At 40.9% G+C, this 104,673-nt stretch carries 108 protein-coding genes and 1 tRNA gene; 55 read left to right on the plus strand and 54 right to left on the minus strand.

All coding sequences use genetic code 11. The features are described 5' to 3' along the window. Positions 1–12: 12 nt before the first annotated feature. Positions 13–1,296: a glycosyltransferase gene (locus ACSSWA_RS08615; protein ID WP_437356162.1), complete on the plus strand. Its 1,284-nt coding sequence runs from the start codon at positions 13–15 to the stop codon at positions 1,294–1,296. Then, positions 1,293–2,579, plus strand: coding sequence for a phosphoribosylamine--glycine ligase (gene purD, locus ACSSWA_RS08620; RefSeq protein WP_437356163.1), 1,287 nt, complete (start codon positions 1,293–1,295; stop codon positions 2,577–2,579). The genes ACSSWA_RS08615 and purD overlap by 4 nt, the downstream gene beginning before the upstream one ends. 1 nt (position 2,580) lies before the next feature. Here purD and ACSSWA_RS08625 read toward each other — a convergent pair whose 3' ends face one another. The 6 genes from ACSSWA_RS08625 to ACSSWA_RS08650 are packed head-to-tail and all read right to left on the minus strand — an operon-like array spanning position 2,581 to position 7,372. Continuing rightward, a complete protein-coding gene (locus ACSSWA_RS08625; protein ID WP_437356164.1) occupies positions 2,581–2,931 on the minus strand; it encodes a histidine triad nucleotide-binding protein in 351 nt (116 codons plus the stop codon). Next, entirely contained in the window at positions 2,931–4,286 is a 1,356-nt protein-coding gene (locus ACSSWA_RS08630) for a sigma-54-dependent transcriptional regulator (RefSeq protein WP_437356165.1), read from the minus strand. Before ACSSWA_RS08630 ends, ACSSWA_RS08625 begins: the two co-directional genes overlap by 1 nt. 2 nt (positions 4,287–4,288) lie before the next feature. Then, complete coding sequence (locus ACSSWA_RS08635) at positions 4,289–4,921, minus strand: hypothetical protein (protein WP_437356166.1); 633 nt, start codon at positions 4,919–4,921, stop codon at positions 4,289–4,291. Further along, positions 4,918–5,874, minus strand: coding sequence for a methylmalonyl Co-A mutase-associated GTPase MeaB (meaB, locus tag ACSSWA_RS08640; protein WP_437356167.1), 957 nt, complete (start codon positions 5,872–5,874; stop codon positions 4,918–4,920). Before meaB ends, ACSSWA_RS08635 begins: the two co-directional genes overlap by 4 nt. Further along, positions 5,871–6,455 carry a nicotinate-nucleotide adenylyltransferase gene (gene nadD, locus ACSSWA_RS08645; protein ID WP_437356168.1) on the minus strand — a complete coding sequence of 195 codons (585 nt, stop codon included), beginning with the start codon at positions 6,453–6,455 and terminating at the stop codon, positions 5,871–5,873. The genes meaB and nadD overlap by 4 nt, the downstream gene beginning before the upstream one ends. After that, complete coding sequence (locus ACSSWA_RS08650) at positions 6,452–7,372, minus strand: PrsW family intramembrane metalloprotease (RefSeq protein ID WP_437356169.1); 921 nt, start codon at positions 7,370–7,372, stop codon at positions 6,452–6,454. Before ACSSWA_RS08650 ends, nadD begins: the two co-directional genes overlap by 4 nt. Positions 7,373–7,442: 70 nt before the next feature. Between ACSSWA_RS08650 and ACSSWA_RS08655 the strand changes: the two genes are divergently transcribed. From ACSSWA_RS08655 to ACSSWA_RS08715, 13 genes are all read left to right on the plus strand, one after another. Then, entirely contained in the window at positions 7,443–7,955 is a 513-nt protein-coding gene (locus ACSSWA_RS08655; RefSeq protein WP_437356170.1) for a YceD family protein, read from the plus strand. 14 nt (positions 7,956–7,969) lie between these two features. Next, positions 7,970–8,149, plus strand: a complete 180-nt coding sequence (rpmF, locus tag ACSSWA_RS08660; RefSeq protein ID WP_014857109.1) for a 50S ribosomal protein L32 — start codon at positions 7,970–7,972, stop codon at positions 8,147–8,149. Between the two features lie 17 nt (positions 8,150–8,166). Further along, positions 8,167–9,201 carry a phosphate acyltransferase PlsX gene (gene plsX / locus ACSSWA_RS08665; RefSeq protein ID WP_437356171.1) on the plus strand — a complete coding sequence of 345 codons (1,035 nt, stop codon included), beginning with the start codon at positions 8,167–8,169 and terminating at the stop codon, positions 9,199–9,201. After that, positions 9,185–10,192: a beta-ketoacyl-ACP synthase III gene (locus ACSSWA_RS08670; protein ID WP_437356172.1), complete on the plus strand. Its 1,008-nt coding sequence runs from the start codon at positions 9,185–9,187 to the stop codon at positions 10,190–10,192. Before plsX ends, ACSSWA_RS08670 begins: the two co-directional genes overlap by 17 nt. Next, the gene (fabD, locus tag ACSSWA_RS08675; protein ID WP_437356173.1) at positions 10,192–11,106 is read left to right on the plus strand and encodes an ACP S-malonyltransferase; all 915 of its coding nucleotides are present in this window, start codon (positions 10,192–10,194) and stop codon (positions 11,104–11,106) included. Before ACSSWA_RS08670 ends, fabD begins: the two co-directional genes overlap by 1 nt. Next, a complete protein-coding gene (locus ACSSWA_RS08680) occupies positions 11,106–11,723 on the plus strand; it encodes a DUF3109 family protein (protein ID WP_437356174.1) in 618 nt (205 codons plus the stop codon). The genes fabD and ACSSWA_RS08680 overlap by 1 nt, the downstream gene beginning before the upstream one ends. Next, a complete protein-coding gene (fabG, locus tag ACSSWA_RS08685; RefSeq protein ID WP_437356175.1) occupies positions 11,707–12,444 on the plus strand; it encodes a 3-oxoacyl-[acyl-carrier-protein] reductase in 738 nt (245 codons plus the stop codon). Before ACSSWA_RS08680 ends, fabG begins: the two co-directional genes overlap by 17 nt. A 56-nt stretch (positions 12,445–12,500) precedes the next feature. Then, positions 12,501–12,734 (plus strand): acyl carrier protein, encoded by a 234-nt coding sequence (locus tag ACSSWA_RS08690; protein WP_437345955.1) that lies wholly within the window; start codon positions 12,501–12,503, stop codon positions 12,732–12,734. Positions 12,735–12,797: 63 nt separating this feature from the next. Next, positions 12,798–14,042: a beta-ketoacyl-ACP synthase II gene (gene fabF, locus ACSSWA_RS08695; RefSeq protein ID WP_437356176.1), complete on the plus strand. Its 1,245-nt coding sequence runs from the start codon at positions 12,798–12,800 to the stop codon at positions 14,040–14,042. A gap of 2 nt (positions 14,043–14,044) precedes the next feature. Beyond that, complete coding sequence (rnc, locus tag ACSSWA_RS08700) at positions 14,045–14,809, plus strand: ribonuclease III (RefSeq protein ID WP_437356177.1); 765 nt, start codon at positions 14,045–14,047, stop codon at positions 14,807–14,809. A 61-nt stretch (positions 14,810–14,870) separates the two neighbouring features. Beyond that, on the plus strand, positions 14,871–17,750 hold the full coding sequence (gcvP, locus tag ACSSWA_RS08705) for an aminomethyl-transferring glycine dehydrogenase (protein ID WP_437356178.1): 2,880 nt from the start codon (positions 14,871–14,873) through the stop codon (positions 17,748–17,750). A 9-nt stretch (positions 17,751–17,759) separates the two neighbouring features. Next, positions 17,760–18,164: a CoA-binding protein gene (locus tag ACSSWA_RS08710; protein WP_437356179.1), complete on the plus strand. Its 405-nt coding sequence runs from the start codon at positions 17,760–17,762 to the stop codon at positions 18,162–18,164. A gap of 4 nt (positions 18,165–18,168) precedes the next feature. Beyond that, positions 18,169–18,885, plus strand: coding sequence for an RsmE family RNA methyltransferase (locus tag ACSSWA_RS08715; RefSeq protein WP_437356180.1), 717 nt, complete (start codon positions 18,169–18,171; stop codon positions 18,883–18,885). Here the strand turns inward: ACSSWA_RS08715 and ACSSWA_RS08720 are convergent. From ACSSWA_RS08720 to floA, 7 genes are read right to left on the minus strand one after another with little or no spacing between them, the layout of a single operon-like run. Next, positions 18,869–19,684 (minus strand): purine-nucleoside phosphorylase, encoded by an 816-nt coding sequence (locus tag ACSSWA_RS08720; RefSeq protein ID WP_437356181.1) that lies wholly within the window; start codon positions 19,682–19,684, stop codon positions 18,869–18,871. The genes ACSSWA_RS08715 and ACSSWA_RS08720 overlap by 17 nt on opposite strands. Next, the gene (locus tag ACSSWA_RS08725; protein WP_437356182.1) at positions 19,684–21,036 is read right to left on the minus strand and encodes a NupC/NupG family nucleoside CNT transporter; all 1,353 of its coding nucleotides are present in this window, start codon (positions 21,034–21,036) and stop codon (positions 19,684–19,686) included. The genes ACSSWA_RS08720 and ACSSWA_RS08725 overlap by 1 nt, the downstream gene beginning before the upstream one ends. A gap of 2 nt (positions 21,037–21,038) precedes the next feature. Continuing rightward, positions 21,039–21,608: a thymidine kinase gene (locus tag ACSSWA_RS08730; RefSeq protein WP_437356183.1), complete on the minus strand. Its 570-nt coding sequence runs from the start codon at positions 21,606–21,608 to the stop codon at positions 21,039–21,041. Position 21,609: 1 nt separating this feature from the next. Next, on the minus strand, positions 21,610–22,005 hold the full coding sequence (gene cdd, locus ACSSWA_RS08735; RefSeq protein ID WP_437356184.1) for a cytidine deaminase: 396 nt from the start codon (positions 22,003–22,005) through the stop codon (positions 21,610–21,612). A gap of 58 nt (positions 22,006–22,063) precedes the next feature. Next, positions 22,064–24,049 (minus strand): ATP-dependent helicase, encoded by a 1,986-nt coding sequence (locus tag ACSSWA_RS08740; protein ID WP_437356185.1) that lies wholly within the window; start codon positions 24,047–24,049, stop codon positions 22,064–22,066. Beyond that, positions 24,049–24,468, minus strand: a complete 420-nt coding sequence (locus tag ACSSWA_RS08745; protein WP_437356186.1) for a hypothetical protein — start codon at positions 24,466–24,468, stop codon at positions 24,049–24,051. Before ACSSWA_RS08745 ends, ACSSWA_RS08740 begins: the two co-directional genes overlap by 1 nt. Beyond that, complete coding sequence (gene floA / locus ACSSWA_RS08750; protein WP_437356187.1) at positions 24,468–25,466, minus strand: flotillin-like protein FloA; 999 nt, start codon at positions 25,464–25,466, stop codon at positions 24,468–24,470. The genes ACSSWA_RS08745 and floA overlap by 1 nt, the downstream gene beginning before the upstream one ends. Positions 25,467–25,663: 197 nt before the next feature. Between floA and ACSSWA_RS08755 the strand changes: the two genes are divergently transcribed. From ACSSWA_RS08755 to ACSSWA_RS08785, 7 genes are read left to right on the plus strand one after another with little or no spacing between them, the layout of a single operon-like run. Next, positions 25,664–28,225, plus strand: a complete 2,562-nt coding sequence (locus ACSSWA_RS08755) for an ATP-dependent Clp protease ATP-binding subunit (RefSeq protein WP_437356188.1) — start codon at positions 25,664–25,666, stop codon at positions 28,223–28,225. Then, positions 28,218–28,508 (plus strand): 4a-hydroxytetrahydrobiopterin dehydratase, encoded by a 291-nt coding sequence (locus ACSSWA_RS08760; RefSeq protein WP_437356189.1) that lies wholly within the window; start codon positions 28,218–28,220, stop codon positions 28,506–28,508. The genes ACSSWA_RS08755 and ACSSWA_RS08760 overlap by 8 nt, the downstream gene beginning before the upstream one ends. After that, positions 28,501–29,079, plus strand: a complete 579-nt coding sequence (pyrE, locus tag ACSSWA_RS08765; protein ID WP_437356190.1) for an orotate phosphoribosyltransferase — start codon at positions 28,501–28,503, stop codon at positions 29,077–29,079. The genes ACSSWA_RS08760 and pyrE overlap by 8 nt, the downstream gene beginning before the upstream one ends. A gap of 4 nt (positions 29,080–29,083) precedes the next feature. Next, entirely contained in the window at positions 29,084–30,352 is a 1,269-nt protein-coding gene (locus ACSSWA_RS08770) for a M64 family metallopeptidase (RefSeq protein ID WP_437356191.1), read from the plus strand. Then, positions 30,352–31,587 carry a PP2C family protein-serine/threonine phosphatase gene (locus tag ACSSWA_RS08775; RefSeq protein WP_437356192.1) on the plus strand — a complete coding sequence of 412 codons (1,236 nt, stop codon included), beginning with the start codon at positions 30,352–30,354 and terminating at the stop codon, positions 31,585–31,587. Before ACSSWA_RS08770 ends, ACSSWA_RS08775 begins: the two co-directional genes overlap by 1 nt. Then, entirely contained in the window at positions 31,587–32,900 is a 1,314-nt protein-coding gene (locus tag ACSSWA_RS08780) for a 4Fe-4S dicluster domain-containing protein (RefSeq protein WP_437356193.1), read from the plus strand. The genes ACSSWA_RS08775 and ACSSWA_RS08780 overlap by 1 nt, the downstream gene beginning before the upstream one ends. A gap of 14 nt (positions 32,901–32,914) precedes the next feature. Beyond that, positions 32,915–33,460 (plus strand): BMC domain-containing protein, encoded by a 546-nt coding sequence (locus ACSSWA_RS08785; RefSeq protein WP_437356194.1) that lies wholly within the window; start codon positions 32,915–32,917, stop codon positions 33,458–33,460. Here ACSSWA_RS08785 and ACSSWA_RS08790 read toward each other — a convergent pair whose 3' ends face one another. Further along, positions 33,461–33,811 carry a cupin domain-containing protein gene (locus ACSSWA_RS08790; protein WP_437356195.1) on the minus strand — a complete coding sequence of 117 codons (351 nt, stop codon included), beginning with the start codon at positions 33,809–33,811 and terminating at the stop codon, positions 33,461–33,463. A 68-nt stretch (positions 33,812–33,879) separates the two neighbouring features. On the opposite strand from ACSSWA_RS08790, the gene ACSSWA_RS08795 reads away from it, so the two are divergent. After that, positions 33,880–34,659, plus strand: coding sequence for an SDR family NAD(P)-dependent oxidoreductase (locus tag ACSSWA_RS08795; RefSeq protein WP_437356196.1), 780 nt, complete (start codon positions 33,880–33,882; stop codon positions 34,657–34,659). Here the strand turns inward: ACSSWA_RS08795 and ACSSWA_RS08800 are convergent. Then, positions 34,656–38,528 carry an AAA family ATPase gene (locus tag ACSSWA_RS08800; RefSeq protein WP_437356197.1) on the minus strand — a complete coding sequence of 1,291 codons (3,873 nt, stop codon included), beginning with the start codon at positions 38,526–38,528 and terminating at the stop codon, positions 34,656–34,658. The two genes, ACSSWA_RS08795 and ACSSWA_RS08800, sit on opposite strands and share 4 nt — an antisense overlap. Positions 38,529–38,665: 137 nt before the next feature. Between ACSSWA_RS08800 and ACSSWA_RS08805 the strand changes: the two genes are divergently transcribed. The 12 genes from ACSSWA_RS08805 to ACSSWA_RS08860 all read left to right on the plus strand — a co-directional run bounded on the left by ACSSWA_RS08805 (position 38,666) and on the right by ACSSWA_RS08860 (position 53,295). Beyond that, positions 38,666–39,310 (plus strand): head GIN domain-containing protein, encoded by a 645-nt coding sequence (locus ACSSWA_RS08805; RefSeq protein ID WP_437356198.1) that lies wholly within the window; start codon positions 38,666–38,668, stop codon positions 39,308–39,310. A gap of 354 nt (positions 39,311–39,664) precedes the next feature. Next, the gene (gene nuoE, locus ACSSWA_RS08810) at positions 39,665–40,135 is read left to right on the plus strand and encodes an NADH-quinone oxidoreductase subunit NuoE (RefSeq protein ID WP_437356199.1); all 471 of its coding nucleotides are present in this window, start codon (positions 39,665–39,667) and stop codon (positions 40,133–40,135) included. Further along, the gene (locus ACSSWA_RS08815; protein ID WP_437356200.1) at positions 40,132–42,117 is read left to right on the plus strand and encodes an NADH-ubiquinone oxidoreductase-F iron-sulfur binding region domain-containing protein; all 1,986 of its coding nucleotides are present in this window, start codon (positions 40,132–40,134) and stop codon (positions 42,115–42,117) included. Before nuoE (ACSSWA_RS08810) ends, ACSSWA_RS08815 begins: the two co-directional genes overlap by 4 nt. A gap of 12 nt (positions 42,118–42,129) precedes the next feature. Beyond that, positions 42,130–43,866, plus strand: coding sequence for an NADH-dependent [FeFe] hydrogenase, group A6 (locus ACSSWA_RS08820; protein ID WP_437356262.1), 1,737 nt, complete (start codon positions 42,130–42,132; stop codon positions 43,864–43,866). 4 nt (positions 43,867–43,870) lie between these two features. Next, on the plus strand, positions 43,871–45,853 hold the full coding sequence (locus ACSSWA_RS08825) for a [Fe-Fe] hydrogenase large subunit C-terminal domain-containing protein (RefSeq protein ID WP_437356263.1): 1,983 nt from the start codon (positions 43,871–43,873) through the stop codon (positions 45,851–45,853). Positions 45,854–45,869: 16 nt separating this feature from the next. Further along, on the plus strand, positions 45,870–46,253 hold the full coding sequence (locus ACSSWA_RS08830) for a response regulator (protein WP_437356201.1): 384 nt from the start codon (positions 45,870–45,872) through the stop codon (positions 46,251–46,253). A 12-nt stretch (positions 46,254–46,265) separates the two neighbouring features. Beyond that, positions 46,266–47,744, plus strand: a complete 1,479-nt coding sequence (locus ACSSWA_RS08835) for a response regulator (protein WP_437356202.1) — start codon at positions 46,266–46,268, stop codon at positions 47,742–47,744. Positions 47,745–47,760: 16 nt separating this feature from the next. Further along, a complete protein-coding gene (locus ACSSWA_RS08840) occupies positions 47,761–48,141 on the plus strand; it encodes a response regulator transcription factor (RefSeq protein ID WP_437356203.1) in 381 nt (126 codons plus the stop codon). A 1-nt stretch (position 48,142) separates the two neighbouring features. Next, positions 48,143–48,616: an NADH-quinone oxidoreductase subunit NuoE gene (nuoE, locus tag ACSSWA_RS08845; RefSeq protein WP_437356204.1), complete on the plus strand. Its 474-nt coding sequence runs from the start codon at positions 48,143–48,145 to the stop codon at positions 48,614–48,616. 8 nt (positions 48,617–48,624) lie between these two features. Continuing rightward, a complete protein-coding gene (locus ACSSWA_RS08850; protein WP_437356205.1) occupies positions 48,625–49,824 on the plus strand; it encodes a complex I 51 kDa subunit family protein in 1,200 nt (399 codons plus the stop codon). Continuing rightward, complete coding sequence (locus ACSSWA_RS08855) at positions 49,814–51,730, plus strand: NADH-dependent [FeFe] hydrogenase, group A6 (RefSeq protein WP_437356206.1); 1,917 nt, start codon at positions 49,814–49,816, stop codon at positions 51,728–51,730. Before ACSSWA_RS08850 ends, ACSSWA_RS08855 begins: the two co-directional genes overlap by 11 nt. 107 nt (positions 51,731–51,837) lie before the next feature. Beyond that, the gene (locus tag ACSSWA_RS08860) at positions 51,838–53,295 is read left to right on the plus strand and encodes a sensor histidine kinase (protein ID WP_437356207.1); all 1,458 of its coding nucleotides are present in this window, start codon (positions 51,838–51,840) and stop codon (positions 53,293–53,295) included. Here the strand turns inward: ACSSWA_RS08860 and ispE are convergent. Genes ispE through ACSSWA_RS08885 form a run of 5 tightly spaced genes read right to left on the minus strand, consistent with a single transcriptional unit; the run spans position 53,240 to position 58,146 of the window. Then, positions 53,240–54,076: a 4-(cytidine 5'-diphospho)-2-C-methyl-D-erythritol kinase gene (gene ispE, locus ACSSWA_RS08865; RefSeq protein ID WP_437356208.1), complete on the minus strand. Its 837-nt coding sequence runs from the start codon at positions 54,074–54,076 to the stop codon at positions 53,240–53,242. The genes ACSSWA_RS08860 and ispE overlap by 56 nt on opposite strands. Continuing rightward, entirely contained in the window at positions 54,057–54,941 is an 885-nt protein-coding gene (locus ACSSWA_RS08870; protein WP_437356209.1) for a homocysteine S-methyltransferase family protein, read from the minus strand. Before ACSSWA_RS08870 ends, ispE begins: the two co-directional genes overlap by 20 nt. Next, entirely contained in the window at positions 54,938–56,059 is a 1,122-nt protein-coding gene (locus ACSSWA_RS08875) for a glycosyltransferase family 9 protein (protein ID WP_437356210.1), read from the minus strand. The genes ACSSWA_RS08870 and ACSSWA_RS08875 overlap by 4 nt, the downstream gene beginning before the upstream one ends. Beyond that, complete coding sequence (locus ACSSWA_RS08880) at positions 56,043–57,116, minus strand: glycosyltransferase family 9 protein (protein ID WP_437356211.1); 1,074 nt, start codon at positions 57,114–57,116, stop codon at positions 56,043–56,045. The genes ACSSWA_RS08875 and ACSSWA_RS08880 overlap by 17 nt, the downstream gene beginning before the upstream one ends. Before the next feature lies 1 nt (position 57,117). Further along, a complete protein-coding gene (locus ACSSWA_RS08885; protein WP_437356212.1) occupies positions 57,118–58,146 on the minus strand; it encodes a glycosyltransferase family 9 protein in 1,029 nt (342 codons plus the stop codon). A gap of 144 nt (positions 58,147–58,290) precedes the next feature. On the opposite strand from ACSSWA_RS08885, the gene ACSSWA_RS08890 reads away from it, so the two are divergent. Together ACSSWA_RS08890 and ACSSWA_RS08895 are read left to right on the plus strand one after the other, a co-directional pair. Next, the gene (locus ACSSWA_RS08890) at positions 58,291–59,415 is read left to right on the plus strand and encodes an endo-1,4-beta-xylanase (protein WP_437356213.1); all 1,125 of its coding nucleotides are present in this window, start codon (positions 58,291–58,293) and stop codon (positions 59,413–59,415) included. 10 nt (positions 59,416–59,425) lie between these two features. Continuing rightward, the gene (locus ACSSWA_RS08895) at positions 59,426–61,588 is read left to right on the plus strand and encodes an alpha-glucuronidase family glycosyl hydrolase (protein WP_437356214.1); all 2,163 of its coding nucleotides are present in this window, start codon (positions 59,426–59,428) and stop codon (positions 61,586–61,588) included. Here the strand turns inward: ACSSWA_RS08895 and ACSSWA_RS08900 are convergent. Both ACSSWA_RS08900 and ACSSWA_RS08905 read right to left on the minus strand, forming a co-directional pair. After that, entirely contained in the window at positions 61,585–63,162 is a 1,578-nt protein-coding gene (locus ACSSWA_RS08900; RefSeq protein ID WP_437356215.1) for an NFACT RNA binding domain-containing protein, read from the minus strand. The two genes, ACSSWA_RS08895 and ACSSWA_RS08900, sit on opposite strands and share 4 nt — an antisense overlap. Positions 63,163–63,166: 4 nt before the next feature. After that, positions 63,167–64,417, minus strand: coding sequence for a GlmU family protein (locus tag ACSSWA_RS08905; RefSeq protein WP_437356216.1), 1,251 nt, complete (start codon positions 64,415–64,417; stop codon positions 63,167–63,169). Positions 64,418–64,540: 123 nt separating this feature from the next. Here ACSSWA_RS08905 and ACSSWA_RS08910 point away from each other — a divergent pair, with 123 nt between their 5' ends. From ACSSWA_RS08910 to ACSSWA_RS08950, 9 genes are all read left to right on the plus strand, one after another. Next, positions 64,541–65,254: a PASTA domain-containing protein gene (locus ACSSWA_RS08910; RefSeq protein ID WP_437356217.1), complete on the plus strand. Its 714-nt coding sequence runs from the start codon at positions 64,541–64,543 to the stop codon at positions 65,252–65,254. Between the two features lie 9 nt (positions 65,255–65,263). Beyond that, a complete protein-coding gene (gene rpe, locus ACSSWA_RS08915; protein WP_437356218.1) occupies positions 65,264–65,932 on the plus strand; it encodes a ribulose-phosphate 3-epimerase in 669 nt (222 codons plus the stop codon). A gap of 12 nt (positions 65,933–65,944) precedes the next feature. Continuing rightward, positions 65,945–67,132, plus strand: a complete 1,188-nt coding sequence (gene folP / locus ACSSWA_RS08920) for a dihydropteroate synthase (RefSeq protein ID WP_437356219.1) — start codon at positions 65,945–65,947, stop codon at positions 67,130–67,132. Next, entirely contained in the window at positions 67,125–67,943 is an 819-nt protein-coding gene (gene cdaA, locus ACSSWA_RS08925; protein WP_437356220.1) for a diadenylate cyclase CdaA, read from the plus strand. Before folP ends, cdaA begins: the two co-directional genes overlap by 8 nt. A 71-nt stretch (positions 67,944–68,014) precedes the next feature. Further along, the gene (locus ACSSWA_RS08930) at positions 68,015–68,692 is read left to right on the plus strand and encodes a metal-dependent hydrolase (RefSeq protein ID WP_437356221.1); all 678 of its coding nucleotides are present in this window, start codon (positions 68,015–68,017) and stop codon (positions 68,690–68,692) included. A gap of 1 nt (position 68,693) precedes the next feature. Then, positions 68,694–69,482 carry a ParA family protein gene (locus ACSSWA_RS08935; protein ID WP_437356222.1) on the plus strand — a complete coding sequence of 263 codons (789 nt, stop codon included), beginning with the start codon at positions 68,694–68,696 and terminating at the stop codon, positions 69,480–69,482. A 6-nt stretch (positions 69,483–69,488) separates the two neighbouring features. Continuing rightward, positions 69,489–70,430: a ParB/RepB/Spo0J family partition protein gene (locus ACSSWA_RS08940; protein WP_437356223.1), complete on the plus strand. Its 942-nt coding sequence runs from the start codon at positions 69,489–69,491 to the stop codon at positions 70,428–70,430. Beyond that, positions 70,402–70,908 carry a DUF5683 domain-containing protein gene (locus tag ACSSWA_RS08945; protein WP_437356224.1) on the plus strand — a complete coding sequence of 169 codons (507 nt, stop codon included), beginning with the start codon at positions 70,402–70,404 and terminating at the stop codon, positions 70,906–70,908. The genes ACSSWA_RS08940 and ACSSWA_RS08945 overlap by 29 nt, the downstream gene beginning before the upstream one ends. Before the next feature lies 1 nt (position 70,909). After that, positions 70,910–71,623, plus strand: a complete 714-nt coding sequence (locus ACSSWA_RS08950; protein WP_437356225.1) for a hypothetical protein — start codon at positions 70,910–70,912, stop codon at positions 71,621–71,623. Here ACSSWA_RS08950 and ACSSWA_RS08955 read toward each other — a convergent pair. Beyond that, a complete protein-coding gene (locus ACSSWA_RS08955; protein ID WP_437356226.1) occupies positions 71,571–72,509 on the minus strand; it encodes a Ppx/GppA phosphatase family protein in 939 nt (312 codons plus the stop codon). The two genes, ACSSWA_RS08950 and ACSSWA_RS08955, sit on opposite strands and share 53 nt — an antisense overlap. A gap of 54 nt (positions 72,510–72,563) precedes the next feature. Between ACSSWA_RS08955 and ACSSWA_RS08960 the strand changes: the two genes are divergently transcribed. From ACSSWA_RS08960 to ACSSWA_RS08980, 5 genes are all read left to right on the plus strand, one after another. Then, positions 72,564–73,061 carry a hypothetical protein gene (locus ACSSWA_RS08960; RefSeq protein WP_437356227.1) on the plus strand — a complete coding sequence of 166 codons (498 nt, stop codon included), beginning with the start codon at positions 72,564–72,566 and terminating at the stop codon, positions 73,059–73,061. Next, positions 73,058–73,330 carry a hypothetical protein gene (locus tag ACSSWA_RS08965; protein WP_014857170.1) on the plus strand — a complete coding sequence of 91 codons (273 nt, stop codon included), beginning with the start codon at positions 73,058–73,060 and terminating at the stop codon, positions 73,328–73,330. Before ACSSWA_RS08960 ends, ACSSWA_RS08965 begins: the two co-directional genes overlap by 4 nt. Continuing rightward, positions 73,327–73,758, plus strand: a complete 432-nt coding sequence (locus tag ACSSWA_RS08970; RefSeq protein WP_437356228.1) for a type II 3-dehydroquinate dehydratase — start codon at positions 73,327–73,329, stop codon at positions 73,756–73,758. The genes ACSSWA_RS08965 and ACSSWA_RS08970 overlap by 4 nt, the downstream gene beginning before the upstream one ends. Positions 73,759–73,816: 58 nt before the next feature. Further along, positions 73,817–74,191 carry a MerR family transcriptional regulator gene (locus ACSSWA_RS08975; RefSeq protein WP_437356229.1) on the plus strand — a complete coding sequence of 125 codons (375 nt, stop codon included), beginning with the start codon at positions 73,817–73,819 and terminating at the stop codon, positions 74,189–74,191. After that, positions 74,192–74,265 (plus strand) — tRNA-Pro (locus tag ACSSWA_RS08980). Positions 74,266–74,397: 132 nt separating this feature from the next. On the opposite strand, the gene ACSSWA_RS08985 is transcribed toward ACSSWA_RS08980, so the two are convergent. From ACSSWA_RS08985 to ACSSWA_RS08995, 3 genes are read right to left on the minus strand one after another with little or no spacing between them, the layout of a single operon-like run. Next, positions 74,398–74,829, minus strand: coding sequence for a phosphohydrolase (locus ACSSWA_RS08985; protein WP_437356230.1), 432 nt, complete (start codon positions 74,827–74,829; stop codon positions 74,398–74,400). A gap of 3 nt (positions 74,830–74,832) precedes the next feature. Beyond that, positions 74,833–75,312: a hypothetical protein gene (locus tag ACSSWA_RS08990; RefSeq protein WP_437356231.1), complete on the minus strand. Its 480-nt coding sequence runs from the start codon at positions 75,310–75,312 to the stop codon at positions 74,833–74,835. A gap of 51 nt (positions 75,313–75,363) precedes the next feature. Then, positions 75,364–75,738, minus strand: coding sequence for a hypothetical protein (locus tag ACSSWA_RS08995; protein WP_437356232.1), 375 nt, complete (start codon positions 75,736–75,738; stop codon positions 75,364–75,366). Between the two features lie 250 nt (positions 75,739–75,988). Between ACSSWA_RS08995 and purF the strand changes: the two genes are divergently transcribed. Genes purF through ACSSWA_RS09015 form a run of 4 tightly spaced genes read left to right on the plus strand, consistent with a single transcriptional unit; the run spans position 75,989 to position 79,927 of the window. Beyond that, positions 75,989–77,494, plus strand: coding sequence for an amidophosphoribosyltransferase (gene purF / locus ACSSWA_RS09000; protein ID WP_437356233.1), 1,506 nt, complete (start codon positions 75,989–75,991; stop codon positions 77,492–77,494). A 20-nt stretch (positions 77,495–77,514) separates the two neighbouring features. Continuing rightward, entirely contained in the window at positions 77,515–78,096 is a 582-nt protein-coding gene (locus ACSSWA_RS09005; protein ID WP_437356234.1) for a CDP-alcohol phosphatidyltransferase family protein, read from the plus strand. Further along, positions 78,083–79,012, plus strand: a complete 930-nt coding sequence (ftsY, locus tag ACSSWA_RS09010; protein WP_437356235.1) for a signal recognition particle-docking protein FtsY — start codon at positions 78,083–78,085, stop codon at positions 79,010–79,012. The genes ACSSWA_RS09005 and ftsY overlap by 14 nt, the downstream gene beginning before the upstream one ends. After that, complete coding sequence (locus ACSSWA_RS09015) at positions 79,013–79,927, plus strand: diacylglycerol/lipid kinase family protein (RefSeq protein WP_437356236.1); 915 nt, start codon at positions 79,013–79,015, stop codon at positions 79,925–79,927. 235 nt (positions 79,928–80,162) lie between these two features. Here the strand turns inward: ACSSWA_RS09015 and ACSSWA_RS09020 are convergent, their stop codons facing one another. The 28 genes from ACSSWA_RS09020 to ACSSWA_RS09155 all read right to left on the minus strand — a co-directional run. After that, positions 80,163–81,014 carry a 3-hydroxyacyl-CoA dehydrogenase family protein gene (locus ACSSWA_RS09020; protein WP_437356237.1) on the minus strand — a complete coding sequence of 284 codons (852 nt, stop codon included), beginning with the start codon at positions 81,012–81,014 and terminating at the stop codon, positions 80,163–80,165. A gap of 16 nt (positions 81,015–81,030) precedes the next feature. Continuing rightward, positions 81,031–81,855 (minus strand): PSP1 domain-containing protein, encoded by an 825-nt coding sequence (locus ACSSWA_RS09025; RefSeq protein ID WP_437356238.1) that lies wholly within the window; start codon positions 81,853–81,855, stop codon positions 81,031–81,033. Continuing rightward, the gene (locus ACSSWA_RS09030) at positions 81,852–82,982 is read right to left on the minus strand and encodes an ATP-binding protein (protein ID WP_437356239.1); all 1,131 of its coding nucleotides are present in this window, start codon (positions 82,980–82,982) and stop codon (positions 81,852–81,854) included. The genes ACSSWA_RS09025 and ACSSWA_RS09030 overlap by 4 nt, the downstream gene beginning before the upstream one ends. Further along, positions 82,963–83,193 carry a DUF2795 domain-containing protein gene (locus ACSSWA_RS09035; protein WP_014857199.1) on the minus strand — a complete coding sequence of 77 codons (231 nt, stop codon included), beginning with the start codon at positions 83,191–83,193 and terminating at the stop codon, positions 82,963–82,965. The genes ACSSWA_RS09030 and ACSSWA_RS09035 overlap by 20 nt, the downstream gene beginning before the upstream one ends. 13 nt (positions 83,194–83,206) lie before the next feature. Then, the gene (locus ACSSWA_RS09040) at positions 83,207–84,121 is read right to left on the minus strand and encodes a peptidoglycan DD-metalloendopeptidase family protein (protein ID WP_437356240.1); all 915 of its coding nucleotides are present in this window, start codon (positions 84,119–84,121) and stop codon (positions 83,207–83,209) included. A gap of 59 nt (positions 84,122–84,180) precedes the next feature. Then, positions 84,181–85,191, minus strand: coding sequence for an HPr(Ser) kinase/phosphatase (gene hprK / locus ACSSWA_RS09045; RefSeq protein WP_437356241.1), 1,011 nt, complete (start codon positions 85,189–85,191; stop codon positions 84,181–84,183). Then, positions 85,191–85,493, minus strand: a complete 303-nt coding sequence (gene hpf, locus ACSSWA_RS09050; protein WP_437356242.1) for a ribosome hibernation-promoting factor, HPF/YfiA family — start codon at positions 85,491–85,493, stop codon at positions 85,191–85,193. Before hpf ends, hprK begins: the two co-directional genes overlap by 1 nt. Further along, on the minus strand, positions 85,490–86,398 hold the full coding sequence (locus ACSSWA_RS09055) for a tyrosine-type recombinase/integrase (protein WP_437356243.1): 909 nt from the start codon (positions 86,396–86,398) through the stop codon (positions 85,490–85,492). Before ACSSWA_RS09055 ends, hpf begins: the two co-directional genes overlap by 4 nt. Positions 86,399–86,406: 8 nt before the next feature. Beyond that, positions 86,407–88,617, minus strand: a complete 2,211-nt coding sequence (gene topA / locus ACSSWA_RS09060) for a type I DNA topoisomerase (RefSeq protein WP_437356244.1) — start codon at positions 88,615–88,617, stop codon at positions 86,407–86,409. Positions 88,618–88,628: 11 nt separating this feature from the next. Beyond that, on the minus strand, positions 88,629–89,108 hold the full coding sequence (locus tag ACSSWA_RS09065) for a DUF494 family protein (RefSeq protein WP_437356245.1): 480 nt from the start codon (positions 89,106–89,108) through the stop codon (positions 88,629–88,631). Continuing rightward, positions 89,101–89,538 (minus strand): rRNA maturation RNase YbeY, encoded by a 438-nt coding sequence (gene ybeY, locus ACSSWA_RS09070; protein ID WP_437356246.1) that lies wholly within the window; start codon positions 89,536–89,538, stop codon positions 89,101–89,103. The genes ACSSWA_RS09065 and ybeY overlap by 8 nt, the downstream gene beginning before the upstream one ends. A 7-nt stretch (positions 89,539–89,545) precedes the next feature. After that, complete coding sequence (locus ACSSWA_RS09075) at positions 89,546–90,079, minus strand: gamma carbonic anhydrase family protein (RefSeq protein ID WP_437356247.1); 534 nt, start codon at positions 90,077–90,079, stop codon at positions 89,546–89,548. Next, the gene (locus ACSSWA_RS09080) at positions 90,069–91,664 is read right to left on the minus strand and encodes a S41 family peptidase (protein WP_437356248.1); all 1,596 of its coding nucleotides are present in this window, start codon (positions 91,662–91,664) and stop codon (positions 90,069–90,071) included. The genes ACSSWA_RS09075 and ACSSWA_RS09080 overlap by 11 nt, the downstream gene beginning before the upstream one ends. 2 nt (positions 91,665–91,666) lie before the next feature. Continuing rightward, a complete protein-coding gene (gene lysS / locus ACSSWA_RS09085) occupies positions 91,667–93,136 on the minus strand; it encodes a lysine--tRNA ligase (protein WP_437356264.1) in 1,470 nt (489 codons plus the stop codon). 51 nt (positions 93,137–93,187) lie between these two features. Then, a complete protein-coding gene (gene dacB / locus ACSSWA_RS09090; RefSeq protein WP_437356249.1) occupies positions 93,188–94,657 on the minus strand; it encodes a D-alanyl-D-alanine carboxypeptidase/D-alanyl-D-alanine endopeptidase in 1,470 nt (489 codons plus the stop codon). After that, complete coding sequence (locus ACSSWA_RS09095; protein ID WP_437356250.1) at positions 94,647–95,360, minus strand: pseudouridine synthase; 714 nt, start codon at positions 95,358–95,360, stop codon at positions 94,647–94,649. Before ACSSWA_RS09095 ends, dacB begins: the two co-directional genes overlap by 11 nt. Beyond that, positions 95,341–95,997, minus strand: a complete 657-nt coding sequence (scpB, locus tag ACSSWA_RS09100) for an SMC-Scp complex subunit ScpB (protein WP_437356251.1) — start codon at positions 95,995–95,997, stop codon at positions 95,341–95,343. The genes ACSSWA_RS09095 and scpB overlap by 20 nt, the downstream gene beginning before the upstream one ends. After that, positions 95,990–96,709, minus strand: a complete 720-nt coding sequence (locus tag ACSSWA_RS09105; RefSeq protein WP_437356252.1) for a segregation and condensation protein A — start codon at positions 96,707–96,709, stop codon at positions 95,990–95,992. The genes scpB and ACSSWA_RS09105 overlap by 8 nt, the downstream gene beginning before the upstream one ends. After that, positions 96,709–97,689: a tryptophan--tRNA ligase gene (trpS, locus tag ACSSWA_RS09110; RefSeq protein WP_437356253.1), complete on the minus strand. Its 981-nt coding sequence runs from the start codon at positions 97,687–97,689 to the stop codon at positions 96,709–96,711. The genes ACSSWA_RS09105 and trpS overlap by 1 nt, the downstream gene beginning before the upstream one ends. Before the next feature lie 65 nt (positions 97,690–97,754). Continuing rightward, positions 97,755–98,234, minus strand: a complete 480-nt coding sequence (locus tag ACSSWA_RS09115; RefSeq protein ID WP_437356254.1) for an HNH endonuclease — start codon at positions 98,232–98,234, stop codon at positions 97,755–97,757. Between the two features lie 142 nt (positions 98,235–98,376). Next, on the minus strand, positions 98,377–99,465 hold the full coding sequence (gene mnmA / locus ACSSWA_RS09120) for a tRNA 2-thiouridine(34) synthase MnmA (RefSeq protein WP_437356265.1): 1,089 nt from the start codon (positions 99,463–99,465) through the stop codon (positions 98,377–98,379). A gap of 62 nt (positions 99,466–99,527) precedes the next feature. Next, the gene (gene acpS / locus ACSSWA_RS09125) at positions 99,528–99,905 is read right to left on the minus strand and encodes a holo-ACP synthase (RefSeq protein ID WP_437356255.1); all 378 of its coding nucleotides are present in this window, start codon (positions 99,903–99,905) and stop codon (positions 99,528–99,530) included. A 12-nt stretch (positions 99,906–99,917) separates the two neighbouring features. Next, the gene (locus ACSSWA_RS09130) at positions 99,918–100,826 is read right to left on the minus strand and encodes an MlaD family protein (RefSeq protein ID WP_437356256.1); all 909 of its coding nucleotides are present in this window, start codon (positions 100,824–100,826) and stop codon (positions 99,918–99,920) included. Continuing rightward, the gene (locus ACSSWA_RS09135; RefSeq protein ID WP_437356257.1) at positions 100,804–101,175 is read right to left on the minus strand and encodes a hypothetical protein; all 372 of its coding nucleotides are present in this window, start codon (positions 101,173–101,175) and stop codon (positions 100,804–100,806) included. Before ACSSWA_RS09135 ends, ACSSWA_RS09130 begins: the two co-directional genes overlap by 23 nt. Continuing rightward, positions 101,172–102,458, minus strand: a complete 1,287-nt coding sequence (locus tag ACSSWA_RS09140; protein ID WP_437356258.1) for a hemolysin family protein — start codon at positions 102,456–102,458, stop codon at positions 101,172–101,174. The genes ACSSWA_RS09135 and ACSSWA_RS09140 overlap by 4 nt, the downstream gene beginning before the upstream one ends. Positions 102,459–102,493: 35 nt before the next feature. After that, positions 102,494–102,910, minus strand: a complete 417-nt coding sequence (locus ACSSWA_RS09145; RefSeq protein ID WP_437356259.1) for a single-stranded DNA-binding protein — start codon at positions 102,908–102,910, stop codon at positions 102,494–102,496. Positions 102,911–102,987: 77 nt separating this feature from the next. Next, positions 102,988–103,428: an SPOR domain-containing protein gene (locus tag ACSSWA_RS09150; protein WP_437356260.1), complete on the minus strand. Its 441-nt coding sequence runs from the start codon at positions 103,426–103,428 to the stop codon at positions 102,988–102,990. A gap of 42 nt (positions 103,429–103,470) precedes the next feature. Further along, positions 103,471–104,673 (minus strand): OmpP1/FadL family transporter (locus ACSSWA_RS09155; RefSeq protein ID WP_437356261.1); only part of this gene is annotated, 1,203 nt, incomplete at its 5' end.

Genomic DNA, 104,673 nt, shown 5'->3' on the forward strand with positions numbered 1-104,673 from the left:
CCGTTAACCGATATGTTTAAAGTTCTGGTTCTTGCATACTATTATCCGCCAATGGGCTTGAGCGGAGTACAAAGAGTACAAAAATTTACAAAGTATTTGCCCCAATTTAACTGGGAACCAACAATTATTACCACAGGCAAAGTGGCATACTACGCTCACGATCTGAGTCTTCTCGAGGAAGTTAAAGATCTCAGAATAATCAGAACCGAATCCCTGGATATCAACTCTGTCATCGGGAAAAAATACGGCACGGTCAATGTTCCCAAAGAATTCATAAGAAAAATCTTTTCTAATTTTTCCAAAACATTTTTCATTCCCGACAATAAAAAATCGTGGGCTGCCCGGGCTTACCAAAAAGCGCGCGAGTTATTAAAAAACGAACATTTCGATCTTATCTTTGTAAGCATTCCGCCTTATTCGTCGTTTGTTTATGCCGCTAAGCTGAAAAAAGAATTTAATATACCGTTAATAGTCGACTACAGAGACCTGTGGCTCGACAATCACTTTGCTTATTATCCGACTCCGTATCATAGGACTCAACATAAAAAACTTGAGTACGGAAGTCTCCACGCTGCCGACAGGGTAGTGACCGTCAACAGAAGGATAAAAGAATATCTGATTCAGACATATCCTTTCCTTACTTTCGAAGAAGTTGTAATAATTCCTCACGGCTACGACCAGGAAGATTTTGATGTGGAAGTGGAAGATGATTTGATAAGTAAAGAAAAACTTCGATTTACGTATTCCGGACTTTTTTACGAATCGATTACGCCGGTTTATTTTCTTAAAGCATTTAAAAAGTTGACAATCGAAAGACCCGATATCGCATCGAAAATTGAATTGGAATTTGTGGGACTTCTCCGCGACGAATATAGAAAATTGATTTTGGATTTAGGGCTTAACGAATCGGTAAAAATACACGGGTACATCGAGCATAAAGACGCTGTAAAAAGACTTAAAGCAACGAACATCCTCTGGATGATGATCGGAAACACAAAGAATGCCGAGACAATTTCAACGAGTAAACTGTTCGAATATTTCGGCGCGCGTAAACCGATACTCGGTTGCGTTCCGGAAGGAGCGGCAAAAACCGCTTTAACCGAATACGGCGCTTCTTATATTACAGCGCCGGACAATATCGACGAAATTAAAGACGCATTTATTAGAATTTATTCCGATTACACGGATAATAAATTGCCGGCGCCGAATGAAGAATTTGTAGCCAAACACGACAGAAAATTATTAACCGAACAATTAACCAAACTGTTTCAATTTAGTTTGAGGGAACCGATATGAAAGTAGCAGTAATCGGGTCAGGGGGAAGAGAGCACGCCTTGGCTCTTAAAATTTCTCAAAGCCCTTTATTAGAAGAACTTTTTATAATACCAGGAAATCCCGGTACAAAGAAATTGGGCTCGAATATAGCGCTAAATCCTGATGATAACGACGAAATAGTTGACTTCTGCATAAATCAAAAAATCGAGTTGGCGGTAGTCGGACCCGAGAAACCTCTTACAAACGGTTTGGCGGACGCGCTCAGAAGCAAAGGTATTAAAGTTTTCGGCCCGGATAAAAATGCCGCCAGAATCGAAGGCGAAAAATCTTTTGCAAAAAAATTAATGGAAGATTTCAATATACCTACGGCGGATTTTAAGGTATTTACGAAAGATCAATATCAAGACGCATTGCATTATCTGAAAAGTTCAAGATTCCCGATAGTAATCAAAGCAGACGGAATTGCGGCGGGTAAAGGCGTAATAATTGCGGATAATTTTGAAGATGCAAAAGCGGCGGTTGACGATTGCTTTCTCAATTCTGCATTCGGTTCGGCAGGCGATAAAGTCGTAATTGAAGAATTTATGACGGGACAGGAAGCTTCCGTATTCGCTATTACGGACGGCAAAGATTATGTGGTGCTTCCCGCCGCTCAGGATCATAAAAGAATCGGCGAAGGCGATACCGGCAAAAACACCGGCGGAATGGGAGCTTATGCCCCCACGCCATTTGTCGACGACGTCATGATGAGAGAAATCGAAGATACGATAATTAAACCTACAATTGATGCAATGCGCGAAACCGGCAATCAATACGTCGGTTGTCTTTATTGCGGCTTAATGTTAACTCAGGAAGGTCCGAAAGTTGTCGAGTTCAATTGTCGATTCGGCGACCCTGAAACTCAAGCCGTGCTCCCGCTATTGCAGGGTGATTTCCTGAAACTGCTCTACTCTGCGGCTTCGGGAACTATCGAAAAGACTGCCGTTTCTTACAACGGAGGTTCTTCGGTTTGCGTGGTGGCGGCTTCGAAAGGTTATCCCGGCGCATATGAAAAGGGGAAAGAAATTAAAGGTCTTGAAATCGAAGATCCGCAGATTATAGTTTATCATGCAGGCACTAAAGAAGAAAACGGACGAATTTTTACTAACGGAGGAAGGGTGTTAAACATTACATCCGTTATTAAAGAGAACAACTTAATCAAAGCCAAACAAAAAGCATACGAAGGATTATCTAAACTGTATTTTGACGGTATCTATTACCGGAAAGACATTGCCGATAAAGCTTTGAAAAACCGGGTTGATTGAATCAACCCGGAGGCCAATTAAGCTTTCTTCCTCCCAGAAGATGCATGTGTAAATGACATACCTCCTGTCCGGCGTCCGGTCCCGAATTGATTACCAGTCGATAACCGCTTTCTGAAATTCCCAAATCCTTGGCAATCTTATTGGCGGCATCGAACATATCTGCCAGCAATTGACCGTGCTCCGCAGGATTGATATCTTTTGCCGTTTCGATATCGGTAATTTTGGGAATTATCAGAATGTGAACGGGAGCTTGAGGCTTGATGTCCCTGAATGCCAATACCGTCTCGCTTTCGTAGACGATATCGGCGGGTATCTCTTTCCGGATAATTTTAGAGAAAATTGTTTCTCCCATTATTGCTCCTTTTCTATTCCGTACTTTTTAATTTTATTATAAAGATGGCTTCTTTGTATGCCGAGCAATTCGGCAGTCTTGCTTATGTTCCAGTCGTTGGCTTTCAATTGCTTTTCGATAAATATCTTTTCCGACTTTTCCTTGAATTCCTGAAACGAATTGACGGATGAGAAAAGCTCGTCGGACTTTATTCTTGTTTCCGGTAAATGGGGCAGTAAATCGTCTTTCGTTATTTTTTCATGCGGTATCATAATTACGGCTCTTTCAACAAAATTCCTCAACTCTCTCACATTTCCTTTCCACGGTAAATTTTTCAAAAACTCTACGGCGTCTGCGTCCCATTCCTTTTGATTGAATTTATTCTTCCTGCAGAAAAAGTCGGAAAAATGTCGAATAAGAAGGGGAATATCATCCTTTCGTTCTCTCAACGGCGGAATGTGTATCGGAATTACGTTCAAACGGTGGTACAAATCCTCCCTGAAATTTCCTTTCTCAATTTCTTCGATAAGATTTTTATTTGTAGCCGAAATAATTCTTACGTCGACTTCGATTTTTGAGCTGCCGCCTACCTTTTCGATTTTGCCTTCTTCGATTGCACGAAGAACTTTTGCCTGAGCCTGCAGGCTCATATCTCCGATTTCATCGAGGAAGAGATTGCTGCCGTTTGCAAGTTCGAATTTACCGATTCTGTCTTTGATTGCACCGGTAAAAGCGCCTTTTTCATGACCGAATAATTCCGATTCGATTAATTCCTGAGGTATAGCAGCGCAATTGACTTCGATCAATTCTTTGTCCGCCCGGTTGCTTTTCTTGTGTATTTCCTGAGCGATTAATTCTTTGCCGGTGCCGTTTTCGCCGGTTATCAAAATGCGCGCATCCGTCTTTGCTACTCTTTCTACGGTTTCGAGAATCGATTGTATCGCCTTACTGTTGCCGATAATTTTATTTTCGTATTCTGCGTCGGCTTTTAACTTTTTATTTTCTTTGCGCAGTTTATACTGAAGGAAAGCGTTCCTGACGGATATTAATAATTTATCGCGGTCGATCGGTTTTTCAATGAAATCGAAAGCGCCGAGTTTTGTGGCTTTTACGGCATTGCCGAGATTCGCATGCGCGGAAATAATAATAATTTCTGGTACGTTTTCTTTGGCGTTGATTCTTTGCAGAATATCAAAACCGCTCAATCCCGGCATCTGTATATCGAGCAGTAATACGCTGTAATTACCGTATTCGATTTTTTTTAAGCCTGTCCCGGGTTCTGTAGTGTAGTCGACTTCATAGTCTTCGTATTCGAGAATCATTTTAATCGATTCGCAAATTTCCTTTTCGTCGTCTATTATTAACACGTTTTTCATACCTAAAACCTCATAAAAAGGAAATGATAAAAATTCAGGAAATCCGACGGCTTTAAATTTTTATTTTTTCTGAGATTATAGCCGTATATTTTTCCGAGTCCGTTTACAAGAATATCTTTGAAACTGTAATCGCCTTCGATAAAAAGCTCCTGCTCGATGTTTTCCACAAAAATACCGATAAAATCGGATAAATTGAAACATCCGAAATTATACGCCAGAAATGCGTTACCGAAAAAATGCGAAAGTTTGTCTTTATCTCCAAAATCTGAATTAGGCGAATCATAAAATAAATTTGACGGAAGGTTTTCCAAACGCTTTTTGAATATTGATTCGGAAGGAGACGGCAGGGGAACGGTTAACCTTGAGCCCAAAAGGAAACGCACATTGATTTTGTCGAAAGGCAGGCAGGCAAAAGTCAAAGCCAACAGAGTTTCGGAAATATCGCCATCGTAATAATCGAGGACTCTTCCGTAAAGCGAATCTACAAGTTGAACGTCGCTGATATCTTTACTGCAACCCTTCAATGAAATGATTGTTTCGGAAGCGTAATCAATCCCTTCATATATAGATTGGGCTTTTAATGCAGAGGCGGATAGTAATATAATAACTGAAAGCCCGGCAATAAAATTTTTCATTTCCCGAGCAAATTCCGTTTATAATTATTCAACAATAATTCCGAGGCTTCTACGTACGAAATTTCTCCCCGGATTGTCTGTTCGGCAAGCTCGTTAAGAAAATTCGTTTCGATATTTTCCGAAATTTCTTCATTGATAAGATAATTAAGATTTTCGAGAATCCGTTCTTTCAACTTGTTTCTTCTGTTTAATTCGAGACGGTTCGAATCGATAAGCGATTTACGGTGTTTTTCAATTTCAGCGGCAAGTTCTTCAATGCCTTTGTTCTCGGAGGCTACTGTTTTAATTACTTCCGGCGCAATGTCTTTGCTGTGGTAGAGTTGCAGGATTGTAGTCAGAGCCGTATAAGTTGCGTCCGCTCCCTGGCGGTCGCTTTTATTGATTACAAAAATATCCGCAATTTCCATCAATCCGGCTTTCATCGCTTGAATCGAATCTCCCGATTCGGGAACCAGGACAACAACGGTTGTATCGGCAGCTTTTGCAATATCGAGTTCCGATTGTCCCACGCCGACAGTTTCGAAAATAATAATATCATATTGAGCGGCGTCGAGCAGGTCTGCTGCTTCTACGGCTTTTTTGCTCAATCCTCCGAGGCTTCCGCGCGTCGCCATACTTCTGATAAAAACTCCCGGGTCGGAGCCGATATCCGACATTCTGATTCTGTCGCCGAGAAGAGCGCCGCCGGAAAACGGACTCGTCGGATCGACTGCAATGATTCCCACAGTTTTGTTCAGATTCCTGTAATGTCGCGTCAATTGATTGGTCAGGGTCGACTTACCCGCTCCTGGCGGACCTGTAATACCGATTCTGTACGCATTACCCGTGTATTTATGCAACGATTTCAATAATTGATTTGCCGAACCGTTCGAAGACTCGATCAGCGTAATTGCGCGGGACACAGTTTTTTTGTCGCTCTCTCTTACCTTTTTTATGAAGTTTTCGTCTATCATGATTCTCTGTATAAATTGTTTTTGCGGATATATTCTTCCACTTTAGGAGGCGCCATAAAAGATACCGGCAGATTGTTCTTAATGCGCTCTCGCAATTCCGATGAAGAAATTTCAATCGTCGGTGTATCTAAAATTATAGCATTTTCGAAGTACTTATTTTTCGTCCCCGACTCTTTATCGATCACTCTCTTCATAACAACGAGTTTGGCAAGTTCTACAATCTTGTCCGGTTTGTGCCATTTATCGAATACAACCAGATTGTCGTATCCTATTATCAGTTCGATGTTATTGTAAGTTTTTCTGAGTTCGACTATCGTGTCGTAAGTATAAGATATATTTCCTTTTCTTATTTCATAATCCGTCAGATCGAAGTAGGGAATATCTTCAATTGCGAGTCTGAGCATGTTAAGACGGTGAATCGGATTGGACGAATTTTTGTCCGTCTTATGCGGAGAAATATAGCATGGCACAAATATTATTTTATCCAATTTTCTTTTTTCGAGCACGTATTGCGTCGTAATCAAATGACCGATATGAATCGGGTCGAATGTACCCCCGAAAACTCCAACTTTTTGACTCATATTTCCCCGGTTAAATTTTTAAGTATCGACCTTTTCTTCTCGATTTCGGATTTATAAAAATCTTTTTGCCTGCCGCTGCTTATTTTATACTGGTGTTTATTAAAAGCCAATCCGACTGCAGTCTTTATGTACAATCTTCTGATGCTTTCGTCAATCCAGCCTCTTTTGAATCTTTTGTTGGAGATAAGTATCAATTTATGTTCGTCGGGAATATCTTCTTCCAAAAGTTCTTTTTGAATAATCAATTGTTCTTTTGCCAGCGAATATCTGAAAAACATCACAAAAAATATTGTCAAAGCGGTTATAAAAATCAAACCGAAATAAAACGTTTCCATAAAACTGACCGAAAAATTCCAGGCTCCGTGAATAAGGACAGCGGTTAAATAGCCCGCAAATATCAGATAAATTTTTGAAATTCCTCCTGTAAATTTTGCCATTGCTATCATGCTTCCCACAACTGAAGTCGATATCATATGCATAATAATTGTAAATGAAGAGCGAATGACCACCAGAAGCGCCCAGTATTTGAGAAGACCGTCGAAAGTAACAAAGTAGATAAAATTTTCGGTCATACCGAAACCGAGTCCGATGGCTCCGCCGTAGACAAGTCCGTCCGTAATATTATCGAATTTCTTCGACCTGAAAGTAAAAAGCAAAAATAGACCTTTGGCAAATTCTTCCGCTATCGGCGCTGAAATTACGGCTTCTAACAAATCAGGAAACTCAGAATAAGCAAAAGAATTTGTTATAAAGAAACTCCCAATTGCGCCTACGATTACAGCTCCCACCGCGCCCCATATAAAATGGAGAATTATAAAAGAAATCGGTTCGGGCTCGTTTTTATCCGTCTTCCATATAAAATAAAGATAAAGGGAAGCCGGCAGAAATGAAGCTATTAATGAAATAATTATCAGCATTTGAACGGTTTCAAATATTTATCAATTCTTGATTATAAGGATATCACATACTATATTTTGAGGTAATTTTTTGCTCTTTGTTAAAATGATTATAAAATATACAAATTTTTCAGACGGTATCCATCAAATTAAATTCGACGAGCCTGTTAATAGTATCGGTTTGGACGAAAATTTTTTCGGCAATGTAGTTGTCAATTGCAGGATGGATAAATCGGCGCATCAGATTATTATCGATTTTGATGTGGATGCAAACGCCAGGTTAACGTGCGGCAGATGCAATTCGGAATACGAGGCGAGTTTGCATAATCATTTCCAGTTGAGTTATCTCTTTTCGAAAGAGAACTCACGGCTGGAAGAATTTAATGTTTTTTATTTATCGCCCGACGAAGACAAAATCGATATTACGAAAGACGTCTTCGATTACGTCGAGCTGGCAATACCTCTGAAAAAATTGTGCAAAGAAGAATGCAAAGGTCTCTGTCCTCGTTGCGGTCAGAATTTGAACGAAGGCAGTTGTAATTGCGAAGTAAAAGCTGATAATGATATCTGGGAACCATTGAAAAAATTGAAATTCAATAACTAAACAAAGGTCGAACGATGCCTAATCCGAAACGTAAAATGTCAAAAAGCAGGAGAGATAAGCGCAGAACTCATTACAAAGCTTCGGCTCCTTCCTTAAGTCGCTGCTCTCAATGCGGTGAATTGAAATTAAGTCACCGCGCTTGTCCTAATTGCGGATACTATGCTGGCAAGTCAGTATTTGTACCGGAATCATAAAAATAATCATTGTTTAAATGAATTCTAATACTTCAGACATCAAGTGTAGAATTGCAATTGATGCTATGGGGGGAGATTATGCCCCCCTTAATAATATTTTGGGCGCGCTCGATGCAATTAAAGAAGACAATTCGATTGATGTGATTCTGGTTGGCAACCGCGATGAAATTTTAAAGACGGCAGAAAAAGAAAAGATTGAACTCAACGATAATCTTATACTTCACGCCTCTCAAACAATCGAAATGGACGACTCGCCTGTTTCGGCAATAAAATCGAAACCCGATTCATCGATTGTTGTCGGGGCAAAATTGATTAAAGAAAAAAAGGTAGACGCTTTTGTAAGCCCCGGGAATACAGGCGCAGTTATGGCTGCCTCCACATTAATAATGGGCAGAATTAAAGGAGTAAGCAGACCTACAATCGGAGCTACTTTCCCGACTTCCGAAGGAAAGTTTTGTCTTGTATTCGACGCCGGCGCAAGCGTCGACAGCAAACCGCAACACCTTTTCGAATACGCGATTTTAGGAACTATCTTTGCAAAAGAAATTTACGGAGTTAAAAATCCTTCCGTAGGACTTCTGAGCGTAGGCGAAGAAGAATCGAAAGGCAACGAACTTGTCTTTTCAACATATCAACTTCTTAAAAATTCGAATCTCAATTTTATCGGGAACGTAGAAGGGAGGGATATCCTTAACGGCAGAGCCGACATCGTTGTTTGCGACGGATTCGTCGGAAATATTCTGCTGAAATTCGGAGAAAGCGTTCTTACGTTCCTGAGAACCAAAATAAAAAATTATGCGAACGAAGGGTTCCTTAATAAAATTAAGGCGCTCGTTACAAAAGGCGTACTGAAAAAGTCGCTTGCCGATATGGATTATCAGAAATACGGAGGCGTACCCCTCCTCGGAGTGAACGGTATAAGTATAATAGGACACGGCTCTAGCACTCCTTTGGCAATTAAGAATATGATTTTAAGAGCCAAAGAGATGCATCAAAAAAATCTTATTCAAAAATTCGAGGAAGCGATTAAAGAATATGGCAACTCCAAATAAACCGATTAATGCTGCAATTACGGCAGTGGGGATGTACGTTCCCGATAAAGTTCTTGACAATAAATATTTCGAATCGATTGTTGAAACTTCCGACGAGTGGATTGTAACGCGAACCGGCATAAAAGAAAGACGAGTCCTGGAAAACGGCGCCACGAGCGACCTGGCTGTCGGAGCTATAAATGATTTAATGAAAAACTCCGGGTTAAAACCGGAAGAAATCGAAGTAATAATAATCGCCACGGTAACGCCCGATATGTTTTTCCCTTCTACGGCGTGCCTTGTACAGGATAAAATCGGCGCAAAAAACGCATGGGGATTCGATCTTTCGGCTGCCTGCTCGGGATTTTTATTCGCTCTGCAAACCGGAGCTGGTTTGATTGAATCAGGCAGATATAAAAAAGTACTGGTCGTCGGAGCCGATAAAATGAGCGCTATTACGGATTATACCGATCGCAATACCTGCATCCTTTTCGGTGACGCCGCTTCGGCAGTATTGCTCGAACCGACAGAAGATTTATCATACGGCATTAAAGATTCAATACTTCGCTGCGACGGCTCCGGCAAAGACAGCCTGTATATGAAAGCCGGCGGAAGCCTTATGCCGGCGTCTCACGAAACCGTCGACAAAAGACTCCATTATATTTATCAGGACGGTAAAGCGGTATTCAAAGTAGCTGTAAAAGGAATGGCTGACGTCTCCTACGAAATTATGGAAAAGAACAATCTTAAACCCGAAGACGTAGCTTATCTAGTTCCTCATCAGGCTAATTTACGCATCATTTCCGCTACCGCTGAACGGATGGGTATATCCCAGGATAAAGTTATGATTAATATTGACAAATACGGAAACACGACTGCCGCGACAATACCGCTTTGTTTGACTGAATACTATCGCGACGGCAAATTGAAAAAAGGCGATAATCTCATTCTTTCGGCTTTCGGAGCCGGATTTACATGGGGCGCTATTTATTTAACCTGGAGTATCGATTAATGGGCAAAAAGGCTTTTATATTTCCCGGACAAGGTTCTCAGTACGTCGGAATGGCAAAAGATTTATTCGAAAACTCCGTCGAAGCCAAGGAAATGATTTTAACTGCCGAAGAAGCAACGGGTCTGCCGTTGAGAAATCTGATGTTTAACGGTCCGGAAGAATCTTTAAAACAAACTGATGTGACTCAGCCGGCAATCTATCTTCATAGCGTCGTACTCAGCAGTTTGATAAGAACTTTGGAACCCGATTTTGTGGCGGGACATTCTCTCGGGGAATATTCGGCTTTGACTGCGGCGGGAGCCGTTCAATTTTATGAAGCGATAAAACTCGTTCATGCGCGTGGAAAAGCTATGCTGAAAGCCGGAATTGAAAATCCCGGTACTATGGCAGCCGTCATCGGTTTGGAACCGGAAAAATTAATGGATATTTGCAATATCGCCGGCGAAGAAGGAATTGTACAATGCGCAAATTTTAATTCGCCGGGTCAAATTGTAATTTCCGGCTCGGTAACCGGCGTCAGAAAAGCGATGGAAATAGCAAAACGGGAAGGAGCTAAATTAGTTAAGGAGCTTGTCGTCAGCGGCGCGTTCCATTCGCCTTTGATGGAAAACGCAAGAGAAGAATTGAAAGAGACTCTCGAGTCCACGCCTTTTTACGACGCTAAAAAACCCGTCTATACAAACGTTACGGCTAAGCCGGTTCAAAACAAAGATGAAATCAAAGAGCTGCTTTTGGCTCAGCTTACGAAGCCGGTTCGCTGGGAAGAATCGATTAAAAACATGATAGAAGACGGAGCCGATGAATTTTACGAAGTCGGGCCCGGCAAAGTTTTGCAGGGATTGGTTAAGAGAATTAATCCGGATGTCCGTATATTCGGTATCGAAAAATATTCAGATTTGGAAAGGTATCTCTGATGGCCGAAGAAAAAAAATTCGAAAAGAAAATTAAGGGTCTTTATATCGACCCGCTCATTTTCACTCACAAGTTTGTCAAGGGCTGCGACGCCTGTATCTGTACGGGCGAGTGCTGTTATTACGGCGTTTATACGGATAAATATGAAGCCGATAAAATACTGGCAATGAAAGACAAAGTTATTGCAGCCATGGACGATTCTCAGATTAAGGATCCGGATAAATGGTTCGAGCCGCCTGAAAAAGACGAAGATTTTGAATCCGGTATAGCCGTCGGCACTCAGGTTTATAACGGCAAATGCGTCTTCCTCGATAAAATCGGGTATTGCACATTACAAAAAATGGCGATGAAAGAAGGAATCTACAAATGGGAATATAAACCTTTCTATTGCATCATTTTTCCGTTGGTGGTTTACGAAGGAGCTCTTACAATCGACGACGACCACTTGAATCGTCTTCATTATTGCAATAAACCGGAGAATCAACCTTCTACGGTTTTCGAAACCTGCAAAGACGAAATCATTCACATTCTCGGCGAAGACGGCTATAAAGAACTCGCCGAATACAGAGAGGAATATTTCAAAAAACAGAACGAGGGGAAAGTTGAAATTAAAGGATAAAAGGGCAATAGTTACCGGCGGCACGCGCGGAATCGGTAGGGCTATCGTTAAAGAATTGGCAGCCGAAGGATGCTCTGTGGTATTTACGTATCACAGTTCCGATGAAGCTGCGCGTCAGCTAGAAGCTGAGCTTGGCAACGAAAGGGTGTTGGGCATAAAAGCAGACGCCGCTTCGTTTGAGGACGCGGAAAAGACCGTTAAATTTGCAATCGAAAAATTCGGAGGCGTCGATATACTCGTCAATAACGCCGGCATAACCAAAGATAATCTGCTATTGCGAATGTCGCCCGATGATTTCAACTCTGTTGTGGATACAAATTTAAAAAGCGTTTTCAATTACACTAAAGCGGTTCTCAAAAGCATGATTTCTCAACGTTACGGTAAAATAGTAAACATCAGCTCTGTTGTCGGCTTAACCGGAAATGCAGGGCAGGCTAATTATGCCGCTTCGAAAGCGGGCATTATCGGCTTTTCAAAATCAAATGCAAAAGAACTCGCTTCCAGAAATATTAACGTGAACGTGGTCGCTCCCGGATTTATCGAAACAGACATGACAAATAAATTGACCGACCAGCAAAAAGAAGCTATATTAGCGAATGTCCCTATAAAAAGATTGGGTAAACCGGAAGACGTAGCTAAAACTGTGGCGTTTTTGTGCAGCGGCGATTCGGATTATATTACCGGACAAGTTATAACCGTTGACGGCGGCATGGTAATGTAATATAAATGTTTCTAATCAATAATTAATTATTCAATAACATTTAAGGAGTAAAATAAATGGACATTGAAGCAAAAGTAAAAGAAATAATCATGGACAAGCTCGGCGTTGAAGAATCTCAAATCACACCCGAGGCATCATTTACGAACGACCTCGGCGCCGATTCTCTGGATATCGTAGAATTGGTTATGGGTTTCGAATCAGCTTTCGATATTTCAATTCCTGACGAAGACGCCGAAAAAATATCGACAGTAGGCGATGCAATTAAATATCTCAAAGAAAAAGTAAGTTAATAATAGAGAGGCTGTTCAACAGGACAGCCTCGTTTTTCTTTTATTAAAAAAGACGGGAATATTATGCAGAAAAGAAGAGTCGTTATAACCGGAATGGGTGCTGTAACGCCGATTGGAAATAACATCAAAGATTTCTGGGAAGGTTTAGTTGCCGGGAAAAACGGTGCAGGCAAAATCACAAAATTCGACGTATCCGAATTTACTACTCAGTTTGCCTGTGAATTGAAAAATTTCGATCCAGCCGATTATATTGACAAAAAAGAACTCCGTCGAATGGATTCTTATACTCATTATGCGCTCGCTTCGGCTGCAATGGCTCTTGAAGATTCCGCTTTAGACCTTTCGAAAATTAATCCGGATTTAGCCGGCGTCGTTTTCGGAAGCGGCATAGGCGGTATCTGGACATTCGAAGAACAGCATTCCGCTTTTATTAACGGAGGTCCCAAAAGAGTTAGTCCGTTCTTCGTTCCGATGATGATTCCCGACATAGCCGCAGGCTACATTTCAATTAAATACGGTCTGAAAGGACCTAACTATGCCACGGTTTCGGCATGCGCGACATCGTCGCACGCAATAGCCGACGCGTTTATTCTTATTCAAAGAGGTTCCGCAGACCTAATTTTTACAGGAGGTTCCGAAGCTCCGATTACGCCGATGTCGATTGCAGGGTTCAATTCGGCTCGCGCCCTTTCTACTTGGAACGACCGATACATGGAAGCTTCCAGACCGTTCGACAAAGACCGCAACGGATTTGTTATGGGAGAAGGCGGGGGAGTGATTGTACTCGAAGAGCTGGAACACGCAATGGCAAGAGGCGCAAAAATTTACGCTGAAATTGTCGGAGTCGGTTTAACCGGCGACGCTTATCATATAACCGCTCCCGCTCCGAATGGCGAAGGCGCAGCCCGAGCCATGAAAGAAGCTCTCCGGGACGCCGGCGTTCAACCCGAAGAAGTCGATTATATCAACGCTCACGGAACTTCGACAGAATTGAACGATATCAACGAGACTAAAGCTATCAAATCGGTCTTTGGCGATCATGCATACAAAATGAACGTCAGTTCCACTAAATCGATGACGGGACATTTGCTCGGCGCCGCAGGCGCAGTTGAAGCAATCGCCACAATATTAGCAATAAAAAACAGTATTATTCCTCCTACAATCAACCTTGATGAACCCGATCCCGAATGCGATTTGAATTATACGCCGAAGAAGCCCGTAAACAGAGAAATTAAATATGCAATCAGCAACACTTTCGGTTTCGGAGGACATAACGCCAGTCTGTTGTTCAAAAAGTTCGAAGGATAATCTTGTTTGGAAAGTTTATCAAAAATATTTTTTTCCGCAAGGATCGAAAATATATTAAAGATTATCTGTTCGACATCGAACTGCTCGAGAATATACTCGGTTTTAAAGTAAAGAACGCCGAATATTACATAAAGGCGCTAACGCACAGGTCGTACCTCGAGCTTTTTCCGGAACTCGAAAAATCCAACGAACGGCTCGAATTTCTCGGCGACGCAGTTCTGAATATGGTTGTAGCTGAATATTTGTTCAGAACATACCCTGCCCAGGAAGAAGGCTTCCTTACAAAAGTGCGCTCCACAATTGTAAACAGAGCCAACTTATTCGCATGCGCCGAATACCTCGGCATTGTAAACCTTTTACTCTATAATCAAAAGTATATAGACCAGACTGCCGAAGGAATGAAAACAATTTTGTCCGACACCATCGAAGCTCTGATTGGCGCAATTTATCTGGACAGGGGATTGAAATACGCAAAGCAATTTATTTTGCGAGCTGTAATAGCTCCTTCCAAAGAGCACGGGAATATTCTGAAAGATCAGAATTACAAAGGACAATTGCTCGAGTTGACGCACTCGAAAAAAATCAGCTCGCCGAGATACGTTGTGGTTAGCGAAACAGGTCCGCAACACGACAAAGAATTTGTTGTGGACGTATTCGTCAATAATGAAAAGCTCGGCAGCGGAAAAGGGAAAAACAAAAAAACTGCGGAACAAAACGCCGCCAAAGACGCCCTCTCGAAAATTAAAAACGACTCCTCTTCATCTTAATACTTTTAACTATATTAGTTATGCTAATAATTAATTATTTCCATTAAAGAGAGTTAATAATATGGAGACCCCATTATTTAACGACAAATTTGTCAATCGCCACGTCGGACCCGACGAAAGCGATATTAAACAAATGTGCGACAAAATCGCCGTTTCTTCGCTCGATGAACTTATTGAGAAAGCTCTGCCCGAATCAATTCGCAGCGACAAAAAACTCGAACTCGGCGAACCGTTGAGCGAATACCATATGATTGGAAGGCTAACGGAAATAGCCAACCAAAACAAACTTTTTAAGAATTATATCGGTCTCGGTTACTATCCTGTTATTTTACCCGGCGTAATCAGAAGAAATATTCTGGAAAATCCCGATTGGTACACTCCGTACACGCCGTATCAGGCTGAGATATCGCAGGGTAGGCTTGAAGCCTTGCTTAATTTCCAGACGATGATAATCGACATGACAGGTTTGCCGATTGCAAACGCTTCGTTACTCGACGAGGCTACAGCCGCGGCTGAAGCGATGGCAATGCTTTTTAATTTTCAAAAAACAAAAAAGAAAAACGCCAATAAATTTTTTGTATCGAATGATATTTTCCCGCAGACAATTGAAGTCTTGAAAACGAGAAGCGAACCGCTTGGGATTGAACTTGTTATTGACGATAACGAAAATGCCCGTTTTGACGAATCGTATTTCGGACTGATTGTTCAATATCCCGCTTCTTCCGGAAAAATTGTGGATTATTCGGAACTGTTCGAAAAAGCAGACCGGTTCGGAATTCTCAAAGCCGTAGCGGCAGATTTAATGAGTTTAGCTCTTCTTACTCCTCCGGGAGAATTCGGCACCGACGTTGCAGTTGGATCTACTCAACGATTCGGCGTTCCGATGGGATTCGGCGGTCCGCATGCGGCTTATTTTGCAACCAAAGAGGAGTATAAAAGATTTGTCCCGGGCAGAATAATCGGAGTATCGATCGACCGTCACGGAAACAGAGCTCTCAGAATGGCTCTGCAAACAAGAGAACAGCATATCAAACGCGAGCATGCAACAAGTAATATTTGCACTTCGCAGGCTTTGCTCGCTGTTATGGCTTCTATGTACGCCGTCTATCACGGTCCGGAAGGAATTAAAAATATTGCCGAGCGGATTCATTATTTGACATCGTTGTTGAATAGTCATCTTAAAAAAATGGGGCTGAGTCAACTTAACGATTTTTATTTCGATACGCTGCTAATTAAATTCAAAAATATTTCGGATGTAGAATCCGTTCGTAAAATGGCGCTCGAAAGAAAGATAAATTTCCGCTATACTGATACCGACAAGATAGGAATTTCGATTTCTCAAGCTACTACAGTCGAAGACATTGCTGAAATCGTGGAAATCTTTGCCAAAGCTCTCGGTCTTTCATACTCGGAAAAAGTAGATAAAATTGAATTCGATTATTATGCCATTCCGGAAAGTTTGAAAAGAAGAAGTCAATATCTGACTCATCCGGTATTTAATAAATATCATTCCGAAACCGAGTTGATGAGATATATCAAGAGTTTAACCGTAAAAGATTTTTCTTTGACAACGTCAATGATTTCTCTCGGATCGTGCACAATGAAATTAAACGCCGCCACTGAGATGTTCGGAATCACGTGGGAAGAGTTTACGGAAATCCATCCTTTTGCTCCATCCGATCAGGCGAAAGGGTATTTCAGAATAATAGAAGAATTAGGCGCCGATTTGATGAAAATTACCGGATTCAAAGGAATTTCTTTCCAGCCGAATTCGGGCGCGCAGGGAGAATATACGGGACTGATGGTCATCCGCGCCTATCATAAAAGCAGAGGAGAAAGCAACAGGAATATCGTTCTGATACCTTCATCCGCTCATGGCACGAATCCCGCGAGCGCAGTTATGGCGGGTAATAAAGTTGTGGTTGTTAAATGCGATGAAAACGGCAATATCGACTTGAACGACCTTAAAGCAAAAGCCGAAGAACATAAAGATAATCTGTCGGCATTGATGGTTACTTATCCCTCCACTCACGGCGTTTTCGAAGAAGATATCGTGGAAATTTGTAAAATCATTCACGAAAACGGCGGACAGGTTTATATGGACGGAGCAAATTTAAATGCTCTGGTAGGCTTGGCGTATCCGGCTGAAATCGGAGCTGACGTATGTCATATAAATCTCCACAAAACATTTGCAATTCCGCACGGCGGCGGCGGTCCCGGAATGGGTCCGATTGCAGTTGCCGAGCACTTAAAACCGTTTTTGCCGGGTCACCCGCTGGTAAAAACCGGAGGCGAAAAGGCTATAACGTCGGTTTCAGCCGCTCCTTTCGGAAGCCCGCTCATATTAATTATTTCGTATGCATACATTAAAATGATGGGCGGCGAAGGATTGACGCACGCTACGAAAGCGGCGATTCTTAATGCGAATTACCTCAAAGAAAAACTGAAAGATTATTATCCCGTTCTCTATTCGGGCAAAAGAGGATTTGTCGCTCACGAATTGATTTTCGACACCAGAAAATTCAAACAATCGGCTAAAATCGACGTGGACGATATAGCCAAGCGATTAATGGATTACGGATTCCATGCGCCGACAGTATCATTTCCGGTGCCGGGCACTTTGATGGTTGAACCGACAGAAAGCGAATCGAAATATGAGCTTGACCGTTTTTGCGACGCCATGATTTCAATTTATAATGAAATTAAAGAAATCGAAGAAGGTAAATCTGACATCGAAGACAACGTATTGAAAAACGCGCCGCATACTCCTTTTGAAGTGTCGGCTGACGAATGGAACCATTCTTATACACGTACAAAGGCGGCTTTCCCCGCCGACTATCTTAAAATTTATAAACCGTGGGTTTCGGTAGGCAGAATTAACAACGCTTACGGCGATAGAAATCTCGTTTGCAGTTGTCCGCCCGTGTCTCAATACGAATAACGGATATCTATGTATAACTCGAGCGAATGTGAGTTACTGAAAATTTCAAAACGGATTGCGGTGGTAGGTTTATCGCGCAATCCGTTTAAAACAAGCAGAATGATTGCCGATTATTTGATTCGTAACGGATACGAAATAGCGGGAGTCAATCCGAATCATGACGGCGATTTCGATGTGCCGGTTTTTAAGTCTCTGACCGATATTCCTTACAGGATTGATATTGTTAATATTTTCAGAAAGTCTGAAGACATTCCCGGACTGATTCCCGACATACTTAAAATTAATCCGCGCGGAGTATGGCTTCAACTCGGAATACGCAACGACGAAGCTGTCGCTCCGTTAATCAAAAACGGAATTACGGTAATTCAGGACGAATGCATTAAGATTGTTCACTCGATGTGCTTCGGAGGATAGTTAATTGAGCGATTCTTTTCTTTCCGAAATAGAACTTTATTATTCGGATACAACGGAAGACTTAAAAACGTTGGTTTTAAGTCAGGAAGAAGTGCATCATTTGACTAAAGTTATGCGTCACAATGCAGGAGACGAGATTTACGTAACCGACGGAAAAGGGAATATCTACCGGACAGTCATAATCGATATTTCCAAAAGAGAAGTCAAAACGGAAATCAAACAAATCTATTCTTATCCGAACAAATTTAAAAATATAACCTTTTGTTTGCCGCGGCTCAAAAATGCCGAACGGTTCGAAGCGGCTCTGGAAAAATCGATCGAGCTGGGCATAACTGATTTCATCGTTTTCGAATCGAAAAGAACTGTTGCACGAGGCGAAAAACTTTCCAGATGGAATAAAATCGCGCTGGCGGCTATGAAACAGTCACTGAGAAGCTGGAAACCCGTCATCCGTTACGCTGAGAATTTGCATAAAATTTCTTTTAACGGGGAGGTAATTATTTTCGAACAAAAGGGTAACGGCACACTGACGGAATATTTGAACAATAATTACGATAACAATAAAAATTATTTTTTCATCTTCGGACCGGAAGGAGGATTGGAGTATACTGAAATAGAAGCTTTAGGAAACGCAAGTCTGCTGAAACTTACAGGGAACAGATTGAGAAGCGAAACGGCAGTAATCAGCGCAGCCGCATTGCTGTCTACATTAATTCGATAGATTTTTTTACAAGCCGTTCGAATTTTTCTTTTACCAATTCGGCTGTATCGATTACTTCCTGATGCGATAATTTATTCTGAGAAATTCCCGCCGCCATATTCGTAATACAAGAAATCGAAGAAGTTTCGATTCCCATTAAATGCGCGTAATAAGCTTCGTGGACTGTGGACATTCCGACCGCGTCGCAATTCATTCGTGCAGCCATATCGATTTCCGCAGGCGTTTCGTACGAAGGACCTTTATTGAACCAATAAACTCCTTCTTTCAGATTAATCATTTCTTCCGAAGCAGCTCTTTTTATTACGTCGTTCAGATAATCCGAAGGGAAACTGCGGTTTCTGCTTTCGATATTTCCCGCTCCCATGACTTCAGCCATCTCTTTTTTAATATTAAAGGAGACAAAAGAAGAAGCCAGCATCAGGTCTCCCGGTGCGAAATATTTATTGACTCCGCCGGCAGCGTTTGTAAGTATAATTTTCTTAACGCCTGTTTGCGAAGCGATATGAACGGGGAGAAGACAATCGGACAGTCTGTAACCTTCGTAAAAGTGAAGTCTGCCCTGAACGAGTAATATTTTTTTATTGTTGTATTCGACAAAATGAAGATAACCTTTATGACCTTCCACCGTCGATTTCGGATAACCGGGAATTTCGTTTGTCGGAATAGTAAATTTATTAACGAAGTTATCCGCAAAGCCTCCCAAACCGCTGCCGAGAACAATGCAGACCTCAGGTCTGTAGGGCGCTTTATCGATAATGTTTTCGACTATATTTTTGTATTTGTCTTTTAAGTTTATCATCAGATTAATATTCCTGCGAGAGTTGCAGTAAGTAAATTTGCCAGGGTGCCGCCGATTACCGCTTTGATGCCGAGTTCTGCCAGGTCGCTCCTTCTTGACGGAGCCAGCGGTGAAATTCCGCCGATTTGAATAGCGATTGAACTGAAATTTGCAAAGCCGCATAAAGCGTAAGTAGCCATAAACATGGCTTTTTCGTTTGTGAATAAGTTTGATTGTATGAGCGAGCTCATGTCGAGATAAGCCACAAATTCGTTAAGCACTACTTTTGTCCCAATCAAACTTCCGAAATGGTATGCGCTTTCCCACGGAACGCCGATGCCGTAGGCTAAAAATTGAAGCAGGGAGCCGAACAGGAATTGCATACTTAATTTTGCATTGAATTTATCCAGCAGGAAGGAATTCAATCCGGAAAAATCGCCCAGCCAACCCAGGAAATAATTAATCATCGCTATCAAAGCAATAAAAGCTATTAACATGGCTGCAACATTTAAAGCCAGAGTCATTCCTTCGGATGCGCCAGCAGCAGCCGCTTCGATTACGTTCGAAGCCGATTTTTCGACTTTAACTTTTACTTTGCCTTTTGTTTCAGGTTCGCCTGTTTCCGGAAAAATTATTTTTGAAATCAACAATGCAGCCGGAGCCGCCATAACGCTTGCGCCCAGCAAATGAGTAGCAAAAATCAATTGCGCTTCTTCGAGAGGTATATTGTGAGTTTTTGAAAATGCCACGCCGAGTATTTGAATATAAGCCGCCATAACTCCGCCTGCAATCGTAGCCATACCGCCTACCATTATAGTCAAAAGTTCGCTTTTGGTCATCCCTTTCAGATACGGTTTAATCATAAGCGGAGCTTCGGTTTGTCCGACGAAAATATTTGCTGTGCAGGAGAGCGATTCGGCTCCGCTTGTTCCCATTACTTTTGCCATTATCCAGGCCATTCCTTCGACAATTTTTTGCATTATTCCAAGATAATAAAGCAACGACATCAAACTGGCGAAAAATATAATTGTTGGTAAAACCTGGAAGGCAAAAAAGACTCCCATACTCTCTTCATTGCCCGGACCGAGTCCGAGACTGCCGAATACGAATTTTGCTCCTTCCGTAGTGAAATTCAGTATCAGAACGAAAAAACTGCTGATAAATCTGAAAAATTCCTTCGGCCAGCCTAAAGGCGCAAAATATGCTCCGAGCTCTTCTCCTTTCAGAATTAAAATTGCAAAGGTAATCTGGATCAGTAAGCCTGAAATTACGAGCCGCCAATTGACATGTCGTTTGTTATTTGACATTAAAAAGGCTATGCCGAGCAATAAAATTATGCCGATAATTCCTCTGAAAAGCGAAAGCAGTTCCATATTCAATCCGGTATATAATGACACTTACGACATCGCGCTTCATAGCTGTCCGAAGCGCCTACCAAAACCCGTTCGTTCGAAACTATTTTTCTTTGAGTTCTGTCGGCTATGTTTCCGCATACAACGCAAATTGCCAGGGTTTTAGTAATGAACTCTGCGGTAGCCAGCAATTGAGGAATCGGTTCGAACGGTTCGCCTTTGTAATCCTGGTCGAGTCCCGCAACAATCACTCGTTTACCTTCGTCAGCAAGTTTGTTGCAGACGTCGACTAAAGTCAAATCGAAAAATTGGGCTTCGTCGATACCGATTACCTGCGCGTCGCCGGCAAGTTCCAATATATCTTCCGCCTTGTCAATCAATATTGAGGGAAGCGATTGCTCGTTGTGGGAAACAATTTCGGTTTCGGAGTACCGCGTGTCGATTTTGGGTTTGAAGATTTTAACTTTTTGTTTGGCAATAAGCGCTCTTTTTAATCGGCGAATCAATTCTTCGGTTTTACCGCTGAACATACAGCCGGCAATTACTTCAATCCAGCCGGCGCTCAATGGATAAAAATGCGTTACAGGTTCCATATTATTCCAGATTTTCCTTATCGAAAGAAAAGGGGAGCAATTCTTCGACGGTCATTTCCTTAATTTCGCCTTTTTTATTATTCATAATAACCAATAAATCTTTACCGCATAATTCGGAAAGCACCTGACGGCATGCGCCGCAGGGGGGAGTAAAATCGTCCGAATCGCTTACGATTGCAATCGCATCGAATTCTTTTTCGCCTTCGAGTATAGCGCTGAAAGCGGCTGTTCTTTCGGCGCAAATTGTCAATCCGTAAGATGAATTTTCGATATTTGCGCCCTGATAAATTTTGCCGCTTTTGGTTATCAATGCGGCTCCGACATGGAAATTCGAATAGGGAGCGTAAGCTTTTTTAGCCGCTTCTACCGCTTTGGAAATCAATTGTTCTTTATTCAATTTTCTTACCGATTTTTATTTTAAAGATAATTTAATCCGGGAAACTAAACTAATAAAATTATCCGTCTTCGAGCAGCCATTGAGTAGCGAGTTCTTCGCTGACGCCGTCGATAAATCTGGAAGGTTTAGCAAATGTAATCCCCTGGAATCTGTCGAATATATTCATCGGATAACAAACGAACAGATTTTGTTTGGCTCGCGTCGAAGCGACGTACATAAGTCTGCGTTCTTCTTCCAAAGCTTCTATTTTGTCGAACGATTGCGTGGAAGGGAAAAATCCGTCAGCCGCATGAATAATAAAAACTGTATGCCATTCCAGACCCTTTGCCGAATGAATTGTCGACAATGTAAGAAATTCATTTTCCTTATCGGCTGCCTCGATGTCAACAACAGAATCCTGAGGAGGTTCGAGCGCCATATCGGTTAAAAAACTTTCCAGACTCCTGTAATTTTCAGCAATGTTTATGAATATATCCAGATCTTTCTTCCGTTTATTCCAGTCGTCGTACTTCTCGATAAATAAATTATGATAATACTTCATCGCAATTTCAGCCTTGTCGGCTGGGAGCGAATTCTTAGTATGTATTTCGTGCAACACGTTGAAAAGGTTATAAATTTTGTCGTTATAACTTGCGCTCAAAGTTTTATCCGGCGAACTTTTTATCGTAAGAATGCCTTTTGCCAGTTTATCCATTATTGCCCGCGCTTTTTTCGGACCGATGCCTTCATGGAGTAAAAGCACCCGATACCAGCTTACGAAATCGAGAGGATTAGAAGCTATTCTAAGAAAAGCCAGAAGGTCTTTTACATGCGCCGCTTCAATGAATTTCATTCCGCCGAATTTAACGTAGGGAATATTGGCTTTGTTCAGTTCGATTTCAAGATCGAAAGAGTGGTACGAAGAACGGAACAATACCGCCATATCGTTGAGCGGAACATCTTCTTCCCTCAATTCAAGTATCTTTTCTACAATAAAACGCGATTGCATGTTTTCATTTGCCGCGCAGATTATTCCGGGCAACTCGCCGCCGGTTTTTCTGCTGTAAAGGCGCTTGGGATATTTTTCGATTGCATGTTCGATTATGTAATTCGAAAAGTCGAGAATCTCCTGGGTGCTGCGATAGTTCTCTTCGAGCTTAATAATTTTCACGTCTTTGAACAGCTTCGGAAATTCCATTATATTTTTAAAAGTGGCTCCGCGGAACGAATAGATCGATTGTGAATCGTCGCCTACGACCATTATGTTTTCGTTTATCTGTCCGAGTCCTTTTATTATTTCCGCCTGCAGATGATTGGTGTCCTGATATTCGTCAACCATTACGAATTTTATAGTATTCAAAAACGATTTGGCGGCGGGGCTGAAATCGAGCAAAAAGTTTTTGAGATAAATCAATAAGTCGTCGTAGTCGAGCAAATTATTTTGCCGTTTATAAGAATCGTACACTTTTTTAATGTCGTTGAATTTATCGGAGTATTCGAGAAAATGAGGATATTCTTCTTCGATCAATTTATCGATCGGCTTGCCTGTGTTGACCGAAAGACTCAGTATTTTATAAATAGTTTGTTTGTTCGGAAATCTTTTTTTGTCTTTTGTAGGGTTGAGTTCGCTTCTTATCAAATTGATTACGTCTTCGCTGTCGCTTTGATCGAGAATAGTAAATCCGCTGTCCAGATTGACAGCCTTGGCGTATTTGCGAAGCGTAATATTTGCAAAAGAATGGAAAGTGCCGCCGTTTACTTTCGAACAGCGGTTATCGAGCAGCATGGCTGCTCTGTCGAGCATTTCTTTTGCGGCTTTGCGCGTAAATGTAAGCAGCAGGATTGAAGACGGATTATAACCCAATTCCGTTAGTCGGGCAACACGGTAAACCAGAGTGCGCGTTTTACCGCTTCCGGCTCCCGCTATAACAAGATAGTTTCCTTCGACTGCCGAAACCGCCTCATATTGCGAAGGGTTTAATTCTTCCTTGTAATTTATACTGAAACGGGATTCGTCGGTAATTTCCTGTTTATTGATTCTTTTTAATACGTACTTTTTTGCCATTATCTTCGGAAAGCTTTCGGTTTATTCAGAATTTCGGATATAATATAGAGTTCCCTAATAGTCTGAGGATTTTTCATCTTTTTTCGTATTGAATCCGCTTTAGTACGAACGGTTTTCTTCTGATATGTTCCGTTAACTTTTTTAACGGGATTTATAAATTCGGTTTCTTTTTTAGTTTGAGTCGCTTTTACGGGTTCTTTGTAATCATCGAACTCTTTTTCGGGATCCCAGGAAATAGTATCCTCATTTTGCGTTTGTTGCGGTAATTTAATGCCGAATAAATCCTCCAGTAAATCGGGAGAAGAAGAGCTTTCTTCTCCCTTATTGGAAGTTTCGGATTTTTTCCTTGCCGCAAATATCGAGCTCACAACGGAATTGATGAGAAAAAGCATTATCAGTATTTCAAACAAGCTGTCCATTACGATTGATCTTTGTTTTTATCTTTACTTTCTTCCGGTTTGGCAATCGAAGCTCTCATTTCCGTATCCGCCTGAATGTTTTTAATATTATAATAATCCATTACGCCGAGATTTCCTTTTCTGAAAGCTTCGGCAATAGCTTTCGGAATTTCGGCTTCGGCTTCGACTACTTTTGCGCGCATACGCGCTACTTCGGCGGTCATTTCCTGTTCAAGAGCGACTGCGGCTGCGCGTCTTTCTTCGGCTTTGGCACGGGCAACTTTCAAATCGGCTTCCGCCTGGTCTGCCTGCAAAATTGCGCCGATATTTGTGCCCACATCGACATCTGCAATATCGATCGATAATATTTCGAATGCTGTACCGGCGTCTAAGCCTTTGGAGAGGACCACTTTCGAAATGCTGTCGGGATTTTCGAGCACTTCTTTATGAGAATTGCTCGAGCCGATAGTCGAAACTATCCCTTCGCCAACACGCGCAAGAATAGTAGCTTCGCCGGCGCCGCCAACCAATCTTTCGAGATTTGTCCTGACCGTAATTCTGGCAACTGCTTTCAACTGAATACCGTCTTTAGCAACTGCCGCTACCAGCGGAGTTTCGATTACTTTGGGATTTACAGACATTTTAACGGCTTCGAGGACGTCCCTGCCCGCCAGGTCGATTGCGGCGGCTTTTTCAAATCCGAGGTCGAGATTTGCTTTATTAGCAGAAATAAGCGCATTGACAACTTTAGTAACGTTTCCGCCTGCTAGATAGTGCGCCTCGAGAAGCGAAGTGTCGAGCTCAATTCCGGCTTTCGTAGCCGATATCAGGTTCCTGATAATCACTTGAGGAGATACTTTTCTCAGGCGCATTCCGATCAAATCCCTGAAAATCTTTACTTTAACGCCCGAAAAATATGCCGTAATATAGAGTCCAATCGGTACGAAATAGAAAAATACCATCAGGAAAAGAACTATCGCTATAATAATTATAATTGATACCCCCGTTAAAGCTTCCATTTTAACTCCAAATTTTTTTAAACCCTTTACAAAATATAAATTCAGCCCGACTATTACAATTGTCTCGAAACAAAATCGACGCGAAAAAAGATTAATTCGTATTACCTTGCTAACTGAACTTGCAATATTTATATTTAAGAAACCATTTGAGCCGATTTACTGTTTAAGACTGAAAGAAAAAGAGAGGAATTATAAATATGGAAGGAAATTTTTCAGAAAGGGTACAGGAAGTCATTCGATTAAGTCGAGAAGAAGCGCTAAGACTGGGTCATGATTATATAGGTACGGAACACCTTCTTCTGGGCATTATCCGGGAAGGACAGGGAGTTGCCGTCAAAATATTGAGAAATCTTGGAGTCGACCTGGTAAAACTGAAAAAAGCCATTGAAGATACCGTCAGAACTTCAGGCGGAACTCTTACAATCGGCAATATTCCGCTTACCAAACAAGCCGAAAAAGTGCTCAAGATTACTCAGATTGAATCGAAGATTTACAAATCCGATGTAATCGGAACCGAACATATACTTCTTTCGCTCCTGAGAGACGAAGACAATATCGCAACTCAGATATTGCATCAGTTCAACGTTAATTACGACAATGTAAGAGCGGAATTGAACAACATTCTTTCGAGTAAGGAAAGCCAGAAATCGTCCGCTCCGTTTGCTCAACCATTTACGGCAAAGAAAGTCGAAAAGACAAAAACTCCCGTTCTTGATAATTTCGGCAGAGACTTGACAAAGCTTGCAATGGAAGACAAATTAGACCCTGTCATCGGCAGAGAGAAAGAAATCGAACGGGTCGCTCAGGTATTGAGCCGAAGGAAAAAGAACAATCCCGTTTTGATTGGCGAACCCGGAGTAGGAAAAACCGCAATAGCGGAAGGTTTGGCGCTTCGTATTGTTCAAAGGAAAGTGCCTCGTATTTTACAGGACAAACGCGTCGTAACGCTCGATCTGGCGGGATTGGTAGCGGGCACTAAATACCGCGGTCAGTTCGAAGAAAGAATGAAAGCATTGATGAACGAGCTCGAGAAAGCCGACGACGTGATATTATTTATCGACGAACTTCATACAATCGTAGGCGCAGGCGGAGCCTCAGGCTCGCTCGACGCTTCGAACATGTTCAAACCAGCATTGGCGCGCGGAGATATTCAATGTATCGGTGCGACGACGCTTGACGAGTACAGAAAATATATCGAAACCGACGGCGCGCTCGACAGAAGATTCCAGAAAGTAATGGTCGATCCGCCTTCTCCCGAAGAAACTATCGAAATTCTCGAGAACATAAAATTCAAGTACGAAGAACACCATCACGTTCGTTATTCGCGAGAGGCTATCGAAGCCGCAGTGAGATTGAGCGAGCGTTATATTACGGACAGACATCTGCCCGATAAAGCTATCGACGTTATCGACGAGGCTGGTTCGAGAGTGCATATGGGCAACTTTACCGTGTCCGAAGAAATTCTCCGCCTCGAAGAAGAAATCGAAAAAGTGAAATTACAGAAAATACAGGTAGTCAAACAGCAGGATTACGAAGAAGCCGCTCGTTTGCGCGATAAAGAACGTCAATTGCAGTCCGACCTTGAAATTGCGAAACGCGAATGGGAAGCCAAAACTCAGGATATGATTTATGACGTTACCGAAGAAGATATTGCCACTGTCGTTTCGATGATGACGGGAATTCCGACTACGAGAGTCGTCCAGGCTGAAAGCGAAAAACTGCTTAAAATGGAAGAAGCTCTCAAACAAAGAATCGTCGGACAGGACGAAGCCGTTACGAAACTCGCTAAAGCAATCCGTAGAACGAGAGCCGGTCTTAAAAGCGCAAACAGACCGATCGGCACTTTTATATTCCTGGGACCGACCGGAGTCGGTAAAACCGAATTAGCAAAAGAACTGGCGCGATATTTATTCGATACCGAAGACGCACTAATTCGAATCGATATGAGCGAGTATATGGAGAAATTCTCCGTATCCAGACTTGTCGGAGCTCCTCCGGGATATGTAGGCTACGAAGAAGGCGGACAATTGACAGAACGCGTCAGAAGAAAACCGTATTCGGTTGTGCTTTTCGACGAAATCGAAAAAGCTCATCCAGACGTATTCAATATTCTTTTGCAGGTTCTGGACGACGGCGTTTTAACCGACAGTCTCGGCAGAAGAGTCGACTTTAAGAATACGATTATCATTATGACTTCGAATGTCGGCACTAAAGATATTAAGACTACCGGCGGATTCGGTTTCGGAGACGTTACGGAAGCCGACGCTTATACTACGCTGAAAAACACAGTCGAAGACGCAATGAAAAAGCTCTTCAATCCCGAATTCTTAAACAGGATTGACGAAACTATCGTCTTCAGAAGCCTCGACAAAGAAGACATCAAGCAGATTATCAACATCGAAATGAAAGACCTGGTTAAAAATCTCCGCGAAAACAAAATGACGATCGAACTGCATAAATCCGCAATTGAATTTCTGTCGGACAAAGGTTACGATCCCAAGTACGGAGCAAGACCGTTGAAACGCGCGATTCAAAAATATATCGAAGACCCGCTGGCTGAAGAACTGCTGTTAGGTCAATTCAAAGAAGGCGATAAAATAATCGTAAAACACAAAAAGAATACCGAGGAACTTTATTTCGTGCCGGATAAGAAATCGCTGGAAGAAAATGAAGCAGCTCAGAATAAAGCCGACGATGAAGTGAAAAATTCCGACAAAGAAGAAGAAAACAGCGAAGAAAAAAACACGATTAATGAATAAACTCGACGAGAAATCGATACTTGAAAGACTGCCCTCGATAAAAGGGTGGTCTTTCGACAATAATAAATTGACACGCAGTTTTAAACTCGATTCGTTTTCGGAAGCGGTTGCGTTTCTGGTCAGGATCGCCATCGAAGCGGAAAAAATCGACCATCATCCCGACATAAGATTATTCGGGTGGAATAATGTGGAAGTAACGCTTCAAACTCACAGCGTTAACGGTATTACGGAAAACGATTTTAAACTCGCTAATTCAATAAACCTTTTATACTCTTATGAATAAACAGGAAATACTAGATATTTTTTTGAAAACGGAAGCCTTACTCGAAGGTCACTTCTTATTGACATCCGGCAGACACAGCAATCAATATTTTCAATGCGCTCTCGTGCTTCAATATCCGGAATACAATTCATTGATCTCGGGAATGATAGCGGATCATTTTAAGAACCATGAAATCGACGCGGTGATATCGCCGGCAATCGGAGGAATTGTTGTCGGGCAGGAAGTTGCGCGTCAGTTAAACAAAAAATCGATTTTTGCAGAACGCGAAGATAAAACCCTGACTCTCAGAAGAGGATTCGGCATAGAAGCCGGCAAGAAATATCTGGTGTGCGAAGACGTAGTTACGACAGGCGGTTCCGTTTTCGAAGTGATGGACATTGTTAAAAATGGCGGAGGCATTGTCGCCGGCGTGGGTTTTATAGTCGACAGGAGCAACAATAAAGTCGATTTCGGCGTCCCCCAATTCAGTACTTTACAACTTGAGGTTAAATCTTTTCTTCCTGAAGAATGCCCTCTGTGCAAAGAAAATAAGATACCTCTCGTAAAACCCGGTTCCAGAAAAATTAAATAAAAATATGAAAAATATTATCTCTTTTATTTTTCTGTTTTATGTGGCGGTCTATCCTCAGGCGGAATTCAATAAATATTTTCTCGATAAGACGCTACGGGTAGATTTTTATCAGACCGGCGACAAAAACAACGAGATTATTTCGTTCAATCGATTAATTGAAGAGCCCTATTGGGGCGGCTCGGAAATAAATTTAATCGATACTTTTTATTACGGAAATTATTTCCTGAAAGTTTTTGATGTTTCGGAAAACCGTTTAATCTATTCGAGAGGATTTTCAACTCTCTTTCAAGAATGGCAAACTACGGACGAAGCCGATACCGTAGTTAAAACATTCGCCTGTTCAGTAACATTTCCGTATCCCAAATCGAAAGTAAGAATCGAAATCGACAAAAGAGACCGGCAAGGAATATTCATTAATAAATTTTCATATGTAATCGATCCTAACAATTATTTTATAGTTAAGGAACGACCGAAAAAATACGACGCTTTCAAAGTTCATTACAGCGGAGATCATCACAAAAAACTCGACATAGTATTTTTGCCGGAAGGTTACACGATAGAAGAAATGGATAAATTTCGCGACGACTGCAAACGTTTTGCTGATTACCTTTTTGAATTTTCTCCTTTCGATGAATTAAAAGAAAAAATCAATATCTGGGGGGTCGAAGCTCCTTCCGGAGAAACCGGAACGGACATTCCGGCTGAGAATATCTGGAAGAATACTATTTTGAATTCCAGATTCTATACATTCGACAGCGAACGATATCTGATGACAGAAGATTATTATTCGGTCAGAGACGCAGCTTCGAACGCTCCTTACGATCAAATTTTTATAATAGTAAATACTGCAAAATACGGCGGCGGAGCGATCTATAATTTTTATAATGTAACCGCTTCGGACAATCGACTATCCAAATTGATCTTTGTGCATGAATTCGGTCACGGACTCGCCGGACTTGCCGACGAATATGCCGACACTTCTACATACAATGAATTTTATAATCTCGAGACGGAACCGTGGGAGCCGAACATAACGACGCTTGTCAATTTCGAATCGAAATGGAAATCGTTAATAGAAAGTAACACTCCCGTGCCCACGCCGGCAGATTCGACCTACTCGGATAAAATCGGCGTTTTTGAAGGCGGGGGATATGTCTTAAAAGGCGTTTATCGTCCTACAATTAACAGCTTGATGAGGTCCTTCAGTTCGAAAGAATTTAACGAAGTGTGCCGCCGGGCTATCATTAATATTATTAACTTTTACTCCGAATAATGGATCAGAAAAAACTCATAAAAACATTTGACACAATTGCCTCGGGCAATTTCAAAACGGACACAGATCTGCTGAAGTATGTGCTCGAACAGATAGTGAGCAAAGAGCAATTCAACTTAAACGGCGGAAGACTCTGGAAACTCGACGCTTCGGCGGCTGCATATAAATTGGTATTCCAGACAGGCAATCTTACCAAGATTCCTGAAAATTACATGTTGTCGATTTCCGAAAACCCGATACTCGATAAGATTGCGAAGGAACGCACTATTTTAGCGGATGAAACCGATATGACATTACTGTCGAAAGGAATTTTCAGGTATTCGGCGTCAGGAGTGGGGAAAAAAATAAATGTAAACGGCAAAAAATATTACGAGTATTTACTGGCGGTTAACAGCGACCAGATCGGAGAAGAATTACGCGATACGTTAAATGCAGTGGCTACCGTACTGACTTCCAAGTTGCGCGAGAGATATCTGACTGCAATAAGAAAAAATCTTATTAAAGATATCGACAAAGCAAAGGAACTGCAAAAAAGCATCCTTCCGGAGCATCAATATAATTTTCATTTCTATGAAATATTCGGAGTGACAATACCTGCGGAAACAGTAGCGGGCGACTTTTACGATTATCTGAAAATCGGCGAAGACGAAGAGCGGCTCGGAATAGTCGTCGGCGACGCAGCTTCGAAAGGGCTTGCCGCCGCCGCCGAAGCGATGTATATTTCCGGCGCCGTCAGAATGGCGTCGACTTTTCAGGTAAAAATATCGCCGATGATGTACCGTCTAAATCAGCTTGTCAATAAAATTTTCAGCGACGATAAATTTGTTTCCCTTTTTTATTGCGAACTTTCGATCGACAAAAAAGGTCTTTGCCTTTATTCAAACGCGGGTCACAATCCGCCATTGTTTTATAAAAAGAGCGCAAATACATTTTACACACTTAACTCAACAGGTCCGCTTTTGGGTCCTGCGCCGAATTCGAAGTATGAAACGGACAGTATTAACTTCGACCCAAACGACATACTGGTTATTTACACCGACGGAGTAACAGAGTCGGCTAACAACAAGTACGAGTTTTATGGCGAGTCGAGACTTTCCGATATTATCAAAAAGAATTCGAATCTCACTTCGAGAGATATCGCATACGCAATACTCGACGACGTAACAAAGTTTTCCACAGGCGAAAGCAAGTATCAGGACGATAAAACCATTGTAGTAATCAAAAGGAATGACTGATGGAGTTAGTAGAAAAAATTTATAACGCAGGCGTGGTAGGAGCGGGAGGAGGAGGTTTCCCGTCTCATATTAAAGCGAAATCAAAAGTGGAATTTTTGCTGGCAAACGGAGCCGAATGCGAACCGTTAATTCATAAAGACTACGAACTGATGGTTCATTTCCCGGAAAAAATTCTGGACGGCATTGACAATCTGTTAAAACAGACGGGAGCAAAAAAAACTTTTATAGGAATCAAAGAGAAGAATAAAAAAGCCATCGACTCGATTGCCGATTCGATTAAAAATCCTTCGATTGAACTTTCGCTATTAGGCGATTTTTATCCTTCGGGCGACGAATACGAACTGGTTTATGCCGCAACAAACAGATTAATTCCTCCGCACGGACTGCCATTGGATGTCGGTTGTCTTGTCAACAATGTTGAAACTTTATATAACATATCGAACGCCGCAGAAGGTATTCCAGTTACGAGAAAATTTTTATCTGTAACGGGCGCCGTAAAAAATCCGAAATCGTTTTTCGTTCCCGTGGGAACCAGCTTCAGAGAACTGATCGAACTTGCCGGCGGAACAACTCTGCAGGATTACGGAATTTTCGTAAGCGGAATTTTGATGGGACGGTTAACTTTCGATATTGACGAACCTGTTACGAAAACGACCGCGGGAATTATTGTGCTTCCGATAAATCATTATCTTATCGACCGTATGAAACGTCCGATTCATGACATGAACAGAATAGGCAAATCCGCTTGCGACCAGTGTAGTTATTGTACGGAATTTTGTCCGCGTTATCTTTTAGGCTACGACGTTCAGCCGCATAAGGTGATGCGTTCTCTTGCATTTACAACAACCGGCGAAAGCGTTTGGAATCAATATGCCGACTTATGCTGTTCCTGCGGGCTCTGTTCGCTTTACGCATGTCCGGAAGATCTTTATCCGAGGGAAGCTTGCAATCAAGGCAAAGACTATTTAAGAAAAAACGGAATGCGATACGAGCAAAAGAAAGAAGTGAAAGTGCATCCGATGAAAGAGGGAAGAAGAGTGCCTCTGAAAATGTTAATGAAAAAATTACAATTGACCGATTACGACAGAGCTACGCCTTTTGAAGAAATCGATTATACGCCGGGTCGGGTAAAATTATTGCTTAAACAACACGCCGGTCAGCCTGCAAGTCCGGTCGTAACTTTGAACCAAAAAGTACGAAAAGGCGATCTTGTTGCGGACGTTGAACCCGAAAAAGTCGGCGCTAGAATTCACGCTTCGATAGACGGAGTAATAAAAGAAATTACAGATAATTATATTATAATTGAAAATTAAATTCCGGGGCTAAAATGAACTCATTGGGATTAGTCGAAATGACGAGCATTGCGGCTGGAATGCAGGCTGCAGACATTATGTTAAAAACTTCGAACGTAGAACTGATTCTTTCGCGAACAATTTGTTCGGGCAAATATATGGTGCTCATAGGCGGCGAAGTTGCTGAAGTGGAAACCGCCGTGGATAATGCCGTCAATCAGTTGTCTTTCGGTATAATTGACACGTTTGTGATACCGAATGTTCACAAAGATATTTTTCCCGCGCTGGCGGGACATTCGAACGTAGAAATGCTTGAAGCGCTCGGAATAATAGAATCGTTTTCAGTAGCCTCTTTGATTGAAGGAGCGGACGCTGCAGTAAAAGCGGCGAGCGTTAAATTAATTGAAATTCGTCTTGCTATGGCTCTCGGAGGAAAAGCTTTTTGCACATTGACCGGCGATGTAGCGGCTGTGCAAAGCGCCGTGGACGCCGGCGCAAAAGTGATTGCAGACAGAGGCTTGCTCGTCAATAAAGTGGTAATACCCAAACCGCGCAAAGAATTGCTTAGCGAAATGATCTGATTACTCGTATTGTTTCGGTACTACGCAAATGAAAACAAAATTTGTATTGTCAGAAATATTTTTATACTGGTGGTACTCGTTTGGCATTACAAGAGCAAAGTCTCCTTCTTTTAACGGGCGCTCGTGCCCGTCTTTGTCCACCAAAACTCCGTATCCCTCAATCACATAATTTAATTGCTCGTAATTATGACTATGATAAGGAGTATACCCGTTAGGCTCAAGAGTAAATACGCGCATCGAATATGCGGGCGTACCGTCGGCGGAAGATATCGGAATCTGTTTTTTAACTTTGTATGTTCCCGCCATATCGACAACGCGGCTTTCTATTTCTTTAATATTGACTATTTTCATAACTTCTCCTGTTTAACAAATTAATTATATTATTTAAACATAAAAATATCAAATAAATTAGACATTTTATGAGTTTAGCAAATAAATACGGGAAATGGGCAATTGTCACCGGGGCGTCTTCCGGTATCGGCAAAGAATTCGCTCTTTATCTGGCGAAAGAAAAAATTAACTTAATTTTGATTTCGCGCAGAAGCAAAGACGAGCTTGCAAACCAATTAAGAAATAATTACGGCGTTGAAGTTATTGCGCTCGACCTCGATTTGAGCGAGCCTGATAATTTGAGACTTATTCAGAAAGAAATTGAAGAGAAGGATATCGGTATATTAATAAATAACGCCGGATTCGGCAAAGCCGGAAATTTTATGAATCATGATATTCGCGTATACAGTGAAATGATTATTCTGAATTGTTTAGCGCCTGTATACCTGACCAATTTAGCGCTCGAAAAAATGTTGAAAAAAAGAAAAGGAGCGATAATATTTTTAGGCAGCCTTGTAGCGTATCAGCCCACGCCTTATATGTCGGTCTACTCGGCAACGAAATCGTTCGATTTAACGTTAGGATTGTCGCTCTACGGGGAATATAAAAAGAAGGGGATCGATATTCTCGTCGTAAATCCCGGTCCTACAAAAACAGAATTTCATAAAGTCGCCGGTTCCGACGGCGGTTATTTTCAGAGAGAAGCCCCCGACGTAGTCAAAACGGCAATCAGAAGTTTGGGTAAGAAGCCGACGGTTTTGGACGGCATTATAAATAAAATATTGGTACTCGCCGGCAGATTTATTCCGGTTAAATTGTCACTTGCAATTACCGAAAAAATCGCCCGCTCGATTTACGTTAAAAATTAGAATTTTATTTTCTGCACGTCTTCGAGTTTGATAGTCTTAAGATCTTCGTCGGAAGGATTGATTAAAGAGGCTATTCTGTTTTCCTGGTTACTTATTGCCGTGTAAAGAATATTTCGCGCAGTCATTGCATTTCTGAAATTATAGTCCCTCTTTTCATAGAGGTCGTTGAAAATCTCAAGCAGCATTTGTAGGGCTCCTTCGTCTAGCAGGTAACCGTGCTTGTCTGCTATGTAATAGGCGATTGTAAGAAGCTGGCGGGGAGTGTAATCTTCGAAATAAAGAACCTGCGAAAAATACGCCGACAAATCGGGATTTTTTTCAATCACTGAAGTGGCGTTGTCAAAATTATCAGCCAATATTACAACGAACTTGTTTTTATGACGGGTTATTCCGTTGAGAATTGCGTCGAATGCTTCCTTCCCGAAATCTTCGGTAAAGAGAGTTGAAAAATTATCGATCATTAAAATGCCGCCGAGCGAATCTTTAATTAATTCCTCTGCCCGGATTTGCGTGGAATCCTGAAAATTTCTAACCAGGTCGGCTCTTTCCACTTTTACAAGATGTCCTTTCGACAATATTCCAAGTTCACGCAATATATTGCCGAATAATTTTGCAACCGTTGTTTTTCCCGTGCCGTCGTTGCCAATAAAAATTGCATTCGGATTCTTTTCAATTACATGCAATCCTTTTTCACGTTTCAGTTGAGCAATCTTTGAACCGCTTATTAATTTCAGTATTCCTTCTTTTACATTTTCGAGACCTATGAGCGAATTCAGCTCGTCCATATATTCCTGTAGTTTGAGAGGGTCTCCTTTCACTCTGTATTCTCTGGCATTGTAAGTGACTCCCGTAACTTCATTTATATCTTCCAGAATAATCGTATTCATTACATCTTCCGTGCGTTCATTTGAATCGAGATCTGCAATTCTGAGTAAGAGTTTTTTCTTCAACCTTTCGAGCAGATTTCTGACAATACGCGCATTGCCGAACTTTTTATCGCGATGGTTATACAGATCCCTGAAATAACTCAAAAGAGCTTCCTCGGCGTCGGGCGCAAGTTTTTTATTTTCGTTCGAAAGAGCCCGTTTTATGATTTCCATCATTTCATCGGGAGTATAGTCTTCAAAGACTATCGATTTTGTAAAACGCGATTCAAGACCGGGATTACTGTAAATAAATTGTTTCATTTCTTCCGTATAACCGGCGGCGATTACAATAAATTTCCCTCTGTCGTCTTCCATTCTTTTCAAAAGGATATCGATAGCTTCTCTTCCGAAATCCGAATTTCCTCCTCCCGACTTGGTCAGCGCATAGGCTTCGTCAATAAATAAAGTTCCGCCGAGCGCTTTGTCGATAACAGCTTTTGTCTTCTCGGCTGTTTGACCGACATAACCGGCTACCAAGCCCTGCCGGTCGGTTTCTACCAGATGACCTTTGCTCAAAATTCCGAGCGCCGAGAATATTTTGCTGAACAGACGAGCGACTGTCGTTTTGCCTGTGCCGGGATTTCCCAGGAACAAATAGTGGTCGGAGAATTTTTCGGTTAAATTTTCGCCTTCTTCTGCAAAGAAACGCGCAAGTTTTACAAGCTCGTTTATCTCTTTCTTAACGCCTGCTAGTCCTACCAGATTGTCCAACTCTTTAAGAGCTTCCGACAAAAGTTCTTCGTTGATCGGAGTCCTGTAAGATTTTCCTTCGGCGGGTTTAAATACCTTTTGAATATCGCTTAGCGTAATTGTGGTTAATTTTTCTTTGCTTCTTTCTGAATCGGGCAACGATAAGATCCGTTTGCTTAAGTTCAGTTTCGATTCATCCAATATTTTTTTTATCAGCCGTGCATTGCCGAACGATTTATCTCTGTTTCTGTAGAGATTAATTAGTTCTTTCTTGAGAAATTCTTCCGCGTCTTTGCTTAAGCCGTAATCTTCCGATTCGGCAGACTTTTTGAAAATTTCTACAAGTTCGTCCGGAGTGTAATCTTCAAAAACAAACGTATGGGTGAATCTCGATTTAAGCCCCGGATTCGATTCGAGGAAATCATTCATTTCTTCGGGGTATCCGGCTGCAATTACAACAAATTCGCCTTTCTTGTCTTCCATCCTTTTTAACAGAATATCGATGGCTTCCTGTCCGAAGTCCTGGGCGCTTCCGCTTTTTTTAATAAGCGTATAAGCTTCGTCGATAAAAAGGACTCCTCCAAGCGCATCCTGAATAACTTTTTCAGTTTTTTGAGCCGTCTCTCCGATATATTGTCCTACCAGCGCGGCTCTGTCTACTTCCACGACATGACCAGATGGGAGAATGCCCATAGCTCTCAGAATGTTTCCGATTAAACGAGCTATTGTAGTTTTGCCCGTACCGGGATTGCCCAGGAAGACTGCGTTAATTGCAATATTTTCTTCCGATTTTAATCCGTATTTTTTCCTTTCTTTTATGAATTCGAGATATGTAATAAAGTCCCGAACGGTTTGTTTTATGTTTTTTAGTCCGATAAACGAATCGAGTTCTTCAATCAATTCCTCCAGTGATTTATCGTCCGGAGGTTTGACGACGTTTTCGCGTTCTTTGGTTTTTATTATTCTTTTCTCTTCGCGTTTTTCTTCTTTTTCTTTGATACGAAAATCGTTTATTCCGAAATATTTTTCTCCTACTTTGAATTCATTTACGTAGAGTTCCAGTTTGCCCTGTCCTTTCTTCCAGAAACCGGGCAAATCCGAACCGATATTTTGCGTGAATATTACCGAGTCCCATTCTTTAGGAACGTTCAATTTAAAATTTGTTGTTCCAGTTTCCATGTCGTCGATGTAGGTTATAATTTTGCAATTATATTCGCTGTCTTTCTTGCCGAATTCGGGATTATCAAAAATTACTTCCACGCTAATCCAATTGCACCTTTTGTCGATCTGTTTGTAGTATTCTCGAACTTTTGTTTTCGATTCCCGGTCCGGATCAAAAATTTTTATTGAAAGTAGTTTTATATAATCGTTAGGGAAGAGGAGGGCGTTTGTTTTGAATGCGGAAGTTTTTTCGCCCGTTTTCGATAAATCGGGCAGAACGATTTTATTTTCGTTTGTACGACTTATCGGAGTTTCGTCTTCATAATCCGTTTCTCTGAATTTAAGCAGAGCATTATAAATGAAATTGAATTTTTTGTTCTTGGCAAATTTATTCTTCAATGCCTCCGCTTTACGGAAAGCCGGAAGATACTGAAACAGATAGAACATCGATTCGATATTGAGCAATTCGGCTTCGTCGCGGTAATATTCCGAATATTGAAGTAATTTTTCCGAGACTAGCAAAGCAAACCAATATTCTTTTTTGTTGACAGCCTCTGTCGCAAGTTCGAGAATTTTCTCGGAATCCTTTTTCCCGAGTTTCATATTGACATCCGAAATCAGAACAGCTTGCTCGAGAAGCGTTTTCAAATTACTTAACATTTCGTTGTCATCGGCGCGCAGGAACGGGGATCGGTTCAAAAGATCGAGCGCTTCCTTGTATTTTTTCAATCCCGCCAGCGCTCTGATTTTTGTGGTAAGAGTCCACTTTAACAGATTAAGTTCGTTGTCAATCGATTTATTTATATCGGCGAGAGCGCCTTCATAAATGCACATGCGAGAAAGGAGATAAGCCCTGTGGAATCGGATCCTGGATGAATCGCTATCGAGCTCTACCGCCAAATTTGCGTAATCGAGGGCTTTTGTCGGATTGCCGTTTTCAAGATAAGCCCACGCTAACGAAATTATTGCCTCGGGGTCGTTCGGACGGAGAGAATATAATTTTTCTGCTGCGGTTAGGGCTAAACGGTATCTGCCATTCCACAAATGTTCGTATATTTCGGACTGAAGATTATTTAAATCTTCGTTCATCATAGGGCAGTACGATAAATTGATTTTTTGTTAAATAAAATATAAAAAGTTAAGTGGATTTACTATAATTCAAAAATTTTTTTGTTGGACGGAACAATTACGGATTAACATCGTCTTAAGAGGCAACAAACGGAGGCGCTATGAAAACTAAAGTTACCGTGTTTTTTCTGCTTGCAATTATTTTTGCAGGATGCGGAGTGTGGGGAGTCCGGGGCAGCGGCAATTTGAAAACCGAAACGAGAGAAATAAGAAATTTCAATAAAATTGAAGTCGGAGGCGCATACGACATCAAAATAAAATGCGGCGAGAAAGAATCGATAGAAATTACCGCAGAAGAAAATCTTCTTCCGCTTATCGAAACGAAAGTTAAGCACAACAGACTAATAATTGACACCCGCAGAAGTATTTCTCCACGAAAAGAAATAAAGATAGTTGTAACTGTGCCTGAATTGAATTATATCGAATGTTCCGGAGCGAACAATATGCGGGTTTACAATATCGATACCGACGATCTCGACGTCGAATTGAGCGGAGCGGGCAATATTGTAATGGATGGAAATGTTAAAACATTGCACGCCGAGATATCGGGAGCGGGCAATATCGACGCCAAATCTCTTAAAGCCGAGAACGTATATATATCGGTCAGCGGAGCGGCAAGCGCAAGCGTGTATGCTTCAAAATATTTAAACGCCTCGGTTTCAGGCGTCGGTTCGATCGATTATTACGGCGATCCCGAAAAAACAAAAACCAACGTCTCGGGCATCGGCTCGATTAGCAGAAAATAATCTACTCAAAACGGCATAACTAAACAGTAATCGCCTTTTATCATTTAAGAGGGCGGGCGATTAGCCTTTATTTTAATTTTCCAGATAATTAACTGCAATAGGAAATATTAAGGGCGAAAACCTTTTCGAAGAATTTTCTCCGGAAAATATAACCTTTTAAATAGCATAATGCGACCCAATATACTTTATAAATTTAGAATTCGTTTTTTTACTTTTCTCACTGTTAGGAAACAGTTAAGTAAAAAACGGATATAAACCTCACTTTTAGCCATATAAATAAGTCATCGCTGTCCTTATTTTTTGGCATATTATCTGTATATAATTAATAACCTAAATAAATAAGAGAAGAACAACATGGATGGCAATATTTTTCAGCATTATCCTAAAAACGACCGTAGTAATTTAATAGCCATGCTTCAGGATATTCAGGAGGTTCACGGCTATCTACCCGAAAAAGAATTACGAAAAGTAGCAGACCATCTCGGTATGTCGTTAAGCGGAGTTTACGGAGTAGCCACATTTTACAATCAATTTCGGTTAACTCCTCTTGGAAAGAATATTATAAGAGTATGCCGCGGAACGGCATGCCATGTAAAAAATTCCGCAAATATTCTAATGGCTCTCGAAAACGAATTGGGAATATGCGCAGGTCAAACTACTCGCGATAAATTATTTACCCTCGAAACAGTTGCATGCATTGGCGCCTGCAGTATTGCGCCCGTAATTAATATCAACGACGACTACTACGGACGCGTTACAGTTAAAGAAATTCCCAAAATACTTAATAAATACAAAAAACAAGAACAAGCAGTGAGCGCAGAATGAAAAGTTTTATTGAAAAATGTTGCGACCAGTGCTGGCATTCACCAAGCACTCCCTGCGAGCTTTTTGTAGCTTGCTCTATAGATGGACCTCTTTGCCACAACGACGATAAATGCAAAGAAAAATATAAAAATCTGAACGAAGCTCTCCGTTACGAGTCGACACAAATTCCAGTGATTTTTATCGGTATGGGCACATGCGGACTGGCTTCGGGAGCGGATAAAGTTAAATCCGCAATCGAAGAAGAGCTCGCCAAAGAAAACATTAAAGCCTTGATAGTGCCGACCGGATGCGTCGGTTATTGCGCAAAAGAACCGATAGTAGACATTAAACTGCCCGGAGAGGACAGGATATCTTATTGTGAAATCCAGCCTAAAGATATTAAGGATTTGATAAAGACTACAATTATTGATAAGAAAGTTTATAAGAAAAAATTACTCGGTTCATACGGCGAAACCAAAGACGGCATTCCGAACATAAACGAAACTCCGTTCTTCAAAAGACAGCATAAAGTGGTTCTGAAAAATTGCGGGGTAATTAATCCGAACTCGATTGACGAATATATTGCCTCGGGAGGATTCAAAGCGCTCGATAAAGCTCTCAGAATTCTCACGCCCGAAAAAGTAATCGAGGAAATAAAATCAAGCGGTTTGAGAGGAAGAGGGGGCGGAGGATTTCCGACAGGTATTAAATGGGAACTTGCGCATAAAAAGAATTCCGATACAAAATATATAATTTGTAACGCGGACGAAGGAGACCCCGGCGCTTTTATGGATCGTTCCGTGCTGGAAAGCGATCCCTACCGGCTTATCGAAGGCATGATTATCGGCGCTTATGCAATCGGAGCGTCATACGGATATATCTACTGCCGCGCCGAATATCCGCTCGCAATCGAAAGACTTGAAGACGCTATTCTAAAATGCAGAGAATACGGTCTTCTCGGAAAAAATATACTCGACAGCGATTTCGACTTCGACCTCAAAATTAAAAAAGGAGCGGGCGCTTTCGTATGCGGCGAAGAAACCGCTCTGATTGCATCGATAGAAGGTAAAAGAGGAATGCCTCGTCCCAGACCGCCGTATCCCGCCGACAGCGGATTGTGGGGCAAACCCACTGTAATTAATAATGTGGAAACTTTTGCCAATGTGCCTTCCATTGTTAATATGGGCTCTGCTTGGTTCGCATCCACCGGTACAAAAACCAGTAAAGGCACGAAAGTTTTTGCCTTGAGCGGAAAAGTTGTAAACAGCGGTTTGGTAGAAGTTCCGATGGGAATTACTTTGCGCGAAGTGGTTTTCGATATCGGCGGGGGAATTCCTAACGATAAAAAGTTCAAAGCCGTTCAAATAGGCGGACCTTCCGGCGGCTGTCTGCCGGATTCTGTTCTCGATACCGAAGTCGATTACGAATCTTTAAGAGAAGTCGGGGCTATGATGGGCTCCGGCGGCTTTGTTGTTATGGACGAAGATACCTGTATGGTCGACGTGGCAAAATTCTTCCTTACATTCATTCAAAATGAATCGTGCGGCAAATGCGTCCCCTGCCGTGAAGGCACCAAAAGAATGCTCGAAATTATCGAAAGAATTCCCGTGCGATACGGTACAAACGGAGATAAAACCGAACAGCTTCAGCGTTTCAAAGGAATAATTCATCTTCAGAGACTCGCTAAGGTTATTCAGGATACTTCTCTTTGCGGACTGGGACAGAGCGCGCCAAATCCGGTATTATCGGGCTTGCGTTATTTCAGAGACGAATACGAAGAACATCTCTTCGAAAGGAAGTGCGGCGCAAAAGTATGTAAGGAAATATTGACATACGAAATCGATCCCGACGCATGCAACGGATGCGGTGTTTGTTTGCGTAAATGTTCCGCGGAAGCGATTATCGGCGAAAAGAAACAACCGCACCAGATTATTCAGGTAAAATGCACAAAATGCGGTATGTGTTTCGAATCGTGCCGCTTTGACGCAATTCAAGTTAATTAATTTCTAACGGAGATTAATATGATAGAATTAACAATAAACGATATAAAAGTAAAAGCCGAAGAAGGCATGACAATTCTCGAAGCCGCAAAATCAGTCGGCATTCATATCCCAACGTTATGTCATATGAAAGATCTATTTCCTACGGGCGCATGCAGAATCTGCGTTGTTGAAGTCGAAGGTATGAGAAATCTTACTCCGAGCTGCGCTTATCCCGTTACCGAAGGAATGAAAGTGCAGACCAATTCGCCGAGAGTAAGAGTCGCCAGAAAAACCATTGTTGAGCTGTTGATTGAAAATCATCCGCAGGATTGCTTGATTTGCGTAAGAAACAAAAATTGCGAGCTTCAGGATTTATCCGAAAGATATAACGTACGCGAACATCGTTATGTAGGCGAAAAGAAAAATCACGCTATCGACATTTCGAGCCCTTCAATGGAACGGGACCCTGCAAAATGTATACTTTGCGGAAGATGCGTAAGAACATGCAACGAAATTCAAAAAATCGGAGCCATTGATTTTACGAACCGCGGTTTCAAAAGCAACGTAACGACGCCTTTTAATAAAGGTCTAAACGTTAGCGATTGTATTCTTTGCGGGCAATGCATTCTGGTTTGTCCGACAGCCGCGCTTCGCGAAAGAAGCCATGCAAAAGAAGTCGTTAACGCATTGAACGACAAAAAGAAATTTACGGTCGTTCAGGTAGCTCCGGCTGTAAGAGCGACGCTGGGCGAAGAATATAATCTTCCGATCGGTACGAATGTAACAGGTAAAATAATTACCGGATTGCGACGACTCGGTTTCGATAAAGTTTTCGATACGAATTTCGGCGCCGACCTAACTATAATCGAAGAAGCGACGGAACTCATAAATCGTCTTAGCAAAGGCGGCGTAACTCCGATGTTCACAAGCTGCTGCCCAGGATGGATTAAATTTGCAGAACAAAATTATCCGCACTTGCTCGAACATCTATCCACGTGCAAATCGCCTCATGAAATGGAAGGAGCTATAATCAAATCGTATTACGCTAAAAAGATGGGGCTTAATCCGGAAGACATATTTGTCGTTTCGATAATGCCGTGTACGGTTAAAAAATTCGAGGCAAGCCGTCCTGAACTTTCGGAAGAAAAGATGCCCGACGTAGACGCTGTATTGACAACAAGAGAATTGGTCAGACTCTTCAAAGTAGCAGGCATCGATTTTAACGATTTACCGGACGACGAATTTGACAATCCTTTGGGAGAATCGACCGGGGCTGCAGCGATATTCGGCACAAGCGGCGGCGTTATGGAAGCCGCTTTGAGAACCGCGTATTTCAAACTTTCCGGCAAGGAACTGGAAAACGTCGACTTGACAAATGTACGAGGTTTCGACGGCGTAAAAGAATTTTCCGTCGATATTAACGGAACGACGGTCAACGTTGCGGTCGTTAACGGTATCGGCAACGTAAGAGGTATATTGGAACAAATAGAAAAAGGCGAATCAAAATATCATTTTATCGAAGTAATGGCGTGCCCGGGCGGTTGTATAAACGGAGGCGGACAGCCGATTCATCAAAAACCAGAAAAAGTTCAAAAACGCGCTCGAGCCCTCTATGAAATCGACGCTAAGATGAAAAACAGAAAATCGCACGAAAACGAATCGCTCAAGAAGCTTTATAACGAATTCTTGGGAGAGCCGAACGGTCATCTGTCGCACGAGTTGCTCCATACTACTTACGTAAACAGAAAAAAAATATTAGAAGAATTATGATTTGATGGGAATTGTTTCGACCATAGGACAAAGATGCAAAAGATGTTATTCCTGCATCAGGGAATGTCCCGCCCGCGCAATACGAGTATTAAACGGGCAGGCGGTCGTTATTGAAGAACGATGCATTGCTTGCGGACACTGCGTTAAAGTTTGTTCTCAAAACGCCAAGCAGGTGCTCGACGATGTGGGAATAGTTATGAATGAATTACTGCCTTCGTACGAAGTTTATGCAATAGTAGCGCCGTCTTTTCCGGCTTCGTTTCCCGGAGTCGAAAAACAATTTATTACCGCGCTTAAAAAACTCGGATTCAAACACGTAAGCGAAGCGGCTTTCGGAGCGGATCTTATCAGCGACCGGTACAAATCTTTCATCGAAAACAATTCCGGCAAAACGATAATCAGTTCGCCTTGTCCGGCAATCTACAACTGGATCACGAAATATTTTGTTGAAATTTCCGGTAACCTTGCTGCTGTTGTTTCGCCGATGATTGCAATGGGAAGATTCCTTAAGAAAAATTACGGCGACCATATTAAAGTTGTTTTTATCGGTCCGTGCATTGCAAAGAAAAGCGAATACCTCGATCCGGAAGTTGACGATGCAATCGACGCCGTTCTTACATTCAAGGAAATCAAACAGATATTCGAACAAAAAGAAATTGACCTTAATTCGCTCGACGCGTCGTCTTTCGATCCTCCGCACGCGTATATGGGAAAAGCTTATCCGTTGACGGGCGGACTACTGAAAACTACCGACACTCACGGGGACATTCTGGAAAAGGAAATCATTGTTGTAGAAGGGAAAGATAAAGTGGAAGAAATACTGAACGAAATCGCAGACAAAAAGATTAAATCGAAGTTCGTCGACATTCTGTTTTGCGAAGGCTGCATAAACGGTCCCGCAGTCGATTCCGAATTGAACTACTATTCCCGCCGCGAAAAAGTAATTTCTTTTATCGAGTCGGACATCAATTCTTTCGATAAAAAAGTATGGCAAAGCGCTTTGTACAACAATCGGGATATTGACCTGTCGAGAAATTTTACGATTAGAAATCAGCGGAGACCAACCCCGCCGGAAGAAACAATAAAATCTATACTTGCAAAATCGAATAAATTCTCCAAGTCGGACGAATTAAACTGCGGCGCTTGCGGATATCCCACATGCAGGGAATACGCTATTGCCATCGCAAAAGGACTGGCGGAAGAAGATATGTGCCTGCCTTATTTAATCGATAAACTGGAACAGGCAAATAAAGAAATCAGAGAAACGCAGGAACAACTTGCAAACGCGGAAAAGTTAGCCTCAATCGGTCAACTTGCAGCCGGAGTCGCTCATGAACTCAATAACCCGCTCGGTTCTATTTTAATTTATGCGTCGATGTTAAAGAAAAAAATCGAAAGAATCGGCGGCGATAAACAAAACATAGAAGACTTAAAACTTATTATCGAAGAGACGGAAAGATGCAAAAACATAGTTTCAAACCTTTTGAATTTTGCCCGGCAGGGACGCCTTTGCCTTGACGAAATCGAAATAAAATCGATAATCGACTCGATATTCAAACTGATTAAAATACGCGCAGAGTTCAGTGATATCAATCTGAATATCGACGACAGAGCCGGCGGAGTCAAAATTCAGGGAGACCGCGATCAGCTCAAACAGGCTTTTATGAATATTATTATTAACGCCTGCGAAGCAATGGAAAATTCCAAGAATAAAATTCTTTCCGTTATTATTAATGAATCGGACAATAAAATAAAAGTAGTAATTCGCGATACGGGATGCGGAATAAAGCCGGAGTATATCAATAAAATTTTTACGCCGTTCTTTACCACAAAAAAAATGGGAAAGGGAACGGGACTCGGGCTGGCAATTACATACGGAATCATAAAGATGCACCGCGGTGATATTACGGTCAAAAGCAAACCGGACGAAGGCTCGGAATTTGAAATCACTTTGCCAATTAAACAAAATTATATGATACTGAATTAAAAAGGATGGTGTTAAAATGGAGATCAAAAAAATTCTGTTGGTCGATGACGATATCGATTTACTCGAACAGAACAAAGTATTATTGGAATCCAGAGGATATAAAGTAGTTACAGCCGAAAACGGAGCAAAAGGCTGGGAAGTTTTTCAAAAAGAAAATCCCGACGCAGCCATTATCGACTTGATAATGGAAGAGATGGATTCGGGTTTTATACTTTGCCACAGAATCAAAAAGAGCAATCCCGGTGTGCCGGTTTTCATTGTTACTTCGGCGCCTTATACAACCGGTTTTAAATTCAGCGCCTCGACAAACGAGGAAAAAGAATGGCTGAAATGCGACGGGATTCTGAATAAACCGATTGTGTTAGAAGAATTGGTTGCGAAACTTAAGAATATGCGATAAATAAATCGTTTAATGGATGAAAAATCCAAAATATTAATTATTGACGACGAAAACGGATTACGCTTGGGAACGGAACGTCTTCTTGAAGAAGAAGGCTATATTGTGGAATCCGCTTCGAACGGAGAAGAAGGTATTCGGTTAGGCAAATCGAAGGAATTCGATATTGCCATTATCGATCTTAAAATGCCTGATGTGGACGGATTGACTGTTCTCAAAGAAATTAAATCCGTCCATCCGAATACGATCTGTTTTATAGCGACCGCATTTGCCAGCTACGACACTGCCATCGAATCGACGCGTCTGGGCGCATTCGGTTATATACCCAAACCGTTCACTCCCGAAGAGCTTATTTATCAAATTGAACAGGGAGTCAATCAACGCAAATTAATACTTGAATCGGAAAGACTGAAAAAAGAGCGCGAAGAAAATTTGCTCGAGCTGGCAAACGAAAAGTCGCGTCTCAACGCAATAATTAAATCGATTAACGACGGCATTCTTGTTATTAATAAAAATGCGGAACTCGTTTATTATAATTATGCCGCTCTCAAATTTCTTGATCTAGCCGATATCGAAATCGGCAGCAAAATATTAAATATACTTCCCGAAAAAGTAGTAAAGACAATAAATAAATTATTCGATTCGGAAACCTTCCATGTAAAAAGCTATTCTCACCAGATAGAACTCAAACCTGACAACGAACTAATTGTGGAGTTCTCTACGACGCCCATTCCGAACTCGGACGGCAGTATTGCGGGCGTCGTTCTGATTATGAGCAATATCACCGAATATAAAAAAATCGAATTGTTGAAATCGCAGTTCGTGTCGATGGTAGCTCACGAGTTGAAAGCTCCGCTTGCCGCGGTTCAGGGGTATCTGAATATTCTAATCGACAAATCGATACAGCTTCCGCCGGAAAAAAAGGAAGACTACATAAAGCGTTCCATTACGCGTCTCAAAGGCTTAACCGATCTTGTTAACGACCTGCTTGATATTTCCAGAATCGAATTAAATACGAAACAAAGGGAAATTGAGCAAATCGATCTCCGCGAGATAATCGAGAACTCAATACAGTTTTTTGAACTCGACATCAAGAAAAAGAACATTTCGATAGAAACGCATCTCGAAGAAAATCTCCCCGCAATAAACGCCGATTACAACGAAATCACTCGCGTTGTGACAAACCTTCTGAGCAACGCAATCAAGTACAATCGTATAAACGGCAATATTTATATAGATCTCTACAAATCCCATAATTACCTTATTCTAAAAATCGGCGATACCGGCATCGGATTGAAACCGGAAGAGAAAACAAAACTCTTCAATGAATTTTACAGAGCCAAAAATGAAATGACACGCGAGATAAGCGGCACCGGGTTGGGATTAAGTATCGTCAAAAAAATTGTCGACTCTTATCACGGTAAAATTGAAGTGGAGTCCGAATTCGGCAAAGGGACTACATTTATTATCAATTTACCTATAAACATAAAATAACTAACAGGAGTGACATATGGCTCTAATTGCAATCATCGATGATGATCCGGACATCCTCGACAGCAGTTCTATTGTGCTCAAATCGAAAGGGCATAACATCGTGACTGCCAATAATCCTCACGACGGTTATAAAATCGTCGTAGAACAGAAACCCGATTTAATTATTCTCGACGTTATGATGGATGAGCCGGACGACGGATTTTATCTGGCTCAAAAATTCCGGAAAGAAGGTATTACTACTCCCATCTTAATGTATTCTTCAGTCTCAAAAGCCACAGGTATGGAATACGACAAAAGCGAATTGGTGCCGGTAGACGACTTTGTTGAAAAACCGATTTCGCCCGAGGAATTAATTAACAAAGTCAATAATCTGCTGAAAGCAAAGGAGGTGAAGTAATATGCTCGTATTAGAAAAAAATGCAATGACCGAAGAAATTGAACAACTGGTCGAAAAATACGGTCGTTCCAGGTCTTCTTTGCTTCCGATTCTTCAGGATATTCAAAGGAAGCATAAATATATTCCCGACTTTGCTCAACAGGAAGTGGCGCGTTTGCTCGATATTCATCCGGTTGAAGTCTACAGTGTAATCACTTTCTATTCTTTTCTCAGTACCACGCCGAAGGGTAAATATATCGTAAAGCTTTGTCAAACAATAGCATGCGACATGCAGGGCAAAGAATCGGTGGCTAAAGCAATCGAAAGGGAACTCGGCATTAAATTCGGTCAAACTACAAAGGACAATAAATTTACTCTCGAGTATGCAAATTGCGTAGGTATGTGCGATCAGGGTCCCGCCATGATTATTAACGAAAGAGTATATACGAAATTGACGCCCGAAAAAGCCGTCCAAATTCTAAGCGAATTAAAGTGAGGTGAGCTATGGAGAAAAAAGAAAGAAAAGGCATCGTACTCTTTTCCGAGTACAAAAGGGGAGAGGCAATTAAAAAAGCGCTCGAAAAATCGCGCGAAGACATTCTATTCGAACTCAGAGAATCGAAACTAAAAGGCAGGGGCGGAGCGGGATTCCCGACGGCTACCAAATGGAATATGGTGGCTGCGGCTAAATCGGATAAAAAATATATCATCTGCAATGCCGACGAAGGCGAACCCGGCACTTTCAAAGACAGAGTCCTTTTGCTCGAATATCCCGAGTTAGTATTTGACGGGATGGTTATTGCAGGTTATACGATCGGCGCTTCGGAAGGCATTGTTTATCTGCGCGGGGAGTACGAATATATGTTAAAGTCTTTAAACGATTATCTGGAGGCTATGAGAAAAGATAATTTGCTCGGCAAAAATATTGCCGGCAAAAAAGGTTTCGATTTCGATATCACTATTCGTCTCGGATCGGGAGCCTATGTTTGCGGCGAAGAAACTGCGTTGATAGAGTCGCTCGAAGGCAACCGGGGCGAAGCCAGAAACCGCCCGCCTTATCCGGTTAACACGGGTTACATGGGCAAACCGACGGTCGTAAATAACGTAGAAACTCTTGCATCCGTACCCCATATTGTTCTGAAAGGAGGAGAATGGTTTAAGAAATACGGAACAGACAAATCAACCGGTTCGAAACTCTTTTCGGTTTCGGGAGACTGCGAACGCCCCGGAGTTTACGAACTTCAATGGGGAACGACAATCAATGAATTGCTGGAAATTGTAGGAGCAAAGGATGCAAAAGCCGTTCAGGTAGGCGGAGCTTCGGGAATTTGCATACCAAAATCGCAATTCGACCGCAGCCTCGCATATGAAGACGCGGCAACGGGCGGGTCGATTATGATATTCGGCGAAGGGAGAAATATGCTGCATGTATTGAAAAACTTTATGGAATTCTTCGTCGAAGAATCGTGCGGTCAGTGCACGCCCTGTCGTATCGGCAATACGAAATTGTTGGAAGGTATCGAAATGATAGAAAAAGGCGAATATACTTTTAGCTATGTCAATAAATTAAAAGAATTAGGACAAACAATGAAAGTGGCTTCTAAATGCGGTCTCGGTCAATCGAGTCCTAACGCATTCATATCGATACTGGAAAATTTCAAAGAAGAAATCTTTAACGGAAACGGAGGTCGAAATGGAAAATAAAGGAGATTTAAGAGCGCCCGTCAGTCAGGTTCCTCACAACGTGCCGATTCCCGAAGACACTTCCGGCATAGGCGGCACGGTAACAGTTGAAATTAACGAAAAGAAAATTTCCGTTCCGTTAGGCACTACAATTCTCGATGCCTGCAAAAAAGTGGGAATATCGATTCCAACGCTCTGCCACCACGAAGATTTATGCATAGCGGGAGTTTGCCGTATATGCGTTGTTGAAGTTGAAGGCATGCGCACATTACAGGCTTCCTGTTCTTTTCCGATTACCACCCCCATAAAAATCAAAACATCTTCGCCAATGGTTCGCAAAGCGCGACGTCATATAATCGACTTGCTGCTGAGCGAGCACTACGGCGAGTGTTATTCGTGTTTTCGCAACGGCAATTGCGAATTGCAGAATTTAGCAAGGGAATACGGCGTCGATACTTATAACTTCGGACATATCGACAAGCCCCGTTACGAAATCGACAATTCTTCTTATTCGGTCGTGAGGGACATGAGCAAATGCATCCTTTGCAAAAGATGCGTTCGCACTTGTATCGATTTACAGGAAGTCGGCGTTTTGGAAGCAATCGATCGCGGCGATAAAACCCATATCGGAACGTTCCTCGAAAAACCGCTTGCGGACGTAATTTGTATCAATTGCGGACAATGCATCAACCGATGTCCCACGGCGGCGTTGCGCGCTAACGATCCGTCGGATGCAATCTGGGAAGCCATCGACGATCCGACAAAACACGTAGTCATTCAGACGGCGCCTTCTCCGCGCGCCGCTATCGGCGAAGAGTTCGGACTCCCGGCAGGCACGTCGATGACAAGGGAATTGAACACGGCATTACGCCGTATCGGTTTCGATAAAGTATTCGATACCAACTTTACCGCCGACCTTACGATCATCGAAGAAGGCACGGAACTGATTCTAAGACTTTATAATGCATTGGTTAAAAAAGAAAAAACAGCGCTTCCTCAATTTACCTCCTGCTCGCCAGGTTGGGTTAAATTCATCGAGCATTATTATCCGGAATATCTCGATAACCTGAGTTCGGCTAAGTCGCCGCAGCAGATGTTCGGAGCGTTGATTAAAACATTTTATGCGCAGCAGGCAGGAATCGACCCTGCAAACATAGTTTCGGTTGCCTTAATGCCGTGCTCTGCAAAGAAGTTCGAATGCAATCGACCGGAAATGAATTCAAGCGGATATAAAGACGTCGACTACGGTTTGACGACTCGTGAAATGGCTCGTATGATTAAAGAAGCCGGTATTAACTTGCCCGAAATGCCAAAGAGCGATTTCGATTCGCCTTTCGGCGAAGCTTCTGGCGCAGGTCTTATTTTCGGCGCTACCGGCGGCGTAATGGAAGCGGCTTTAAGATCCGTTGTAGAATTCGTAACGGGAAACAAAACCGAAGATATTTTCGAAAGAGCCAACATTATTCCTCTGCGCGGATTTGAAGGCATTAAGTATATGGAAATTCCGATCGGCGACAAAGTGGGAGAAGTGCCCGCTTTGATAAAACATTTGATACCTGATTGGAACTGGCTTAAAGGCGCGACATTGAAAGTGGCGGTGGCTCACGGCACTGCAAATGCGAAGAAAATTATGGAAGACATTAAAGCCGGCGGTAAATTCTCCGAATGCCACTTTATCGAATTCATGGCATGCCCCGGAGGATGCCTCGGAGGCGGAGGTCAACCGATTCCGACGACCCCTGAAATACGCAAGAAAAGAGCAGAAGCTATTTATGCCGAAGACGAATCCCTCGAGATCAGAAAGTCGCACGAGAATCCGAATGTTATTAGGATTTACAAGGAATTTCTGACCGAAGGACCTTGCGGGCATTTATCGCATAAACTCCTCCATACTCATTATGTAAAACGGGGAAGATATATCGCATAATATAATACGCCCGTCCTTTTGATAGGACGGGCTTTTTATTTCTTTTGATTTTCCGGATAATTCAATATTTTAATAACGACTTTGATGTCGCCAATATTTAATATAAAATGAAAGCTCTTATACCGGAATGGGCTAAGAATTACGGCGAGTTCTGGAGAGCAATACGAATCCGTAATTTATGGTTTATCAGGCTCCGTTATTTTGCCGTAGTTTCACTGCTGCTGTTTTTGACGGCGGGCGAATTTTTGCTGAATTTTCAATTCAGTAATCTCCAGAAAATTTCCATATCGATTATTACGTTTTCGATTCTTTCTTACAATTTTATCTTGTATAAACTCCGTAAATACACAACGTGCGACATTTCGCGTTTCAATAGTCTTCATCTTTCTTTGATACAAATGATTCTTGACCTGACAGCATTGATGATACTTGTTTATTACACCGGTATTATCGAATCGCCGCTTTATATTTTTTTCATATTTCATATGATTATCGGCAGTCTTATACTTCCGGCTTATGTCGTGTATATAATTGCCTGCGTAGTTTGTTTCGTTTTGTCGGCTTTAACTTTAATGCAAAATTTTGGTATCGTAGAAACACACCTAATCAGCGGATTATACGACGCCAGGATCCCTCATACAATGGCTTACGATATTCTGAGCTTAATAACTTTCGCCGCGATGATTTTTATTAGCGTTTATCTTGCAAATAATATCGTGAGGCAGCTCTATAAAAGAGAGCAGCAATTGCGCGAAACTTTACAGCGCCTCGACGAAGCCGAGAAAGCAAAACAAAGGTATACAATCGGCATAATTCACGAAGTCAAAACTCCCGTAACGGCAATCAAATCAATTATCGATCTTATATTGAACAACTTCCTCGGCGATATCAATCCGGAAATAAGAGATAAACTTAAAAGAGCCCAAATAAGAACAGGCGAGACGTTACAACTGCTCAATAATATTTTGCGGTTATCCCGCTTAAAACTCCTCGACATCAGATCTGCGGAGGAAATCGATATATTGGAATTGATTTCCGGTTTAATCAACAAAATGGACGATACCATCAAAGCCAAATCGATTGAATTGCGAATAAAAGATTTGAGAAAGGAAAAGAAAATAATTAAATCGGATATTACTCTTTTGGAGCTGGCGTTTTCCAACCTGATTGCAAATTCAATCAAATACGTAGATAAAGGCGGGGTTATCGAAATAGCGCTCCGTGAAAATGAGAATAAGCTATCGATCGAAATATGCGACAACGGCATTGGAATTCCGAAAGAAGACCTGCCGAATATATTCAAACAGTTCTACAGAGCTTCGAACGTTAAAAGGAGCGAACACGAGGGCAGCGGATTGGGACTCGCACTGGTAAAGGAAATTATAGAACGCCTCGGAGGAACTATAACCGCCGAAAGCCCTTCAAGGCTGGCGGGAGCTACGCCGGGTACATGCTTCAAAGTATCGCTCGAATATAATTTCCGGCCGAAGTCTTACGATATCTTTCAGGTCAGTCCGGACAATTACTTAAATGATAAAAGTAATCCGGGGGAATATCTCGAATGATTTTTTGAGCGTCGTTTTGACTTTTTAATATACCGTAAACAGTAGAACCGCTACCGGACATTTGAGCAAACAGAGCGCCGTGTTTATAAAATTTTTCCTTTAATTCTTTTATTTCCGGATAAAGCGCGAATACGTAATCTTCAAAATCGTTGACAAGACTTTTCATAGCGTCATAGTCCGGTTTACCCTTGATAATTACATTGCCGTAGTCGAGTTCCTTGTTGACAGGCGCAATATTTTCGAAAGCTTCTTTTGTCGAAATATGAATACCGGGATTGATTATTAAAATCGGATTATCGATTTCGAAATCAATATGATTCAGCGCTTCGCCTCTCGAATAGCCGATTGCAGGTTTGGCTTTAATGAAAAACGGAACATCCGAACCCAATCTAAGCGCAAGTTCAATCAGCTCGTTATAACTGAGGTTTAGCGAAAACATTTCATTCAGAGAAATTAAAACAGCCGCTGCGTCCGAGCTGCCGCCGCCGAGTCCGGCTCCCATCGGTATTTTTTTCTTTAATACAATCTTGGCTCCGATCTTTTTTTTCGAGTAATCGCCTATCAATTCGACGGCTCTTACTATTAAATTATCTTCGTTATTTATTTCTTCCTTATCGGTATAAAATTCGAATTCCTCCTGACGTTCGATAGTAATTTTATCATAGAGATCATTAACTGGATAAAAAAGAGTATGCAAATTGTGATAGCCGTCATTTCTTTTAGAAAGAATTCTCAGACCGATATTTATTTTTGCAGGGGCTTTAATTTCGATATACTTCATCTATGTATTCCTTGATTGCTTTAGTGTGGGCGGGAGTCGAACCGCAACAGGAGCCTGCGTATAACGGTTTCTTCTCGAGCAGAGGTTTGATTAAATCTATATAATGGTCGGGATTAATACCGCAGGATATCGATTCGTCCGTATAATCGCCGCTGCCGCAGTTCAAATAAAATCCCCACTCGTTAACCAGCGATTCCGGTTTTACTTTATTTAGAAAATTTTTTGGTTTAATACAGTTGAAACCGACTGCAATCGGATCGAAAGAAGCAACAAGTTCGACGGCATCGGACAGGCTCTCGCCGCTTAGCAAATTCATTTTCCCGTCAAAGAACAGGTTTATTACATACGGCAGTTTTTGACTGTTACAGAAACCGCAAATAATTTCAATTTCGTCGAGATGGCTTTGAGTTTCGTTCCAGATAATATCTGCGCCGCTTTCCCATAACAGTTCGATATGTTTTTTATGATTGTATTCCAGTTCGGATTTCGACAAAGTACGTTCCTTTTGGTAGCAATCTTCGGCGGGAGCGTTTGATCCGGCAATTACGATTTTTCTTTCTTCTCGCGCTTCGATAGCCAGGTTTACGCTCTTCTTAACAAATTCTTCGATGGAAAGCGATTTCCCCGACATCTTCACTGCGGCGGGATTAGTCCTGAATGTATTTGTCGTAATTATATCCGCTCCGGCGTCGATATATTCCCTGTGTATTTTTTTTACTATGCCGGGATTTCTCAGATTTGCGATTGAAGACCATAAATATTTATCGTTTGCAGCTCCGTATTGCTGCAGCAAGCTTCCCATTGCGCCGTCGAGAATTAAAATTACTTTTTCATCGCGTATGTCGAGCAGGTCGAGCCGTTTCATTTTTTCCCGTCGAAGTAAGCGATTGTTTCTTTTACAATTCTTTCCAGGTCAATCATTTGAATGCATTCGAGATTATAGGGACATTCTTTTTTCCAGCAAGGAGCGCAAAAAAGTCCTTCCGGATAAAGTTTTACGCCTCTGTCATAGAGATCGATTTCCGTCCAGCAGCTCAATCCGAACCAGGCTATAACATATTTTTTGAGCGCTATTGCCAGATGCATTCCGAATGAATCGCCGGTGATTATAACTTGCGGAATGCTTTCGTAACACGCTCCCCGACGCAAGCCTTCGGTAGTAGGAGTATTGATAACCTTTCCTTTGAAATACTCCGCGATTGTATTATTTCGTTCCGTATCTTCAGGTCCGCCAAGAAGCATAATCTTAAATCTGCCGAACGACAAAAATTTTTCAATCAATAAAATATGCTGTTCGATTGTCATTTTTTTATTCGGAAAGAGGAGGGAACAACCCGTATTAAAACCGATAACTTCGTCGTCCGGTTTTATGCCGATTTCGTTTTTATAATTTTCTATGAATTTCAATTCATCTTCGCTAAAATTGAAAACATATTCGTCGCGTTGATAATCGAGGTCGAATGTTTCAGCCAGATATTCCTGTCCTGTTCTTTGATTGATTTTGAACTTGAGATTATCGTCCAGACCGAGCATATAATTATATTCAGCGCCTTTGTTTAACGGAATGATTTGACCGCTGCCGTTTATACCGAATCCGAGCTTTTCCTTCGCATTGAGCCGCATTGCAAGAGCTCCCGAGCGCATCGACTTATCCACATTCATTATTATATCGAATTCCATTTCGCTGAGTATTAAAATGCTTTCGAAGTCGAACGGAAATACGCGGTCGATATATGGATTGTTGTCGAGTATTTTCACGGCGTTTTTCAATGTAATCCAGTAAATAGTCGAAACGGGATACTTCCTTTTAATTGCCGGCAACTGCGCCGTGGTCATTAAAACATCGCCCATGGCGTCGAGATTAATTATCAAAATTTTTTTCCCGAACTTCCGTTCTTCCTTGCAACCTTTCTCAAGGCAATTGTGATACGGGAAACACGGCTTATATCCGGTAAAGTTTTTGCAATCAGGTATTTTTTTCATAATAAATTCTCTCAAAAAAAGGTTTTAATTTGTTTAGGACAGTTTCGTATTCAACCGAACTTAAATCAGAATTTTCCGTAATCACGACTTCATATTCGGACTTGTAAGGATACCAAATAATATCTTCCGTTTTGTATTTAACATAAAGTCCGAAGAGGGGAATTTCAAACGCCGAAGCAATGTGCACAATCGACGTATCGGGCGTTATCAAAAAATCGAGCTTGCCTATCATCGCTGCGAAGACGTCGAATTTGTCGTCCTGAAAAATAATGATTTTACCGTTAGATATTTCCTCAGCTTTTGTCAAATCTTTTTTGTCGGTCAGCAGAACTATATTGACATCGTAATTATTACTCATAAAATCGATTAGTTTTTGGTAACGTTCAACACCCCAAAATCTTGCTTCGCTTCCGGCTGAAATGTTAATTCCGACCAGAAATTTATCTTTGAGTCCCCGCTCGTTTATAAAATTGTCTACAAGCTTATCGGAATAATCATCCGGTTTGTAGATAATATTAACTTCGTCTTTTTTGTAATTGATTCCGAGAGCTTTTGCAAACGCAAGGTTGCGATCGACTATATGATGAATTCTCGAATCGGGTCTGGATATCCGCGCATTGAAAAGTTTATTATTCTTTTTATCAAATCCCATTTTGCATTTTGCCGACGAAAAAGCTACCATCATACTGACTGTAAAAGATACGTCGTCGTGAAGGTCAATCAGTATGTCGGGATTGAGAGCCGAAATCTTCCGGATAATTCCAGTCAAATTATTTTGCTTTTTATCGTAGACTATCAGGTTGTCTACAAACCCTTTTTGACGGAATATAAAATGATTCGATTTTGAGCATACAACCGAGACATTGCAATTAAAATGTTTTTTAAGAAGCCCGATAATAGGCGTTGATGTAAGCGCGTCGCCGATTCTGTTCAATCTGATAATTACAATTTTCGACTTCTCGTTCAATTCGGGTATGGGAACAGAATTTTCTTTGCGTTTGAGAAGCAAAAAAATATTGAGAAGGAATTTCCTCAAGAAAATTTCGATCTTCTTCAAATTATATCCGTATGCTGTTTTTGTTAATCAGGATGTCAATTTTGGTCAGGAACAAATTCTCCGGAATTTCTCTGAAGCATTCCTGATTTTTAGGACACTCGAGCAGATTACACATAATGCAATCGAGATCGTTAAGAATCAGATATTCGTGCCTGTTCCCATACGGTCCCTGATGCAAAGGATTCGTAGGACCGTGAAGCGAGAGTACCGGCGTATCGATTGCTGTGGAGATATGCATCGGTCCGCTGTCGTTAGCCACAATAAAAGCGCACTTTTTCATCAATGCAGCCATCTGTTCAATTGTAGTAGGAGGAGCCAGATACGCATCGTCTCCTACGGTTTTTTTAATCCTTATTGCGTCTTCGTATTCCGAAGGTCCCCATAAAATCAACAGCGGAATGTTATATCTTTTGTTAAGAGCTTTGGAAAGTTCCGCCAATTTTTCGGGCGGACATCTTTTCGACTGCCATCCTCCGGTAGGCGATATGCCTGCGATTATTTTATCTTTCAGATTATTTCGTTCCAAAAATTCTTCGGCAAATCGTTCGTCTTCCTTACCGAAATGAAAATGGAGCGCGGAATGATCATTAACGGGTATACCGACCGCTTTGAGCGTTTCGAGATGTAATTCGGCTGCGTGGAATTTACCCCTTTCATGCGGTCCGTACAGATTGTATCCGTATTTTCTTCCTCTGTACGGAAAACCGATTCTGTATTTTGCGCCGCTTAAAAATGTGATTTGAGCTGTCGAGGGATTCGAATAGAAATCGAACACAATATCGTAATTTCTTTTGCGTATTTCTGCAATCAACGCCAGCTTCTTAAAAATCCCCGACCTGGGATAAATCAAAACTGAATTAACCTGAGGAAGCCCTTTCAACCAGCTGACCGAAGGCTTATCCGTCAGATAATCGATTTTAGCTTCAGGGAAAAAATTCAACAGACTGTCGAGCACGACTGTTGAAAGAACAACGTCTCCGATACCGCGTAATTTTATAATAAGTATTTTTTTTATCGATTTATCGGTCAATTTACGTCCCGTATTAAATTACATCAAAAATAGGAAAAAAAGCTTACAGGCGAAAACCGTATTTCAAATACCTTTTTTAAAAATATTTTGAAAAATTTTCTTAATCTTGTCGTAACAAATTTACAAAAATATAGTGGGGGACTAATGAAGTTATTGACAGCTTCGATTCTATTTTCTTTATTATTCACAGCATTGCCCGCCGAATTGAATTCCCAGACGCTAAAAGAAGCATTCAAAGAATATTTCTTAATCGGAGGCGCAATCAGCGATTTCCAGGCGGCGGGTAAAGAGCCGGAAGCTCTTGAACTGGCGGCGGAACAATTCAATACAATAACGCCGGAAAATATGCTTAAATGGGAAAGAGTTCATCCCGAGCCGGGGAAATATAACTTTGAACTTTCTGATAAACTGATAGAATTCGGTCTGAAAAACGGCATGTTTATCGTTGGACATACGCTCGTCTGGCACAACCAAACTCCCGACTGGGTCTTTAAGGACGACAACGGTAATTATCTCGACAGGGAACAATTGCTCGAAAGATTAAGAGAACATATTCATACCGTTGTCGGCAGATACAAAGGAAAAATTAAAGGATGGGACGTAGTAAACGAAGCCGTCGATGAAGACGGTTCTTTGAGAAAGAGCAAATGGCTCGAAATTATTGGGGAGGATTATATCGAAAAAGCTTTCGAATATGCTCACGAAGCCGATCCGGAAGCCGAGCTCTATTATAACGACTTCAATACCTGGCACAAAGCCAAAAGAGACGGCATTATGAAATTAGTCAGAAATTTGCTCGATAAAGGAGTTAAAATCGACGGCATCGGTCTGCAAGGACATTGGGGATTGGACTATCCGTCTTTGGACGAACTCGACGAAAGTTTGCAAGAATATTCTTCGACCGGCTTGAAAATAATGATTACCGAACTCGACATTAACATTCTTCCGACTCCGAATAATTATACCGGCGCAGAAATAACCAAAAGCTTTGAACAACAGAAAAAATACAATCCTTACCCGGACGGACTTCCTGATTCGATGCAAACAGTATTGGCGGAAAGATACGCCGAATTATTCGGAAAGTTCCTCAAATATCGCGATTCTATCACACGAGTTACATTTTGGGGAATTCACGACGGACATTCATGGCTTAATAACTGGCCCATTAGGGGAAGAACTTCGTATCCGCTTTTATTCGACAGGGAACTCAAACCAAAACCGGCTTTTTATGCCGTTATTAAAACCGTAAAAGAAATCAATTGCAAATGAGGAATGAAAAATGAAATATCTATTCTCGATTCTTATCTTTATAGCAGCGTTCAACATTACGCAAGCGGAAGACGGTTACAAACTCTGGCTCGGATACAATAAAATTGAGAATCCCGTTGTAATTGAAAAATACAGGCGGACAATAAAAGGATATTTGTTTAAAGGCAATTCGCCAACGATCAAAGCCGCCGAAGAAGAATTGAATCTCGCAATGAATAAATTATTGGATTGCGAAATACATGCTGTCGATAATTTACGTTCAAACGTAATATTAGCGGGAACGTATAAAAATATTATGTTGAATTTGCAGGAAGAAATAAGCAATAAATTAAAGACCATTGGCGACGAAGGATATATAATTAACACACTTGAAACGGAAGGTAAACAAATAATATTAATTACGGCAAACTCCGATATTGGCGTACTGTACGGAACATTCCACTTTATTCGTCTTCTGCAAATGGAAAGCGATATCGACAATTTGAATATTGTCGAATCGCCTTTGATAAAACTGCGACTCTTAAATCATTGGGATAATCTGGACAGAACTGTAGAAAGAGGCTATGCGGGTTTTTCTATTTGGAACTGGCATCTTCTTCCGGATTATATCGATCCGCGTTATAAAGACTATGCCAGGGCAAACGCTTCGATCGGGATCAACGGAGCGGTATTGACGAATGTAAACGCAAATTCATGGGCGCTTACCGAACAGTACCTCAAAAAAGTTGCGGCATTGGCAAACGTATTCAGACCATACGGAATTAAAGTATATTTAACGGCGCGTTTCAGCGCGCCGATTGAAATAGGGAAATTATCGACTGCCGACCCGTTGAATCCCGACGTGCGAAAATGGTGGAAAGAAAAAGCCGGAGAAATTTACGGACTGATACCCGATTTCGGCGGATTCCTTGTAAAAGCAAATTCGGAAGGTCAGCCAGGTCCTCAAAATTACGGCAGGTCTCATTCGGACGGCGCGAATATGTTGGCAGAAGCTCTCGAACCGTACGGCGGCGTAGTTATGTGGCGCGCTTTTGTTTACGATAACAACGTCCCGGAAGACAGGGCAAAGCAGGCTTATAACGAATTCAAACCGTTCGACGGAAAATTTAAGGATAATGTATTAATCCAGGTCAAAAACGGACCGATCGATTTTCAGCCTCGAGAGCCGTTTCATCCGCTTTTCGGAGCGATGCCCGAAACTCCTCTTATGATGGAATTTCAAATTACTCAGGAATATTTAGGGCAGGGAACGCATCTGGTATATCTGGCGCCTCTTTTCAAAGAATGCCTCGAATCCGATACTTACGCTAAAGGAGCGGGTTCAACCGTTGCAAAAGTCATCGACGGTTCTTTGGACAATCATACTTTGACGGGAATTGCGGGCGTATCAAATATCGGCAACGACCGTAACTGGACGGGACATCTTTTCGGGCAGTCGAACTGGTATGCTTTCGGACGCCTTGCCTGGAATCATAATCTGACTTCCGATCAAATTGCAGATGAATGGATACGTCTTACATTCGGCAATCGCGATGATATTATTGATATGATTAAAGATATAATGCTGTCATCAAGGGAGAACACTGTTAATTATATGACGCCGCTCGGACTCCATCATATTATGGGCTGGGACCATCATTACGGACCGGCTCCCTGGATTAAAGATAAACCCCGCGCCGACTGGACTTCGGTCTATTATCACAGGGCGGACAGCAACGGTATCGGTTTCGACCGAACCGTAAAAGGCAGTAACGCCGTCAGCCAATATCATCCGCCGGTATCTGAAATTTTTAATTCGCTCGAAAAATGTCCGGAAAAATATTTGCTCTGGTTCCATCATGTACCCTGGGATTATAAGTTGAAATCGGGCAAGACATTGTGGGAAGAATTGTGCAATCATTATTATGCGGGTGTCGATTCCGTAAGGTCAATGCGTAATAAATGGAAACAACTCAAAGGCAAGATTGACGACGAACGTTTCGATCACGTAAGCATGTTGATGAAAATTCAGGAAGACGAGGCTGTCTGGTGGCGTAACGCGTGTGTTTTATATTTTCAAACTTTCTCTAAGCTTCCGATACCGGAAGGATTCGAGAAGCCGGATAAGACGCTTGAATATTATCAAAGTCTTGAATTCCCGTACGCGCCGGGAATTCGTCCAAAATGGCATTAATCTACGACTTCGCATCCGGGAGGTATTTCCGGTTTTACCAGAAGTACCTCCTCTTTTAACAAAGCGACTTTTCCGGGTACCATCCCTTTTTTCTTTACTACGTACTTTTTAAAAGTATAACTGACGGGCGCCAGTCCTGCGGTTTTAGCTTTGCTGTAGAACGCCGCAATCGAAGCTGCTTTTTTCAAAACCGGTTTCGGTACGGCTTCTTTCGGATTATCCGTGCGTAAAACCAGATGCGAACCCGATACGGAACGGGCGTGAAACCAGTAATCGTTTTGTTTGGCAAAACGGAGAGTGAGTTCGTCGTTGTTTCTGCTATCCTTGCCTACGTAAACATGATACTTTCCGTCGATAATAAAATGTCTGAAATTCGGTCTCGATTTATCTTGAATTTCCATCTTCTTTTTAATCCCGAGTTGTTTTTCGATGTTTTTCAATTCTTCTAACGTAAGTTCTTTATCGAACTTTTCGTTTAATTCCTTAAGGCTTTCAAATTTATTCTTCAGTTCATCATAGAGTTCAATCGATTTTTCATATTCAATTTTTTCCGATTTTGCTTTTTCGAAATATCTGTCGATGTTTTTTTGCGGAGACAATTTCGGGTCGAGTTTTATTGTTACGCTATTGCCTTCCATATCTTTTAAATCAATTTTATCCAATCCTTTTTTAAGCGCGGAAATATTTATAAGAAGAAGGTTGCCGTAATTTGAATATTCTTTCTCTCTCGAACCGTTTTCTATTCTCGACTTAAGATTATTAAGCTTCCCGGACAATCTTTCCAATTCATTGGCAATATATTTTTTTAAAGTCGCCGTCAAAACTTTCTCTTTCGACAACGAATAATAATTCGACAGATATGCGTTGATCGCCTCCTGATAAGAATCGTACTTACCGATCAGTTCCGCGTCCTCGTCCGGATACGGCTGAAAAATCAACGACGCGCCCGCTTTGTCCTTTGCGACTATTATATCGTTAAACAGAATATCCGTAATCAGCGATTTCAGTTCGACGCCTTTCTCCAGGAACTCCGTCTTGATTTTTCTGTCGATGAATTTATAATTACTCTTTAATTCTTTGGTATTCATGCTTTGCAGATCGTTCAAAATATGGTCGTATGAAGAAACAAACTCACACTTTATTATTTCATCGGCTGTCGCTTTCAACTTATTGTCGTCGGTTTTCTTGAAAGGGAAGAAGTTGTTTTCCGGGTCTTGAAGAATAATGTTGGTATTTGCGCCTCTGATTAAAAAATAGAAATTAAAGTTGTCGCATGAGAATTTTATAATCCGGTCATTTTGGGCAATTTCAATTTTATTAATTCCGGAAGGCAAAAACTCTTCGAAGAAATTTTTATAATTTTTTTTGGCTTTCGAATGAGAGTCTTTCACGATTAAATAAGGCATTTGCGAATTTGCGGAAATGATTAAATGTCTCTTTTCGAAGTCGTATTTTGGAATGGAAATAAAAAGCTTATCTTTTTCCTGAGTATAAATTTCTAGGATCGAATTACCGCTAATCGATTCGTTAAGTTCGATTACCGCTCTTAAGAGATAAAGATAATTTTTGAACATGGCGTCAATACTTACGTTCTTTTTCCGAAAGCTCGAAAACCTGTCTCAATAACTTCTCGTCGCTTTCTGTAAATTCAACATTTCGTCTCGCTGTTACAATGCGCGCAAGCTCAATCGATTTATCGATATCGAAGACTGACATCTCGTCAATACAGCCCCACGTAAAAGAAGGAATGAATTTCGGCGGAAATCCGTTTCCGAATACATTGCACATTACTCCGCAAACTGTGCCGGTATTGAATTTTGTACCGATGGCGCTTTTCGAATGGTCTCCCATTATTAATCCGAGGAAGCGAAGTCCGGTATCGATTTTTTTGCCGTTCAATGTTACGGTAATGTTGCCGTAATTATTTTTCAGGTCGCTGTTATTTGTTCCGGCTCCCAGATTAACCCAGCTTCCCAGATAAGAATGGCCAAGAAAGCCGCCGTGCTGTTTATTCGAATAAGAATGAATAATCGAATCTTCCACTTCGCCGCCCACTTTGGAATATTTACCGATAGACGCGCCGTGGTAGATTGTACTGTTGGCTTTGATGATTGAATTTCTTCCGATATAGACGGGTCCTTTTATCACGCTGTTCGACATTATATGAACGTTTTCGTCGATGTAAACCGGTCCCTCCGAAGCGTCGATAAAAACAAACGGTTCAATTTTAACGTCCTTGCCGATGTGAATCGATTTTTTGTGTTGCAGTTCCACCTTCTTGAATTTAGGATGAACCGCCGTTTTCATGTTGCCCGAATACTTTTTCAGAGTTTTGAAATCGTTCTCTATTTCTTTTGCGTTATAATTTATCAAATCCCACGGATATTGAATAATCCCGGCTTCGATTTCTTTTTCTTTAAAATGAATATCGTCGAAATGGGGAAGAAAATCCTCGTCGTAAATTTTGTTAAGTTTATCCGCGTTGATAATTCCCGCAATAAAATTCTTATCCGATACCAGCGCTTCACCGGCTTGCAATTTCCCTATCTGCGACCGGAGGTCTCTGTTCATCAAAACTCGTCCGTTTATCATAAGAACATCTCCGGCTTCGGGCAGAAGGTTGATGCGGTAATCTTTCTTTTTTTCCCGGTAATTTTCTTCGAGATACTTCCTGCAGGTAAGATAAAATTCACTTCCCTTAAAAGAGCGCTCGATTTTTGAGAGCAGACTGAAAATGCCAGTTCTCAACTCGTAAACGGGTCTTAGATAAGAAAGTGGTAATAAATCCCGAAAACCAGTATCTTCAAATATTAAAATTATCTTTTTCATAGTTATTCCTTAGTTTAAAGAAAACTTATGAATTTTTACCCTTATCCTCAAAAAGAGGAAACAAAATCAATCCAAAGTTTATTATTTTTGTTTCTAAAATAGATAAATCATATGAAAAATTGGATGAAAAGTTTCTTGATTAAATCGTCCCTGATAATATTGGGATTTGTTGTATTATTTTTCGTTATAGACAAAATTATAATGCCTTATGTTGTAAGCGCGGACGAATATAAAGTTCCGGACGTTGTTGGACTTCATAAAAACGAGGCTGTGGAAATTCTTAAAAACAGCAAATTGGAACCGATAATAAACCGTTCGAGATACGACGAACGATACCCGAAAGACCACGTGATATTTCAAAATCCCAAACCTAAAACTATAGTCAAAGAAGGAAGAAAAATTTATTTGACGGTAAGCGGCGGACTGCAGAAAGTACAGATGCCTTTTTTAATCAACAAATCGGTGAGAGACGCGCGGATTACACTCGAAAGAATGGGACTTCAGATTGATACTCTTATCGAAGTTGAGTCCGAATTACCGGTCGGAACAATTGCCGAACAGGAATATACCGAAGGCTCTTTTATACCAGTCGGCACGAAAGTTAAGCTTAAAGTGAGCATCGGGCCACAGATTGGCAAAGTACGGGTTCCGAGACTGATAGGGAAATCTTTGTCGGAAGCCGAAGCGATATTAAAGCGTAATTCATTAAGAGTCGGGCTGAAGACATACATTCATTCGTCAAATTACTTGCCGAATACTGTCGTCGATCAGCAGCCTTCGGAAAACAGTCTCATCAGCGTGGGAGACAGCGTTAACGTAGTTCTGATTCAAAATTGAGAGAAAATAATGAACGTTAAAAAGAAATTACTGGCGCCGTCGATTTTGTCGGCTGATTTTACAAACCTGTCGCAACAAATTCGTTATGTCGAATTGGCCAATGCCGATATAATTCATTGCGATATAATGGACGGACATTTTGTGCCTAATTTTACTTTCGGACCGATGGTCGTAGAAGCTGTAAATCGAATTACTGATTTGCCGCTGGATGTTCATTTGATGGTTAAAAATCCCGATAATTTAATTGACAAATTTATCGACGCCGGCGCCGATTTTATTACAGTTCATCAGGAAGAAGCAGTGCACCTTCACAGAACAATCGAATACATAAAAAGCAAAGGAGCCAAAGCGGGTGTGGCGCTTAATCCCTCGACTCCGGTCGACACTCTGCAGGAAGTTCTGGAATATCTAGATATGGTTCTGGTTATGTCGGTAAATCCGGGATTCGGAGGACAGAAATTTATCGAAAGGTCAATCGATAAAATCGCCGCGCTTGATCGAATAAGAAAAGAAAAAAAATACAATTTCCTGATTGAAGTAGACGGCGGAATATATAACGGCAATATCGAAAAAATTTCTAAAGCCGGATGCAATGTTTTTGTGGCAGGTTCGACGATTTTTTGCAGCGACAATATAACCACAGCAGCAGTCGAATTGAAAAATCTGATTAAAAAGTAGCGGAGCTTTCTATTGATCATTCAACTTATCGACATTTTTTATCCGTATGTTTTCAAAAGGTACGGCGGTAAATACAACATTTACCGCGACCTTTACGAAAGAGACCTGCTGGCGATCGAGTTCCGCACAGTCGAAAAGAAATTAGCCGCCCGCATTAAAAAAATTATCCTCGCCAACAAAGAGATTTGTTATCTGACTGAAAATTCGAATGCCGAAGGCGAATATTGCGATTTACTTTCTATCGGCTCGCTCTCATTCTTCAAAGAACTTGCCAAAGAAATTATTGCCATCGGAAACGAAGACACCGGTTTGAGACTTTCAAGATTGCTGCACAATTTGACGAACTACGATAAAAACAAAATACGGATCGGTCAAAAAGAATTTGATATGTCGCGCACATACATTGCAGGCATATTAAACGTAACTCCGGATTCTTTTTCGGACGGAGGAAAATTTTATGAAAAGAACAAAGCGGTTGAACGCGCTCTTGAATTAATTGAAGAGGGAGCCGATATAATCGACATCGGAGGCGAATCTTCAAGACCCGGCGCCGAGCCGGTGCCGGCAGATGAAGAAATGAATCGCGTATTGCCGGTAATCGAAGAGATTATAAAATCCGACCCGGAAATATTAATCTCTGTCGATACCACAAAATCTAAAGTTGCCGAAGCAGCATTGAAAGCCGGAGCCAAAATTATTAACGACATCAGCTCATTTGCTTTCGATCCTGAAATGCCGGCTGTTATAAAAAAATACGACGCCGCCGCAATACTGATGCACATGAAAGGGACTCCCAAATCGATGCAAAATAATCCGGAATACAAGGATGTCGTCAACGATATTTACGATTATTTCGTAGAAACATGCAACAATGCGGAAAAATTCGGCTTAAAAAATCTAATAATAGATCCCGGCATCGGATTCGGAAAAAAAGTGCGCCACAATTACGAATTGTTGAACAGACTCGACGAATTCAAAGGAATCGGATACCCGATTTTAATCGGGTTGTCCAGAAAATCTTTTTTGGGAAAATCGCTCGATTTACCGGTTGAATTAAGGGATGCTCCCACTCTCGCAGCCGAAACTTATGCCGTAAGCAAAGGAGCGCGCTTTATCAGAACTCATAATGTTCGTTTCGGAAAATACGCCGCTCTAATCAACAACTTTGTAGAAAATCCGGAATCATTGATAAATGATTGAGTTATTCAAAGTAGGATTTATTACCGTAACCTTAGTTGACATTATCGACATTGCATTAGTGTCGTTCATTTTTTATCAACTTTATTCGGCTATCAGGGGAACAATAGCTGCGCAAATTTTTTACGGCTTGCTCATTGTATTATTTCTTTCATTTATAGCGCAGGCGGCAAATTTCAAAGCCCTTGGCTGGATACTCAAATTGATTTCCGATATCTGGGTAATTGCATTCATCATTCTGTTTCAGCCCGAGATACGCCGTATTCTGGTTATGCTCGGCAGAAGTCCGCTATTGAAAATATTCATTAAAACAGACGAGAGCAACGTAGCCGAAATAATTGCCGAAAGCGCATTTGAACTGGCACAGCATCAACACGGCGCTTTAATGGTAATCGTAAGAACCGTGGGAATCAAAAGCGTGGTCGAAACCGGCGAAATCATCAACGCAAAAGTGTCTAAAAATTTGATTCGTTCTATTTTTTTCCCGCGCTCGCCTCTGCACGACGGAGCGGTCGTAATTCATAACGATTTAATTGAAGCTGCAAGGTGCACTCTGCCACTTTCGAATTTAACGAGTCTGGACGGCAATCCGTTAGGGATGAGGCACCGAGCGGGTTTGGGTATCTCTGAACAAGCCGACGTAATTTGCGTTATCGTGTCGGAAGAAACGGCAAGCATATCGATAGCCGACAACGGCAAATTAATAAGGGGAATTTCCCGTGAAGAATTGCGCAATTACCTGATAAACAATTTAAGAGCCGGAAAAGAACGAAAAATCACTTCGATCTGGAAAATTTTACGCAGGAAAAAATAATCCGGATGATTTTGTCAGAAACCCGCAATTCGTTATTATTAGAAGTCAAAAATTAATACGGGGAGGGGAAGATGAAATTAAAATATTTTTCTCATTCGGCGTTTCAGATAACGACTAACAGCGGTATTAAGATTTTGATCGACCCGTTTTTGACGGGCAATCCTACGGCTCCGGTAAAAGCCGACGAAGTAACCGCTGACTACATTATTCTTACTCACGGACACGGAGACCATCTGGGCGATTCTTTTACCATTGCAAAAAAGTGCGATTCAACATTTATTTGTGTCAACGAATTGGCTAATTATTGCGCAAAGGAAGGATTCAAGGCTCATAATATGCACATAGGAGGAGGTTACAATTTCGATTTCGGCAGAGTTAAATTTACAATTGCCCATCACGGCTCGATGACGCCCGACAATTATTACGCAGGCGAGCCGGCAGGGGTTGTTCTTTCGATCGACGGTAAGAATTTATATCACACGGGCGACACAGGACTGTTTTACGATATGAAATTAATAGGCGAAATGACTCCGCTCGATTATATGCTCGTTCCTATCGGCGATAATTTTACAATGGGAATAACCGATGCCGTAAAAGCCGTCGAGCTCGCAAATCCCAAAACGGCAATTCCGATGCATTACAATACTTTTCCCGTTATCGAAGCCGATCCGTACGAGTTCAAATCGAAAGTCGAAGCGCTCGGTAAAAAATCGATAGTACTTAATTACGGAGAAGAAATAGAATTATAACATGGCAAAAAAGATAGTCATAGCAAATCAAAAAGGCGGAGTGGGAAAAACAACGACGGCAATAAACCTCTCCGCCTCTGTAGCTGCCGCCGAATTCAGAACTCTTTTGATCGATATCGACCCGCAGGCAAATTCCACCTCCGGTATCGGGATCGATAAATACGACAAGACAGTTTATAACGTATTGGTCGGATTGAATTCCGCAGAAGAATCGATAATAAATTCCTATATGCCTTTCCTCGACATTCTCCCGTCGAATATAAATCTGGTCGGAGCTGAAGTTGAACTGGTTTCGGTGGAAAACAGGGAACATCTCCTAAAAAACGCGCTTCGGGAAGTAGAAGAAAAATACGACTTCATTTTTATCGATTGTCCTCCGTCTCTCGGTCTGCTTACATTGAACGCTCTCGTCGCAGCGAACTCGGTATTAATTCCGGTGCAATGCGAATATTTTGCTCTCGAAGGCTTGGGACAGTTGCTCAATACTATCAACATAGTCAAAAAAAGTTTCAATCCGGAATTGTCAATCGAAGGCGTACTGCTTACAATGTTCGACAAGCGGTTACGACTGAGTCAGCAGGTTGTAGACGAAGTCAAAAAGTATTTCGGAGAAAAGGTGTTCGAAACGGTAATCAACAGAAACGTAAAGCTTTCGGAAGCTCCAAGTTATGCAAAACCCGTTATTTTATATGACGCAACTTCGGTAGGCGCGCAAAATTATATGTCGTTAGCTTACGAACTGCTTGAAAGAAATAATTTAAAACTCAACGCCGTTAAGGAAAAGGAGTAGAAAATTATGAAATCTGCTTTAGGAAGGGGATTGGACGCGCTTATTAATCCCCAGGTAAAAGATAAATTGGACGCTCCGGTAGCCGTTTCAGGAAAGGATATTCCGAAAGACGACGGCAAATCGTACGATATACTCGCTAAAATTTCCGTTAATCAAATTTATCCCAATCCGTACCAGCCGAGAACCAACTTCGAACCTCAGGCGCTCGAAGAACTGAAATTGTCAATACTGCAGAACGGACTTATTCAACCTGTGACGGTTCGCAGAATCGACAAAGATAAATATGAGCTTATCTCGGGCGAAAGAAGACTAAGAGCGTGTAAAGAAATCGGACTGAAGGAAATTCCGGCATATATAATTAAAGTCGATACAAAAGAAGCAATGCTGGCGCTCTCTTTGATCGAGAACATTCAAAGAGAGAAATTAAACCCGATAGAAATTGCCGTGGCGTACAAACGCCTGCGCGACGAATGCAATTTGTCTCATGAAGAGATTGCGGAAAGAGTCGGAAAAGACCGCACTACTATTACAAACTTTATTCGACTATTGAAATTGCCGGAACCTATTCAACAAAGCTTGATAAACAATAAGATATCCAACGGTCATGCAAGGGCTTTGATCAATCTGTCCAATCCTAAGCTTCAACTTCAAATACACGACAAGATTTTAAAGCAAAATCTGTCCGTAAGAAAAGTTGAAGAACTTGTGCGTAAATTAAACGACCTCAAAAACGGCAAAGACAAAAAAGAGAAATTTTCTTCCTCCGTAACCACAGCATCGGCTTCGCAGAGAAATATAGAAGAACGATTGCAACGAATACTCGGCACGAAAGTTCATTGCAACGTAAAAAAGGACGGAGCGGGTCAAATTGTAATTGAATTCTACTCAAATGACGAATTGGAAAGATTATTTGAACTCTTTGAAATTATCAACAGTAATTACAATTAGCGTTATAATCTTATCCTCATTTTTCAATAATAGTGCATTCGGACAAACTGCCGATTCGGTATCGCCTGCAAGAACTGATACCACTCAATTTATTATGCATAAATCGCCTATGGGCGCAGTTTTAAGGAGCGCTATAATTCCCGGATGGGGACAAATTTATAACGAATCGTACTGGAAAGCGCCGGTAATTTGGGGCGCGCTCGGCGTCCTGGGCTATTTCTGGGTCGATAACAATAATCAATACAAACATTTCAGGGATTTGTACGTCCAAAGTATCAGCGAAAATAATCCCAACGGAAATTTACGGTACTATGACCAGCGAGAATTTTACAGAGATCAGAGAGACTTGACGGCGGTTTTCATCGGTCTTTCTTATCTGATAAACGTGCTCGACGCTTATGTGGACGCCCACTTATACGATTTCGATGTGTCCGCCGAGACAAATAGCTTGACTTTATCATTAAGAGTAAGTTTTTAAAATGAAGAACAGCGTCAAATGTAATAATTGTTCGACCGAAAATCCGTTCTATCAACTGACTTGTCAAAATTGCAAAGCATATCTTCGAACAAAAGTGCCCAATATCGATTTCTGGCATACTACATCAAAATTATTTGAATCTCCAGTAAAAGCTGCGGAACTATTAATTCACGCCGACCATAAGAATCTTTTGTTGACTGTAATAATACTTGCAGCATTAAAAATTTCATTGACGGCGGGGATACTTGCAAATGCTTTTTCCGGCGGAGAGGGGAGTCTTCAAACCGTATTCGTTACTTTAAGTTCTTTGCCGATTACATTTATTGCATTGATGTTAGGATGGTCGGTTGTAATAACGCTGACGCTGAAATTAGCGGGAATCAAAACCCGTTTCAAAGATAATCTAGTCATTTATTCCTACTCTTTTATACCCGTGATATTCACATTTATTATACTTACGCCTGTCGAATATGCCTTATTCGGTCAATACTGGTTTTCGTTCAACCCTACGCCCTTCGCAATCAAATATGTTCCTGCAATAGCTCTTTCGGTAATCGAAGGAATATTTATCTTTTGGAGTTTGTTTATTGCAATATGCGCTACTTATGCGCAGTCGCGTAGCCTCTTTTTTTCAATCCTGATAGGAATTTTGTTTTTAACTGTTACGGTAGGAATTCCTTTTTATTCCGCTTTTTTATTAAATAATCCAGTATAAGTCCGTATCTTAATCCACGGCTGTTAACGCGCAATTCCCGGATTCCTGTCACTTCCATAAAGACTTTCAATATGCCCGCTCCTGATGTAATTAAATCTTCCCGCCCTTCGACTACCTGTCCGAAATTCTCAAGTATTTCTTTGCTCTTCATAGTTTTAAGACAATCGTATAATTGACTTATATCATTGAAGTTGAGTATGGTATTGTCAACTATTTTTTCATCATAGATTTTAATGTTCTTTTTGATGCAGGCGAGTGTCGTTGGAGTGCCGGCAATGGCGATTGTGTACTCTCCCAAATCCTGCACGGATTTCAATTCGTTGAAAATATCTGCCGTTTCTTTTTCCATAGCGGACAATTCGGAATCGAGCGGGGGATTGTGTTTCAAATATTTTTCTGTCAGGTATACAACGCCGACGGGAAAACTCTTCCTGTACAATATTTCCGTTTTATTTCCGGAAATTATTTCCGTGCTTCCGCCACCGATATCAATGAGTGATTTTGATCTTTCATCTTCGAACGGATAAGCGGAACCGAGAAACGAAAGCCTTGCCTCTTCTTCTCCGGTAAGAATGTTCAACTTCCATCCGTATTTTTCATTTATTTCACTGGCAATTTGTCCGCCGTTTGAAGCTATTCTGAAAGCATTAGTGGCGGCAGCGAGAACGGTTTCGCATTTATATTTTTCAATTATGCTCTGATATTCGTCGAGCGTCTCATAAAGTCTGGCTATATTTTCCTCCGGAAAAGGTTCGCCTTTATTCAGATTTTTAGAGATTCTCGGAGCACGGTAATAATTTTTTATTGTAATAATTTCCGAATTCTTAACTTCCGCAATCAAAAGCAGGACGGTATTGGAACCTAAGTCGATAGAAGCAATAGTCATTTTTTTTTCATATTTTTTAATCCGAAAAATAGACAAATTTTTCGGATTAATTTGATGAAATCAAAAATTTTCGCGTCGTTTACGGCGCTTTTCTATCTGCTTTGGATGTGCGGAATACTTTCCGACCTGCTTATTTCATTTCAGTTGTTTGAACCGAAAGGGCTTGTTTTAAAGGAAGTATTTACTAACACAGATTTAACGACAGGATTACTTTTATTAACGCCTGCAATCACATTGAAATTAATCAGTTACCCTTTGCTGCTTTTATCGTTTATTTTATACTTGATATTTATTAAACCCAATCTGAAGAAAGAAGGCTGGTTGCTTATCATTCTTATAGTGATAGCAATAACAGCGCCGTTTAATATTTATTTATTATTTAAAGACTACCGACTTTTAACTGAGATAATCAGTTTAAAACCCGCCGCTGAAACTGTGTCTCTTATTAGAGAACGATTAATTGCGCTCGACGGTTTCCCTTTAATAAATCTGTTCGTATATCTGAGCGTATTGTTCATAACATTAATGAAACCATTACAAAAGACGACATGAAAATCAAAGAAAAAGAATTCGAGAATATTTTACAGGATCTCAAGCAGATAGCCCTTCAGATGGGGGCAAAAGTGCGTTTCGAAAGGGGAGACTTCAAAGGCGGCTACTGCATTATGAAGGAAGACAAAATAATTGTTATCAATAAATTATCACCTTTGCAAAAAAAAGTGCTCATCCTTTCAAACGCATTAAAAGAATTGGGCGTCGACGAAGTTTATCTTACGCCCAGAATGAGAGAAATAATCGAACAATTGAGCGATAACACATGAAAATACTTGTAATTAACGGGCCTAATCTGAATCTCTTAAAGCTGCGGAATCCGGATTTCTACGGCAATAACGATTTGAATTCGATCGAAGAGACGCTGCGAGTCAGATTTCCCGATATCGAATTCGAATTTTTTCAATCGCCGGACGAATCGAATATCGTCAAGAAAATTAACGACGCATCAGACTTCGACGGAATTCTGATTAATCCGGGCGGATATTCGCATACAAGCGTGGCAATTCGCGACGCTCTTGAAATCTGTTCTTTACCAAAAGTTGAAGTCCATCTATCGAATATCCAGAGCAGGGACAGTTTCAGGAAAGTATCGTTAACCGCAGGGGTTTGCGACGGTTACATTAGCGGATTTAAAACTCTCAGTTATATCCTGGGCGTTCATGCGCTGAAAGATTTAATCGACAAGAAAATTTAATCTTGCTAATTTAATGTATTTACGTTATTTTACTTCAAGTAAGTAAAAAGGTAAATGCATGAAAGATTTCGGTCTTAAAAAGTTATATTATTCTATAAGTGAAGTAAGTAAAATCACCGGTTTGGAGCAATATATACTGAGATACTGGGAAACCGAATTCGAGCAGCTTAAACCGAGCAAGAACAGAGCGGGCAACAGAATTTATACGAATAAAGACATTAAATTAATTTTAGAAATAAAAAAATTACTCCGCGAAGAAAAATATACTATCGAAGGCGCAAAAAAGATATTGTCGGGATTGAATAAATCGCAAGAAAAGGATAACTTTGCAGTTCAAAACGATATGGTTTCGGGTAAGAGCGAAAAGCGGGAATTAAAAGAAGACCTGGAAGAGATAAAAAAGTTTTTGACAGAATTGAAAGACAAACTTTAACGGAACGTAGCGCAGCCCGGTAGCGCACTTGAATGGGGTTCAAGGGGTCGCGGGTTCGAATCCCGCCGTTCCGACTAAGAATAACTTATTATAATACAACAACTTAGAAGCGGCTTTTAGATGAGCCGCTTTTTTATTATTATCAGTTTGGATAGTATTGTGGATAGATTTTCATCCAATTTTTGCCAACTCATTCTAAAAATTAGTTATTGTAAAATCAATTTTCTGTATGCTTTATGATATTTTTTTAGCCGCTCTAAATCTTTTTCCGTTAATACAATATATCTTTTGATATCAAGATTATCCGTCAAATCGTTGATTTTTACTTTTGCAGCCAATTTGTTTTTACTTACTCTGTCGATAAACTCGTCATACGATTCGCCTTCTTTTTTTGTCAACGCTTTCAAGGCGTCGATAATGTAAGAGGGAAAACCTTTAGCTTCCAGATCAAACTCTGTCCATCCGGTATCTTCCATAAGGTCGTGCAGGACGCCGCAAATTTTTTCGTCGAGAGTCGTTCCCATATTCATTACTCTGAAAAGGTGACCGAAATACGGAACCCCGTTTTTGTCGGTTTGATTTCGATGCGCTTCCTGAGCGATTAACATCGCTTCGTTTAATAATTTTTCTTTTTCCATATTTTATCCGGCGTTATTATTTATGATGGAATAAAATTTCGTCATGTTACAGTCGATTTCCTTTTTGAGTTTTATCGAATCTGCAAGTTTGGAAAGCTCGCGATCGTTATTGAGTTCGTTCAAAAAAATGCGCAAATTCTTGTATGCTATTCTCCTTTCGACATCCTTTCTAAAAAAATTTTTTATCAAAGTCACGAACTTCATGAATCTGGGATCAAATAACTTCATCATTTCAAAAATTACTTCGTCGTGGAAAATTAATCGCAGTATCTCGTCAAACTTATGACGATCAATTAAATCGTCGGCTGCAGACGTAATTAATTTGAGAGCATTCGTCAAGGCATTATCCTTTGAGGATTTATAATCGAGAAATTTCTTCAGATCGTCTGTTCTGAAATCATAATAGAGGCTTCCGGCTATAATTACTCCGTAAGGCGAAAGTTTCCAGGTACGGAAAAAATACTTGGAATCCGATCGAAGCATCCCGAATTTTCTCAATTCGTTCGAAGCGAATCTCGTATTTGTAATAAAACGCTACGCGCCGGTTTTTGTTTTGGCATAATCGCCCGGACGCAAATAATCTTTTAATTCTTCCATAAAAGAGGAACTCATTTCCAGAGCGCTTCGGTCGATATTGTAATTTTTGAATAAATACATCAGCAGGGGAATAATAAGATGATATTTAGAGAATGCATTCGAGTAGCCGAATTCCTGTTCGTATTTTTTAAACTGTTCGTCTTCATAATTTTCGTACTTCAAGTCGATAATGCCGAGCTTTGCTTTCAAATACCACGACTGATATTCGAGCAGCCGAAGTAAATGATTAATTTTTTTCAGGAGATTTACGTCCCGGGTGGTTTCGTAATTGAGCGTCAGCTCGTTAATGGAATCAATCAATTCGCGATTCACAATTACTCCGTAATAATGAAATAATTAATTGCATCGTTATACAAATATATTAATTAATCTGATTATATATAATCAATTTTAAAACTAATTACGTTAAGCCGGATAGAAAAAAGTACGTCCTAACCAAATTTTTTTTCTTATATGTCAATATTATTCAGGCTTTTAAAGTCGCTTACCATGTTAATCTTTATTATGTGAGATGTATATCTTATATTTTGTATCATAATTTTTTCATGAAGACAAGAATAAAATGTCAGATAAATATTTCGAGTTAGCCGTGTCGCACGATAAGCCGCAATGTCATTGCGGCGTTTTCGGTATATACGGATGCAGCGATGCCGCAGTAAAAACTTATTACGGACTTCATGCCTTACAGCACAGGGGACAGGAAGGCGCGGGAATTGTTACTTCGTCTTTGAATCAAAAAGGGCAGAAAGTTTTCAGGTATCATAAAAATTTCGGACTCGTATCCGAAGTTTTTAACGACCGGAATCTGTTTGAGACGGTATTGACGGGCAGTTGCGCTATCGGGCATAATCGATATTCGACTACCGGTTCGGCGGATTCAAAAAAAAATATACAACCGTTCGTTGTCAACTACCGTTCCGGAAATCTTGCCGTAGCTCATAACGGAAATCTTACGAATGCAAAAGAACTCAGGAAAAAATTAGTGGCGGACGGCGCCATTTTTCAGACAACGAGCGACACCGAAGTAATTCTTCATCTGATTGCAAGGAGCAAATACGAAGATCAAATCGACCAAATCCGGGACGCCTTGCGACAGATAAAGGGAGCATATTGCCTGGTTATTATGACCGACGATAAATTGATTGCAGCCCGTGATCCCAACGGATTCAGACCGCTTGCAGTAGGGAAAAAAGATAAGGCGTTTATTGTGGCTTCGGAAACCTGCGCTTTCGATATCAATTCAGCCGAATACATACGCGATGTGGAACCAAATGAAATTTTGGTTATCGACGAAGAGACGCTGGAAAACGGCACATTCAAATCTTTCTCGATATTTCCTGAAAAAAATTCGAAAACCCATTGCGTATTCGAATATATCTATTTCTCACGCCCGGACAGCAAAATATTCGGTACAAATGTCGATAAAATAAGAAGAAAACTGGGCAAAATATTGGCGGAAAAGCATCCGGTAACCGATCCGGACGGCGAAAAAGTAATTGTAATAAGCGTGCCGGACAGTTCAAACACTGCCGCAATCGGATATCAAAGCCAGTTGGCTAAAATGGGCATTCCGTCGAAACTCGAAATAGGACTGATCCGAAGCCATTATATAGGGCGCACTTTTATTCTTCCCGGGCAAAAAGCCAGGGAAATCGGGGTTAAAATTAAATTCAACACTGTAAAAGGCGTTCTTGAAAACAGGACCATCGTCCTAGTCGACGATTCGATAGTTCGAGGCACAACTTCAAAACAATTGGTACGCTTGCTCCGGGAAGCCAATCCAAAAGCTATCCATCTGAGAATTTCCTCACCGCCAATTGTAAGTCCGTGTTATTACGGAATGGATTTCCCGTCTCAAGAAGAATTGATTGCATATAAGTATAACAGCGACATCGAAGAAATACGTAAATATCTTGAAGTCGATACTTTGGAATATATGACCGTAGACGAAATGCTCGAATCGATGGTAGACCATTTGCCGTCGGAATTTTGTACGGCTTGTTTCTCAGGGCAATATCCGGTGCCCGTAGAAATCGGTATAAGCAAAGAAGAATATGATCTACAATAGGAATAAATAACAATACTTAGATGAAGAATAATATAACATATAACTTAAATGTTTTTACTTTACCCAATTTATTGAGTTTTGTACGATTATTAACAGCCGTGCCATTATATATATTTTTAGCCGATCTGGAGACAGGAGCAAATCGATATTATGTTCTTCTTTTCATTTTTATCGGCTTTGCCACCGATATTTTAGACGGGTATATAGCGCGCAAATACAACAAGATAAGCGAGTTCGGTAAAATCATCGATCCGTTAGCCGACAAAGCCGCAATTTTCGTCATTATTTTGCAATTGTACAGACACGAATACATCGTTCCGCTTTACTTCTGGACTGTAATTCTACGCGATATTTTAATTTTTACAGGCGGAATTATTGTTTCGAAAATTATTAAAAAAGTGCTCCCGTCTAATTTGCTCGGGAAAATAACAGCCTTTTCAATCGGTCTTTATTTGCTCCTGGTTATCCTTGGACTTGAAATTACTCTGCTTTACAAAATCGTTTTTTATATAAGTCTTCTGCTCTGCTATCTTTCTTTAATAGGATATTCCGTCAGAGCTTACGAATCAATAAAATGGTATAAGAAAAATGAAGCTGTTTAAGAATATAAATTTCGGCAAACTGAAAGAAGGATTATCCAAAACGCGCGATAACCTTGTCAACAAAATATCCGAAACCATAAGCGGCAAGGCAAAAGTCGACGACGAAACTTTAGAAGAACTCGAAGAAATACTAATTACGAGCGATATCGGCTCTCAAATCGCAGAAGAAATCATCGAAAAAGCAAGAGCGCTTTTCAAAAAAGAATCCGACAGATCCGTAGACAATTTCAAGAAAATAATTAAAGAAGAGCTCGAATCAGTCCTGTCGCAGGCAAAAACCAACGGAGAAATTGATTTATCCAAGAAACCTTATGTAATTGTTATTATCGGAGTTAACGGCTCCGGCAAGACAACTTCCGTAGGTAAATTGGCATATAATTTCAAAAAGTCGGGACTGAAAGTAAAAATCGGTTCTGCAGATACTTTCAGAGCTGCGGCAAACGACCAGCTTGAAATTTGGGCTAAAAAAGCCGGCGTGGATATAATCAGCACAAATACGAAAGAACCTTCCGCAGTTGCATTCGACACGATCAAAGCCGCTCAAAAGGACGATACGGACATTGTTATAATCGATACTGCAGGCAGATTGCACACGCAGAAAAATTTGATGGACGAACTCAATAAAATTCATCGTGTTATTAATAATCTTTTGCCGTATGCTCCCAATGAAATTTTGATGGTTTTGGACGGAACTGCAGGACAAAATGCAGTGCGTCAGGTAGAAGAATTCGAAAAATACACAAAACCCACCGGCATTATTATCACCAAACTTGACGGTACGGCAAAAGGCGGCGTAATATTCAGGATCATATCAGAGAAAAAAATACCGGTTAAATATATCGGAGTAGGTGAGGGCATCGAAGATTTACAGGATTTTTCGCCTAAAGAGTTTATCGAAGCCATGTTCGGAAATTAAATGAACAAAAAACATCAATATTTGTTTGTCATTAATCCCGCCGCCGGGAAAGGCAAAGCCCTCAATTCACTAGAAAAGATTAAAGACTATCTTTACCGTAAAAAGGTCGAGCACCATATCGAAATATCCGAATTTCCTGGACATATAATTAATCTTGTAGAAAAACTAGCGGGCAGCTTCACTCATTTGATTTCTGTCGGCGGCGACGGCACTCTTAACGAAGTAATCAACGGCATCAATCCGGATTCGAATCTTTCGCTCGGCGTGCTCCCGCTTGGAACAGGAAACGATTTCGCCCGAAATTTAAGACTCGGAAAAGATATCGATCGCAATTTGAATTTGATTTTTAATTCCACTACAGTAAGAAACTTTGACATTGGCTCAGTAAAAATCAAAGAAAATGAGAAAGAAATCAATTTTCGATTCATCAATAGCTTAGGCATTGGTTTCGACGCTCTGGTGGCAAAATTAAATCAGCGGTCAAAACGCTTGAACGGAATTGTATCTTACGTTTATGCCGTTTTTGCAGGTTTGATGAAATATCAACCGCTTGATGTAGAATTAATAGCCGATTCCGGAAAAATCGAAGGCAAAAAATTATTGATTACGATAGGAAACGGACTTACTTCCGGAGGCGGATTTTACCTGACCCCGAATGCGAAAATAGACGATAATTTGCTGGATATTTGCGTAATAGACCATATGTCGAAACCGAATATACTCAGGAAATTACCGTTGGCTGTTATGAATAAGCTTGATTCTGCAAAAGAAGCAAAATTCCTTAATTCCGAAAAAATAGAAATTAAGCTCGGGACGCCTTATTATGTACATGCTGACGGCGAAATAATAGCCGAACAAGCTTCCGAGATTACCGTATCAATACTAAAAAACAAATTAAAAATTATATCAAATTGAGATGTTAATAAAAAAGCCTAAGCATAAGGATTTTGAGTATTTACCGCGGTTTTACAAACCCGAAGAGGACCGCGAGGAACGATTAAAAAGACGGCTCGGTTTTAACAGAAAGAGAAAATTCAAGAAAAGGGGCAGGAGTCCGTTAATCTGGTTGGTATTGCTGATATTGGTAATTTATCTTTATTACAGATTCAGCAATTTATAAAACTTAGTTTACATAATATACATTATGTGCTTATTCGTATTTGTAAAATCCTTCGCCTGATTTTCGGCCTAATTTTCCCGCGGCTACCATCTTTCTTAATAACGGACACGGTCTGTATTTTGAATCGTTATATCCTTCATACAATACTTCCATTATAGAAAGACACACATCCAGTCCGATAAAATCCGCCAGTTCAAGCGGTCCCATCGGATGATTCATACCTAATTTCATTATTGCATCGATACTTTCCGCAGTAGCGACTCCTTCGTATAATGCAAAAATTGCTTCGTTGATCATCGGTATCAATACGCGATTACTAATGAAGCCGGGAAAATCATTTACTTCCACGGGTATCTTATCGAGCTGTTTTGCCAGGTCGATTACTTTCTGCGTTGTTTCATCCGAAGTTTCGTATCCTCTTACAACTTCAACTAGTTTCATAACCGGCACCGGATTCATAAAATGCATACCTATAAAATTGGAGGCGCGATCTTTAGGAGCCAGAGCCGTAATTGATATTGACGACGTATTCGAAGCTATTACAGCATCTTTTTTAAGCGACTTAACTAACTCTTTGTAGATATTGGTCTTTACGTCATATTTTTCTACCACGGCTTCAATAACTATATCCGTATCCGGACTAATCTTTTCCAAATTATCGATAATTTCAATTCGATTCAAAGCTTCATTTTTACCATTTTCGTCGATGATATTTTTTTTAATCTGTCTGTCCATATTTTTCGAAATAACTTCGAGTGCTTTTTCCAGAATCGATTTGTTAACGTCGCTTAATTGGACTTTTTGTCCTTTTAATGCCAGTACATGAGCTATTCCGGAGCCCATTGTACCCGCCCCGATTACAGCTGTAAGCTTAATTGACATATTTATCTCCGGTTAATTATTCGACTTCGTAAGAGAGGCAACATTTGAGCTTGCCGCAAGGACCGCTCAACTTTCCAAGACTCGACATTAAGTTTTGTTCGGTGGCAAGTTGTGTTGTAATTTTTCTAAAATTATTCAAAAATGAGGAGCAACAGAATTCCCTGCCGCAGGTTCCGATTCCCCCGATTTCCCTGGCTTCGTCCCTTACTCCAATTTGGCGCAATTCGATGCGGGTTTTAAATTCTGCCGCCAGAGTTTTTGCCAGTTCTCTGAAATCGACTCTTCCGTCGGCAGTATAGAAAAAATAGAGCTTCTTTCGATCGAATTGATAATGAATTTTGACCAGTTTCATTTCGAGCTTGTGCTGTGCAACGGCTTTCTTAAAAAATCCGATTGCCCTTTCTTCATCCTTCAGATTTCGATTCAGTCTTTGTGTGTCTTCCGAATTCATTTTGCGCACTATTACGGGCAATTCTTCGTCATAAAGTCCCATCGAACTTCTTTTTATACGAACGATTTCACCGATCGATTTAACCTGCGCAATTTCGAGTTCGTCGTTTTGTTTAACAATTACAAAATCGTACGGAAACACTTCCAATCCGTTTTCAAGAACGCAAAACTCGCAGTTGAGCAAACCGTCGCACTCTATTTCCACTATATTGCGTTTATCTAACGGAGCTCTGGAATAAAATTCCGACTTGCAGTTAAAACAACCGTGATAAGAACAGGCGTGAAATTTATCGATAACAATTGAATGGTAAGACGGCGTCTTGCCGTTGGACGGCGTAAATTTTTCCGCAGAAGTTAGTTCCGTATCTTCAGAACGATTTATATAAATCAATTTAAATTCCTCATCGACAATGAAGCCAATTCAAATATAAGGCTAAGAGTTATTACATTCAAGTTCAAATTTCCGGATAAGCCTTTTTCGTATTCGGTCAGATTTTCGAATACTTTCTCAACCTGCGCATCGGGGAACTTTTCATTAAATTTAATCAATGTATCCCTGAATTCCTCGAAATAATAATCGTAGTATGAATAACGGTTCCGGATCAAATCGTTCAGCCATACTTTAATCAAACCAATTACTAACGTTAGTTCTTCGCCTTTTTTAGAGCCTGCTAATTTATTTATATACTCGGATGCCGTATGAAATTTGCGCGCAATAGAATAGCGCAAAATCGATATAACTGTTTCCAGCAGGAATTCGATATCGTATTCAATCAACTTGAGCGCTTTTTGTACAGATCCGCCTGAAAAATGAGCCGCTCTTCGAGCGCTATCGTCTTCTATGCCGAATTTACTTTTTAATATTTCGACGACGCTTTCTTCGCTCAAAGGTTGAAATTTTATTTGCCAGCATCGGGACTGAATTGTAGGCAACAATTGGTCGATATTGCTCGTTATCAGAATAAACACAAGTCCTTCGGGCGGCTCTTCGAGGCTTTTCAGAAGAGCGTTTTGAGCTTGCTCATTCATCAAATGAGCGTCGAGAATAAATACAAACCTGTACGGAATTTCGTGATAATCCACGCTTATAAATTTTTTAATGTCGCGGACGCTGTTTATTTTAATCGTATTGGCGCCGTCTATATTTAATTTATAGTATGGATTCGCGATAAGTTTTTCGATTTCCGCCTGCAGGTTTTCAATTTGATTTTGGGTAAGCTTGGCGGTGGGAGAATCGTCGGGCGTTTCCCCCTTCCCTCTCGGAAGCGGAGTGATTAATTTTATATAAGGCTCTCTCAGTTTTTGTATTTTTTCGATGTGATGAATATCCGAAGAATACTCTTTGTAGATTGCTTCCGCAAAATTGAGAGCCGTGTTGAATTTACCGACGCCCTCGGAGCCATAAAAAATCAAGGCGTGTGGTACATGCCTTGACTTAATAAATCTGTTTAATATTTCTACGGCTCTGGTTTGTTCGCAGACATTCTCCCACATTTTATCAGGATTTGTATTCTTCATCGTCGTTGTAAAAGAAGTCTTCATCTGTCGGATAATCAGGCCATATATCTTCAATCGATTCGTATGGCTCCTCGGTATCTTCGAGTTCCTGCAGATTCTCGATTACTTCCAAGGGAGCGCCAATACGTTCGGCATAGTCAATCAGTTCTTCTTTCGTAGCGGGCCACGGAGCATCGTCGAGATACGATGCCAATTCGATGGTCCATATCATATAACTATCTCCTCTATTTTTTTACAAATTCGAATAAATCGACATCTTCATAAATAAAATTCAACGGGTTCAATGGGATATCGTTGTGTCTAACTTCATAATGCAAATGCGGGCCAGTCGACAATCCGGAATTGCCCGACAGAGCGATCAGGTCGCCTCTTTTTACTTTTTGTCCCCTTTTTACTTTTGTCTTCATTAAATGCGCATAAATTGTTTTGTAACCGAAACCGTGATCGATTTCAAGCGTGAGCCCGTAACTGCCCCTTCTGCCTGCAAAAGTAACGATTCCGTCTCCCGGGGCATAAACTTTAGTGCCTACATCGGTAATTATATCGACGCCGTTATGCATTCTTCTAACCTTTAGAATCGGATGCAGTCTTAAACCAAAATCGTCGGCAATTGTTCCCTCGCACGGTCTGATAGCCGGCATCGAGGCAAACAATACTTCATTCTGTTTTAATTTCCTTACGATTTCGTCGTAATTCTTACGTTCGGAGACCACATTGTTTTCTACTTTATCAACCAGCTTGTCGATATTTTTTACGAAATTGGAAATCGATACGGGATTATTGGTTGTTAAAGGCGTAAATGCCGCGCCTCCCGTTCCGTATTGACTGCTGTCGACTTCGAGATTAGCTGTAAGTCTTAGGGAATAACTTAGATCTTTTAGCTCTTTAACCCTTTTATCGAGTTCGACATATTTTTCCGTCATCGCTTCAAGTCTCGAACGCAATAAGGCATTGTCTTTTTTCAACTTTCTTATCTCGGAATCGGGGTTTATATACTCATTGACAACCAGGTAAGTTCCAAAAATAAAGAAAGATATTACGACCGATACGAAGGTCACCAAAAAAAGGAATTTTTTGTAGAAGTTTTCGACTTCTACAAACTTAAGTTTAGATTTTGAAAAGTAGTAAAATTTTTTCATAACATTATATTTGTGTGGCGAAAATAATAAAACCTGACTCGGGTGTCAAGTAGAAAAGACTATTCGAAATCATGCTCGAAATAGTCGACCGTTCGGTCGTAATCTTCGCCTTTTTTACGAATTTGATCCTCTATTCTTTTTTGTAATACTTTTGCGGCGTCGTAGCCGTAATGCTTCAACAAATAATTAATGGCAATAATTTCGGATATTACGGTAATATTTTTTCCCGGAATTATGGGCAATTTAATATACGGTATTTCAACTTCGAGAATTTTAATAAACGAGTCTTCGAGTCCGGTACGCGTATAATCGACTTTATCGTTCCAAATTTCGAGTTCGACAACGACCTCAAGACGTTTTTGGTAGCGAATAGCGCGCACTCCGAACATACTCCTGATATCGACAATTCCGATACCTCTTAATTCCATAAAATGTTTAACCAGATCGGTTCCCGAAGCCATCAGAATTCCTTCGCCTTTTTTCGTCAGAATTACCACGTCGTCTGCAACCAATCTGTGTCCCCTTTCGACAAGATCGAGCGCAACTTCGCTTTTACCGATGCCCGATTTGCCGGTAAATAAAATACCGACTCCATAGACGTCCACCAGCGAACCGTGCACTGTAATTCGCGGGGCAAATTGATCGTCCAGAAAATCTCCGAGCAGATAAATTAACTTAGTGGTAGTATAGTCCGAACCGAAAATCGGAATGTTGAATTTATTCGCAAGGTCGATCATTTCCGGCGAAGGAAGATTGCTGTTTGTAATTATAATACACGGGATTTCGAATTTGAAAATTCTATTTAAAGAATTTATTCTTTCTTCTTTGGACAGGCTGTGGAGATAACTCATTTCCGTATTGCCGAATACCTGGATTCGACTGTATGCAAACAGGTCGAGGAATCCTGCAAGCGGCAATCCCGGACGATGAAGATTTTGATCCTTGATTTTTCTGTCGAAACCGACCCGGTCGTTGAGCAATCTCAACTTGAATTTTTCTTTAGTCTTATTGAAAAAGAAATCGACTGTAATAAATTCTTTTCTTGAGATATTTCTATCCTCAAGCTTCATTATTTTTTCCTTGCAATCCTTTGTGTTTTTACTTTTTTGAGCTGTCTTATTAATTTTTCGACGGCAGCCGAAACCGATTTTTCGAAGTCGTCGCTCGAATGCGAAACGGATAATGTTTTTCCCGGAATTTGAGCTATTATTTCGGCTGTTTTAATGCTATCCTCAAGTTTTGTGTAGCTCAATATGACGTCGACGTCGAGAATGTCGTCGTAAAATTTTTCCGCAGACTTGATTTCCTCTTTGATGAAATTCTTCAAGGAATCTTTTGCTCTGAATTTACGGGATGTAATTTTGATATTCATAACGACTCCTTTTTTGATTTTGGGTGAGCTTGTTTGTAAATTTTTTTAATTCTCTCGATGCTGACGTGCGTGTAAATTTGAGTAGTGGAAAGATTCTCGTGCCCGAGGAATTCTTTAACAGCCAGAAGGTCGGCTTCGTTGTCGAGCATATGAGTCGCCGAACTGTGCCGCAGTATATGCGGACTCTTGCGTTTTAATTCGTAACCGTTCAATAGCTTTTTGATAAGCCGATAAACATAAAACCTGTCTGCAGGCTTGCCTTTTATTTTAATCAAAAAGTCGTCGCGACCTTTCGATTCGATACCGTCAACGTAATCTTTCAATATTTGATGCGTCTTTGATCCTATCGGGACATATCTTGTTTTTGACCCTTTTCCGAAGACTTTAATAACTTTGTTATAAAGGTCTATGTCTTTCAATTTAAGCGAAGTCAGTTCCGAAACGCGGAGAGCGCACCCGTATAAAAGTTCTACTATAACTTTATTCGTGAGCTTAATAAATTCTTCTTCATCCGTTGAATCGATTTTTGCAAGAATCTCCTCGTAATAAGAAGCGCTTATCGTTTCGGGCAGTTTTCTTTTGACTTTAGGGTTCTGAATTTTTTTAATAGGATTTGAATCGATTATACTATGCTTCAAAGCAAACTGAAAGAGATTTCTTAATGAAGATAGTTTACGGGCGACCGAAGTTTTGCTAAGTCCCGATTCGTTCAGATTAACGAGGTAATTACGCAGATGCCGTTCGGTAATTTTATCGATTGATGAAATGCCGTTATCCTCACAAAATTCCGCAAACTGATTTAAATCCCTCGAATAAGCGTCGATGGTATTTTGAGAAACCCGATTGACACCCGACATCTCGGACAGTAATCTGCCTATAATATTTTTTATATTTCCGTTGGGCATAAATTTAATCAGTCGTTATCGACTTCTTCCGCTTTCGGAAGTTTCCATGTGGCGTATTCACAATCCGGATATCTGCTGCAACTGTAAAAGATTCTTCCGCGTTTAGTCCTTTTGGGAGTCAATTCTCCTTCTCCGCATTCCGGGCATTTGATTCCGGTTGTAATTTGTTCGGTGTAATCGCATTCGGGATAATTTTCGCATCCGATAAATCTGCCGAATCTGCTTTCACGGTAAAGAGTTTTACCTCCGCATTTCGGACATTTATTGCCGGTATATTCGGGTTCGTTGTTTGTATTGCTTATCTCTTTTAGAGATTTGATATTTTTGCATTCGGGATAATTCGTGCACGCAAGAAATTTACCGTATCTGCCTATTTTAAGTTCCATGTCGGCGCCGCATTTGTCGCATTTAATTTTTTCGAGCGTCGATTCTACTTTTGCCAGAGTTTCCGAAAAAGGCTGATAGAAATCATTAAGCACCCGGACGTAATCATTTTCGCCTTCTGCAATCGAATCGAGTTCGTCTTCCATTTTTGCCGTAAAACCGACATCAAAGATATTCGGAAAATTCTTCACCAAAATTTCATTAACTTTTTTGCCCAGTTCGGTCGGAACTAATTTACGATCGACGCTTTCGACGTATTTTCTGTCGAGTATAGTGCCTACAATAAGAGCGTATGTGCTCGGACGTCCGATTCCTTTGCTTTCCAATTCTTTTATCAAACTGCTTTCGGTATACCGCGCTGGTGGTTTGGTAAAATGCTGATTCGGTTTTATTTCTTTCAGATCCAGAATTTGATTTTTCCGGAGACCGGCAGGAATTTTTCCGTTTTTCAAATCCTCGGCGTCGGCGTTTTCTTCGTTGCCGTTCGAATCGTCGTATACTTTAAGAAATCCGTCGAACAACAGAGCAGACCCGGTGGCTTTAAAAACAAACTTATCCCCGGTAACAGAAACCGTAGTATTTTCGAGTAATGCCGGTTCCATCTGCGATGCAATGAAACGGTTCCAAATCAACTCGTAGAGCTTGAACTGAGACGAGTCAAGGTAAGGTTTTACGTATTCGGGCGTATATTTAAGCGAGGTAGGACGAATCGCCTCGTGGGCGTCCTGAACATTTTTCTTTTTCGACTGGTAAATTCTCGGAACCTCCGGCAGGTATTTGTCGCCATATTCATTTTTAATAAACTGGCGGGCGTCCTGTAATATTTCTTCGCTCAGACGCGTTGAATCCGTTCTCATATAAGTTATCAAACCGGTCAAGCCTTCATCTCCGATCGAAACGCCTTCGTAAAGCTGCTGAGCGAGCATCATTGTACGTCGAGGTCTGAAACGAAGTCGCTTCGAGGCTTCAACCTGTAACGTACTTGTTATAAACGGAGGCGCCGGATTCCTTTTTGTCTGACGTTTATTAATTTCGGAAATTTCAAATTCTTTAACGTTCTTAATTTCCGACAAAATCTTATTTGCTATCTCTTCGGAGTTAATTGCAAAATTTTCTTTGAGAAATTCTTCCCAGTCTTTATCCGTCATTTCAGGTTTGGGTTGAATTTTCAGCTGCTTGCCTTCGATTTCAAAAAGCTTAGCCGAAAATTCTTCGCCGGTATCGGTTTTGAAAACCGCAACGATCGACCAGTACTCGGTTGGAATAAATTTTTCAATTTCCTCTTCCCTTTCGCAAATCAAACGAAGAGCAACCGATTGGACTCTGCCGGCTGAAAGCGAACTGCCGTATTGATCGATAACGGCTTTCCAGAGAAACGGACTTACCTGATAACCGATAATCCGATCCATAACGCGGCGGGCTCTTTGCGAACTGACAAGTTTATCGTCGATACTGAGAGGATTTTCGAGCGCTTTGTTTACGGCATTTTTTGTTATTTCATTAAACAAAACTCGTCGCACTTTGGCTCTGTCCTTTTCGTTAAGAATGTCGAGCACATCCTGTGCAATTGCTTCGCCTTCGCGGTCGGGGTCTGTTGCAATATAGATATTTTTCGACTTCGACGCCAGATTCTTGATCCTTTTAATAATATCGCTCTTGCCGCGTATTGTAACCATCTTTGTTTTGAACTGGTCGTCTATGTCGATGCCCAATTTGCTTTTGGGCAAATTTTTAATATGTCCAACCGTAGCTTCGACAATATATTTTCTGCCTACATATTTGTTTATCGTCTTGGCTTTTGACGGAGATTCAACGAGAATTAGATCTTTGCTCATAATTTTTCACCTTAATTGACGGAATCGGAAGTGTAAAGTAGAATTCTGCTGCCGGGCGGAACGTCGGATTCGAAATCGACCAGCGATAAAAGCACTATCCAGTTCAATTCGTTTCGACTTACCTTATTCTCCGGAAACATCGATATCTGTTCGAGTATATCCTCGAGTGTAGTAGGATTTATCAATCCCACATTGAATAAATGCATCAGGTAATTATAATTTTCAACTCCCAGCGCGTCCTTTTCTTCTTCTGTCAGGAACCTGAAGCTTTTTCTGGATTTATGAATGCCGGCTTTTTCTTCCAGCAACTGAAAACTGTTTTGTAGAATAATTTTGTCGTAAATCAGACTAAAAGCTATACTGAGAGTCTGTTTGTCATACTTTTTCTTTTCGGAAAAATATTTATTCAGTTCTTCGAGCGATTTTCCTTTACCCAGACCGTCCAGAATTTTCGAAATTATTTCTATTACTTTGGGTTTCATGTTATCCATTTAACAAATTTCCTAAAAGTTTTGCCTTTTTAACATAAAAATCTTCTTTAAGTTTCATTTCTCTGCGCAGTTTCTCAGTCGTATCGTCGTATCCGATCAAATGTAAAATACCGTGTATTACCAGCCTTTTCAATTCATCATCGAAAGTAACTCCGTATTTTTTAGCATTTTCTTCGGCAACATAATAACAAATAAATATTTCTCCGTCAATAATTGAACTATTTTCAGAATAATTTAAAGAAATAACGTCGGTGGCATAGTTATGGTTCAAATATTTTTTATTTAATTCGACGATTGACTTTATATCGACAATATTTATTTCAAGATTGATTATTTTTAGTTTGTTTTCGTCTTTCAGCAATTTAACAATTTTATGGATTACTTTTTTCGAAATTTTAAAAGACGAATAAACATGCACATTTCTGATCAAATTTCACCTAACCTTGATTTTTTAGAGATTCGGCGGAGATTCGGGCATATTCCCTGTAGTTGAGAGCCGACTGGCGAATCATCCCGATTTCTTCATCCGTCAGGTCTCTGATAATTTTGGCGGGCACGCCCACAACAAGTTTACCCGACGGGACAACAAAACCTTGTTTTACGAGGGAACCGGCTGCCACCATCGAATCGGGCTCGAGAGTAGCTCCGTCGAGCAATATTGCGCCCATACCTACGAATGTATTTTTTTTGAGAATCGCCCCGTGCAAAACCGCCGCGTGTCCCACTGTTACATTATCCTCTATTATCAGCGGGAATTTATTGTTCGTTACGTGAAGCACGGAGCCGTCCTGTATATTTGTATTTTTTCCTATTTTAACGTAATTGACGTCGCCTCGTATCACAACGTTATACCAGACGGAAGAGCCTTCCAGAATTTCGACTTCGCCGATAATTTTAGCTCCTGATGCAATAAAAACGTCCGGCGCAATAGAAGGATATTTATCTTTGTAAGGAAATAGTTTAGTTTCCATAAAATCCCGGTAAATTAGCCGCTTCGTCAAAATACTTCAAAGCGTTTTGAAATTGTCTGTCGATACTCAAAAGTACGGAATACCATCCTTTTTCTTTATAAAGGTCGCGCGCGACAAACGCTTTTAATATCGTGATAACGAATTTCCTGTCGCGCTGAAAATCGGCAGACGAGAATTTTATATTATTGTTTTTAGCAAAGCGCAGAAAATCGTTAACTTCGTCCGAATTGAAGTCGAAGTTTTTTATAAATTTATTCATATCCGCGGAGTAAATATTTCTGATTTTTTCTCCGTTTTTATCGAGATATTTTCTCACAAAACGATAATAAATATTATTTTTTCTTAATTCAACCAGAAAGTCGGAACTATTTTCCGCGTCGATGATAATATCGGGAGTAATGCCTCCGCCGCCGAAAACTTTGCGTCCGTGTTTTGTGTGATAAATAACAGCCGAGCTGTCTTCATAATTGTGATTGATGTTGACCGTATCGGTTTCTTCTCGATCGTGAATCTGGCGGTAATATTCGTCTTTGTTTTTATAGTTTCTTTGTATTTCCCTACCGGAAGGAGTATAGTATTTGGAGACGGTAATCCGCAAAGCCGAATTATCGGGCAAAACGAATTGTCTCTGAACCAATCCTTTGCCGAAAGTAGTTTCTCCCACGATTAAACCTCTATCCCAATCCTGAACGGCTCCGGCTACAATTTCGCTGGCAGATGCAGAGCCGCGATTGACAAGTATTATAAGCGGTAATTTTTCGAACGGATAGTCTCTGCGGGCGCGGAATTCTTCGTCGAATTCTGAATATCTGCCTTTGGTATAAACAATCATCTTCGTGCTGTCGATAAATAAGTCGGCAATATTGAAAGCCTGCGTTAACAATCCGCCCGGATTGTTTCTCAAATCGAGTACAAGCTTTTCCATTCCTTCTTTGCGCAGACGGTTGAGAGCTTCAATAACTTCCCGCGCAGACGTTTCAGAAAAGCGGGTTAAATTCAAATATCCTATCTTACCGTCGTATAACAAAGAAACGTCGACAGAGTTCAGATTTATCCTGTCTCTTACAATAGTAAAATCGATATTGGAATTAATCGACGGTCTGAATACGGTTACCTTTACGGACGTTCCTTTTTTACCTCTCAATAATTTAATTACATCGTCGTTCGTAAGCCCCGTTGCGTCCTTCCCTTCGACTTTTATAATCCTGTCGCCGGATTGAATACCGACCGATTCGCTCGGTCCGCCGGTAATCGGAGAAACAACCACAATCGTATCTTTAAGAATTTGAAATTCGATACCGATGCCTTCGAAATTGCCTCTCATCTCTTCTTCTTCGAAAGAAAATTCCTCGGGAGTAATGTAAACCGAATGGGGATCGAGGTCTTTGAGCATTCCTTCGATAGCATTATCAACCAATTTTTTTCCGTCGAGCGAATCGACATAGAAAAAATTCGTATACTTATATGCCTTCTCGAATTTATCAAGTTGATTGTCTTTCAACGGGAACAGCAAGCCGTCGAGTTTGACGCCCAGGAAAAAGCCGAGAAGTATCGAAATAATTACAGCGGGGATTACTTTCTTCATACTTATTTTTCCGGTTTCATTTGCGGGAATAAAATAACGTCGCGTATCGACGGTTGATTTGTTAACAGCATGACAAGCCGGTCGATTCCCACTCCCAATCCTGCCGTAGGGGGCATACCGTATTCGAGAGCGCGTACAAAGTCTTCATCGATCTGATGAGCTTCCTCGTCGCCTTCCTCGCGCATTTTAGCTTGTTCTTCGAATCGCATTCTCTGGTCAATCGGATCGTTTAATTCGCTGAAAGCGTTGCAAATTTCTCTGCCGAGCACGAAACCTTCGAACCGCTCAACCAATCCTTCTTTCGACCTGTGTTTCTTTGCAAGCGGCGAAAGTTCGAGCGGATAGTCGATTACAAAAGTGGGCTGAATCAACGAAGGCTGAATGGTAACTTCGAATAACTCGTCAATCAGTTTTCCTTTCGATTCGCCGCCCTTCGGCTCGACGCCTCTTTCCTTAAGCGCTTTAACAAGGTCATCATAACCGGCTTTAAGTACGTCGATGCCTGTGACTTTAAGCAGTTCGTCAACCATTGAAACCCGCTTCCATGGCGGATTGAAATTAATTTCCTTTCCTTCGATTACAAACTGATTTTTACCGAATACATTATTGCATAATTCAACGACCATCTTTTCGACAAAATCCATCATCCACTCGTAATCTTTGTAAGCCACATAGAGCTCGAGCATTGTAAATTCGGGATTGTGAGTTTTGTCCATACCTTCGTTTCGGAAATCTTTCGATATTTCATAGACTCCGTCGAAACCGCCGACAATAAGGCGCTTCAAATAGAGTTCGTCTGCTATTCTCAAATATAGATCGATATCGAGAGCGTTGTGATGAGTTATAAAAGGACGAGCCGCGGCGCCTCCGTATAAGGGCTGCAGTATCGGAGTTTCAACTTCAATCAATCCGTTTTCGTCGAGGTATTTTCTGATTTGAGTTATAATTTGAGCTCTCTTAATAAATACGTCTTTAACTTCCGGATTAACTATCAGGTCGACGTATCTTTGTCTGTATCTTAATTCTTTATCGGCAAATTGATCGTAAACAATTTTATTGCCGTTTTCGTCGACCGCTTCCTTGGCAATCGGAATCGGTCTTAACGATTTGGCAAGCAGTTGATACGATTTTGCATGAACTGAAATTTCTCCGGTTTTTGTTTTGAATACGAAGCCTTCGACTCCGATTATATCGCCGATATCGAGCAGTTTAAAAACGTCGTACATTTCGCCAAGTTCGTCTTTCTTAAGATAAATCTGAATTCTGCCTTTGAAATCCTGAATATGAGCGAAGGTGGCTTTTCCCATGCGTCTCAAAGCCATTATGCGTCCCGCAACTTTTACGTCCTTGCCTTCGTACTTTTCATAATTTTGCTTTATTTCGCTCGAGTAGCTGTCGACATCATAACTGTATGCATAAGGAAGTATACCCCTTTTAATCAATTCGTCGAGTTCTTCCCTTCTTCTTTTCATCAATGAATTATATTCGGCTTCGAAATTATAATTTTCCACTTTTCCTCCGTATTAATTTCTAACAAAATTTACTAATTTGTTGCAGGCATTGTCGATTATATAGTTTACAAGGTTTGACGACGACAAGTAATTGTTTATAATAACTGAAAACGCCAGTATTTCGCCGGAGACCGTTTTAACGTAACCGGCAAGAGCGGAAACCGCCGGACTATAACCGGGCTTTGCTCTCAGATTATTTCTGGCGTGTGTTTTTTTCATCCTGTTTGCAAGCGTTCCGTCGAAACCTGCTATCGGCAAAGAATTATAAAAATAATCCGACATTTCCGACTTATAAAGATAAGTCAATAAATTAACAGTCTGACGCGGCGTTACAAGGTTATATCTCGACAAACCGGAACCGTCCGCAAGATTCAAATTGTCGACGTTGACGCCTATCTCATTAAAAAGTTTTCTGCATGCTTCCAAACCGTTTTCAGCCGAACCGTATCCGTAAACTTCGAGTCCTATTGTTTTTAGAAGCTGTTCGGAATAAAAATTATTGCTGTTTTTGTTTGTCTCGTTAATTATTCGGTACAATGGCACAGAACGATGAACCAGCAAAGGAGTCATATCGTCTTTGATAATGAATTTATCCGTATCGTCGTAATCGAGAATTTTCCCTTCGGTCAGAATGCCGTTTGCATTTAAAGTTTCATTAAATACGTGCATAAAGTATTCCGCAGGCTCGGCAATGGCAATATTTTTTACAACCGGTTCGGATTTATAGTTAATCGTACCCGAAATATATATTATGTTGGAACCTCTTTCGCGCGTAACTTCAATTTGAGTATCGTCTTCCGTAGTAATCGCTTTATTTATAATTGTCGCATAACTTGTATTGGGAGAGATTGTATATTTTGCCGGGAATTTTAATTCAGCAGGACTGATTCTAATCTCAATTGAATTATCGTTAAAACTGAGAGCGCCCGACGGCGCAGCGAACCAATAACTTTCGTTATCCCAAGCCCATCCTTTTCCCAAAGGTATATCGTCGAATGCATGATCGTCATAATAGAGATTTCCTTCGATTTTCCTTACGCCTTTATTCTTCAGTTCTTGAACCCACTCTTCGAAAATAATTGTTGAGCTTCCGCTGTAAAATCTATTGGAGATCGAAGGGTCGCCCGACCCCGACACAATCAAGTCCCCTTTCAAGACTCCGTCAGAAATTTCTCCGTCTGTGTAAATAGTGGTTTCGTATGTATATTCGGGACCTAAAATAAAGAGCGCCGCCGCGGTAGTAAAGAGTTTGACAAGAGAAGCGGGTACGAACAATTTATCGGGATTTTTTTTGTAAACGGTTTCGCCGGTTTTCAACGATCTTATAAAAACCCCGGCGAAAGCATTGTTCAATGCAGGATCGTTAAACGAATCGTCGAGCTGCTCCCTCAACTCGTTGATCGAATACTGCTCTTTCAAAGTGTCGTTCTGAGCGGATAGAACGCACGACAGAAATAATATCAGGATAAGTTTATTTATCATAGAGCCTGTAGACTTTTTCTATTTCTTCGGGAGTAATTTCTCTGTAATAACCGTAAGGAAGTTTTTCGACAGTAAAAATGCCGAATTTTACCCTTTCGAGCGATTTAACAAAATATCCGAGCTGTCCGAACATACGCTTCACAAAATGATTCCTGCCTTCGACCGTCGTAACCTCAACCGTTTTTTTGTTTTTGACATTAATGATTTTTACTTCTTCGAATTTACTTTTCCTGCCGTCGAGATAAATTCCCTTCAACAATTTATCCGAGTGTTCCTGAATTAAAGGTTTATCGAGCGTAGCGTGATATACTCTCGGAATTTTTTTGCTGGGATGCGTCATAAAATTCGAAAAGTTTCCGTCGTTTGTAAGAATAAGCACGCCCGTGGTATTATAATCGAGTCGACCTACGGGAAATATTTTATGTTTTGTTTTAATCAGGTCTGTGACTTTTTTCCTGTTCTTTTCGTCGCTGGTTGTAGTAATGTATCCTTTCGGTTTATTCAAAAGGTAATAAACTTTTTTTTCGGGTTTAAGTTTTTCTCCGTCCAGATATACAAGATCGTTTGCCGGGTCTACATAAAAGCTGAAGTCCGTAATTATTTCGCCGTTAACCGAGACCCTGCCCGTTTTGATATACTCTTCCGATTTCCTTCTTGAAGAGATTCCGCATTCAGAAAGAAATTTATTCAATCGTATCTTCATCGTCCGCACCTTCGTCGTTAGTTTCTTTTTCGAGTTCTTCTTCGACTTCATTCATCATAATTCTGCGTTTTTGCTCCTGGAAATCCTCGTCTTTCATAATTTCTTCGATCTCGCGTGGTTTTGGCAAATCGGAAATATTATTAAGTCCGAAGTATTTTAAGAATTCGTCCGTAGTGCCGTAGAGAAGAGGTCTTCCGACAGTTTCGGCTCTGCCTTTAATTGTAATAAGATTTTTTTCGAGCAGAGTGTTCAAAGTATAATCGGAATTGACGCCTCGTATGGCTTCGAGCTCCGGTTTTGTAATCGGTTGTTTGTACGCAATAATAGCCAGAGTTTCGAGCGCAGCTTGACTGAGGCGCCGCTTGCTCTTTTCGGTCGACAGGAAACCGACATATTTTGCATGGTCGGGTTTCGTCGCATAAATGTATCCGTTAGCTATTCTGAGTATCTTAAATGCGTGTCCGTTCATGTCGTATTTTTCATTCAAAGCATTAACGGCTTCGTCGATTTCTTGAACGGAAATGTCGATATCCGCGCCGTCAATTTCTTTAATCGCATTGACAATTTCGTTTGCAGGCAGCGGTTCGTCGGAAGCAAAGATCAACGCTTCGACAACGGAATAATAGATATTATCCATCAGAGAGTCCGTATATTATAAAGTCGTTAAAATTCGGAGATTCTTCGATGCCGATTTTACCGGATTTAACCATCTCCAATACTGCTATAAACGTAACAACAATTTTAATTTTATTAGCCATCTCTTTCATCAATTCCTTGAATTCGATTCTCTTTTTCGATTTAATTTTTTCTCCGATATAGTCCATCTGTTCTTCTATAGTAACGTTCCATTTTTTAATTTGATGAACCGGCTCTTCTTTTTTCGATTCGATAACTTTTTTGAAAGCTTTTATAAGATCGTAAAGAGAAATATTTTTCAAAAGAATATCGAGGTTAGCCGGTTTTTCCTTTTCGTCGTATTCAAAATTACTTCTGAAATTATAATTACGCATATTCGATTCCATAAAGCTGAACTCTTCGGTCATCTCTTTGTACCGTTTATACTCGAGCAAAGCTTTAACGAGGTCGGCTCTCGGATCGATTTCCTCTCCTTTTTCGTCGACTTCTTTCGGGAGGAGCATTTTGACTTTAATCTGCATTAACGTGGCAGCCATCAGAATAAAATCTCCGGCAATCTCGAGGTCGAGTTGCTGGAGCATTTTAAGATAATCCATAAAGTCTTTGGTAATTTTCGATATCGGAATATCGTAAATGTTGAGCTCGTCCCGTTTAATAAAAAAGAGGAGAAGGTCGAGCGGGCCTTCGAATTGTGTAAGTTTTATTTTATACATTATCCGAATTTCATACTTGTATGAACTTCGTCCATTGTCTGCCGCGCAACAACTTTAGCTTTTTCCTCTCCGTCGTGCAATATATTTTTTACCAGTTCGATATTCTGCTCGTAATGCTTTCTTTTTTCGATAATCGGCTCGAGGAATTCATTGATTTTAGCCGCGCATCTCGATTTACACTCGACGCATCCTAGAGCGCCGCTGCGGCAATCCGCATCGATGCTTTCAATTTCGTCCGGATTGAATTTTTTGTGATAAGTAAATACAAGACACACTTCGGGTCGTCCCGGATCGTTTTTCCTGACTTTTTGAGTATCGGTAACCGCTTTTTTTAATTTTGCCTTAACTTCATCCGGCTCGTCGGAGAGCAGTATTGTATTGCCCATCGATTTCGACATTTTAGCATTGCCGTCCAAACCGGGCAAACGCGCAAAACTTGTAAGAAGCGGTTCAGGCTCGGGAAAGACTTCGCCGTACTGATTGTTGAAACGTCTTGCAATTTCACGCGTAATTTCGATATGTGGAACCTGATCTTCTCCGACAGGAACAGCCTCTCCTTTGTACAATAAAATATCCGCCGCCTGCAATACGGGATAACCCAAATGTCCGTAAATCACGTTTTCAATATTCAAGTCCCGAACCTGCTCTTTTAAAGTGGGATTCCTTTCCAATCGCGCTTTTGTAATAAGCATCGAAAATATCAGAAACAATTCCGCATGTTCTTTTATTTGAGACTGGCGAAAAAACGGGCTCTTCTTCGGGTCCAGTCCTGCCGCAAGCCAATCTATAACCATTTCAATTGTATTATCGTAAATATGTTCGGTAGATAAGTCGGTTGTCAATACGTGATAGTCGGCAATCAAGTGATAACTGTCGTACTGATTTTGGAGATTAATCCAGTTTTCGAGCGCGCCCACATAATGCCCGAGATGGAGTTTGCCAGTAGGACGCATACCGCTTAGAATTCTTTTTTTAGCCATAATTCCGATAGAATAAATTATTGAATACAGATTACAAAAATATAGAAAAAAAAGGAAATTTACTTTCAATCGAAGAGGAAAGGTTTCCAGGCGGTATCAATTCTTCCGGCTGTCGATTTGATAAACAATATATGATTTGGAGTAAAAGGTTTGATTCTAAGTTTCATACCGGCTTCGTCGGGAGTTCTGTCGCCTTTTTTGTTATTGCACGGCAGACAAGCCGCCACAAGATTTTCCCACGTATCGGAGCCGCCTCTCGATTTGGGAACAACGTGATCGACAGTTAAGGGCAGATCTCCCCTGCCGCAATATGCGCAGCGGTGTCCGTCCCGTTTCAAAATATTTTTCCGCGTCAAAATTATTTTCTTGTACGGAATTCTAATGTAATCTTTCAGTTTAATGACGCTTGGCCAGGGATAAGATTTGCTCACAGTTCTGATTTGCCTGCCGTTGTTGTTGGCTACGAGTTCCGCTTTGCCGAGAAGCAACAATACAATTGCCTTTTTGACGTTACAAATGGAAAGGGGTTCATAACTTTGATTCAATAAAAGAACCCTTGCGTTGAGCGCCCCGTTTGAACCGAACTTACGTTCGAAGATTGCCTCCTTAGCCCTAAATTAACTAATTGATAATATTTTGGCGTATAATATGCAAAAATTCGTTTAATAATAAAAGATATTTTTCGGGTCACTTTTCTATGATCCCGCCGGCAAGCAGATAACCTTCATGGTCATAAAGCACAAGCGACTGTCCCGGCGTTACGGCGTTTTTCGGTTCTGTAAACTCAATTTCTATCGAGTCGGGAGTCGATTTTAGAACAACGGCTTCTTTGGCAGAATCCGAATATCGGATTTTGCCAAATACTTTTTCGCCTTCTTTTAAAATGGATTTGCTCACATAATTAACGTCCGAAGCCTTTACTTTTCTTTCGAGCAGTTCTTCTTTGTCGCCAATTTCGATAGTGTTCGTATTGCTGTCGATATTTTTAACATACACGGGTTTACCGAAAGAAATTCCGAGACCGCGTCTTTGACCTATTGTATAAAAAGGAAAGCCTTTGTGTTTGCCTACCACTTCCCCATGATAGACCAAATTTCCTTCCTGAATATTATCGATAACGTTCGGTATGCGTTCGCGCAGAAATCGTTCGTAATTATTGTCGGCTACAAAACAAATTTCCTGACTGTCGGGCTTTCCTGCGGTTTTCAATCCGAATTCCGCCGCAATGGCTCTTACTTCTTCTTTGGTATATTTGCCGAGCGGGAATAAAGTTCGCGACAGGCTTTCCTGAGTCAATCCCCAGAGCGCATAGGTTTGGTCTTTCTTCATGTCTTTGGAATATTTAAGCGTATACCTGTCGTTAATTTTTTCCACTACGGCATAATGCCCAGTTGCAACATAACGCGCGTCGAGCGAATCGGCTTTCTTCAATAATTCTTCCCACTTAATCTTACGATTACAAACTACGCACGGATTCGGCGTTCTACCGGAGAGATATTCTTTGACAAAATCATCTATTACTGTTTCTTCAAAAGCTTTTGTAAAATCGACGGTATAATGAGGGATGCCGATTAAATCGGCTACATTTTTTGCGTCGAAAATTGCATCGAGCGAGCAGCATCCGGATTCGTGCTTCGGAGCTCCTCCCACTTCCATAAATCCCCAGGTTTTCATAGTTATGCCGATTACATCGTAGCCTTCTTTCTTCAAAATTGCAGCCGCCACTGAAGAATCGACTCCGCCGCTCATGGCAACGATAACGCGATTTTCGTTCATCATTTCCCTTTCTTGTAAAAATCTACAATTCAAACGATAAATATAGGAAATAAGTTCTAATTTCAGGCGTTTGCGGCGAGGATTGCCACGCAGGTAACGTAATGGTCGGAATGACTCATCGAAATTAAAAGTTTTTTGTCGTCTCCGAGATATTCTTTGATTTTGACACTTCTCAAATTTACAATCGGCATGCCGTTCGACAGATTGCCGATTTCAATGTCCTTCCATCCGGGACTAACATTAACCGACGAGAGAGCTTTTGTTATAGCTTCTTTGGCGGCAAAGCGCGCCGCCAGATGCTGATATTTATTCTTTTTTGAAAGGCAATATTCCAGCTCGGAGATAGTAAAAATTTTCTCCAAAAACCGATCGCCGTAATTGTCCACGCTTTGCTTTATTCTTTCGATTTCTATTATGTCTATTCCGAGTCCGAGAACCATTTAATTCCTCAATCAGAAAATATTTGCGTCAACTTTAATACCTTCTTTCTGAATCTGCTCTTCCAGTATTCCGATAAGTTTATTCAATCCGGTCATCGTATCTTTCAGTTCATTCATAAATTTATCGTCGTACAATAATTTTCCCAGATTATTTTCGCTTCGCCGGGTTTCGTCCAAAAGAGAATTCAGTTCGTTTAATAGTCTTTTCGATTCATTCAGTGTCAAATTCGCGTTATTAATAAAAACCTTTACCGAATCTCTGTTTTCTGAAAGCATCGTATTGACGTTATCGGTAATGTCAACCGTATTGGAAATTAATTTTGCAAAATTAGAATCGTTACGAGTTACGAAATCATTGAGGTTAACCGCAGCATAATTCAGATTGTTTACAAGATCGGTCAGTTTGTTCGTAAAATTGTCGTTGAGTACCGTGTTATTTAATTTTGCAAGAGTAACTTTAATTTCCTTAATCAGATGAATTAAATCCGACTGCAAATTTCCGAGCAGAGCCATAGTTGTCGAAATGTCGCCGAGGAACAAACCTTCGTGAATTTGATCCGGATCCAGAGGTTTGTCCGAATTGCCCGGATAGATTTCGACTTTTTTACCGCCCATCAAATCGAGCATCATTATTTGAAAAGCGGCGTCCTGCTTCAACGATGTTTCTTTGTCGATTTTCAAAATGACAATTACGTAATTCTTTTCGGTTCTAATATCGTCGACGTAACCTTCGCGAACCCCGTTTACTGTGACCGGGTCGCCAATTTCGAGTCCTGCTACATTATCGAATTTTATTTTCAGTTCGGTTTTGTCGGAATTGAACGTAATATTTTTAGCCCACCCCAGAATCCACAAAAAAACGATCAGAGCAAGGAATACTGTTATCCCGACTTTTATTTCAGTTTTTCTTTGGTCTTTCATCTTCTTCAATCATTTTTTTCAGAACATTGAATTCAAGAGAATCAATTAGACTGTCCTCTATAAACATTTTTGTGCGTTCGGCAATTTTTTCAAAGTTTTTCATCGATTCTTCGAAATCTTCTTTTTTCAGATTTTCGATTTTCTCCGAAAAAAACACTCTCAAAGAATCGTCATAATTGTTGTGTTGCAATTTATCGAAATCTTTTGTCAAATCGTTAACCCCGATTTCGAAAATTTTTTCTTTAGCATAGTCTTTAATAACCGAACCGTATTGTCTGTAAATGAAAATCAAACTGCCTATTGCCACCGTAATTATAATAACCAGGGTAAGAAAACATCCCTTTCTCATTTGTTCTCCGGCAGTTTTTCAACCAGAACTTTATTGATTCTTTTGTTATGAATTTCTTTAACCGTAAATTTAATCCCTTTATCGACAAAAGAGAATCCTTCTTCGGGAATCGATCCGGCGTGATTAAGAATATAACCTGCGAGAGTGTCGTAATCGTCGTCTTCGTTCGAAAACTCGATTTCCAACAATTCACTCAGTTCATCTATCGGCAGTCTGCCGCTGAGCAGATATGAATTCTCCGAAAGTTTGACGATCGGATTTTCTTCCTTGTCGAATTCGTCCCGAATATCGCCCACAATTTCTTCGAGAATATCTTCAAGAGAAATCAAACCCGCGGTGCCGCCGTATTCGTCGACTACAATTCCGAGGTGAAGTTTTTTTTCCTGAAAATCGTGGAGCAACTCGTTAATATATTTTGTTTGAGGCACAAAGAAAACTTCACGCGCTATTTTACGGAGCGAAAGGGACTTTCTCATTTCCGGATTTTTCAGATACGGCAGCAGGTCTTTGGCATAAATAATACCGATAATATTATCGAGCGAGTTTTCGTATAAAGGAATCCGGCTATATCCCGATTCGTTAATAACTTTCATTAGTTCATCGAAAGTAATATCTACGGGAACTGCAACAATGTCGACGCGCGGAGTCATAATTTCCCTGGCGGTTACGCTTCGGAACGAGACAATCCCTTCGATTAGTTCGTGTTCGTCTTCCTCGATAGTACCTTTTTCCACTCCAAGATTCGTCAATTCCGTAATTTCGGAACTTAGAAGAGGATTCTTGAATTTTTCGGTCTTTATTTTTGAAGTTGCCGCGCGCAACAAGTCGCTCAGTATTTTGGCAATCGGGAAGAAAAGCACGCTGATCCAATAAAGAGGCAAAGCAACAACTTTGGCAAAACCGACGCTGTTCTTGTTGGCAATCAATTTCGGAATAATTTCACCGAACAAAAGAATGATAATCGTCAGTATTAGAATCTGAATTGTGACTGCCAGCTCTTCCGATACTCCGTAAACTTTAGCAAGGTCAAGCGCTAAGAGTACCGAAATGATAGAAGCCGCAGTATTGACAACGGTATTGCCAAGTAAAATTGTGACCAATATACGACGCGGATTATCCAACAGGAGTTGAAGATAACTCCCTATAACTTTGCTATCTTTCCGGAATTCTTTAATTTTTTTCTTATCAATCGAAAAGAGCGCAACTTCCGCTCCGGAAAAGAATCCGGATAGAATAATAAAAATTACAAGAAGAACTATGCGCAGAAATGAATCGCTTTCCAAGTTATCGTCAAATCCCGACTTTATTCAACATACAATTAAAATGGTAAATCCTCGTCTTGACCGGCTTCCATATTGGGAGTATCATCCGGCATGTCTCCGCCTCCGGTTTCCGGCGGCGCTTCCCTGCCGTCCAAAGGTATAAGCTGTTCGGCAACTACTTCAGTGAAATATCTCTTGATGCCGTTTTTGTCTTCGTAATCCCTTTTAGAAAGCCTTCCCTCGATATAAAACTTCTTCCCTTTTTTTAAGGCGTCTTTATAGAAATCGGATAAATTGTACGCCACAACATTATGCCATGTAGTTTCGTTGACCCAATTGCCGTCCCGTCCCTTGTAACTTCTCGTGGTAGCCAAAGAAAATGTAGTTACAGATACATTGTTCGTAGTAAAACGCGTTTCAGCATCGCCGCCCAAATTTCCAATCAGCATAATCTTGTTTAAAGAAAAAGCCACTTGCCCACCTTTCTTTTTGTTAAAAATTGTAGTATAAATTTATGATTATTAACTGAAAATTGCCAAACAGAAAGAAATTAATCGTCAACCGTAAAAATGAAGGCGTTTTTGAATTCGGGGATTTTTCTGAGTTCGTCCCTTACCATTTCAGCTTTTTCGATAGAATCGAACGGAAAAAGCTGCACCGTATACATTTTAACTTCTTCCTTATAAATAATATTCAGTTCGTACTCTGTTTTATTAGAATTAATTTCAACGAATTTTTCGGCGTTGTTTCTGTTGGAAAAAGCAGCGAGCTGAACAATAAAATGGACCGTTTTCTTTTTAACTTCGTCTGCCGGGAGCTCTTCAACTTGTTTCCGATTCTCCAAAGTATCCGTCGCGGCGTCCGCATCGATCGATTCTACGTCGTCAAAAACATATACATCTTCAGCCGGCTGACTTTTTCCGGTTTCCTTCAAAGAAGAACAACCGGTTACAAAGAGAAAACTTGCCAGAAGGATTAATATGATTTTCATGTTTAAAAAAAGCGCTCCGAATTAAACCGGAGCGCCGGATAATTATAATGAATAAGCAAAATTAATACCGAATAAATGCGCGTTGCTTGAGTACGTTCCGTTGAAATTAAATTTCGAATTGGTAACTTCTCTTTCCATGAAAATTAAATAAAGATACGAAACGTCAACCGAGAATTTTTCCGATAACTTGAATCCGTACCCGATATTCAGTCCGATACGGTCGGCGTCAGGTAAAGTAGGTTCCACATATTCGTCCTTAACGGGACTATTGTCGTAGAACAATCCGCCTCTCAATTTTGAGCCGTTTTCCATACAATACTCGAATCCGCCGCGAACAATAAACGAATTCTCGTATTTTCTGTCGGCAGACTGTACGTTTTGAACGCCGTTAGCCGGATTGAGATCGAGGTCGTAATTCTCGAAAGTAACCTCGAGTTTATCGTAACTCGACCAGCCCACATATTGAAAATCCGCCGTCAGCATTAAATTGTCGTTGGCTGCGTAAGCCGCTCCGACGGTAATATTCTGTGGAGTAGTTAAAGGAGCTTTAATATTTCCGTTGGGAAGCGGCAAAGTTAAACCCAATAACGGGTGAACAAAACCCGCCGGAGTACTGGTAGCCGTACCCTCGAAATCAAAACTAACCTCGCTGCGATAACTGAGTCCGAGAGAGAAATCCTCCGTCGGTTTGTAGAGCAATCCGGCTGTAAAACCGAAAGCCGTACCGTCGCCGTTCATATCAATCTCGAAGTCGCCTCCGACGGGAATAGGCGCTTTGCGAATTATAGTAACGTCTGCCCATGCAAAAGTGCCGCCTACGCTGACCGACAGTTGATCCGATAACTGATAAGCAATTACCGGAGTGAAAAAGAACGCCCTAAGTTCAGTTTCGACTGCCAGGTATTTACCGACCCAATTCGGGTCCCACTTTGTCCCCAATCCGTAAGGATTATTCACACCAAGTCCCATATGCAATTTATCGGTTAATTGCTGAGTAACATAAAAGTTGATAGGAGTGAAAAGCTGATTCTCCATATCGACTTCTGCAGCAGGTTGAGTCGGGGTTTTGTATGTAGCGAGCGGAACTATTAATGTCGTGCCTAAATAGAAATTAGTTCCACTGAGCTGTGTAATGCCCGCGGGATTAAAATAAATAGCGGACGGATCGTTTGCCAATCCCGTGAATGCGCCGCCCATAGCCATTGCTCTGGCGCCATGCTCGTTTAATTGGAATCCGCTTCCGTT

Origin of the sequence: Melioribacter sp. Ez-97, from assembly GCF_051488665.1 — a bacterium.
Classification (GTDB): Bacteria; Bacteroidota; Ignavibacteria; order Ignavibacteriales; family Melioribacteraceae; genus Melioribacter.

Excerpts from the sequence above, each read along its gene's own strand:
- ACSSWA_RS08615 (WP_437356162.1), top strand. The coding sequence starts at position 13 with ATGTTTAAAGTTCTGGTTCTTGCATACTATTATCCGCCAATGGGCTTG.
- purD (WP_437356163.1), top strand. The coding sequence starts at position 1,293 with ATGAAAGTAGCAGTAATCGGGTCAGGGGGAAGAGAGCACGCCTTGGCT.
- ACSSWA_RS08625 (WP_437356164.1), bottom strand. The coding sequence starts at position 2,931 with ATGGGAGAAACAATTTTCTCTAAAATTATCCGGAAAGAGATACCCGCC.
- ACSSWA_RS08630 (WP_437356165.1), bottom strand. The coding sequence starts at position 4,286 with ATGAAAAACGTGTTAATAATAGACGACGAAAAGGAAATTTGCGAATCG.
- ACSSWA_RS08635 (WP_437356166.1), bottom strand. The coding sequence starts at position 4,921 with ATGAAAAATTTTATTGCCGGGCTTTCAGTTATTATATTACTATCCGCC.
- meaB (WP_437356167.1), bottom strand. The coding sequence starts at position 5,874 with ATGATAGACGAAAACTTCATAAAAAAGGTAAGAGAGAGCGACAAAAAA.
- nadD (WP_437356168.1), bottom strand. The coding sequence starts at position 6,455 with ATGAGTCAAAAAGTTGGAGTTTTCGGGGGTACATTCGACCCGATTCAT.
- ACSSWA_RS08650 (WP_437356169.1), bottom strand. The coding sequence starts at position 7,372 with ATGCTGATAATTATTTCATTAATAGCTTCATTTCTGCCGGCTTCCCTT.
- rpmF (WP_014857109.1), top strand. The coding sequence starts at position 7,970 with ATGCCTAATCCGAAACGTAAAATGTCAAAAAGCAGGAGAGATAAGCGC.
- plsX (WP_437356171.1), top strand. The coding sequence starts at position 8,167 with ATGAATTCTAATACTTCAGACATCAAGTGTAGAATTGCAATTGATGCT.
- ACSSWA_RS08670 (WP_437356172.1), top strand. The coding sequence starts at position 9,185 with ATGGCAACTCCAAATAAACCGATTAATGCTGCAATTACGGCAGTGGGG.
- fabD (WP_437356173.1), top strand. The coding sequence starts at position 10,192 with ATGGGCAAAAAGGCTTTTATATTTCCCGGACAAGGTTCTCAGTACGTC.
- ACSSWA_RS08680 (WP_437356174.1), top strand. The coding sequence starts at position 11,106 with ATGGCCGAAGAAAAAAAATTCGAAAAGAAAATTAAGGGTCTTTATATC.
- ACSSWA_RS08690 (WP_437345955.1), top strand. The coding sequence starts at position 12,501 with ATGGACATTGAAGCAAAAGTAAAAGAAATAATCATGGACAAGCTCGGC.
- fabF (WP_437356176.1), top strand. The coding sequence starts at position 12,798 with ATGCAGAAAAGAAGAGTCGTTATAACCGGAATGGGTGCTGTAACGCCG.
- gcvP (WP_437356178.1), top strand. The coding sequence starts at position 14,871 with ATGGAGACCCCATTATTTAACGACAAATTTGTCAATCGCCACGTCGGA.
- ACSSWA_RS08710 (WP_437356179.1), top strand. The coding sequence starts at position 17,760 with ATGTATAACTCGAGCGAATGTGAGTTACTGAAAATTTCAAAACGGATT.
- ACSSWA_RS08720 (WP_437356181.1), bottom strand. The coding sequence starts at position 19,684 with ATGATAAACTTAAAAGACAAATACAAAAATATAGTCGAAAACATTATC.
- ACSSWA_RS08725 (WP_437356182.1), bottom strand. The coding sequence starts at position 21,036 with ATGGAACTGCTTTCGCTTTTCAGAGGAATTATCGGCATAATTTTATTG.
- ACSSWA_RS08730 (WP_437356183.1), bottom strand. The coding sequence starts at position 21,608 with ATGGAACCTGTAACGCATTTTTATCCATTGAGCGCCGGCTGGATTGAA.
- ACSSWA_RS08740 (WP_437356185.1), bottom strand. The coding sequence starts at position 24,049 with ATGGCAAAAAAGTACGTATTAAAAAGAATCAATAAACAGGAAATTACC.
- ACSSWA_RS08745 (WP_437356186.1), bottom strand. The coding sequence starts at position 24,468 with ATGGACAGCTTGTTTGAAATACTGATAATGCTTTTTCTCATCAATTCC.
- floA (WP_437356187.1), bottom strand. The coding sequence starts at position 25,466 with ATGGAAGCTTTAACGGGGGTATCAATTATAATTATTATAGCGATAGTT.
- ACSSWA_RS08755 (WP_437356188.1), top strand. The coding sequence starts at position 25,664 with ATGGAAGGAAATTTTTCAGAAAGGGTACAGGAAGTCATTCGATTAAGT.
- ACSSWA_RS08760 (WP_437356189.1), top strand. The coding sequence starts at position 28,218 with ATGAATAAACTCGACGAGAAATCGATACTTGAAAGACTGCCCTCGATA.
- pyrE (WP_437356190.1), top strand. The coding sequence starts at position 28,501 with ATGAATAAACAGGAAATACTAGATATTTTTTTGAAAACGGAAGCCTTA.
- ACSSWA_RS08770 (WP_437356191.1), top strand. The coding sequence starts at position 29,084 with ATGAAAAATATTATCTCTTTTATTTTTCTGTTTTATGTGGCGGTCTAT.
- ACSSWA_RS08775 (WP_437356192.1), top strand. The coding sequence starts at position 30,352 with ATGGATCAGAAAAAACTCATAAAAACATTTGACACAATTGCCTCGGGC.
- ACSSWA_RS08780 (WP_437356193.1), top strand. The coding sequence starts at position 31,587 with ATGGAGTTAGTAGAAAAAATTTATAACGCAGGCGTGGTAGGAGCGGGA.
- ACSSWA_RS08785 (WP_437356194.1), top strand. The coding sequence starts at position 32,915 with ATGAACTCATTGGGATTAGTCGAAATGACGAGCATTGCGGCTGGAATG.
- ACSSWA_RS08790 (WP_437356195.1), bottom strand. The coding sequence starts at position 33,811 with ATGAAAATAGTCAATATTAAAGAAATAGAAAGCCGCGTTGTCGATATG.
- ACSSWA_RS08795 (WP_437356196.1), top strand. The coding sequence starts at position 33,880 with ATGAGTTTAGCAAATAAATACGGGAAATGGGCAATTGTCACCGGGGCG.
- ACSSWA_RS08800 (WP_437356197.1), bottom strand. The coding sequence starts at position 38,528 with ATGATGAACGAAGATTTAAATAATCTTCAGTCCGAAATATACGAACAT.
- ACSSWA_RS08805 (WP_437356198.1), top strand. The coding sequence starts at position 38,666 with ATGAAAACTAAAGTTACCGTGTTTTTTCTGCTTGCAATTATTTTTGCA.
- nuoE (WP_437356199.1), top strand. The coding sequence starts at position 39,665 with ATGGATGGCAATATTTTTCAGCATTATCCTAAAAACGACCGTAGTAAT.
- ACSSWA_RS08815 (WP_437356200.1), top strand. The coding sequence starts at position 40,132 with ATGAAAAGTTTTATTGAAAAATGTTGCGACCAGTGCTGGCATTCACCA.
- ACSSWA_RS08825 (WP_437356263.1), top strand. The coding sequence starts at position 43,871 with ATGGGAATTGTTTCGACCATAGGACAAAGATGCAAAAGATGTTATTCC.
- ACSSWA_RS08830 (WP_437356201.1), top strand. The coding sequence starts at position 45,870 with ATGGAGATCAAAAAAATTCTGTTGGTCGATGACGATATCGATTTACTC.
- ACSSWA_RS08835 (WP_437356202.1), top strand. The coding sequence starts at position 46,266 with ATGGATGAAAAATCCAAAATATTAATTATTGACGACGAAAACGGATTA.
- ACSSWA_RS08840 (WP_437356203.1), top strand. The coding sequence starts at position 47,761 with ATGGCTCTAATTGCAATCATCGATGATGATCCGGACATCCTCGACAGC.
- nuoE (WP_437356204.1), top strand. The coding sequence starts at position 48,143 with ATGCTCGTATTAGAAAAAAATGCAATGACCGAAGAAATTGAACAACTG.
- ACSSWA_RS08850 (WP_437356205.1), top strand. The coding sequence starts at position 48,625 with ATGGAGAAAAAAGAAAGAAAAGGCATCGTACTCTTTTCCGAGTACAAA.
- ACSSWA_RS08855 (WP_437356206.1), top strand. The coding sequence starts at position 49,814 with ATGGAAAATAAAGGAGATTTAAGAGCGCCCGTCAGTCAGGTTCCTCAC.
- ACSSWA_RS08860 (WP_437356207.1), top strand. The coding sequence starts at position 51,838 with ATGAAAGCTCTTATACCGGAATGGGCTAAGAATTACGGCGAGTTCTGG.
- ispE (WP_437356208.1), bottom strand. The coding sequence starts at position 54,076 with ATGAAGTATATCGAAATTAAAGCCCCTGCAAAAATAAATATCGGTCTG.
- ACSSWA_RS08870 (WP_437356209.1), bottom strand. The coding sequence starts at position 54,941 with ATGAAACGGCTCGACCTGCTCGACATACGCGATGAAAAAGTAATTTTA.
- ACSSWA_RS08875 (WP_437356210.1), bottom strand. The coding sequence starts at position 56,059 with ATGAAAAAAATACCTGATTGCAAAAACTTTACCGGATATAAGCCGTGT.
- ACSSWA_RS08890 (WP_437356213.1), top strand. The coding sequence starts at position 58,291 with ATGAAGTTATTGACAGCTTCGATTCTATTTTCTTTATTATTCACAGCA.
- ACSSWA_RS08895 (WP_437356214.1), top strand. The coding sequence starts at position 59,426 with ATGAAATATCTATTCTCGATTCTTATCTTTATAGCAGCGTTCAACATT.
- ACSSWA_RS08900 (WP_437356215.1), bottom strand. The coding sequence starts at position 63,162 with ATGTTCAAAAATTATCTTTATCTCTTAAGAGCGGTAATCGAACTTAAC.
- ACSSWA_RS08905 (WP_437356216.1), bottom strand. The coding sequence starts at position 64,417 with ATGAAAAAGATAATTTTAATATTTGAAGATACTGGTTTTCGGGATTTA.
- ACSSWA_RS08910 (WP_437356217.1), top strand. The coding sequence starts at position 64,541 with ATGAAAAGTTTCTTGATTAAATCGTCCCTGATAATATTGGGATTTGTT.
- rpe (WP_437356218.1), top strand. The coding sequence starts at position 65,264 with ATGAACGTTAAAAAGAAATTACTGGCGCCGTCGATTTTGTCGGCTGAT.
- cdaA (WP_437356220.1), top strand. The coding sequence starts at position 67,125 with ATGATTGAGTTATTCAAAGTAGGATTTATTACCGTAACCTTAGTTGAC.
- ACSSWA_RS08930 (WP_437356221.1), top strand. The coding sequence starts at position 68,015 with ATGAAATTAAAATATTTTTCTCATTCGGCGTTTCAGATAACGACTAAC.
- ACSSWA_RS08935 (WP_437356222.1), top strand. The coding sequence starts at position 68,694 with ATGGCAAAAAAGATAGTCATAGCAAATCAAAAAGGCGGAGTGGGAAAA.
- ACSSWA_RS08940 (WP_437356223.1), top strand. The coding sequence starts at position 69,489 with ATGAAATCTGCTTTAGGAAGGGGATTGGACGCGCTTATTAATCCCCAG.
- ACSSWA_RS08950 (WP_437356225.1), top strand. The coding sequence starts at position 70,910 with ATGAAGAACAGCGTCAAATGTAATAATTGTTCGACCGAAAATCCGTTC.
- ACSSWA_RS08955 (WP_437356226.1), bottom strand. The coding sequence starts at position 72,509 with ATGACTATTGCTTCTATCGACTTAGGTTCCAATACCGTCCTGCTTTTG.
- ACSSWA_RS08960 (WP_437356227.1), top strand. The coding sequence starts at position 72,564 with ATGAAATCAAAAATTTTCGCGTCGTTTACGGCGCTTTTCTATCTGCTT.
- ACSSWA_RS08965 (WP_014857170.1), top strand. The coding sequence starts at position 73,058 with ATGAAAATCAAAGAAAAAGAATTCGAGAATATTTTACAGGATCTCAAG.
- ACSSWA_RS08970 (WP_437356228.1), top strand. The coding sequence starts at position 73,327 with ATGAAAATACTTGTAATTAACGGGCCTAATCTGAATCTCTTAAAGCTG.
- ACSSWA_RS08975 (WP_437356229.1), top strand. The coding sequence starts at position 73,817 with ATGAAAGATTTCGGTCTTAAAAAGTTATATTATTCTATAAGTGAAGTA.
- ACSSWA_RS08985 (WP_437356230.1), bottom strand. The coding sequence starts at position 74,829 with ATGGAAAAAGAAAAATTATTAAACGAAGCGATGTTAATCGCTCAGGAA.
- ACSSWA_RS08990 (WP_437356231.1), bottom strand. The coding sequence starts at position 75,312 with ATGCTTCGATCGGATTCCAAGTATTTTTTCCGTACCTGGAAACTTTCG.
- purF (WP_437356233.1), top strand. The coding sequence starts at position 75,989 with ATGTCAGATAAATATTTCGAGTTAGCCGTGTCGCACGATAAGCCGCAA.
- ACSSWA_RS09005 (WP_437356234.1), top strand. The coding sequence starts at position 77,515 with ATGAAGAATAATATAACATATAACTTAAATGTTTTTACTTTACCCAAT.
- ftsY (WP_437356235.1), top strand. The coding sequence starts at position 78,083 with ATGAAGCTGTTTAAGAATATAAATTTCGGCAAACTGAAAGAAGGATTA.
- ACSSWA_RS09015 (WP_437356236.1), top strand. The coding sequence starts at position 79,013 with ATGAACAAAAAACATCAATATTTGTTTGTCATTAATCCCGCCGCCGGG.
- ACSSWA_RS09020 (WP_437356237.1), bottom strand. The coding sequence starts at position 81,014 with ATGTCAATTAAGCTTACAGCTGTAATCGGGGCGGGTACAATGGGCTCC.
- ACSSWA_RS09030 (WP_437356239.1), bottom strand. The coding sequence starts at position 82,982 with ATGAAGAATACAAATCCTGATAAAATGTGGGAGAATGTCTGCGAACAA.
- ACSSWA_RS09035 (WP_014857199.1), bottom strand. The coding sequence starts at position 83,193 with ATGATATGGACCATCGAATTGGCATCGTATCTCGACGATGCTCCGTGG.
- ACSSWA_RS09040 (WP_437356240.1), bottom strand. The coding sequence starts at position 84,121 with ATGAAAAAATTTTACTACTTTTCAAAATCTAAACTTAAGTTTGTAGAA.
- hprK (WP_437356241.1), bottom strand. The coding sequence starts at position 85,191 with ATGAAGCTTGAGGATAGAAATATCTCAAGAAAAGAATTTATTACAGTC.
- hpf (WP_437356242.1), bottom strand. The coding sequence starts at position 85,493 with ATGAATATCAAAATTACATCCCGTAAATTCAGAGCAAAAGATTCCTTG.
- ACSSWA_RS09055 (WP_437356243.1), bottom strand. The coding sequence starts at position 86,398 with ATGCCCAACGGAAATATAAAAAATATTATAGGCAGATTACTGTCCGAG.
- topA (WP_437356244.1), bottom strand. The coding sequence starts at position 88,617 with ATGAGCAAAGATCTAATTCTCGTTGAATCTCCGTCAAAAGCCAAGACG.
- ACSSWA_RS09065 (WP_437356245.1), bottom strand. The coding sequence starts at position 89,108 with ATGGATAACATGAAACCCAAAGTAATAGAAATAATTTCGAAAATTCTG.
- ACSSWA_RS09075 (WP_437356247.1), bottom strand. The coding sequence starts at position 90,079 with ATGGAAACTAAACTATTTCCTTACAAAGATAAATATCCTTCTATTGCG.
- ACSSWA_RS09080 (WP_437356248.1), bottom strand. The coding sequence starts at position 91,664 with ATGAAGAAAGTAATCCCCGCTGTAATTATTTCGATACTTCTCGGCTTT.
- lysS (WP_437356264.1), bottom strand. The coding sequence starts at position 93,136 with ATGAAAAGAAGAAGGGAAGAACTCGACGAATTGATTAAAAGGGGTATA.
- dacB (WP_437356249.1), bottom strand. The coding sequence starts at position 94,657 with ATGATAAATAAACTTATCCTGATATTATTTCTGTCGTGCGTTCTATCC.
- ACSSWA_RS09095 (WP_437356250.1), bottom strand. The coding sequence starts at position 95,360 with ATGAAGATACGATTGAATAAATTTCTTTCTGAATGCGGAATCTCTTCA.
- scpB (WP_437356251.1), bottom strand. The coding sequence starts at position 95,997 with ATGGATAATATCTATTATTCCGTTGTCGAAGCGTTGATCTTTGCTTCC.
- ACSSWA_RS09105 (WP_437356252.1), bottom strand. The coding sequence starts at position 96,709 with ATGTATAAAATAAAACTTACACAATTCGAAGGCCCGCTCGACCTTCTC.
- trpS (WP_437356253.1), bottom strand. The coding sequence starts at position 97,689 with ATGGCTAAAAAAAGAATTCTAAGCGGTATGCGTCCTACTGGCAAACTC.
- mnmA (WP_437356265.1), bottom strand. The coding sequence starts at position 99,465 with ATGAACGAAAATCGCGTTATCGTTGCCATGAGCGGCGGAGTCGATTCT.
- acpS (WP_437356255.1), bottom strand. The coding sequence starts at position 99,905 with ATGGTTCTCGGACTCGGAATAGACATAATAGAAATCGAAAGAATAAAG.
- ACSSWA_RS09130 (WP_437356256.1), bottom strand. The coding sequence starts at position 100,826 with ATGAAAGACCAAAGAAAAACTGAAATAAAAGTCGGGATAACAGTATTC.
- ACSSWA_RS09135 (WP_437356257.1), bottom strand. The coding sequence starts at position 101,175 with ATGAGAAAGGGATGTTTTCTTACCCTGGTTATTATAATTACGGTGGCA.
- ACSSWA_RS09150 (WP_437356260.1), bottom strand. The coding sequence starts at position 103,428 with ATGAAAATCATATTAATCCTTCTGGCAAGTTTTCTCTTTGTAACCGGT.